General features: G+C 58.2%; 104 protein-coding genes, 1 other RNA gene and 2 pseudogenes (2 of these 107 only partly in view). 57 read left to right on the forward strand and 50 right to left on the reverse strand.

All coding sequences use genetic code 11. From position 1 onward, the window contains the following. The 3 genes and pseudogenes from ACP7EW_RS05470 to ACP7EW_RS05480 form a co-directional block, all read left to right on the forward strand. Positions 1 to 474, forward strand: a pseudogene (locus ACP7EW_RS05470) (histidine phosphatase family protein) (its annotated part extends 135 nt beyond the left edge of the window); the annotation flags it as partial. Positions 475 to 630: 156 nt separating this feature from the next. Continuing rightward, on the forward strand, positions 631 to 1017 hold the full coding sequence (locus ACP7EW_RS05475) for a DUF7693 family protein (protein ID WP_426216393.1): 387 nt from the start codon (positions 631 to 633) through the stop codon (positions 1015 to 1017). Positions 1018 to 1461: 444 nt separating this feature from the next. Next, a complete protein-coding gene (locus ACP7EW_RS05480; RefSeq protein ID WP_426215788.1) occupies positions 1462 to 1704 on the forward strand; it encodes a hypothetical protein in 243 nt (80 codons plus the stop codon). A 261-nt stretch (positions 1705 to 1965) separates the two neighbouring features. Here the strand turns inward: ACP7EW_RS05480 and ACP7EW_RS05485 are convergent, their stop codons facing one another. The 5 genes from ACP7EW_RS05485 to ACP7EW_RS05505 form a co-directional block, all read right to left on the reverse strand. Then, positions 1966 to 2658, reverse strand: a complete 693-nt coding sequence (locus ACP7EW_RS05485; protein ID WP_426215790.1) for a PA1136 family autoinducer-binding transcriptional regulator — start codon at positions 2656 to 2658, stop codon at positions 1966 to 1968. A 23-nt stretch (positions 2659 to 2681) separates the two neighbouring features. Continuing rightward, positions 2682 to 3560: a glyoxalase III HchA gene (gene hchA / locus ACP7EW_RS05490; protein ID WP_426215792.1), complete on the reverse strand. Its 879-nt coding sequence runs from the start codon at positions 3558 to 3560 to the stop codon at positions 2682 to 2684. A 427-nt stretch (positions 3561 to 3987) separates the two neighbouring features. Beyond that, complete coding sequence (locus tag ACP7EW_RS05495; protein WP_426215794.1) at positions 3988 to 4236, reverse strand: CsbD family protein; 249 nt, start codon at positions 4234 to 4236, stop codon at positions 3988 to 3990. Between the two features lie 181 nt (positions 4237 to 4417). Continuing rightward, positions 4418 to 5788: a heavy metal sensor histidine kinase gene (locus ACP7EW_RS05500; RefSeq protein WP_426216395.1), complete on the reverse strand. Its 1371-nt coding sequence runs from the start codon at positions 5786 to 5788 to the stop codon at positions 4418 to 4420. Beyond that, a complete protein-coding gene (locus ACP7EW_RS05505; RefSeq protein WP_426215796.1) occupies positions 5785 to 6456 on the reverse strand; it encodes a heavy metal response regulator transcription factor in 672 nt (223 codons plus the stop codon). The genes ACP7EW_RS05500 and ACP7EW_RS05505 overlap by 4 nt, the downstream gene beginning before the upstream one ends. Positions 6457 to 6602: 146 nt before the next feature. Here ACP7EW_RS05505 and ACP7EW_RS05510 point away from each other — a divergent pair, with 146 nt between their 5' ends. From ACP7EW_RS05510 to ACP7EW_RS05520, 3 genes are all read left to right on the forward strand, one after another. Continuing rightward, positions 6603 to 7106 carry a GlcG/HbpS family heme-binding protein gene (locus tag ACP7EW_RS05510; protein WP_426215798.1) on the forward strand — a complete coding sequence of 168 codons (504 nt, stop codon included), beginning with the start codon at positions 6603 to 6605 and terminating at the stop codon, positions 7104 to 7106. A gap of 10 nt (positions 7107 to 7116) precedes the next feature. Then, positions 7117 to 7527: a hydroxyisourate hydrolase gene (uraH, locus tag ACP7EW_RS05515; protein WP_426215800.1), complete on the forward strand. Its 411-nt coding sequence runs from the start codon at positions 7117 to 7119 to the stop codon at positions 7525 to 7527. Between the two features lie 270 nt (positions 7528 to 7797). After that, the gene (locus ACP7EW_RS05520; protein WP_426215802.1) at positions 7798 to 8007 is read left to right on the forward strand and encodes a hypothetical protein; all 210 of its coding nucleotides are present in this window, start codon (positions 7798 to 7800) and stop codon (positions 8005 to 8007) included. A gap of 223 nt (positions 8008 to 8230) precedes the next feature. Here ACP7EW_RS05520 and ACP7EW_RS05525 read toward each other — a convergent pair whose 3' ends face one another. Beyond that, complete coding sequence (locus ACP7EW_RS05525; protein WP_426215805.1) at positions 8231 to 8479, reverse strand: hypothetical protein; 249 nt, start codon at positions 8477 to 8479, stop codon at positions 8231 to 8233. Positions 8480 to 9026: 547 nt separating this feature from the next. Here ACP7EW_RS05525 and ACP7EW_RS05530 point away from each other — a divergent pair. After that, positions 9027 to 11126 (forward strand): PAS domain S-box protein, encoded by a 2100-nt coding sequence (locus ACP7EW_RS05530; protein WP_426215807.1) that lies wholly within the window; start codon positions 9027 to 9029, stop codon positions 11124 to 11126. Between the two features lie 79 nt (positions 11127 to 11205). Here the strand turns inward: ACP7EW_RS05530 and ACP7EW_RS05535 are convergent, their stop codons facing one another. The 3 genes from ACP7EW_RS05535 to ACP7EW_RS05545 form a co-directional block, all read right to left on the reverse strand. Continuing rightward, entirely contained in the window at positions 11206 to 13659 is a 2454-nt protein-coding gene (locus ACP7EW_RS05535; protein ID WP_426215810.1) for a response regulator, read from the reverse strand. A gap of 277 nt (positions 13660 to 13936) precedes the next feature. Beyond that, entirely contained in the window at positions 13937 to 14308 is a 372-nt protein-coding gene (locus ACP7EW_RS05540; RefSeq protein WP_426181043.1) for a response regulator, read from the reverse strand. A gap of 256 nt (positions 14309 to 14564) precedes the next feature. Then, complete coding sequence (locus ACP7EW_RS05545) at positions 14565 to 15914, reverse strand: methyl-accepting chemotaxis protein (RefSeq protein WP_426215812.1); 1350 nt, start codon at positions 15912 to 15914, stop codon at positions 14565 to 14567. A 271-nt stretch (positions 15915 to 16185) separates the two neighbouring features. Between ACP7EW_RS05545 and ACP7EW_RS05550 the strand changes: the two genes are divergently transcribed. Genes ACP7EW_RS05550 through ACP7EW_RS05560 form a run of 3 tightly spaced genes read left to right on the forward strand, consistent with a single transcriptional unit; the run spans position 16186 to position 18312 of the window. Continuing rightward, positions 16186 to 16659 (forward strand): thiol-disulfide oxidoreductase DCC family protein, encoded by a 474-nt coding sequence (locus ACP7EW_RS05550; protein WP_426215814.1) that lies wholly within the window; start codon positions 16186 to 16188, stop codon positions 16657 to 16659. Continuing rightward, positions 16646 to 18184: a cryptochrome/photolyase family protein gene (locus tag ACP7EW_RS05555; RefSeq protein ID WP_426215816.1), complete on the forward strand. Its 1539-nt coding sequence runs from the start codon at positions 16646 to 16648 to the stop codon at positions 18182 to 18184. Before ACP7EW_RS05550 ends, ACP7EW_RS05555 begins: the two co-directional genes overlap by 14 nt. Next, positions 18181 to 18312, forward strand: coding sequence for a DUF2256 domain-containing protein (locus ACP7EW_RS05560; RefSeq protein ID WP_426215818.1), 132 nt, complete (start codon positions 18181 to 18183; stop codon positions 18310 to 18312). The genes ACP7EW_RS05555 and ACP7EW_RS05560 overlap by 4 nt, the downstream gene beginning before the upstream one ends. 42 nt (positions 18313 to 18354) lie before the next feature. Here ACP7EW_RS05560 and ACP7EW_RS05565 read toward each other — a convergent pair whose 3' ends face one another. Next, positions 18355 to 18717 (reverse strand): histone-like nucleoid-structuring protein, MvaT/MvaU family, encoded by a 363-nt coding sequence (locus ACP7EW_RS05565; RefSeq protein WP_426215820.1) that lies wholly within the window; start codon positions 18715 to 18717, stop codon positions 18355 to 18357. Positions 18718 to 19115: 398 nt separating this feature from the next. On the opposite strand from ACP7EW_RS05565, the gene ACP7EW_RS05570 reads away from it, so the two are divergent. Beyond that, positions 19116 to 19442: a hypothetical protein gene (locus ACP7EW_RS05570; RefSeq protein ID WP_426215823.1), complete on the forward strand. Its 327-nt coding sequence runs from the start codon at positions 19116 to 19118 to the stop codon at positions 19440 to 19442. A 167-nt stretch (positions 19443 to 19609) separates the two neighbouring features. Continuing rightward, complete coding sequence (locus ACP7EW_RS05575) at positions 19610 to 21103, forward strand: sensor domain-containing diguanylate cyclase (RefSeq protein ID WP_426215825.1); 1494 nt, start codon at positions 19610 to 19612, stop codon at positions 21101 to 21103. 197 nt (positions 21104 to 21300) lie between these two features. Here ACP7EW_RS05575 and ACP7EW_RS05580 read toward each other — a convergent pair whose 3' ends face one another. After that, positions 21301 to 21861 carry a fasciclin domain-containing protein gene (locus tag ACP7EW_RS05580; protein ID WP_426215827.1) on the reverse strand — a complete coding sequence of 187 codons (561 nt, stop codon included), beginning with the start codon at positions 21859 to 21861 and terminating at the stop codon, positions 21301 to 21303. 730 nt (positions 21862 to 22591) lie between these two features. Here ACP7EW_RS05580 and ACP7EW_RS05585 point away from each other — a divergent pair. The 3 genes from ACP7EW_RS05585 to ACP7EW_RS05595 all read left to right on the forward strand — a co-directional run bounded on the left by ACP7EW_RS05585 (position 22592) and on the right by ACP7EW_RS05595 (position 23741). Further along, positions 22592 to 22876 carry a hypothetical protein gene (locus ACP7EW_RS05585; RefSeq protein WP_426215829.1) on the forward strand — a complete coding sequence of 95 codons (285 nt, stop codon included), beginning with the start codon at positions 22592 to 22594 and terminating at the stop codon, positions 22874 to 22876. A gap of 63 nt (positions 22877 to 22939) precedes the next feature. Next, positions 22940 to 23257, forward strand: coding sequence for a hypothetical protein (locus ACP7EW_RS05590; protein ID WP_426215831.1), 318 nt, complete (start codon positions 22940 to 22942; stop codon positions 23255 to 23257). Between the two features lie 238 nt (positions 23258 to 23495). Then, positions 23496 to 23741 (forward strand): hypothetical protein, encoded by a 246-nt coding sequence (locus ACP7EW_RS05595; protein WP_426181027.1) that lies wholly within the window; start codon positions 23496 to 23498, stop codon positions 23739 to 23741. A 63-nt stretch (positions 23742 to 23804) separates the two neighbouring features. On the opposite strand, the gene ACP7EW_RS05600 is transcribed toward ACP7EW_RS05595, so the two are convergent. Together ACP7EW_RS05600 and ACP7EW_RS05605 are read right to left on the reverse strand one after the other, a co-directional pair. Beyond that, positions 23805 to 24464 carry a hypothetical protein gene (locus ACP7EW_RS05600; protein WP_426215833.1) on the reverse strand — a complete coding sequence of 220 codons (660 nt, stop codon included), beginning with the start codon at positions 24462 to 24464 and terminating at the stop codon, positions 23805 to 23807. Between the two features lie 128 nt (positions 24465 to 24592). Further along, the gene (locus ACP7EW_RS05605) at positions 24593 to 25303 is read right to left on the reverse strand and encodes an SOS response-associated peptidase family protein (RefSeq protein ID WP_426215835.1); all 711 of its coding nucleotides are present in this window, start codon (positions 25301 to 25303) and stop codon (positions 24593 to 24595) included. Between the two features lie 98 nt (positions 25304 to 25401). On the opposite strand from ACP7EW_RS05605, the gene ACP7EW_RS05610 reads away from it, so the two are divergent. Together ACP7EW_RS05610 and umuC are read left to right on the forward strand one after the other, a co-directional pair. After that, on the forward strand, positions 25402 to 25833 hold the full coding sequence (locus tag ACP7EW_RS05610) for a LexA family protein (RefSeq protein WP_426215837.1): 432 nt from the start codon (positions 25402 to 25404) through the stop codon (positions 25831 to 25833). Next, positions 25820 to 27100, forward strand: a complete 1281-nt coding sequence (umuC, locus tag ACP7EW_RS05615) for a translesion error-prone DNA polymerase V subunit UmuC (RefSeq protein ID WP_426215839.1) — start codon at positions 25820 to 25822, stop codon at positions 27098 to 27100. Before ACP7EW_RS05610 ends, umuC begins: the two co-directional genes overlap by 14 nt. A gap of 124 nt (positions 27101 to 27224) precedes the next feature. Here umuC and ACP7EW_RS05620 read toward each other — a convergent pair whose 3' ends face one another. From ACP7EW_RS05620 to ACP7EW_RS05635, 4 genes are all read right to left on the reverse strand, one after another. Further along, complete coding sequence (locus tag ACP7EW_RS05620; protein WP_426215841.1) at positions 27225 to 28913, reverse strand: hypothetical protein; 1689 nt, start codon at positions 28911 to 28913, stop codon at positions 27225 to 27227. Between the two features lie 520 nt (positions 28914 to 29433). Then, positions 29434 to 29817: a hypothetical protein gene (locus tag ACP7EW_RS05625; RefSeq protein WP_426215843.1), complete on the reverse strand. Its 384-nt coding sequence runs from the start codon at positions 29815 to 29817 to the stop codon at positions 29434 to 29436. Positions 29818 to 29908: 91 nt separating this feature from the next. Next, a complete protein-coding gene (locus ACP7EW_RS05630; RefSeq protein WP_426215845.1) occupies positions 29909 to 30199 on the reverse strand; it encodes a hypothetical protein in 291 nt (96 codons plus the stop codon). A gap of 208 nt (positions 30200 to 30407) precedes the next feature. Next, a complete protein-coding gene (locus ACP7EW_RS05635) occupies positions 30408 to 30803 on the reverse strand; it encodes a DUF6957 family protein (RefSeq protein ID WP_426215847.1) in 396 nt (131 codons plus the stop codon). 128 nt (positions 30804 to 30931) lie between these two features. Here ACP7EW_RS05635 and ACP7EW_RS05640 point away from each other — a divergent pair, with 128 nt between their 5' ends. Both ACP7EW_RS05640 and ACP7EW_RS05645 read left to right on the forward strand, forming a co-directional pair. Next, complete coding sequence (locus tag ACP7EW_RS05640; RefSeq protein ID WP_426215849.1) at positions 30932 to 31402, forward strand: helix-turn-helix domain-containing protein; 471 nt, start codon at positions 30932 to 30934, stop codon at positions 31400 to 31402. Positions 31403 to 31704: 302 nt separating this feature from the next. Beyond that, positions 31705 to 32313: pseudogene (locus tag ACP7EW_RS05645) on the forward strand (mechanosensitive ion channel family protein); the annotation flags it as partial. Between the two features lie 2 nt (positions 32314 to 32315). On the opposite strand, the gene ACP7EW_RS05650 reads toward ACP7EW_RS05645, so the two are convergent. The 4 genes from ACP7EW_RS05650 to ACP7EW_RS05665 form a co-directional block, all read right to left on the reverse strand. Beyond that, a complete protein-coding gene (locus ACP7EW_RS05650; RefSeq protein WP_426215851.1) occupies positions 32316 to 33008 on the reverse strand; it encodes a hypothetical protein in 693 nt (230 codons plus the stop codon). Positions 33009 to 33280: 272 nt separating this feature from the next. After that, complete coding sequence (locus ACP7EW_RS05655) at positions 33281 to 34159, reverse strand: carboxylate/amino acid/amine transporter (protein WP_426215853.1); 879 nt, start codon at positions 34157 to 34159, stop codon at positions 33281 to 33283. 202 nt (positions 34160 to 34361) lie between these two features. Next, positions 34362 to 34961 carry an FMN-dependent NADH-azoreductase gene (locus ACP7EW_RS05660; protein WP_028617425.1) on the reverse strand — a complete coding sequence of 200 codons (600 nt, stop codon included), beginning with the start codon at positions 34959 to 34961 and terminating at the stop codon, positions 34362 to 34364. A gap of 140 nt (positions 34962 to 35101) precedes the next feature. Continuing rightward, positions 35102 to 35416 carry a hypothetical protein gene (locus ACP7EW_RS05665; protein WP_033900621.1) on the reverse strand — a complete coding sequence of 105 codons (315 nt, stop codon included), beginning with the start codon at positions 35414 to 35416 and terminating at the stop codon, positions 35102 to 35104. A gap of 49 nt (positions 35417 to 35465) precedes the next feature. Here ACP7EW_RS05665 and ACP7EW_RS05670 point away from each other — a divergent pair, with 49 nt between their 5' ends. The 5 genes from ACP7EW_RS05670 (at position 35466) to aqpZ (ending at position 40533) form a co-directional block, all read left to right on the forward strand. Beyond that, positions 35466 to 36389, forward strand: coding sequence for a LysR family transcriptional regulator (locus ACP7EW_RS05670; RefSeq protein WP_038848033.1), 924 nt, complete (start codon positions 35466 to 35468; stop codon positions 36387 to 36389). 14 nt (positions 36390 to 36403) lie between these two features. Further along, the gene (locus tag ACP7EW_RS05675; RefSeq protein ID WP_426215855.1) at positions 36404 to 37207 is read left to right on the forward strand and encodes an alpha/beta fold hydrolase; all 804 of its coding nucleotides are present in this window, start codon (positions 36404 to 36406) and stop codon (positions 37205 to 37207) included. A gap of 3 nt (positions 37208 to 37210) precedes the next feature. After that, the gene (locus tag ACP7EW_RS05680) at positions 37211 to 37774 is read left to right on the forward strand and encodes a peptidylprolyl isomerase (protein ID WP_033900612.1); all 564 of its coding nucleotides are present in this window, start codon (positions 37211 to 37213) and stop codon (positions 37772 to 37774) included. A gap of 93 nt (positions 37775 to 37867) precedes the next feature. Continuing rightward, positions 37868 to 39700: an ABC transporter ATP-binding protein gene (locus tag ACP7EW_RS05685; RefSeq protein ID WP_061449217.1), complete on the forward strand. Its 1833-nt coding sequence runs from the start codon at positions 37868 to 37870 to the stop codon at positions 39698 to 39700. Between the two features lie 131 nt (positions 39701 to 39831). After that, positions 39832 to 40533: an aquaporin Z gene (gene aqpZ, locus ACP7EW_RS05690; protein WP_033900610.1), complete on the forward strand. Its 702-nt coding sequence runs from the start codon at positions 39832 to 39834 to the stop codon at positions 40531 to 40533. A gap of 12 nt (positions 40534 to 40545) precedes the next feature. Here the strand turns inward: aqpZ and ACP7EW_RS05695 are convergent, their stop codons facing one another. Then, entirely contained in the window at positions 40546 to 41670 is a 1125-nt protein-coding gene (locus ACP7EW_RS05695) for a GNAT family N-acetyltransferase (RefSeq protein WP_426215858.1), read from the reverse strand. A gap of 283 nt (positions 41671 to 41953) precedes the next feature. On the opposite strand from ACP7EW_RS05695, the gene ACP7EW_RS05700 reads away from it, so the two are divergent. Continuing rightward, entirely contained in the window at positions 41954 to 43306 is a 1353-nt protein-coding gene (locus ACP7EW_RS05700) for a putative porin (protein ID WP_426215860.1), read from the forward strand. A gap of 107 nt (positions 43307 to 43413) precedes the next feature. Here the strand turns inward: ACP7EW_RS05700 and ACP7EW_RS05705 are convergent, their stop codons facing one another. The 4 genes from ACP7EW_RS05705 to hrpA all read right to left on the reverse strand — a co-directional run bounded on the left by ACP7EW_RS05705 (position 43414) and on the right by hrpA (position 49564). After that, entirely contained in the window at positions 43414 to 43659 is a 246-nt protein-coding gene (locus ACP7EW_RS05705; RefSeq protein ID WP_426215862.1) for an anti-sigma factor family protein, read from the reverse strand. Continuing rightward, positions 43653 to 44267: an RNA polymerase sigma factor gene (locus tag ACP7EW_RS05710; RefSeq protein ID WP_016979344.1), complete on the reverse strand. Its 615-nt coding sequence runs from the start codon at positions 44265 to 44267 to the stop codon at positions 43653 to 43655. The genes ACP7EW_RS05705 and ACP7EW_RS05710 overlap by 7 nt, the downstream gene beginning before the upstream one ends. A 17-nt stretch (positions 44268 to 44284) precedes the next feature. Next, entirely contained in the window at positions 44285 to 45406 is a 1122-nt protein-coding gene (locus ACP7EW_RS05715; RefSeq protein ID WP_426215864.1) for a beta-ketoacyl-ACP synthase III, read from the reverse strand. A 246-nt stretch (positions 45407 to 45652) separates the two neighbouring features. Next, a complete protein-coding gene (hrpA, locus tag ACP7EW_RS05720; protein WP_426215866.1) occupies positions 45653 to 49564 on the reverse strand; it encodes an ATP-dependent RNA helicase HrpA in 3912 nt (1303 codons plus the stop codon). A 283-nt stretch (positions 49565 to 49847) separates the two neighbouring features. Between hrpA and ACP7EW_RS05725 the strand changes: the two genes are divergently transcribed. Beyond that, positions 49848 to 50582 carry a hypothetical protein gene (locus tag ACP7EW_RS05725; protein WP_426215868.1) on the forward strand — a complete coding sequence of 245 codons (735 nt, stop codon included), beginning with the start codon at positions 49848 to 49850 and terminating at the stop codon, positions 50580 to 50582. A 50-nt stretch (positions 50583 to 50632) separates the two neighbouring features. Then, positions 50633 to 51871, forward strand: coding sequence for a hypothetical protein (locus ACP7EW_RS05730; protein WP_426215870.1), 1239 nt, complete (start codon positions 50633 to 50635; stop codon positions 51869 to 51871). Positions 51872 to 51904: 33 nt separating this feature from the next. Here ACP7EW_RS05730 and aceK read toward each other — a convergent pair whose 3' ends face one another. Continuing rightward, positions 51905 to 53605: a bifunctional isocitrate dehydrogenase kinase/phosphatase gene (gene aceK / locus ACP7EW_RS05735; RefSeq protein ID WP_426215872.1), complete on the reverse strand. Its 1701-nt coding sequence runs from the start codon at positions 53603 to 53605 to the stop codon at positions 51905 to 51907. 404 nt (positions 53606 to 54009) lie between these two features. Between aceK and ACP7EW_RS05740 the strand changes: the two genes are divergently transcribed. Both ACP7EW_RS05740 and ACP7EW_RS05745 read left to right on the forward strand, forming a co-directional pair. Beyond that, positions 54010 to 55620, forward strand: a complete 1611-nt coding sequence (locus tag ACP7EW_RS05740) for a methyl-accepting chemotaxis protein (RefSeq protein WP_426216397.1) — start codon at positions 54010 to 54012, stop codon at positions 55618 to 55620. Between the two features lie 52 nt (positions 55621 to 55672). Further along, positions 55673 to 56560: a DMT family transporter gene (locus ACP7EW_RS05745; protein ID WP_269131622.1), complete on the forward strand. Its 888-nt coding sequence runs from the start codon at positions 55673 to 55675 to the stop codon at positions 56558 to 56560. 33 nt (positions 56561 to 56593) lie between these two features. Here ACP7EW_RS05745 and ACP7EW_RS05750 read toward each other — a convergent pair whose 3' ends face one another. Further along, positions 56594 to 57454, reverse strand: a complete 861-nt coding sequence (locus ACP7EW_RS05750; protein ID WP_426215874.1) for a DMT family transporter — start codon at positions 57452 to 57454, stop codon at positions 56594 to 56596. Positions 57455 to 57862: 408 nt separating this feature from the next. Between ACP7EW_RS05750 and ACP7EW_RS05755 the strand changes: the two genes are divergently transcribed. Together ACP7EW_RS05755 and ACP7EW_RS05760 are read left to right on the forward strand one after the other, a co-directional pair. Continuing rightward, positions 57863 to 58654, forward strand: a complete 792-nt coding sequence (locus tag ACP7EW_RS05755; RefSeq protein WP_061449223.1) for a CPBP family intramembrane glutamic endopeptidase — start codon at positions 57863 to 57865, stop codon at positions 58652 to 58654. Positions 58655 to 58727: 73 nt separating this feature from the next. After that, entirely contained in the window at positions 58728 to 60293 is a 1566-nt protein-coding gene (locus ACP7EW_RS05760; protein ID WP_033900592.1) for a methyl-accepting chemotaxis protein, read from the forward strand. A 94-nt stretch (positions 60294 to 60387) separates the two neighbouring features. Here ACP7EW_RS05760 and ACP7EW_RS05765 read toward each other — a convergent pair whose 3' ends face one another. Further along, positions 60388 to 61080: an alpha/beta family hydrolase gene (locus ACP7EW_RS05765; RefSeq protein WP_426215876.1), complete on the reverse strand. Its 693-nt coding sequence runs from the start codon at positions 61078 to 61080 to the stop codon at positions 60388 to 60390. Positions 61081 to 61159: 79 nt separating this feature from the next. On the opposite strand from ACP7EW_RS05765, the gene ccoN (ACP7EW_RS05770) reads away from it, so the two are divergent. From ccoN (ACP7EW_RS05770) to hemN, 16 genes are all read left to right on the forward strand, one after another. Then, the gene (gene ccoN, locus ACP7EW_RS05770) at positions 61160 to 62584 is read left to right on the forward strand and encodes a cytochrome-c oxidase, cbb3-type subunit I (RefSeq protein ID WP_016979314.1); all 1425 of its coding nucleotides are present in this window, start codon (positions 61160 to 61162) and stop codon (positions 62582 to 62584) included. A 10-nt stretch (positions 62585 to 62594) separates the two neighbouring features. Then, on the forward strand, positions 62595 to 63203 hold the full coding sequence (gene ccoO, locus ACP7EW_RS05775; protein ID WP_017735321.1) for a cytochrome-c oxidase, cbb3-type subunit II: 609 nt from the start codon (positions 62595 to 62597) through the stop codon (positions 63201 to 63203). A gap of 3 nt (positions 63204 to 63206) precedes the next feature. Then, entirely contained in the window at positions 63207 to 63407 is a 201-nt protein-coding gene (locus ACP7EW_RS05780; RefSeq protein ID WP_010208563.1) for a cbb3-type cytochrome oxidase subunit 3, read from the forward strand. Further along, positions 63404 to 64351 (forward strand): cytochrome-c oxidase, cbb3-type subunit III, encoded by a 948-nt coding sequence (ccoP, locus tag ACP7EW_RS05785; RefSeq protein ID WP_426215878.1) that lies wholly within the window; start codon positions 63404 to 63406, stop codon positions 64349 to 64351. Before ACP7EW_RS05780 ends, ccoP (ACP7EW_RS05785) begins: the two co-directional genes overlap by 4 nt. Positions 64352 to 64700: 349 nt before the next feature. Then, positions 64701 to 66143 carry a cytochrome-c oxidase, cbb3-type subunit I gene (gene ccoN / locus ACP7EW_RS05790; protein WP_233891890.1) on the forward strand — a complete coding sequence of 481 codons (1443 nt, stop codon included), beginning with the start codon at positions 64701 to 64703 and terminating at the stop codon, positions 66141 to 66143. Continuing rightward, the gene (ccoO, locus tag ACP7EW_RS05795; protein WP_003193167.1) at positions 66143 to 66751 is read left to right on the forward strand and encodes a cytochrome-c oxidase, cbb3-type subunit II; all 609 of its coding nucleotides are present in this window, start codon (positions 66143 to 66145) and stop codon (positions 66749 to 66751) included. The genes ccoN (ACP7EW_RS05790) and ccoO (ACP7EW_RS05795) overlap by 1 nt, the downstream gene beginning before the upstream one ends. 6 nt (positions 66752 to 66757) lie before the next feature. After that, on the forward strand, positions 66758 to 66943 hold the full coding sequence (locus ACP7EW_RS05800) for a CcoQ/FixQ family Cbb3-type cytochrome c oxidase assembly chaperone (protein WP_003175465.1): 186 nt from the start codon (positions 66758 to 66760) through the stop codon (positions 66941 to 66943). After that, positions 66940 to 67917 carry a cytochrome-c oxidase, cbb3-type subunit III gene (ccoP, locus tag ACP7EW_RS05805; RefSeq protein WP_061449227.1) on the forward strand — a complete coding sequence of 326 codons (978 nt, stop codon included), beginning with the start codon at positions 66940 to 66942 and terminating at the stop codon, positions 67915 to 67917. The genes ACP7EW_RS05800 and ccoP (ACP7EW_RS05805) overlap by 4 nt, the downstream gene beginning before the upstream one ends. A gap of 171 nt (positions 67918 to 68088) precedes the next feature. Beyond that, on the forward strand, positions 68089 to 68343 hold the full coding sequence (locus tag ACP7EW_RS05810) for a type II toxin-antitoxin system Phd/YefM family antitoxin (RefSeq protein ID WP_038847979.1): 255 nt from the start codon (positions 68089 to 68091) through the stop codon (positions 68341 to 68343). Then, a complete protein-coding gene (locus tag ACP7EW_RS05815) occupies positions 68343 to 68753 on the forward strand; it encodes a type II toxin-antitoxin system VapC family toxin (RefSeq protein WP_426215881.1) in 411 nt (136 codons plus the stop codon). The genes ACP7EW_RS05810 and ACP7EW_RS05815 overlap by 1 nt, the downstream gene beginning before the upstream one ends. A 207-nt stretch (positions 68754 to 68960) precedes the next feature. After that, positions 68961 to 70364 carry a cytochrome c oxidase accessory protein CcoG gene (ccoG, locus tag ACP7EW_RS05820; protein WP_269131631.1) on the forward strand — a complete coding sequence of 468 codons (1404 nt, stop codon included), beginning with the start codon at positions 68961 to 68963 and terminating at the stop codon, positions 70362 to 70364. Between the two features lie 14 nt (positions 70365 to 70378). Next, positions 70379 to 70918, forward strand: a complete 540-nt coding sequence (locus ACP7EW_RS05825) for a FixH family protein (RefSeq protein WP_015885303.1) — start codon at positions 70379 to 70381, stop codon at positions 70916 to 70918. Between the two features lie 7 nt (positions 70919 to 70925). Beyond that, on the forward strand, positions 70926 to 73376 hold the full coding sequence (locus ACP7EW_RS05830; RefSeq protein WP_426215884.1) for a heavy metal translocating P-type ATPase: 2451 nt from the start codon (positions 70926 to 70928) through the stop codon (positions 73374 to 73376). Between the two features lie 22 nt (positions 73377 to 73398). After that, positions 73399 to 73611: a cbb3-type cytochrome oxidase assembly protein CcoS gene (ccoS, locus tag ACP7EW_RS05835; protein ID WP_033900568.1), complete on the forward strand. Its 213-nt coding sequence runs from the start codon at positions 73399 to 73401 to the stop codon at positions 73609 to 73611. Beyond that, a complete protein-coding gene (locus ACP7EW_RS05840; RefSeq protein ID WP_426215886.1) occupies positions 73604 to 74287 on the forward strand; it encodes a sulfite exporter TauE/SafE family protein in 684 nt (227 codons plus the stop codon). The genes ccoS and ACP7EW_RS05840 overlap by 8 nt, the downstream gene beginning before the upstream one ends. Before the next feature lie 103 nt (positions 74288 to 74390). Continuing rightward, complete coding sequence (gene hemN / locus ACP7EW_RS05845) at positions 74391 to 75773, forward strand: oxygen-independent coproporphyrinogen III oxidase (RefSeq protein WP_426215888.1); 1383 nt, start codon at positions 74391 to 74393, stop codon at positions 75771 to 75773. On the opposite strand, the gene ACP7EW_RS05850 is transcribed toward hemN, so the two are convergent. Then, positions 75774 to 76241 (reverse strand): FlxA-like family protein, encoded by a 468-nt coding sequence (locus ACP7EW_RS05850; protein ID WP_082461644.1) that lies wholly within the window; start codon positions 76239 to 76241, stop codon positions 75774 to 75776. Positions 76242 to 76394: 153 nt separating this feature from the next. Between ACP7EW_RS05850 and fnr the strand changes: the two genes are divergently transcribed. Then, on the forward strand, positions 76395 to 77129 hold the full coding sequence (gene fnr, locus ACP7EW_RS05855) for a fumarate/nitrate reduction transcriptional regulator Fnr (RefSeq protein WP_016979302.1): 735 nt from the start codon (positions 76395 to 76397) through the stop codon (positions 77127 to 77129). Between the two features lie 80 nt (positions 77130 to 77209). Then, positions 77210 to 77758, forward strand: a complete 549-nt coding sequence (locus ACP7EW_RS05860) for an adenine phosphoribosyltransferase (RefSeq protein WP_016979301.1) — start codon at positions 77210 to 77212, stop codon at positions 77756 to 77758. Here the strand turns inward: ACP7EW_RS05860 and ACP7EW_RS05865 are convergent, their stop codons facing one another. The 5 genes from ACP7EW_RS05865 to dnaX all read right to left on the reverse strand — a co-directional run bounded on the left by ACP7EW_RS05865 (position 77759) and on the right by dnaX (position 83192). After that, positions 77759 to 78907 carry an acyl-CoA dehydrogenase family protein gene (locus tag ACP7EW_RS05865; protein ID WP_426215891.1) on the reverse strand — a complete coding sequence of 383 codons (1149 nt, stop codon included), beginning with the start codon at positions 78905 to 78907 and terminating at the stop codon, positions 77759 to 77761. Between the two features lie 64 nt (positions 78908 to 78971). After that, positions 78972 to 79574 carry a recombination mediator RecR gene (gene recR, locus ACP7EW_RS05870; RefSeq protein WP_028617479.1) on the reverse strand — a complete coding sequence of 201 codons (603 nt, stop codon included), beginning with the start codon at positions 79572 to 79574 and terminating at the stop codon, positions 78972 to 78974. Between the two features lie 58 nt (positions 79575 to 79632). Next, positions 79633 to 80658, reverse strand: coding sequence for an NADP-dependent oxidoreductase (locus ACP7EW_RS05875; RefSeq protein WP_426215893.1), 1026 nt, complete (start codon positions 80656 to 80658; stop codon positions 79633 to 79635). Positions 80659 to 80792: 134 nt separating this feature from the next. Beyond that, on the reverse strand, positions 80793 to 81131 hold the full coding sequence (locus tag ACP7EW_RS05880; protein ID WP_003175481.1) for a YbaB/EbfC family nucleoid-associated protein: 339 nt from the start codon (positions 81129 to 81131) through the stop codon (positions 80793 to 80795). 42 nt (positions 81132 to 81173) lie between these two features. After that, positions 81174 to 83192 (reverse strand): DNA polymerase III subunit gamma/tau, encoded by a 2019-nt coding sequence (gene dnaX / locus ACP7EW_RS05885; RefSeq protein WP_426215895.1) that lies wholly within the window; start codon positions 83190 to 83192, stop codon positions 81174 to 81176. Between the two features lie 133 nt (positions 83193 to 83325). Between dnaX and ACP7EW_RS05890 the strand changes: the two genes are divergently transcribed. Continuing rightward, a complete protein-coding gene (locus tag ACP7EW_RS05890; RefSeq protein WP_426215897.1) occupies positions 83326 to 84084 on the forward strand; it encodes a substrate-binding periplasmic protein in 759 nt (252 codons plus the stop codon). Here ACP7EW_RS05890 and ACP7EW_RS05895 read toward each other — a convergent pair. Next, positions 84035 to 84934 carry a DMT family transporter gene (locus tag ACP7EW_RS05895; protein ID WP_426215899.1) on the reverse strand — a complete coding sequence of 300 codons (900 nt, stop codon included), beginning with the start codon at positions 84932 to 84934 and terminating at the stop codon, positions 84035 to 84037. The two genes, ACP7EW_RS05890 and ACP7EW_RS05895, sit on opposite strands and share 50 nt — an antisense overlap. A gap of 102 nt (positions 84935 to 85036) precedes the next feature. On the opposite strand from ACP7EW_RS05895, the gene ACP7EW_RS05900 reads away from it, so the two are divergent. Next, the gene (locus ACP7EW_RS05900) at positions 85037 to 85900 is read left to right on the forward strand and encodes a LysR family transcriptional regulator (protein ID WP_178951814.1); all 864 of its coding nucleotides are present in this window, start codon (positions 85037 to 85039) and stop codon (positions 85898 to 85900) included. Here ACP7EW_RS05900 and ACP7EW_RS05905 read toward each other — a convergent pair whose 3' ends face one another. The 10 genes from ACP7EW_RS05905 to ACP7EW_RS05950 all read right to left on the reverse strand — a co-directional run bounded on the left by ACP7EW_RS05905 (position 85901) and on the right by ACP7EW_RS05950 (position 99442). After that, complete coding sequence (locus tag ACP7EW_RS05905; protein WP_033900551.1) at positions 85901 to 86491, reverse strand: hypothetical protein; 591 nt, start codon at positions 86489 to 86491, stop codon at positions 85901 to 85903. 1 nt (position 86492) lies between these two features. After that, a complete protein-coding gene (locus ACP7EW_RS05910; RefSeq protein WP_426215901.1) occupies positions 86493 to 87539 on the reverse strand; it encodes an N-acetylmuramidase family protein in 1047 nt (348 codons plus the stop codon). A gap of 156 nt (positions 87540 to 87695) precedes the next feature. After that, positions 87696 to 89657 carry a hypothetical protein gene (locus tag ACP7EW_RS05915; RefSeq protein ID WP_426215903.1) on the reverse strand — a complete coding sequence of 654 codons (1962 nt, stop codon included), beginning with the start codon at positions 89655 to 89657 and terminating at the stop codon, positions 87696 to 87698. A gap of 20 nt (positions 89658 to 89677) precedes the next feature. Then, positions 89678 to 90109, reverse strand: a complete 432-nt coding sequence (locus ACP7EW_RS05920; protein ID WP_426215905.1) for a hypothetical protein — start codon at positions 90107 to 90109, stop codon at positions 89678 to 89680. 126 nt (positions 90110 to 90235) lie between these two features. Beyond that, positions 90236 to 90332, reverse strand: an RNA gene (gene ffs / locus ACP7EW_RS05925) — signal recognition particle sRNA small type. Positions 90333 to 90448: 116 nt separating this feature from the next. Beyond that, positions 90449 to 91612, reverse strand: a complete 1164-nt coding sequence (locus ACP7EW_RS05930) for a zinc-binding metallopeptidase family protein (protein WP_426215907.1) — start codon at positions 91610 to 91612, stop codon at positions 90449 to 90451. 110 nt (positions 91613 to 91722) lie between these two features. Beyond that, positions 91723 to 94080 carry an NAD-dependent DNA ligase LigA gene (gene ligA, locus ACP7EW_RS05935; protein WP_426215909.1) on the reverse strand — a complete coding sequence of 786 codons (2358 nt, stop codon included), beginning with the start codon at positions 94078 to 94080 and terminating at the stop codon, positions 91723 to 91725. 88 nt (positions 94081 to 94168) lie between these two features. Next, positions 94169 to 95032, reverse strand: a complete 864-nt coding sequence (gene zipA / locus ACP7EW_RS05940; protein WP_426215911.1) for a cell division protein ZipA — start codon at positions 95030 to 95032, stop codon at positions 94169 to 94171. A gap of 259 nt (positions 95033 to 95291) precedes the next feature. Then, positions 95292 to 98780 carry a chromosome segregation protein SMC gene (smc, locus tag ACP7EW_RS05945; protein WP_426215913.1) on the reverse strand — a complete coding sequence of 1163 codons (3489 nt, stop codon included), beginning with the start codon at positions 98778 to 98780 and terminating at the stop codon, positions 95292 to 95294. Positions 98781 to 98782: 2 nt separating this feature from the next. Further along, positions 98783 to 99442, reverse strand: a complete 660-nt coding sequence (locus tag ACP7EW_RS05950) for a GntR family transcriptional regulator (protein ID WP_426215915.1) — start codon at positions 99440 to 99442, stop codon at positions 98783 to 98785. 280 nt (positions 99443 to 99722) lie between these two features. Here ACP7EW_RS05950 and xdhA point away from each other — a divergent pair, with 280 nt between their 5' ends. The 4 genes from xdhA to guaD are packed head-to-tail and all read left to right on the forward strand — an operon-like array spanning position 99723 to position 105732. Beyond that, the gene (gene xdhA, locus ACP7EW_RS05955; RefSeq protein WP_426215917.1) at positions 99723 to 101171 is read left to right on the forward strand and encodes a xanthine dehydrogenase small subunit; all 1449 of its coding nucleotides are present in this window, start codon (positions 99723 to 99725) and stop codon (positions 101169 to 101171) included. Beyond that, positions 101164 to 103563, forward strand: coding sequence for a xanthine dehydrogenase molybdopterin binding subunit (gene xdhB, locus ACP7EW_RS05960; protein ID WP_426215919.1), 2400 nt, complete (start codon positions 101164 to 101166; stop codon positions 103561 to 103563). Before xdhA ends, xdhB begins: the two co-directional genes overlap by 8 nt. Positions 103564 to 103575: 12 nt before the next feature. Beyond that, positions 103576 to 104415 (forward strand): xanthine dehydrogenase accessory protein XdhC, encoded by an 840-nt coding sequence (xdhC, locus tag ACP7EW_RS05965; RefSeq protein WP_426215921.1) that lies wholly within the window; start codon positions 103576 to 103578, stop codon positions 104413 to 104415. 12 nt (positions 104416 to 104427) lie between these two features. After that, positions 104428 to 105732 (forward strand): guanine deaminase, encoded by a 1305-nt coding sequence (gene guaD, locus ACP7EW_RS05970; protein ID WP_426215923.1) that lies wholly within the window; start codon positions 104428 to 104430, stop codon positions 105730 to 105732. 57 nt (positions 105733 to 105789) lie between these two features. Here the strand turns inward: guaD and ACP7EW_RS05975 are convergent, their stop codons facing one another. Further along, positions 105790 to 106554, reverse strand: coding sequence for a GntR family transcriptional regulator (locus ACP7EW_RS05975; protein WP_015885332.1), 765 nt, complete (start codon positions 106552 to 106554; stop codon positions 105790 to 105792). A gap of 226 nt (positions 106555 to 106780) precedes the next feature. Here ACP7EW_RS05975 and ACP7EW_RS05980 point away from each other — a divergent pair, with 226 nt between their 5' ends. After that, positions 106781 to 107971: a benzoate/H(+) symporter BenE family transporter gene (locus tag ACP7EW_RS05980; protein WP_269131661.1), complete on the forward strand. Its 1191-nt coding sequence runs from the start codon at positions 106781 to 106783 to the stop codon at positions 107969 to 107971. A gap of 36 nt (positions 107972 to 108007) precedes the next feature. Here ACP7EW_RS05980 and ACP7EW_RS05985 read toward each other — a convergent pair whose 3' ends face one another. Further along, positions 108008 to 108352 carry a YggL family protein gene (locus ACP7EW_RS05985; protein WP_033900540.1) on the reverse strand — a complete coding sequence of 115 codons (345 nt, stop codon included), beginning with the start codon at positions 108350 to 108352 and terminating at the stop codon, positions 108008 to 108010. 238 nt (positions 108353 to 108590) lie between these two features. Here ACP7EW_RS05985 and dacB point away from each other — a divergent pair, with 238 nt between their 5' ends. Continuing rightward, entirely contained in the window at positions 108591 to 110051 is a 1461-nt protein-coding gene (gene dacB, locus ACP7EW_RS05990; RefSeq protein WP_426215925.1) for a D-alanyl-D-alanine carboxypeptidase/D-alanyl-D-alanine endopeptidase, read from the forward strand. A gap of 124 nt (positions 110052 to 110175) precedes the next feature. Here dacB and ACP7EW_RS05995 read toward each other — a convergent pair whose 3' ends face one another. Together ACP7EW_RS05995 and rlmKL are read right to left on the reverse strand one after the other, a co-directional pair. Next, a complete protein-coding gene (locus ACP7EW_RS05995; protein ID WP_426215927.1) occupies positions 110176 to 112575 on the reverse strand; it encodes a sensor domain-containing diguanylate cyclase in 2400 nt (799 codons plus the stop codon). A gap of 140 nt (positions 112576 to 112715) precedes the next feature. Then, positions 112716 to 114205 carry the 3' portion of a bifunctional 23S rRNA (guanine(2069)-N(7))-methyltransferase RlmK/23S rRNA (guanine(2445)-N(2))-methyltransferase RlmL gene (rlmKL, locus tag ACP7EW_RS06000; protein ID WP_016979274.1) on the reverse strand. The gene runs 775 nt beyond the window's last position, so only the last 1490 of its 2265 coding nucleotides appear in the window; the start codon falls outside the window, past its right edge — the gene reads right to left on this strand; the stop codon is at positions 112716 to 112718.

Below are 114205 nucleotides of genomic sequence, written 5' to 3' on the forward strand. Positions count from 1 at the left end.
GCCCCGGATCTGATCGTAGCCTCGCCTTTCACCCGAGCGCATTCAACCGCTATGGCGACCGCAGCGGTGTTTCCTCATGTCCCTTTTGAAATTTGGCCCATCCAAGAATTCACTTACCTCGAACCCGCGCGGTGCACTGGCACAACCGTCGCTGATCGGCGTGAATGGGTGGAGGCGTACTGGGCTAAAGCAGATCAAGGTTTCACGGATGGTGAAGGCGCTGAGTCATTTCTAGATTTCATAGCTAGAGCTCAGTCTTTCTTGAAGTGTCTTGCTGAGCATCCCGCCCAACACGTCGTTGCGTACTCTCATGGCCAGTTCATTAACGCTGTAGCCTGGCTAATTGAGCGCAAACCGCTCGGCATTGACGGCGGAGCTATGGTGGATTGGCGTGAGTATGAGGTCGCAAACCACGTGCCCAATTGTGGTGAGTGCCAGCTTTCGAAAGATCCCGACGAAGCCGGTTGGAGAGTGAGCCGTTCAGCTCCTAAGGAATCACGAATGGATGCAACTTGGCGAGTACCAGGCAGAGCCTATCAAGCCGCTCGTGATCCTGAGCGCCTGCTCATTGAAGAGCGGGCTGAGGCTCTCTCTGCGGCAGGCTATCCGCTGCCAAGTGATGATCCGGCTATGTACGCCGAGGAAAGGCTGAAACAGGCCAGAGCGGCAGCGCATTCATCCCAGGTAGGTAGCATTAGCGAAAGCACTGCGGGTGAACTTTCAGCAAGAGAGGTATGCCAGGTATTGCGAGAGGTTACCTTCGAGCGACGGACGATGACAAAGGTAGGCCAAGCGCCTTGGGACGAGGTTTACGCAGGGCATTTTGTGGTCAACGTCGAGGGTTGGCGGATATCGATCTACAACGACTGTGACACGCTCGACTTCTGCGAAGAATGCGTGAGTCCAGAAGGACGGCGATGGTCGTTTAGCGCAGGGGATCGATTTGGAACAGATCCCATTGCGTTGCTCAGCACTTGGGAGCATCAGAAGCTTGAGCGTCTCATGAAGGCGCTCTAGGGGAGCAATGGTTGAGCGGGCCTCTGCGAGGACGGCTGTCGTAAACCAAGCCTCGCCGTTGCTGAGTCTTGGCCCTGTGGGCTTTCATCCTCCCGCCTGCGCGCTCCGCTTGCTATAGATCTTCCTTCACCGATCTATGAGTTTTGTAGGCCAATGTCCTCATCGTGATTGAACCCTCTGCTTGGAAGATCGTGAGTTGTGCATGGCTGCCGTTGGCTACACGCAGAAATTTTCTAATAAAACACGGTGAATCCAAGGCAAATTCTCAACCTCCACAGGTGTAAAGATGGCTCACGCGGGGGACGCTTTCATATCCTATGGCCTCAATGCGTCGGGTCATTGGCTATGTGTTTGAACCTCTGCGCCGCGACCCCGGTCTTGTATTTCAAATGACCAAACCAAAACCGCCAATGGGGTGCGGTAGCAAAGCAAGCGGAGCCGACTATGAACAACGCTACCAATGATTTACCTGAGGTTGTCCGAAGGCACGTTAAGAAAATCATCTCCGATATTGAGTGCGCGGGATCAATGATTCTGGCCGTCAAAAGTGGGGCGCGAGCTAACGGGTTTGTGCTGGGGTTGGTGTGTGCAGGAGGGATAACCGCAGACCAGGGCGAGGCGCTGTACGAGTATTTTGACCACGCAACTGAGAACAGACTCAAGGTACTGAGTTTGGGTTTGTCTTAAGACATGAATCGCTCCGGGGTTCGTAGACACCTCTTTGATTTGAACTGAGGCCAATTAGGAGGTTCCGAGAGCAACACAGATTCAAAATCCATGCAGTCAATCAAGAGGCCGAAAAGACGCGACCTGTCATTGAAGTAGGTATCCAAGACAAGACGTAATCCAGGATGCTATTTGGGAAAGAATTTTTCTTCTCCCAAGTCATGTACCAACGCTGTTGCTCAGTTGGACAACACAGGATATTCGCCAACTACGGTTCCGATCTTAACCTTCGATTTGACCTGTTCGAATCGCTAACTTGACCGCTTGTGCAGTTGTTGCGACTCCAAGACGTCGGCGCGCCAGACGAAGGTGATTCTCTACAGTGCGCTCAGATAAACCAAGAGTTGCAGCTATATCCGCTTGTCGGCGTCCTGCTGATATCCAAGCCAGAACTTCACGCTCTCGCCGTGAAAGGTTTTTAACCACCTCACCCGCCGGGGCCTCGAGTAAACGCCGAGCGGAGAAAAAAGCCGCCGTCGCGACGATACTCAATCCAAGCCGTACTCGCGTCGAACCATTTATCTTTTCACCGCCTAAGCTCATGGCACCTTCAAGCCCCAACGGCCCGAATATGGGTACCTGCAATCCCTGTACGCCCGGCCCGCTAGGTGAGCGTATGACCTGATAGCACTCTTCGCCATGCACGTGCTCTTTCTTCCAGAAAAAGGCTTCACGAGAACTCAGAATATGACGAGTAACCGGGCAGCGTCTTACGTACGTCTCAGCATCAACCCCTTGGCCTTCGCCAAACCAATCCCCCTCAACCCAATAAAGGCGTTCGACAACATCTTCGTTTGCGGAAGACGCCGAAAAGAGTACAAACCGATCATATCCATAGGGCTTAGCAATCCGCCGGACGACGTCTTGGATTGTGCCAAGATCGCGCGCCGCCTCAATTTCGAGAGCGGCGAGCAATGTTGCCTCTATAGGCGCATTATTCAACCCGCCTCAACCTCTTTCAGAAGAGCGTCCGCCGCTAATTTGCCCAAGTTATTCCCCGCCAGAGGGCTGTCACCGGTAAGCAATTTACGGTCTTTGAACGTAGCTCCGGAAATCCCCTCATTGACGATCTCGACCCCTAGCGCCTTTAACTGCTCGCCAAACTTCCAGGTCAGATGCCCAGGCATGTAGCCGATTTCAGGTGTCTTCGCGTCAAGAGAGTCGGGAAAAGCGCACATCTTGTAACCGTTGAAAATATAGGAGGACTTAGACTCCCCAAGGCCCGCCGCTAGCAGCGCTGCTGGGCCGTGGCATAGGGAAATCACGAACTTGTCCTTAGCGACGGCCCATTGCAGGACACGTTTCACTTCAGTGCTTTCCGGCAGCCCAATTAGAGCCCCGTGACCGCCGGGTATGAAGACGCCTATGTAGTCTGAGTCATCACCCAGCGCTGTCTCGATTACGTCAGCCAGCTTCAAAGGTTGTTTGAACTGCTCGCGGTATTTAGCGTAGAAATCCTTCACCTCAGTATCTTCTGAAGGCATGGCCCAAAATTCAAATTTCACTGGATTGCCAGACAGCGTGGCAACATCGAATGCGAAACCAGCTTTGTCGAGGTGATACATCGGCAGCAAGGTTTCAACAGGATGATTGCCTGTAGAGAACATCGTACCGTTATCTGTCAGCAAATAACGCTCATCCGCGCCAATCAGCAGGATCTTCCACCGCCCACCTTTGTAAGCGTTGGGATAGTCAGCACCACTGAGATCAGATTTCGGGGAAGTGAACTGGCTTAGCGAATATGGAGATGGGAAAAAGGCGTTGTCCTCCGCATGATCCGGCGTCGGGCGTTTGTCGTCACTCTGCGATGTAGCCATGGTCTGTCCTCGATTCGGCCAAATATTGAATTCAATCCTAGTAGCGCGACGTAGAGCTCGCAATGAGGGAATTCCCCTAAAACTGACCCGTCTTCCGACTTCCTCGAGGATCAAATCAAATAAATAGGCTGTCTAGGCTGAGGTGAGGCCATTGCAATTGGCGAACGTAATCACGCTGGAGGATCGGACTTGCAACCTCTGCCCCCTCGATTATTCGATCTATATGAAGGATTAAGTGTTCTAGGGCCTTCACTGAGCGACAAAACACCACCCAAATGGCCACTTTTTTTGATGGTGATTGCTGATAATGAGGGGTTAATAACGGGAGCTGACGACAGCTCGAAAGACCGTCGACTCGACACCCTCTTACTCCTTGCTAACGGAACGCCAAGGAGTACGAGGGAAACTTAACTCAAGCTACTGAAGTTCAGCGACTCAGCAACCTCTTGAGCACGAGTAGAGCAACAGCACCGATTGCCAGTGCAGCAACTGGCTTCTCTTTGACGAACGTAGCCACGCTGTCCAGTGCATCGCCGTAGGTTTGCGTCAGCTGACCTGCAGCTTGGCGTCCAGCACCTTCAGCTTCAATCTTTGAATCACCCAGCAATTTGCCTACGGCGCTCTGAGCTTTGCCAGCAACCTTCTCTACAACGCCTTCGACCTGTTCGCTCTTCATAAATCACCAAACCTTTGCGTGTAATTAATTGCCCAGGGTAAGCCTGAGCTAGGGCTATCTGCACAGCATTAGGGGGATGACCATTATGAAAAGTTCAAAGTTCAGGAGGCTCAGAAGCTGAAGTGAGCGCATCCGTATTGCCGACACTACAGTCTAGGTGACGACGGTTCAGTAAGACTGCTCAAGCATTTCGAATAGGAAACTCTAAGCGAAAGTTCGTCCCTGATTGACTGCTGTCCACGGTTACCCGGCCGCCATGCAACTGCATAATTGAGCGAACGATTGCTAACCCCAATCCACCTGAGTCGTCCGGCTGATTGCGTGACGGATCGCACCGGTAAAAGCGCTCGAACAGTCGAGGCAGATGGTGCGCCGAGATCGGTTGGCCTCGGTTGTGTACTGTGACTTCAATCCTGTCCTCCCACGCCACACTGCTGATAGTGACTGCCGTAGCAGAAGAACCATAACGCAGCGCGTTGGAGAGTAAGTTAGCCAATGCTCGACGGATCAAGACCGGATCAGCAAGCAGCTGATCATGGGCCTGATTGATCAGCGTAATATCACGCTCTTGCGCCACGCCTTCAAAATACTCACACAGTTGCTCGACTAGATCGTGCAGGTTGATGAGCTCAGCACTTACAGATGCATGCGACTGCTCGTTACGAGCGAGAAACAGCATGCTGTCGATCATTCGCGCCAGACGCTCATATTCTTCCTGATTGGAAACCAGCAGGTTCTGATAGTCTTCAATTGAACGGCCATGCCTCAGCGATTGTTGGGTGTGCCCCATCAGGTTAGTGAGCGGGGTACGCATCTCATGGGCGAGATCCTCTGAGAATCGTGAGAGCTGGGCGAACCCCTCTTCGAGGCGTGTCAGCATCTGATTAAGCGCTTGGCTGAGCACTTGCAGCTCACTGAATTCGTTGAACTCGTCCAACCGCAGATGCAGGTGGTGTGCATCAATCGCGGCAGCGCGCTTTGCCAGCAGGCGCACAGGTCGTAAGCCTCGCTGACTGACCCACCCGCCGAGCACAAAAGCGAGCAATGCGCCCACCGACATCGCGAGCCAGAGCTTGAGTCGGTAAGCACCCAGCATTTGCTCGCGCTCGCTCAACAACTTGCCAGCAATCAGGGTCAAGCCGCGATCACCCTGCATCACATGCTGCCAGGCAAGCCGCACCGGCACGGAAGTGTCACTGTCACCTAACTGAGCCTGGGCTGCTGCCGGTAGCCTGGGCAAGCTCATGCTGACGGGGTTGATTTCGATCAGCACCTGGCCTGTGTTATCGATGATCCATAGCAGGTTGTCGCGATTGCCGAGCATATTTTCGTATAGCTTGGGCCGATTTCTGAGTTGCTCGACGCTGACACTGTCGTTGATCAATGCCTGCATGCGCTCCAGGCGCCCGAGCAGGGCCTGGTCATCGCCCCAGGCGATTTCTCGCTGTAACGACTGATAAAGATAAAAACCAATGGAGCCCAGCAGGAGCGAACTGACTAACGCGAACATGACCGCCAGGCGCAAGCTCATGGAGCGCGGAAACAGTTTCAGGATTGCACCTCAAGCATGTAGCCGATGCCACGCACTGTCTGTATCAACTTGAGTGGGTAAGGGTCGTCAACCTTGGCGCGCAGTCGCCGTATGGCGACGTCGACCACATTGGTATCACTGTCAAAGTTCATCTGCCAGATCTGCGAAGCAATCAACGAGCGCGATAGCACCTCCCCTTCACGGCTGACCAGCAGGTGCAACAGGGCAAATTCCTTATTGGTCAAGGTGAGGCGCTCTCCCCCGCGCGTAACTTTACGCCGCAACAGATCCAGGCTCAGGTCTGCAACTAGGAACTGCTCGACCTCACGTGGCGGCCCCCTGCGCAGCAAGGTACGTACGCGCGCCAACAACTCGGCATAGGAAAAAGGTTTGACCAGGTAATCATCGGCCCCTGCCTCAAGCCCCTTGACCCGATCCTCCACAGAGTCCCTAGCAGTCAGAAAAAGCACCGGGGTTTGCCACTTGCGCCGGATAATCTGAAGTAATTGCCATCCGTCCAGGCCCGGCAACATGACGTCCAGGATGATCAGGTCGAACTCACTTTCCTGCGCTAGATACTGGCCCTCCAAACCATCCAAGGCGACTTCCACCACGTAACCCGATTCAGTCAGGGCGTTGTGCAGGTAATCCGCTGTTTTCGCTTCATCTTCTACGACCAGGATACGCATCTTTTCCTCCGGAACTGGAGCATAGGCTAGCGCGACCGAGTGTTTTGGCACATTACATCTTGGTAATCATCAGGCAATCATTCTGACGGAGTGCACGGGGCATCATGCCTGGCTATGACTCAGCCAGACCACACAAAGGACAAAGCATGCGTATAAGCCTATCGACCTCATTGCTGATGTCACTCGCAATGAATTCAGCGCTCGCCGTTGCAGCGCCGGATCAAGTGCAGCAGCGCAACGACGTGTCACTGGTAATGGCCAATGATTTACTGAACGCAGCGTTGACAGCCTGTCATGCCGATGGCCGTACAGGTGTCGCTGCTATTGTCGACCGTGGAGGCAATTTAGTCGCCCTGCAGCGCGACGATAACGTGGGCCCACACAACGCATCAGCCGCCCAACGCAAGGCCTATACCGCCCTATCGACCAAGACGCCAACACGACTATTGGCAGAGCGCGCTCGCAGTACACCCGATGCTGAAAACCTTAACACCCTGGATGAGCTATTGCTGCTGGGCGGAGGCGTGCCGCTGCTGTTTGAAGGGCAAGTAATTGGAGCTATCGGAGTGGCCGGTGCCGGCGGTGCAGCAAACGATGAAGGTTGCGCATTGGCCGCTATCAACAAAATTTTACCTACCGTCAAAAACTAAGGACATCACCATGACTGGAATAAAAATGTTCTTCACTGGCCTTTTATTGAGTGTCGTATCGTCACTGGCGTTAGCGGCAGGAAACCCGCTGAGCGTACACGTACTCAACTTACAGGATGGTCTGCCCTCCCCTGGTGTAAATGTCACATTGGAAAAACAGGACGGCAAGAGCTGGGACATGCTCAACAGCGCTTCGACAAATGAGCAAGGTCGTATTCCCGGGTTGTATCCCGAAGGTCAGGCTCTGGAGAAAGGCATCTACCGTGTCACCTTCAAGACAGGTGAGTGGTTCAAAGCACACAAGATTCCAAGTTTCTTCCCTGAGGTACCGGTAATCTTTGAGGTAGACGGTACTCTGGCGCACTACCACATTCCATTATTGGTCAGCCCCTACGGTTTCTCTACCTACAGAGGCAACTGAACTTCGACCGGACAGAGAGGCAATGCCGAGCCTAATCTAAAGGCCGGCATTCCAGCTTTTAGACTTGGCACGAATATCGTGTACGTGACCTGTATCTCAGCGCTGGACTCGCCCAAACCTTGCGTCTAATTGGTCGGCCTGACATTGCGGCTATCTCCCACACGCTAAGGGAATGTGCCTATTCACAAGTTCAAGGTTGATGAGTTGTACGCAAATTGCTAGCCCACGCCTTTGACTGCGCTATGCTGAGTTTCCCTATGGAGCCCACAAATGCCCAGTGAATACTCATTGCCGGAGTTGCTGGAAAGGATGTACCAAAACCAACTCGCCTTAGAGGCAGCCCTGATGGAACTGACGCTTCATGTGGAAGCTCATGGACATGCAGATGTAGGGAATAACGTCCGTGGAGCCCTGGAGACAATCGGCGATAACGCCGGCCACATAAAACAGGGCTTGGCGCGTCTCAGCAAGCTCACGTGATTCAAAAGCTATCTGATTTTGATCTCAAATGCGCCTCACGGGAGCACTACGTTATTTAAGTAGCTGCCATCTTTACCGAAGCCTGAAAGCTTCGCACTAGGCGGCAGTGGCTGAGCTCGCTACAAAGACGTCATCGCACCATGAAGAGCCGCCGCATGGAGCGACCCGAACGAGGGCAACGCATTCCGAGTGAAGAAGCTAGGGCGTTAAGCCCTAGCGGATCTTACTTTTTCTTTTTCGCAGGCTTCTCTGCCTTCTCTGATTTCTTCGCCTTGTCTGGCTTGCTATCAGCTTTTTTCACGGATTTCTTTGGTTCAGCATCTTTTTTCTTGTCTTTCTTTTCTGGAGATTTTGACAGAACAGATGCAGCCGCAGATTTTTTTGCTGGTGAGGACTTTTTGTCTTTCAAGTCCTTGCTGGCTTTCGAAGCTTCGCTTTTTCCTTTCTTGTCGTCTTTAGCCACGTTGACCACCTCTCAAAGTATGCCGTTGTTGGCAAATCACCTGTGAAATTCTTCACAAGCTATTTGTTAGGTGAGCGCATTCAATGACCGTTCAACTTTTTATGCACCGACACAAAACATCAGCAGAATCGCTCCTATAGGCTATAGCCAAAAGGGTTGCGACTGGCTCTTTTGACGTGCTGAGAAAGAATATTGAGGCAACCAATCGTAAGGTGTAGCCGTCTCGTCGACCTAGAGGGGTAGAGTGATTTTGGCAAAATTTTTTTTATCATAAAAAAAATCTTTGTTTTATAAAAAGACCAAAATCTCATAATCATCGTCCAAAAAAGGGGTTTTGACGCATCCAAAAAGACGAGGCAAATGGTAGTACAATCAAACTCTTAAGATAACGTTACAGGACGGTTAGACATTAGATTGCAGAGGCATAACGCCATCATTTTTCGTCCGCTATTTCATTACTCCGTAAGCAGTTGACATATAGGCACAGCATATTTTTCTCACCCTATCTGGACTGATGTATTCTACTGAGAAAGTCCACCTCCGTTAGGTATAGCATTTGACCTCGACCAACGCCCCCTCTGAGCTGGACATCCTCCGCCAGGAACAAAATCAGCTTAGGGCACGCATAGCGCAAATCGAATCCTACAATCGTCTGGTGCTGGACAGTGCGTTGGATTACGCCGTAATTACCGCTGACGCTTCTGGCCGAGTTACCGACTGGAGTGAAGGTGCGCACCAAATCCTTGGGTGGACTAAGGACGAAATGCTAGGTAGCCCTCTGCATAAGATTTTCACATTAGAAGACTGCGAAAACGGCATACCAGAACGGGAAATTGGGTCAGCGGTTAGCCAAGGCAGGGCTGATGACGACCGGTGGCATATGCGTTCGGACGGGGGGCGATTTTGGGCAAGCGGTGTCATGATGCCAATGCTTCAAGATGGTAATTTGATAGGTGTGGTCAAAATCCTGAGAGATCTTACGGATAGAGTCCAGGCTGACGAGCGTGGTCAAATTGCTGCCAAGCTGCTCGAAGCGCAGTACCAGGAAATAGCAGAGAATATTCCTCAACTTGTATGGATTTCTGATACTGAAGGCAATGACCTGTATTTCAACGGCAAGTGGTCGGAATTCAGCGGTCTAACCAGCAATCAGCTTCGCGATACTGGCTGGACAGCTTTTATTTCGGGAGCGCTACGAGATCCTGTCATAAATCGCAGTACAGTAGCTATGTCTGATGAGTTGCCTTGGGAAGATACATTCCAAATGCGTAACTCAAACGGGAAGGACTACTGGTTTTTATGCAAGGCCTTACCTATACGTAATGAAGCTGGGCAAGTCGTAAGGTGGTTCTTCACCTGCACAGATGTCGACGCTATGCAAAAGAAATCAGACGATTTACAAGATATGGCTTTGAACCTGGTGGCGGAAGCGGATATTCAAACTAGCGCCCTACATAACTCTCAATTTGAATTAAAACAGGCATTGGGAGGACGTGCGGCAGCAGAAGATCAAGTGAGACAACTCCAAAAAATGGAAGCTGTCGGTCAGTTGACAGGCGGTATTGCTCACGACTTTAACAACATGCTTACTATCATAATCGGTGGCATATGTTTGCTAAGAAGTCGTATGGAGCGCGGTGAGACTGAGGTGAGCAAATATATTGACCTAGCGCTAGAAGGTACTACTCGCGCAACTCAACTCACTCGTCGATTACTGGCCTTCGCCCGCCAGCAACCTTTATCTCCAGAGCCAGTGGATCTAAATCGTCTTGTAACCAGTATGTCTGACCTTCTTCAGCGATCTCTTGGTAGTAATATCAAGCTGGAGTTTGTCCGACACGCCGGGCTTTGGCCTACCCTCGCGGACTACAGTAGCCTTGAGCAGGGGATTCTCAACCTTTGCATTAACGCGAGAGATGCCATGAGCAACGGTGGTCGTATTACAGTTGAGACAGGAAATGTTTATGTCGATGACAACTATGCGAAACAAGAACGCATAGAGCCGGGCCAATATGTCATGGTTGCGGTGAGCGACACAGGCACAGGCATTCCTGATCACGTACTAGCAAGGGTATTTGAGCCATACTTCACGACTAAGGGGGCAGGCAAAGGTACCGGTCTAGGTCTGGCGCAAGTTTACGGATTTGCGAAACAGTCAAAGGGCCACCTAAAGCTATATTCGGAAGTCGGTCATGGCACATCTGTGAAACTTTATCTCCCCCGCTATTCAGGCGACATTCAACCAATAGATCGAATGATTGTAGTGGAGAACGAAGTACCACGCGCCAAGCCGGGCGAAAGTATATTGGTGGTCGAGGATGACCCTATAGTACGTTTCATAAGTGTAGAGTCCTTAACTGAACTCGGGTACGAGGTGATTGAGGCCGACTCTGGAAAAGCCGCCTTAATTACACTAGCCAGCAATTCAAATATTTCATTACTATTTACTGATGTAGTTATGCCAGAGATGACAGGCAAAGAACTAGCCGACCGCATCGCAACTACTGGTTCTCTAATACCTGTGCTATACACTACAGGATATACACGCAACGCTATTGTACATAACGAAACGCTAGATCGAGGCGTAGCACTTTTACCGAAGCCCTTTACACTTCATGAACTTGCAGTCAAGGTTAGGCAAGAAATAGATCGCTAGGATTGCTTTTTCAAGTTTAGCAGCCCGCTCATAGAGAGCGGGTAAGATAATTAGATGTAAGAGCCTACAATCTATTTTACTATTGCCGCCGCGCGAGCTTATAAGCATCCTCGATGGCCTGAGCAATATCTTCCAGGCTGTAGGGCTTGCGAAGCATTACTACGTTATCAAGCATATTCTGCTGATCCCCACCAGACGCGAAGACAATGGCGAGCCTTTCAAAAAGGCTCCGCGCTTTTTCTGCCAACGCTTCTCCTGAAATCCCACCAAGCCTGATATCAGTGATGAGTACATCAGTATTTTTATTGATCAAGCGAAAGGCGTCTTCTGCACTGGAAGCTAAGAAAACCTGGTGATTTAAGCTTTGGATTAGCTCTAACGTAACAGCACCAATAACTGGATCATCTTCAACAAAAACTATATTTAGTGATACGCGTGCAACTTGAGTAGGCTCTACTACACGCGGACTAGCTGGATTCGTTGCATTAGGCTGTCGTTGCCGTTGGTTTGCAAGGACATGACGAATCCGGCGAGCTAGCGCTTCCCTAGTATAAGGCTTGCCTAAAAGTTCAACGCCACGGTCAAGCTTTCCACCGTGTACGATTGCATTCTCTGTATAACCAGAAGTGTATAGCACAGCTAAATTAGGATGAAGATCGCAAGCTTTTTTCGCTAGTTCTGGGCTCTTAAGAGGGCCCGGCATGATCACGTCAGTGAACAGCAAATCGATAGGTAAGCCGCTTTCAACAATAGGCAAAGCACTAGCAGCATCATTAGCCTTAAGCACTCTGTACCCCAAATCCTTCAAAGTATCGACTACTATGGACTGCACGGCTATATCGTCTTCAACAACCAAAATCGTTTCACTTCCCCCTATAATTGGGCGTCTAACAGGTTTCTCTATCGCCTCCTCAGAGTCTAGGGAGCGAGGTAAATAAATTTTGACAGTAGTGCCGTGGCCAACTTCACTATAAATCTTTAAATGACCACCGGACTGTTTAACAAACCCAAAGACCATCGATAAACCGAGCCCTGTGCCTTTACCCACTGGTTTAGTGGTAAAGAAAGGGTCAAAAGCTTTGTTGATGATGTCATTCGACATCCCACACCCTGTATCGCTAACAGCTAACATGACATATTCCCCTGGTGTCACCTCCTGATGCAAACCAGCGTACGACACGTCTAAAGTAGCGTTATTAACTTCGATTGTTAGCTTCCCACTTCCTCCCATAGCATCACGCGCATTGACGCAAAGATTTAGTAAGGCATTTTCGATCTGAGCGATATCAATCAAGGTGTTCCATAAGTCGGAACCTACCACTACTTCGATATCAAACTCTTCACCTAAAGTACGGCGCAGCATGTCGTCCATGCCTATTACAGTATTGCCGATTTTCACCACCCTCGGTTCGAGCGTTTGCTTGCGGCTAAATGCTAATAGATAACTTGCTAGCTTCGCTCCTCGCTCCACACCAGCCAGGGCATTGGCCAAGCGCTTTGTCGCTTTAGCGTTACCCTCCAAATCTTGATTTAAAAGCTGCAGATTTCCGGCAATCACTTGCAGGAGGTTGTTGAAATCATGAGCCACACCTCCGGTTAGCTTACCCATGGTTTCCATTTTTTGCGCTTGCTGAAGCGCATGTTCAGTTCTTTTTAACTCCGCTTCTACCTCACGCTCAGCCGTCATATCTCGACCTACTAGCAGCATCGTGTTGTCGTGCAAACTCCCATTCAATGCCATGGATACGTAGCGACCTCTCCTGCAGAGGATCCGGGCTTCAAACATAAAGGTCGACGCACTGGACGAGCATTCCGACCATTTGGACAAGAAGGCTTCTTTATCGTCAGCAAGAATGAGATCTTGGATAGGACGATTGATCAGATCTATATCTGTCCAATTGAGAGTCTTTCGAAAGGCAGGGTTTACTGCGGATATTTTCCCCGTTTCGTCAGTGACAACCATGGCCTCTACAGAAAGATTCCACATCCGATCCCGATCTGCGGTTCGATTTAGAATTTCCCGCTTAGTGGCTGTAGCGAAATCCTTCAATTTCCTCTCAGTGAGAACCCGAGATGTCGTTTCGACTACGGTATCTAAAATGCCGACGACTTTGCCTTTCTCGTCAAAAACAGGGCTGTAGCAGAAGGTAAAAAATGCCGTTTCGGGAAACCCGTGACGCACAATCTCCAGCTCGAAATCTTCGATAAAAGTCGAGATTCCGGAAAGTGCTTTTTCTGCAATAGGGCCTATGGCGCACCACGCTTCACTCCAGACCTCCGCAAATGAGCGGCCTAAAGCATTAGGTTTGGAGCCCAGAATGGGAACAAAAGCATCGTTATAAATCATGACTAATTCCGAGCCCAACGCTAGACAAGCAGGAAAGCTGGAAGTCAAAACCATATTGACCGCTACGCATTGAGCAGCGCCCCACAACGGCATCGCGCCTAGGCTGGTGTCAGCCCAAGGGAAAGCTCTGACCTGATCGGCCATATCTCCAGTTGCGGCGATAGAACTCGTAACGTTAGAAGGCATTTTTTCCCCAAGGCGTGCGGGCGCCTTGGCGCCGACTGTCACTACGTAATCGCACAATTCTACCTAAGTTTCGCTCACTTTCTGTAGCTTCAATCGAAAGATCAAATATCGAAAGCGAATTACGCGATGTGAGTAAATCCTTAATCACGAGGTGAATTCAACGAGCCGTAACAGACGTAATTGGGTGAGCCGTATGAGGGATAAGCAATTCCAAAGTCCGGCTGAAAACCTTAAAAACCAGACGAAGGTTCCGGCCCCAATGACCAGCTTTGAAGCGTCATTCCTTTAGCCGTGCTTCAGGCAACAACTGTTGGACGACAGTAAGCAGTGAGTCCAGTGCCCAGGGTTTCGGCAGGAAGGCTGCCTGATGGGGCAGCGCATCACGACGCTGGAGGTTGCCGGATGTGACAATGACAGGTAACGAGGGCCAGAGCTCAACGACAACCCTAGCAAGCCCCAAACCGTCGATCTGGCCAGGCATGTGTATGTCGGTAAGCACTAAACTCACTAAATTCGCTCGTTTTAGAACCTGCAGTGCTTCGTCGGCACTCGAAACGGGCAATACTTCCGCATCGAGGATTGAAAGCACATCAACGGCCAATTCACGAATAATTTCATCATCTTCGACTAGCAAAATCGTAGGGCGCATGGATCAGCTCTATTCTAAAGGCATGAAATTTAGAGAAAGCGAATTTGTGGTTAGTTTCATAATTCTGAAGGCTGCAGGTTTAACGACCATATCTGCTGGTAGATGTAGCCGGCGCTGTCCTGAGCGCTGGATCATAAAGATTCGCGAAAGGGCATAAACCGACCTGGTAAATGATCGATCTATGCCCTGGGAGTCTGGAGGGAATGCACGCAGCTTGAGCCGAGCGAGTAATACTACTGACAGGCACAAAATCGCCCTAGTGGGCGAACTCCAATGCAGCACGACTAAGCGTGCTAAGCCACCTGAGTCGCAAACTTACCAACCGCTTCAACACTCTCTTAGCTCCGTCCTGAATTTCAACAATAACCTGTCCTGCCTGCGTGGCTAGCTCAAGACCTTGCTCAGCTTGGGATTTACTGTTCGTCATTTCCGCTACGGTTTGATCCACTAGCTTTTGGTTCTCCAAAACAACCGAAACAATTTCTTCGGTCGCGGTGCTGGTGCGCCCGGCTAATTGTCGAACCTCATCCGCGACGACTGCAAAGCCTCGACCTTGCTCCCCTGCGCGCGCAGCTTCAATTGCAGCGTTCAATGCCAATAGGTTCGTTTGCTGGGCAATACTACTGATCGTCTGAATGATCGAACTGATTAACAGCGACTGCTTTCCAAGCGCTTCGACGCCACCAGAGGCAGCCTGCATATCCACAGCGACTTTACGCATAGTGTGCATCGTGTCGTTAACCACTATTGCACCACGTTGAGCAGTAACGTCAGTCTGCTGGGAGATCTCAAATGCCGTTTGTGCGGCCTCACTGACTTGGTGCTCACGGGCAACCTGTTCGGTAATGACCGTTGCAAACTTGATGACCTTGCGGAGTGTTCCCTCTGTATCGTAGACCGGGTTATAGGTCGCCTCCAGCCATACCGTCTGACCCCGACTATCAACACGTTGGAATCGGCCAGCGACAAATTCACCCTTGTTTAACGTCAACCAAAAATCTCTGTATTGCTGGGATGAGGCATCTTCTGGCCGGCAGAAAATACGATGGTGACTACCTTGCGCTTGTCCCAGGCTGTAACCCATCGCTTTTAAAAACTGATCATTCGCCATGAGTACATGCCCGGACAGGTCGAACTCGATCACTGCCGTTGAGCGCAGCAATGCGTCAATGAACGAGGCGTTTTCCGATGCCTTTTCCACTCTGGAAGTAATGTTCGTCGCATAGCCTGCAATATGACTCAACCGGCCAGTCGCATCCGTTACGGGCTGCCAATGGGCATGAATCCAAACCAATGAGCCATCAGCATGTAGGTACCTGTATTCATCAGAGATCGATTTCCCAGCGGCGACGGCTGCCCGAAAATTGTGAAAACAGGGGAGCTTGGAAACGTACTGCGGAACAATGTCAGCCATGGCACGACCTATAAGCTGATTCTGGGTGTACCCCAAAGCCTGTGCAAAATTGTCGTTGCAGGCGGTAATTGCAAAATTAGTATCGATACTCAGCGTCAGCATTTCACGGTGTAGGCCATCACGCAGTTGGCGCAACTCCGAAAGCTCAGCTGTTTGAGCCTGGAGCTGGTTCTTGATTTTTGTATTGAACATGGGAAAGCGCCTGTTGGGTGTTAAAAGGTCTATCGGCGTGATCAGCAACACGTTTAGCTATCAGACGAACGAAAAGCAGTGAGGCGACGAACGTCACCATCAAGTCGGCAAGCTACCGTGGCCACATGTCTTGGCTCCAGCCCCAGAAGCCAACCTGAAATCCCCGAGCAGGCACCGTTTGGAACCTGATTTCCTTTCGAGGATTAGGCCCGGTTGTCATCGAAGTTTATTGAGCATATCTTGTCTGAAAACTTATACAAGGTATCAGTAGTTGTACAAGAATGAGCGATGGCCGCTGACGCTGTATTTCGACGGCGAGTGCCCTCTTTGCGCCCGGGAGATCAAGCTCCTAAGGGAGCGGGCCTCGCCTAATCGCATTCTATTCGTTGATATCAGCGATGGTGCCTTCGACGCAAAATCTCTTGGGCTAACGCTCGTTGAAATGCAGTCGATACTGCACGCCAGGCTGGGCGATGGAACCTGGGTCACTGGCTTAGGCGCTACGCTATGGAGCTGGCGAGCTGCGGGCCTTGGTATCTGGGCCGCGCCGTTATCATGGCGGTTGACCAGGCCACTTTTAAACCTTGGCTATCGCCTATTTTGCCGCTTGCGTCCCCATTTAGCATGGCTGCCCCATCCTGATGGCAGCGCTCGGTGTTGCGATGAGGGATGCGTAGTGCCTGATACCAAACGCGACCCAGACAGCAAGACGGCGCCTGCCAGAGGTAATCATGAACAGCGCTAGCAGCCTGCGACTGATCTTGGGTGATCAGCTTTCGTTCGATCTTGCTTCACTGCAGGGCTTGGATATACAGCGCGATACGGTGCTGCTTGTCGAGGTGATGGAGGAAGCCAGCCATGTTCCTCATCATCCGCAAAAGATCACCCTCATCTTCAGTGCTATGCGCCACTTCGCCGAGGCGTTGCAGCAACGGGGAGTCAAGGTGCGGTACGTCAAGCTTGATGACCCAGAAAATACTGGATCGGTGTCTCGCGAGTTAGAGCGGTGGCACGCACTCTTACGACCGGATGCAATCCACATCACCGAGTGCGGCGACTGGCGCTTGGAGCAATCGATAAAGGACTGTGGTTTAGCGATAAAATGGCATTTGGATTCTCGCTTTCTCTGCTCCCGTGCCGAGTTCTCTACTTGGGCGAATGGCAAAAAGCAGCTACGCATGGAGTTCTTCTATCGCGAGATGCGCCGTAAGAGCCGGCTATTACTCAATGGGGACGGCAGCCCAGTCGGAGGGGCGTGGAACTTTGATGCGGAAAACAGAAAGGCTTTACCCAGGGGCGTAAGACCTCCATCACCCGCGCGCTTTACTCCTGACGCAATTACTCGAGATGTTCTTGCGTTAGTTGCCAAAAATTTCGCAAGCCACTACGGCACGCTCGACACATTCGACTATCCGGTAACCCATGCCGAAGCTCAGGCCCTCTGGGATTACTTCCTCGACTGGGGCCTGGCAGCCTTTGGTGATTACCAGGACGCGATGGCCAGTAACGAGCCGTTCCTGTTTCATGCCCGAATAAGCGCCGCGCTGAATATTGGACTGCTGGATCTTCGTCAGCTGTGCGGTGATGTGGAGGAGGCATACCTGTCAGGCAACATCGCGCTGAACGCGGCCGAAGGCTTTATCCGACAACTGATCGGCTGGCGGGAGTATGTCCGAGGCGTCTACTGGCTGAAGATGCCTGACTATGCCAATGGCAACGCGTTCGGTAATACGCGGTCGCTCCCAGAGTTCTACTGGACGGGCGACACGCAGATGAATTGCATGCGCCAAGCAATCAACCAGAGCCTTGAGCATGCCTACGCTCACCACATTCAACGCCTCATGGTGACTGGCAATTTCGCCCTGCTGGCAGGTATCGCACCGAGTCAGATATGTGAGTGGTATCTGGCGATCTACATGGACGCTTTCGATTGGGTGGAGCTGCCCAATACACTCGGCATGGTTATGCACGCAGACGGCGGATATCTAGGCTCGAAACCCTATTGCGCGAGCGGGCAATACATCAAGCGTATGTCTGATTATTGCCGAGGCTGCGATTACAAGGTAAGCGAAAGCACGACAGGCGACGCCTGCCCATTCAACTCGCTCTATTGGCACTTTCTGATGCGCCACGGCGACCGCCTTCGCGGCAATCAGCGCATGGCCATGATTTATAAAAACCTCGACCGTATGGATGAATCCAAACAGCAGGCGCTGTGGCAACGTGGACAGTGGCTGCTCGCAGAAATGGATGAAGGCAGGGGATTTTGAAAAAGAGTGAGCTTCCAGTCAAAACCTGCGCAACCTGCGGCCTCCCTTTCGCGTGGCGGAAGAAATGGGCGCGCTGCTGGGAGGAGGTACGTTACTGCTCAGAGCGTTGCCGGCGCAGCAAAAGCTGAAATCAAACAAGGGCCTACAAAGGCCCCCGATTCAATCCAGGATCACTTGCTCAGCCAGGATTCTACAGTCGCTGCGCCGTGCTCACTTTTCCACTCTTTCAAGCCCCTGTGGTTACCACCTTTCGTTTCAATAGTTTCGCCGGTGTGTGGGTTCTTATAAACCTTCACCTGACGAGCCTTGCGCGTGGCTTTAGGCTCAGATAATGGAGCGCGACGGCCTGCATGTGGATCAAGCAGGTTGATCACATCCTTCAAGCTGTAGCCATACTTTGCGAGCAAATCACGTAGCTTCTTCTCGAAATCAATTTCCTTCTGAAGGCCGGCATCCCCTTTTAGAGCTTCAAGCGCCTGAAGCTGCTCGGCGAGGTGCTTTTCGAGTTGGCGGAATTCTGCGAGTTTGGACATTGGAAACCTCTTCTAAATGTACTGGTACGTTACACCAAAAAAGAAACATGCATAAACTGATCGGCCTGGAAGCGAACGTTCTGAGTAATAAATGGAATCCCGCTCAAGGCAATGTGGTCACCTACTAGGAGGATAGAGGGCGACAAAGCATCTGGAGAATTTTATGAGCCTTGCAATGACAATCTTCAGCATCCTCGCCGCATGGATGTCGATAGCAATTTCTATGTTGTGGGGGGTATTGCGAATCTCACGTGGGCACAACTCACTGATGCATAACTATGTAGCTGGCACTCGCGGGAAGTGCCAACCAGCTAAGAAGGCGTTGCCATTCAACACCAATGCGAGCTGATGCTAGAGACGAAACACGACTGGCGAACGAGCACTTTGGAGCCTCACCGATGTATCCGACTACACCCGATGGCCGCTATTTTGTGGTGAACGGTAAACTCTGGCGCTGCAGTAACCCGTCATTACCAGAAGACGCTCGGCAGAAGTTGGTTAACGAGCTTATGGACGCGCGTCGCGAAATCAAGACCGCCAAAGCGTCAGGAAATGAAATCAAGCTGAAGGCCGCGCGAGCTAGGGTTCAAAAAGCCAAGATTGAGCTGGGTGAACGAGGGCCTGTGTGGTGGCATGACGGTTCCGGCGACCTAAATCAGTGTCTTGTAAAAAATACATGCTATTCGGATTGGCACAAATCTCTTGCGGCTAAGCTAAAGAAATAAAGGACATTCGCAGCCTGATCTGTTCACTCCCCCCTTTGCCTATACAAACGTATCGACATGGCTATTTCATGGAGAAAACTTTTTATGAAATAGCTCAATCAGTATGCTGACTCTTTCTAAATGGCAGGCTATTTTTACGCAGGTAAGCTCTTTCATAAGGAAATGATGTGAAGCGCGACATCCACCTCGTTATTTTGCTTTTGACTATCATTGGCATTTCCCTCGCATCGCTGACCATCTGGCGAGTTGAGGCCTCTAGGGACAGAGCCTTGCAAGAAGCAGACACGCATGGTTTGAATCTCGCTCAGGCACTGACTACTTATTCAGAAGGCATCGTAAGGCAAAGCTCACTACTTTTACTGGGGCTAGTAGAAAGGCTCGAAACGGAAGGTAGCGAACCTCTTCAAATTCAGCGCCTTGCTGCTCTTATTGACCGACAGCAGCCGTTAATGCCTCAACTGAGTGGCATCACAATTTACGACCGACAAGGCCACTGGCTGTTGTCGTCAAACCGGCCTATACCCAGCGGCGCAAACAGTAGTGATCGAGCGTACTTCATACATCACCGAGATAATCCCTCACGAGAAACGTTCATCGGGTCGCCTATTCGCAGCAGGTCAAATCAGGAGTGGGTCATTACTATAAGTCGTCGCTTCAACGACTCTCATGGAGCGTTTGCTGGGGTGGTCGCAGTGACCCTAGGAGTCGAAAACTTTCTTAAGCTGTTTGGAAAAATCGATCTGGGCCGAGATGGGGCTATTGGACTGTCTGCAAGTGACGGAGCGCTCCTGGTGCGCTATCCCTTTCGCGAGGAAGACATGGGTCGCAACTTTTCTCAGTCACCTCTATACATGCAATATCTGGTTGATCAATCCGTAGGCACAGCCTCGTTTACGTCAAGCCTAGACGGTGTTGATCGCCTCTATGCCTTTCGCAAGAGCGACGAACAACCGTTGATTACCACTGTTGCTCTGGGCAAGCAGGAGGCATTAGCGGGTTGGCGTATGGAATCGACGCTGTCCTTCGTAGTGGTCGGTAGCCTCATGGCAATCACTGCGACAATCTGCTGGCTGCTCATTCAACACATTAATCGACGCATCAAGATAGAAGCGGAATTACGGATCACTCAGCAGCAACTCATGGCTTCTAATCGACAGTTAGAACTGTTAGCGATGAAGGATGCTTTGACCGGACTGGCGAACAGAAGGTGTTTTGATGAGACGCTTTCGATGGAGGCTCGGCGGGCTCAGCGAGATGGCTTTTCTTTAGCTTTGTTGATGATCGATATCGATCATTTCAAGCTGTTCAACGATTCCCTCGGGCACATCGCAGGCGACGACTGCCTCCGCACTGTCAGCAGAGTTCTAGAGGAATGTGTACGCCGCCCACCAGATCTAGTCGCACGCTATGGCGGTGAAGAGATCGCTATCATCATGCCAAACACAGACTACCCTGGCGCCATGGTAATTGCAGAATTGATTCTTGATAGATTACTCCAGGAAAATATCCCTCATCCAAAATGCCCACTGGGACGTGTGACAGTCAGCATAGGAATCGCCATCGCCGAGCGCGAGAGTCTCAGTGAATCGCATCAACTGGTTGAAGTAGCTGACGCTGCGCTATATACAGCTAAAGCTGGTGGCCGCAACCAGTACAGGTAAAGCAAATAGCTTGTCAGAATGAGTTATTTTACGGCCCCAACCTATTGTCGATAGCCTTTTACTCATCGAAGGTAATCGAGATGTCGCCGAATGGGCTCCGTGCATTGAGGCTAACTCCTAGTCTCACAAAGAACCTAACCTCAACCTGTGACTTATGAACGCGGACTCCTTAGCAAGAGTCCGCGAGAAAAGGACGTCTACTTCGGCATCAAAACAGTGTCGATCACATGAATGACACCATTGGACTGCATGACATCCGCAATCGTGATAGCCGCCTTGCCACCCTTAGCGTCCTCCACCCACAGCTTGCCGTCGTGAGCCCAGATCGTGAGTGACTCGCCTTGCACGGTTTTCAGCACGACTTTACCACCGTGCATTTTGGCCTCATCCGTCAGTTGTTTGCCGGTATAAGTGCCAGCCACCACGTGGTAAGTCAGGATCTTCGTTAGGTCTGCCTTGTGCTCTGGTTTGACCAGCGTATCCACTGTACCAGCAGGCAATTTGGCGAAAGCCTCATTGGTAGGCGCAAACACTGTGAACGGCCCTTTACTATTGAGCGTATCCACAAGCCCGGCGGCTTTTACAGCTGCTACGAGGGTCGTGTGATCCTTCGAGTTCACCGCGTTTTCAACGATTGTTTTATTCGGATACATTGCAGCGCCGCCGACCATCACGGTGTCCGCTGCAAAGCTGAGACCCGTGTTGAGGCATAGAAGGGTGAAGCAAGCGATAACAATGCGTTTCATGAAATTGTGCATGGCGCGTCTCCTTGATTCGTCGACCCATCGAATGACGGGTACTGAATGTACGGAGGAGGATCTCAAACGGATGCAGCACATTTTTTCTTTTCGAACCAGTAAGCATCCAGGGATACACCTTCGCGCATCAACCTGAATTATTCGAGCCGGACAAGGCCTGCCAACGGCGGATGGGAGTGAAAAGCCCTTATGAGGGAAACTGACGATTGCGTACCTTTAAAATATGCTTCCCATTTTCTAACCCTTTTGAACGGCTCAAATAATATTTGATTTCGACACCCACCAGGCCCTTTGCTGTGCGGATCAAGCTAGGTCTCATGGTCAATATCCTACAGACAAAAAAATAAAGTTTTCGCTATCCTCCAAGGCTGGATACGCATGAGCGGAATGGAGTCTATGGGCGAGCATTGGGTTGCTATCACTTCTCTTTTGTTAATGGCATGGGTCGTTTTTATCGCGTTGGCCATTGAGAAATTTCTTCTTTAATGCCGAGAGTCATTGTCGAGCCCTTGCAATTTGAAAATATTTTATAGACGTGCACGAAACCCTCAATGTAGTTGCACCCAAACCAGCACCTTCCAACGCAGCTTACGTTCATCAGGCACCACATTTAAGCTAGGAATTGGGGGCTTTTTTTATGAGTGCTGGAGCCGGAGTCGCCTACACTGAAGACCCACCCATGCGGTCAACGGAGTTCCTCCTACACATTTTCAACTTTAGGCCTACTTCCATGGACAAGCCCCTCACCAATCCCTTAGCGCTGGACAACGCCCAGCAATGGTTTAATGACCTGATATCCCTTTCAGACCCCGACTACCTGCGCTCTCGATTGCGCCATCACATCGATGCTTACCGCGTTCAAGCCCTGAAGCTGCACAACTCGAAGAGCCTTTTTAACCAGTTGATCGGTTTTCTGGACACTTTGGTGGCCTGCGAGGTCATAACCCCCCAGCTCGGTCGCGAATTCAACCTACGCCTGATCATCGGCTTTGAGTCAGCATGGATGAAATCGTAAGTGCTGTAGCGCCCGACTAGCCCAGCTGTCTTACTCCAACCTTTGACCACTGACGGATGCCCCATGTTTACTGGCGTACTTGACCCGGATTTAGAATCACACTTACTCCAGGAACAACTGGCAATCTTCCATCGCGAACATCTCATCGAGGCCGCGCTGATCGAGCGCATCATGGACGCGTTGGATTACGAAAAAACCGCGATTCGTGGAGAGCTCCGTGTTCGCGGTATGGTCTTGGCCCTCGGCAATCAATTGGCCAAGCGCTCAGATGGCAGCGTGGAGCGCTTGTACGGATGGCTAGCTCACTTTGTCAAAGACGGTGCCTTGACCCAAAAGCAAGCCACGTTGTTCACCGTCGAGATCCGAGCACTATTCTCTTGAATGCACCAGAAAAAAACATAGGCTTCGACCGTCTACACCAATCGCTGCGTCCCTGCCATGAAAGGTGGGGCCATGGAGGTTATTACGTCAATCGCTCAAATTTTCACGTGCGGCAGTTCGTCAATGAAGCGCGCAAGTCTCTCCGGCATGCGAGCCTCTTTGTTTTGGCCAGTCCATTAGCCAAACACTCTTGGAGTGAGCTGCACGATTTACCTGCTGACCAGCCGAGAGTAGACGCATGAGTATTTTAAACGGTTTGGGCTTGTTCAATCTGCCGCCACTTATCCGTGATCACGCCATGACGCATTTGGGGCGGCTGATAATTGCGGCAGATGCACAGACCTTGGATCGTGAGCAAGTGAGCGCTGATGGCTTCGTCGAAGGCCTGGCCGCCGCGCGTGCCGTCACACCAGCGTCGATTGAGGCACTATATTTGGCGATTGAGCACATTGCAGCGGATCGTCTGAAGGAGCTGGGTCAGTGATCGCAGACGCGATACATTCGGACACGTTGAAAGCGCTGGTCTCCGCCCTGCTCTCTGCCTGCATCAACTCGGCGGAGTTGTCGACGAACAGCCCGTCACTTGTGGGTAAATCTGGCAAACCAGCATAATTTTGTTATTGGGCTCAAAGCCATGATCAATCATGCAACGCTGCACTTGTGCTGTGCGTCCGATGCTTGCGACATCTAGATTTGACCCGAGTGGTTTTGCATAGCCGCACGCATACATCACTGGCAGGGCTTCGCTGTCATTAGCTACCTTGAATGAAAAATGGCGTGATGCTCCCGCTTTACGCCATGAGACCTGCATACGTTCATCCCGGCCTGAATTAGGCTTGATTGGGTGAAATGCTTCATCTTCAACAAACGGTAACGCTTCGAGCTGGGACAAGCTGAGCGGACTGCCCTGCCTTTCTTCAACGCAGGCCGGCATATTCTTCATTATGTCGCAGTATTCAAAGCCGTCTTTTCGAATAAAACCGAGACGCTGCATGCACTGAAAGTGGATTATTTGTTCGTTTATTGGGAAATGGTTTTGTGGCCCTGCTACAGGGTCGCCACATTCTGCCATTGCGGCTTTAACGCCCTCTACGGTGGTAGAAGCGCGTTTCCATTGGGTGAAAGAAGCCGGTGGCGGGCACCCAGTGAGTAAAAGTACAGATGAAATCAGGACTGGGATGGTTATGATCTGAGACTTGCTGAACATATTTTTCCTTAATTTATGTCAGGCCACACGAATGATGCCCATGTCCTAGGGTCACCAACTGAGTTGAAAGGCTTAACAGCGTCGCAGCTGTCTCCCATCAACATCACGACATGTACGGCGCCCGCTAATCATTCTTCGACGTCTGACGCCCCTGCGAGCGGCTTAACTAATTCTGGGCCTTGATTACTAACGTTACCCACAGCCTTGCTTACCTTGTACCACCGAAAATCGCCAGCAGGCCTGCAGTTCTCAATGGCGATCTCACGCGCGCGATCAGCTGAAGTATCTGGGGCAATCCATTCGCGGGCATGCTCAGGGGCCAGAACCAGCGGTTTGCGATCATGGATATCGACCATCCCTTCATCACTGGCGGCAGTGATGATGACAAAGCCGTCATGTGGGTCTGGCTCCAGGCCCTGGTGAACCTCAGCTAAACCAGCGAAGAACATTGGAGCTTGATCCCTCAGGGCAATGAAGTAAGGCTGCTTTTTCTTTGAGTCAGCCGGATCTTTGACCCACTCAAACCACCCGTTTGCCGGTGCGAGGACGCGACCGTTTGGCCAGAGCTGACTGAAGAATTTCCCAGTCATGGCCGTTTCAACCCTGGCATTTATCGGGTCAGGACGCTTTCCTTTCGCCCAAAATGGCGACCACCCCCACTTCACCTTATCAATGCTGAGCTGCTCGTCCACTGTCCTAATAATCTCCACGCGAGTAGAGGGTGCGACGTTGTATCGCTCCACTGGCCAAAGATCGTAGCCGTTGATCACCAACTGCTCTGGCGCAAGCTCCTTGAGGTAGTGATCCATCGACTCGTAGATCGAGTAGCGTCCGCACATGGTGTCACCCGTCGAATTGTCGTACCTAAGAGATTGACCGCAAGCGAACCAAATCGTTAACTGTATGCATGTACAGTTAACCTCCTAAGGCTTGCATCATGAGCATCACCATCCTGGGCCCTCTCGCGTCTGGCGGTAGAAAGCTTCCTCTCTATTCATCCAGGGTGCCGGCAGGCTTCCCCTCCCCTGCGGCTGATCACATCGAAAAGCACATCTCCCTTGATGAGCTGTTCGATATTCGAGCCCCGCACGTGTACCTGGTGAGGATCGACGGAGACAGTATGCAGGGCGCAGGTATCTATTCCGGGGATCTGGTGGTTGTTGATCGAAGCGTAGATCCGGTCAGTGGAGATATCGTCATCGCAGCTCTCAATTCCGAGCCATTCTGCAAGCGCCTGCATTTGGGAGACAACACCGTGATCCTCCTTTCCGAAAATCCAAAATATCCAGCAAGACATGTGATGGAAGGCGACGATCTTGTAATCTGGGGAGTGGTGAAATACAGCGTCCGTGATCATGACAACACCTGAGCCAGTATTCGCGCTGATTGACTGCAACAGCTTTTACGCGAGCTGCGAGCGCGTTTTCAGACCAGACCTAGCCAAGACACCCATCGTGGTGCTCTCGAACAACGACGGCTGTGTGATTGCGCGCAGCTACGACGCCAAACCCTTTGTGAAAATGGGCCAGCCGTACTTCCAGATCAAAGACCATCTACGCCGGCATGGGATCGTGGCCTTCAGCAGTAATTACGCGCTCTATGGCGACATGAGTGAGCGGGTCATGACGATCATTGAGTCGCTGGTGCCAGCGCTAGAGGTCTACAGCATTGATGAGGCGTTTGCCAATCTCACTGGCGTCCCTGTAGATCTGTCTGCATTCGGACGGCACATGCGATCCACGCTTCTCAAACGCACAGGCATTCCTGTCGGTGTAGGCATCGCACGCACCAAGACGCTGGCCAAGCTCGCCAACCATACCGCCAAGCGACTGCCGGACATCACTGGCGGCGTGGTCGATCTCTGCGATCCGTTCAAACGCGATTGGACGCTACGTAATACCGACGTCGGAGAGGTTTGGGGTGTTGGCAAACGAATGAAGTTGCATCTGGAGGGGATGGGGATCAGGACGGCAATGGATTTAGCGAAAGCCGATGCCTGGATGCTTCGCCAGAAATTCAGTGTTGTTATTGAGAAGACCGCTAGAGAGCTCGCTGGTACACCCTGTCTCGAACTAGGTGAGGCTGACCCACCCAAACAGGAAATCTGCTGCAGTCGGATGTTCGGAACACGCCTCACCGACATTGAACCAATCAAGGAGGCGGTAGCTACTTACACCCAGCGCGCAGCGGAAAAGCTCCGAGCGCAAAACTCGCTGTGCAAGAAGATCCGCGTGAGCATTCGCACCGGCATGTTCAATCCCGAGGAAGCGAAATATGCGAATGGCGCACTCGTCGAACTACCCTACCCGACAAACGATGTTCGACTCATGACCAAGGCTGCTACAGAAGCGGTAAATCGTCTCTTTCGACCGGGCTTCAAGTACAGCAAAGCGGAGGTTCTGCTGATGGATCTCCGCCAGCCTGGCGAGTTCACCGATGATCTGTTCGCTAAGTCTCAGCCTACGATGGCAGACAAAGTGATGAGCGTTTTGGACGAGATCAATGGTCGCTGGGGAAAGGGTGTTCTACGAGTTGCCAGTGTCCCGGTGGCGCCAGGTTGGGCGATGCGTCGGGAGCTGATGAGTCAGAGCTACACCACGAAGGTGGATCAGCTGTGGACGGTAAAGGCTAGTTAAGAAGCCATTAAAAGTGGACGGCAGTGTACGTAACCGACTGCTTACTGCCTAAAGCAGCCGCTCACAAGCGACTGCTCCCCCAATTTGTGTAACTTCCGAAAAAACGGGGATAGTTTCTGGAAAATCAACGCACGTTCAAATTTTTTATAATCCAGTCTTTCAGTTTGAAAGTGTAGTGACTGAGAACTAATAACCCTGCTACAACAATTACTGAAGCGCCTATACCGTATAGTTTTGCAAGATCGCCGTTTTCCGGGGCCGCATCAAAGTATTTCGCGACTGGCTGCATCAACTCAGGTGATAGCGTGGCAGAAGCAATAATTCCGAATATCATTGTGATTCGGCGCGTGTAAGATTCTGATTTGATCTTATCGTCTAACTCAAGGGCTTTGCGAACAGTTTCAATCTTCTTATGCAGCAGCTTGTAAATCGTAGCTAGTTGGTCGCCTTTCTGAACCTCCTCGATATATTTGGCGATTTCTCCATATTTATGCGCAGACAAGAGAGTCTCCTCAAATCCCAGTATATCTAGCTCGATGCGGGCAACGTCTATTGCTGTCTTGCATTTGTCTAGCCCTAGGGAAGCGTAAGAATAATATATTTGTATGAAGTGCGAGGCTTCATTCAGCACTTGAATGTCGGAGGTTAAGTTATTGAAGGTGTAAGAGCAATGTTGCTCGACAAAATCCTCTACCTGCGAGGACGCCAACATTAATGATACAGGCTCGGAATAAAAGTTATTGTAGTCGTCAAAGTTCCTCATATCCTTATGATTTAAATCGGCATGAGTTATCTTATCCGTTAGAAAGGCTCGAGCCATTACGCTATTGACTAGCTGTTTGTGGGTAGACCAGTTTTCGGATGAACTCCATTTTTGATTGGTATGTGAGCTAATGTAAAGTATCGGTTTGCCACGCCAGTGTTGTCCTATGGAGTCGTCTTTGTACTGGCTACCATACCATCTGATGCGAGTTTGAACGGAACCTGCCGCAATGGTGCGCGCGACCACCGATAACAAATTTCGCGCTATATCTGTTAGAGTAAGTTGATCGGTGTGTACAAGTTCGTAGACAGTTAGACGCTCGCCTACGAACTCCATTTCTCCCGGAGTGTTCAACGCTGCACCCATGATGGTTTCAAATGCTTCTCGCTGAACAATTCTTTCCCTCCGAGACATTTGGGCCATCTGACATTCGGTGCACGCTAAGTGCAATTCTCTTTCACACAATACTGATGTAAGGTTTCGTTGCGACTTATTGACTTCGATACGTACTATTCTTTGAGTCGAACACTCTTCAAAACCAGCAATGGTTGGCAACGAAATACTGATTATGCCGCCCGTGTAAACTCTAATATAAGGAATGAGCAGCTCATGAGCTTCGTCTCCTTCACATCTGATTGCAATTGGACGCATGAATACTCTAGCGCTTTCTGTGGGAAAGCCATATGCAGAGTTGAACAAGCGCTTGTCAGACAAGAGCAAATCGAGAGCTAAAGATAAAGCATAGGAGTTGGAGTCGCCCGAGTTCGCTTTGAGAAAATCGTTATGCCCAGATACAGTCATGCCTTGTTCGGTTATTGTTGACTCAATGCTTAACTGTTGTGATCGAAGCCTGTTGTCTTCTGTAAAGTAAATTTTTCCACTGCTGGTTAACGCGAAACTAAAGGCATCAGATTCAGCAAGAATTTCGCACATCCCTTCGAGATTCACGTCTCCAGCAATCTTCGAAGAATACAAGAAAGTTGCAGTACCAGAGTATGTATTGTCTTCGTAGGTGCTCTCGAGACTTGCTTCCATATCGGGTAATATCATCGCCTAGACTTCCTTGTAGCTGATGCTACTATGCGGTGCTAATAACATGAATTATTGCACGAAACCTACCTCTCAGCTACGGTTTAAAGTTCACAATGCTCATCAACCAATCATCTAGAGTTAAATTTGTTATTATTGGCGGAAAAGCCACGCAGTATATAAGCCGAAACTCAGCTATTGACTCTCACCTCTAGGTCAAGAAAAAAGCTTGATTTGTGTCGATATTTTAGTTTTTGGCGGTGAACTCGCATCGCTAAGGTGTTCCCATTGCTGGTTGTTGACATCCTATAGGCAACTCAATGCCAGCTTCTGGTCGACTCCGGCCTGTCGTGACAGACAGCTCTCGGCCATAAGCTTCCGTTGCAGGCGCTCCCAGGAACTGCAGACAGTTGGGTACTGTTAAACGCGTCGTTCCTTCGCGAAGCGTCTAGTTTAACTCTCATGTTCCAGTCGGACGACTCCCGCTACAGCTGCCCTCCCCGCAAGGTGCTTGTCCAAAAACGTAACTCCCCGCTCAATATCACTGGAGCTGTCGCGGGGTTACGTGATGCTGCCCTTGTGAAAGACGCAGGAAGTCACGAAGACTGGCACGCCCATTAGTACGCTGAAATGTTGCGAGAACGTATCTGGAGTTTTCGGTCGTCATCACCCAAAATTTCCCCTCGCGTTCGACTTTCAACACATCGGACGTCCGAATCAGATGGCCATCACCGAACCGACCGTACTGGTCTTTTCGCTTGTGGCCAAACACCACACCAACGCCTGCACGTGACCTGATGGAAACTCCGCAAAGATAAGCGGTAACCGGCACGTCAAAGCCTTGCTCCTGAGCTTTAATGATTCGCTTGAGATCGAAATCTGTGTGGCGTTTTCCGTGGAAATTGACATCAATGGTGTCGAGCATCGTTGCGCTCCAATGGGCAGTCCATATGGTGTTATCAGGAATTTCACACGCAACCAGAGGCGCTGGTATCGTGGTGAATTATTGGTAAATTTCAGGCTGATCGAATCATGCTTGAGAGAAAGATGGGCCTCAGGTTGGCCAGCGCATCAATCTGGAAGTCTCGCTGATGTGATGTGTGATACACCGCCCCCTTAGCCACCTCCAGTAAGCAAACTTCAGAACCAGACCTGTCCTCGCCTACGGTTACTCTGGTTAACTGCTCCATCTGCCAGCCTCCGGACTTATTCATCCAAGATGGCGTCACAGCCATAATCTCGGTGATAGCTAAATCCGCACCCTGGCTTACCAACATTTTTTGAAGCTGTGGGGTGTCATCAATCATCACCGCGCATTCGCTGAATCGACCGTCGTTTTCGACACAGAGGGTGAGGTGATACCAAGGCGTTCGGAGGAGCCTTGACACTCCGCGCCAATGGGATACGCCCTCCCCGAACAATCCTGGGACGCCAATCAAGTCGTTGTCTATGGTTCTAAACATGTGTCGCCTCATCTGCTGGAGCACGTCAGTTACCCAGCAAACCAGTTGGTAATCAAAAAAGGGAAAATATCGCTTCGATGGAGGAAGACTTGCGATGGCCCGGCCCGAGCAAAACGTAGATGGAATTCCGCGTAGCGAATAAAAAGCCCTCATTGAAGGTGGTGCCCATACTGGAGCGCACCCAATGGCCGGGCTCGAATCTTCTCTGTTCGTCATGCACCACTTTGTGAGCAAACAGGAACATTGGCTGGCAGCCGGCAGCGATTATCTTGGCTCGTTCGGCGTCGGTGACTATGGCGTCCAGGATGATCCACTCTTCGACGACGCATAAGGGCATCCATTTGTAATGTTCTCGAGCAGCCAGGAGCACATCTTCAAGGGACATTTTAGAGCCTACTAGAGCAATTCCTTCTTCGCCCAAAAGCCCATTTTTGAGCCCTCTTTCCATCCACTGCGTCCCCGCCAATAATTACACACAAATTGACGATCAAAGCCCTGACCGCCACCCATATAACTATAGCTCTTTGCGTGGCGGCAGGCAAACGCGGCATACCGTTCGTTTTTGGGGAGCTTGCGATGTCGCTGCGTTATTCCTTTGCAGCATCTCTTCAGTTGCTACGCACTCGTAAAGGGCTGCTCCAGGAGGATATCGCCAACGTCGGCGGTTCGGTCTCTCAGCCCTATGTGAGCAAGCTAGAACTCGGAAAGAGTGTGGTGAGCCTCGATACGAGCTATCAGCTAGCAACCGCGTTGAAGGTGGAGCCGATCACCCTCCTAGCCCTAACGGTTGCCTCTCATGATCAAAAAACAGCTAGGGAACTGCTGCTGACTGCGCTTGCGGAGCTGGATGCTCTAGAACTGGCTGACGCGAGCCTGCCAATGGAGCCAGCAGAATTGCCCCGCCATGGGACGGATAGCGCCAGAAAGAAGTTGAAAGCGGTTCATGATTTGAAGAAGAGAGGATTCACCCAGGTTCAGGCAGTGAAGGAGCTGGACATCCCCGAGTCGACTCTACGTCGATTGTGGCATCAGAAGTTCGAGGATTAAGGCTGTTGAAGCAAATGCAACGAAGGCACTTGGCTGGCGGAATCCCTTGCATTGAGGGACAGCACTCTCGGTAGGCCGCAGGAACAAGCATGCTTTCAGGCAGCAAGAGCAGGGTACGCCAGAAAGGGCTTGAGGTGACTGGATCGTCTCGGACAATCATTTTGTCGAGTATCAGTGTCCACACCTAGCAACCTAAGGGTTTGCCGGTCTTGTCCATTTTTAGAGAAAAAGATGGACAACTGTAGTTATCTGTAAGTATCTGTTCTTGATGAGTTTTGCATGTCCATTTTATAGCCTTCTCACGGGTGTCGATTTTCGACAAGACCATCGTCTCCATCCCCACCTGGCGCCTGATGTCCGAGTCGTTCAAGAACTGGCGCGGCATGCAGGCCTCCGGCGGGCGCCGTATCAAGCGCAGCCTGTTCATCGACGCCAGCGGCGTGCGCTTCCTGCGTGACGATGAGGAAGTACGCATGACCCAGGTGCACCTGCTCACCGACTACATCGGACGCAAACAGGCCGAACTCAAGGCCTGGAACGAAGCCCAGGGCCATAGTGCGCAACTCTCGGCCAACCGCCGTCGCATGACCAACCTCGGCACCTTCCGCGCTTATGCCCTGGCCTACCTGAAAAGCCACCCGGACATCCAGCCGAACATGACCTGCATGGTGCGCCAGATGCAAACCACCGCCCAGGGTGTGCCGCTGGAGATCTACTGCTTTACCCGCACCACGGCGTGGGCGGACTACGAGCGGATCCAGGGGGATATTTTTGATTACCTGCTGGCGGTGCTGCCGGAGTTTGGCTTGAGCCTGTATCAGCATCCGAGTGGGAATGACTTGCGTGCGGGGGTTTTGCCTGCGGTGTTGGGGGCCAGTCATTTGCCTACACCGGAAAAAACCGTGATATAGCGCTATTGAGATTTTGAGGCCGGTTGGGTGGCCGGACGCTTCGCCGCCTCCCGCCAGTGACTCCAATCGACTAATGCAGTAGGGAGTCGATCGTGGCTTTTTAACCAAGCGCACAAACCAGGATCAATCCACTGCACTACTTCTGTGATATCCCGATGCAAGGCAAATAGCGGTTGCCATAGGAGTGGCTCGTGGTGGAAACAGCGATTTCGCAGGTCCCTCGCATTGTTCAGGCGGCTACGAATAACGTCAGCTTTCTTGGCGTTTCTTGGGCAGTAGAAAAATACCTTCATCAAAGGCTTGGAAACATCCGGAAAGGCCTTTCGATTGAACAGTGAAGTCCAGAAGCCAAAGCTCAACTCAGCCGTGATGTCGTCCGGACCTGGGTCGACACCTCTTTTCATGAGTGCCGTACGCGCGTCGTCTACTTTTTGATAGCTGGAGCGAAGCTCTGGATTGGTGCTTGCCTTGAAGGCCTCGTACCAGTCGTCACGTCGGTACTCGCGCACCATCTCGCGCTGAATACTGTTGCGCAGCCCAACTTCAAGCACGTGAAAAATCGAGACCAGGGACTCTGCGATCCTCATATTGTGCACATAGGCAGCAGCGGCATGCTCTTTATTGCCCTGATGCCCCATGAGGTAGCGGTTCATTCGTGGTGTGGAGAGCTTCGCCTCCAACGTTTGCCAGACCATCTACCCGCAAGCTCCCTTTAGCGCAAAGAAATGTACAAGCGCGAGCGATAGTGCAGACAGGTTCTTTTGCTTGAAATAAACATACTGTTGCCGAATGGTGCAGTTGACCTAAACCGGCGCCATAGGGGGTTGACGTAAAAATCGCGGCTGGTAATCTCACCCCGCAGCCCTAGGAACCTCCACTCCCGTGCGACACGAAACGGTGACGAGACTAGGTTATGTGACGGCCCCGCTTTGCGGGGCCTCCGCATTTCTGGCGATCCAACTTTTTGCTAAGACGCTTTTTTCACTGCACCACTGCCCGGTTGATTGCCCAACCTACTGATCCACACCGCCCCCAGAATCACCAACCCACCCAAGGCCAGCCGCCCCAGCGGTTCATGCTGGTTCCAGATCAGCAAGTTCAACAGCAACCCCACCGGCACATGCAGGTTGTTCATCACCGCCAGCGTGCCGCCCTGCACCAGGCAGGCGCCCTTGTTCCACCAGTACATGCCCAGCGCCGTACTGACCAACCCGAGGAACACCAGCACACCCCATTGCAGCGGTGCATCGGGCAGGTAGTTGGCCTTGCCAAACATCAGGAACGCCGGTAACACCACCAGCAATGCGCCCACGTAGAAGAAACCAAAGCGGCGGTAATGCGGCTGGTCGCTTGGGTAGCGTTTGACCAGGTGCTTGTACATCACCTGCCCGGCGGCGTAGGTGAAGTTAGCCAGTTGCAGCAACAGGAAACCCCCGAGGAAGTGCGCAGTGATCTGGTCGAAACGGATCACCGCCGCGCCCGCCACCGCCACCAGCGCGGCAATCAACGCCCAGGGGTTGAAGCGCCGGTTGAGCGCATCCTCGATAAGCGTCACGTGCAATGGCGTGAGAATGGTGAACAACAGCACTTCCGGCACCGTGAGCACGCGAAAGCTCAGGTACAGGCACACGTAGGTCACGCCGAACTGTAGCGCGCCGATCACCAGCAGGCCGCGCATGAAGCCCGGTTCCACCGAGCGCCAGCGCGTCAGCGGGATGAATACCAAGCCGGCCAGCAGCACGCGCACCAGCACGGCGAAGTAGCTGTCGACGTGGCCGGCGAGGTATTCGCCGATCAAGCTGAAGGAAAATGCCTGAATCAGGGTGACAACCAGTAAGTAGCCCATGCGCGCCTCGTATCGAATGGGCGGGACATTAAAGGTTTTCGGCGGTTGAAGAAACTCGGGGCAAAAAAAACCCGACCTCGCTAAAGCGGCAGTCGGGCAGGAGCACTCAGGAGCAAAAGTGCAAAGGGAGGTCTGTTACGCGTACTTGAAGGGCTTGCGTGGAGCTAGATAACCATCGCGGGATTATCTGGCGATTAACGGATCAAGCGACCTGGGCCAACAGCGCCTTGGCGTGGTTGATGCCCTTCTCTTGGAAGTCACCGCTCAAGTTCACTCCTTCGGCGTGAATGAAGGTGACGTCATGAATCCCGATAAAGGCCATGACCTGGCGCAGATAGGGTTCCTGGTGATCGGAGCTCGCGCCGGTATGGATGCCGCCGCGCGCAGTGAGCACGATGGCGCGTTTGCCGGTCAGCAGCCCCTGTGGCCCGGTGGCGGTGTACTTGAAGGTCACACCGGCGCGCAACACGTGGTCCAGCCAGGCTTTGAGGGTGCTGGGGATAGCGAAGTTGTACATCGGCGCGGCCATCACCAGCACGTCGGCCGCAAGCAATTCGTTGGTCAATTCGTCGGAGCGATCCAGGGACGCCTGCTCGCTGTCGTTGCGTTGATCCGCTGGCTTCATCCAGCCGCCGAGCAGGTTGGCGTCCAGATGCGGAACCGGGTTGAGGGCCACGTCACGTACGGTGATCTGGTCCGCCGGGTGAACGGCCTGCCATTGGCTGATGAATTGCTGGGTCAGTTGGCGGGAAATCGAATCCTGCTGGCGGGCGCTGCTTTCGATGATCAGAACATTGGACATGGCTTTGTAGGCTCCATCGGAAATTGCTGTAAGTCGATGGAGTGGAGATTAAAACAGAGCCAATTCGATAAAAAAGCGCAAAAAACTGCTATAACTCATCTATAAATTTGTTTATAAGCGGAGCATGCTCCGCTGCTGGGCTACTTTGGTGCGCAAGCCAGGGCAATACGCATCTTGATAATGGCGCGGTTGAACTTGACCGTGGTGTTGGTGCTTTTGCCCGCCGGCACCGTGACCGTTCTGCGGCGCGGCGATTCCGGGCCGTTGGTGAAGGTTACCGAGCAGACCGCGTCTTGAGTGCCGTAGTTATTGAGTTGAATCGAGCTGATATCACCGTCCACATCGGAGGCGGTGTAGTCGATGCTGACGCCGTCGATCTTTTTCGTCACGTCGATAGGGTAGGCAAATGCACTCAACGGCAGCAGCGCCAGCAACACACAACAGAATTTTCTCATTCGGCAGTCTCCAATAAGGACTGTCAGCTTAGGACAAGAGGAACCCATCTTGAAAGCGCCCCGCGTTACCCTCGATCAATGGCGCACGCTGCAAGCCGTGGTCGACCATGGCGGCTTCGCCCAGGCGGCCGAAGCGCTGCACCGTTCGCAGTCCTCGGTGAGCTACACCGTGGCCAGGATGCAAGACCAGCTTGGCGTTCCGCTGCTCCGCATCGACGGGCGTAAGGCCGTGCTCACCGACGCAGGAGAGGTGCTGTTGCGCCGCTCCCGACAGCTGGTGAAAAACGCCAGCCAGTTGGAAGACCTTGCCCACCATATGGAACAAGGCTGGGAAGCCGAGGTGCGCCTGGTGGTGGATGCGGCCTATCCGAACGCACGCCTGGTGCGCGCGCTCACTGCATTCATGCCTCAAAGCCGGGGTTGTCGTGTGCGCCTGCGTGAAGAAGTGCTGTCGGGTGTTGAAGAGCTGCTGATGGAAGGCGTGGCGGACCTGGCGATTTGCGGCTTCAGCATCCCGGGCTACCTGGGCACGGAAATGAGCGATGTGGAATTTGTCGCCGTGGCGCATCCCGAGCACTCCTTGCACCGCATGAATCGCGAGCTGAGCTTTCAGGACCTGGAGAGCCAGATGCAAGTGGTGATCCGCGACTCCGGCCGCCAGCAACCGCGCGATGTAGGCTGGCTCGGCGCTGAACAGCGTTGGACCGTCGGCAGCCTGGCGACCGCCGCGGCCTTTGTGGGCAGCGGCCTGGGCTTCGCGTGGTTGCCCCGACACATGATCGAACGCGAACTCGCCGAGGGTGTGCTCAAGCAACTACCCTTGGAACAGGGCGGCAGCCGTCACCCCACGTTCTTCCTGTATTCCAACAAAGACAAACCGTTGGGGCCGGCGACGCAGATCCTCGTGGAACTGCTGCGCACCTTTGACACAGCCCCCTTGGACGCGCCTTTCGCCGCCCCGCAGCAAGCCTGAAACGGAGTTCATGCATGGCCTGGTTCGACCACGAAGGATGCAGCCTGCACTACGAGGAATACGGCCACGGCACGCCGCTGATCCTGATCCACGGCCTGGGCTCCAGCAGCCAGGATTGGGAGCTGCAGATTCCGGTGCTGGCCAGGCATTACCGCCTGATCGTGGTGGATGTGCGCGGCCACGGGCGCTCGGACAAACCGCCCGAGCGCTACAGCATCCAGGGCTTCACCTTTGATCTGCTGGCGTTGATCGAACACTTGGACTTGCCGCCCGCCCATGTGGTGGGCCTGTCCATGGGCGGCATGATCGCCTTCCAACTGGCGGTGGACGAACCCGCGCAGGTCAAGAGCCTGTGCATCGTCAACAGCGCGCCAGAGGTGAAGGTGCGCAGTGCCAATGATTACTGGCAATGGGCCAAACGCTGGAGCCTGGCGCGTGTGCTCAGCCTGGCCACTATCGGCAAGGCGCTGGGCGACCGTTTGTTTCCCAAACCGGAGCAAGCCGACCTGCGCCGCAAGATGGCCGAGCGCTGGGCAAAAAACGACAAACGTGCTTATCTCGCCAGCTTCGATGCCATTGTGGGATGGGGCGTGCAGGAACGACTTTTCAGAATCACCTGTCCAACCCTGGTCATCAGCGCCGACCACGATTACACCCCCGTGGCGCAAAAAGAAAACTATGTAAAACTGCTGCCCGATGCGCGACTGGTGGTGATCGAGGATTCCCGCCATGCCACGCCCTTGGACCAACCCGAAGTCTTTAACGCAACCTTGCTCGATTTTCTAAAGACAGTCGAAACCACTACCCAGGATCACTGACCCATGTTGAAAAAAATCGCCTTCTTCGCCGGTTCTGTTCTGTTTGCCGCCAACCTGATGGCCGCCGAGCCCGTCAAGGCGCCCCACGTATTGATCACCACCACCAATGGCGACATCGAGATCGAACTGGACCCGGTCAAGGCGCCAATCAGCACCAAGAACTTCCTGGCCTATGTCGACAAGGGCTTCTACACCAACACGATTTTCCACCGCGTGATCCCAGGCTTCATGGTGCAGGGGGGCGGGTTTACTCAGTCGATGTCGCAAAAGCCAACTGAAGCGCCGATCAAGAACGAAGCCAGCAATGGCCTGCATAACGTACGTGGCACCCTGTCCATGGCGCGCACCAGTGACCCGGATTCGGCCACCAGCCAGTTCTTCATCAACGTGGCCGACAATGCCTTCCTCGACCCAGGCCGTGATCGCGGTTATGCCGTATTCGCCAAAGTGGTCAAGGGCATGGACGTGGTTGATGTGATCGTCAACTCGCAGACCACCACCAAGCAGGGCATGCAGAACGTGCCAATCGATCCTGTGTACATCAAGTCGGCCAAGCGCATCGACTGAGGTAACAGGGCTTTATTCAGGTAGCCCCGCGCGGTGCCCACAAGGTACCGCGCGTATTTGAAAGGAGAGCCCGCCCTGCGGGCGTCAACCCTAATGCTCTATCGTCGTTTTGAACAACTGATCGATATTTTCCGCGACGCTCCCAGCGAAGCCCCGCCCGACAAAGTCCTGCCTTTCTACCTCTACTACCTTCGCCAGGTGTGGCCGCATTTCGCCGCTTTGCTGGTGGTGGGCCTGATCGGCGCGTTGATCGAAGTCGCGCTGTTCAGTTACCTGAGCCGCATCATCGACCTGGCCCAAGGCACGCCGCCGGCCAACTTCTTCCAGGTGCACAGCACTGAGCTGATCTGGATGGCCGTGGTCGCGCTGCTGTTGCGCCCGATCTTCGGCGCCCTGCATGACCTGCTGGTGCACCAGACCATCAGTCCCGGCATGACCAGCCTGATCCGCTGGCAGAACCACAGTTACGTGCTCAAGCAGAGCCTGAATTTCTTCCAGAACGACTTCGCCGGGCGTATTGCCCAGCGCATCATGCAGACTGGCAACTCACTGCGCGACTCTGCGGTGGCGGCAGTGGATGCGATCTGGCACGTGGCGATCTACGCCATCAGCTCCCTGGTGCTGTTTGCCGAAGCTGATTGGCGCCTGATGATCCCGCTGGTGAGCTGGATTCTTTGCTACAGCCTGGCGCTGCGCTACTTCGTGCCACGGGTGAAGGAGCGCTCGGTGATTTCCTCCGAAGCGCGTTCCAAATTGATGGGCCGCATCGTCGACGGCTACACCAACATCACCACCTTGAAGCTGTTCGCCCATACCCGCTATGAGCAGGAATACGCCAAGGAAGCGATCATCGAGCAAACCGAAAAAACCCAGCTGGCCAGCCGCGTGGTGACCAGCATGGACATCGTGATCACCACCATGAACGGCCTGCTGATCGTCACCACCACCGGCCTGGCCCTGTGGTTGTGGACGCAGTCGCTGATCTCGGTGGGCGCGATTGCCCTGGCCACCGGTTTGGTGATCCGTATCGTCAACATGTCCGGCTGGATCATGTGGGTGGTCAACGGCATTTTCGAGAACATCGGCCAAGTACAGGACGGCCTGAAAACCATCGCCCAGCCACTCGCCGTGATCGACCGCGAGCATGCCCCACGCTTGAGCGTGCCACGGGGCGAAGTGCGCTTCGAACAGGTGGATTTCCACTACGGCAAGAAGAGCGGGATCATTGGCGGCCTGAACCTTGAGATCAAGGCTGGGGAAAAGATCGGTCTGATCGGCCCGTCCGGTGCTGGCAAGTCAACGTTGGTCAATCTGCTGTTGCGCCTGTACGACCTGCAAGGCGGACGCATCCTGATCGATGGCCAGAACATTGCCGAGGTCGCCCAGGAATCCCTGCGCGAACAGATCGGCATGATCACCCAGGACACGTCGCTGCTGCACCGTTCGATCCGCGACAACCTGCTGTACGGCAAGCCCGACGCCACCGACGAAGAACTCTGGGCCGCCGTACACAAGGCGCGCGCCGATGAGTTCATTCCGTTGCTGTCGGACTCCGAAGGCCGCACCGGGCTGGATGCGCATGTCGGTGAGCGCGGAGTGAAGCTTTCCGGTGGGCAGCGTCAGCGTATTGCCATTGCCCGCGTGCTGCTCAAGGACGCGCCGATCCTGATCATGGACGAAGCCACCTCCGCGCTGGATTCGGAAGTGGAAGCGGCGATCCAGGAGAGCCTGGAAACCCTGATGCAGGGTAAGACGGTGATTGCGATCGCGCACCGGTTGTCGACCATTGCACGGATGGACCGCCTGGTGGTGCTGGAGAAAGGCCAGATCGCCGAAAGTGGCAGTCACGCTGAGCTGCTGGCCCATGGCGGGCTGTATGCGCGGTTGTGGCAGCACCAGACGGGTGGGTTCGTCGGTATCGATTGAACCCTCGCGCCTACACTTTTGCCGCGATCCTGCTGTAATCAGTACAGTGCCCAGACGGGCGCTGAAGTAAATCTGCAGGGAGCATCACTGATTTACGGATCCGGTAGAGCGATCTATCAAGGACGGGTTGCATGTCTTTGTTCAAGCGTTCAATCACAGAGGGGCTAGGTACATTTTGGTTGGTGTTGGGCGGTTGCGGGAGTGCGGTGCTGGCCGCAGCGTTCCCTGCAGTCGGGATCGGGTTGTTGGGTGTGTCCCTGGCATTCGGGCTCACGGTGCTGACCATGGCGTTCGCCATCGGGCATATCAGCGGTTGTCACCTCAACCCGGCCGTGTCGGTGGGACTGGTGGTAGGCGGACGGTTCCCGGCCAGGGAACTGCCGGCGTACATCGTGGCGCAGGTGGTCGGCGGTACGATCGCCGCTGCGCTGCTATATTTCATTGCCAGCGGCAAACCGGGGTTCGAACTGGCGTCGGGGCTAGCGGCCAACGGCTATGGCGAGCATTCGCCCGGCGGTTATTCGATGGCGGCAGGGTTTGTCAGTGAGCTGGTGATGACCGCCATGTTCGTGGTGATCATCCTCGGCGCCACCGACCGCCGCGCCCCGCCGGGCCTTGCGCCCATCGCCATCGGCCTGGCGCTGACGCTCATCCACCTGATCTCCATTCCCGTCACCAACACCTCGGTCAACCCGGCGCGCAGTACCGGCCCGGCCCTGATCGTCGGCGGGTGGGCGATCCAGCAGTTGTGGATGTTCTGGCTCGCGCCGATCCTGGGTGCGGTGATGGGTGGGGTTACCTATCGATGGCTTGGCAAGGAGGCGCCGGGCTGAGGCAAGCTGGGTTCAGCCCTGCCGATAAGGCAGGGCTGCCCTCGCCTCCTGCGCATACGCCACAATCCCCACCCGCTCGCGCTCCAGAAAATCCTCCACCGCATTCTTCAAGCCCGGATGGCGCAGGTAGTGCCATGACCGTGTAATCACCGGCTCAAACCCACGGATCAACTTGTGCTCGCCCTGTGCCCCCGCATCGAAACGTTGCAGGCCATGAGCGATGGCGTAATCCATGCCCTGGTAGAAACAGGTTTCGAAATGCAGGCGGTCGAACTCTGCCAGGCAACCCCAGTAGCGGCCGTAGAAGCTGTCGCCGCCGATCAGGCTGAAGGCCATGGCCACTGGGCGTGTGCCTTGTTTGGCCAGGACCACGCGGATCGCTTCGGGCATGCGCTCGGCCAACAGGCTGAAGAACGCGCGGGTCAGGTAAGGTGATTGGCGGCGGATCGCGTAGGTGTTGGCGTAGCAGGCGTAGACAAAATCCCATTGGGCTTCGCTCAGCTCATGGCCTTGCAGCCACTCGAAGTCGATGCCCTGCCCTGCCACTTGTTCGCGTTCTTTGCGCATCTGTTTGCGCTTGCGTGAACTCAGCGCATCAAGAAAATCCTGGAAGTCGCGGTAACCCCGATTCTGCCAGTGAAACTGACAGCCCAGGCGCTGCAGCCAGCCCGGTTGCTCGGCCAGTGCCGCATCGGCCAGTTCGTCAGTGAAGTTTATGTGGGCACTCGAGAGCCCTTCAATTTCCAGGTAACCCGGCAGGCTTTTCAGCAGTTCGAAACCCTCCTCTGCCCTCGCCGCCAGCAGGCGTGGCCCGGTGACCGGACTGAACGGCACGGCGGTCAGCAACTTAGGGTAATACTCAATGCCTGCCCGCTCGCAGGCATCCGCCCAACCGTGATCAAACACGTACTCGCCGTAGGAATGCCACTTGCGGTAACTGGGCAGTGCCGCCACCAGCCGATCACCTTCCCAATGCAGCAAATGCTCCGGTTGCCAGCCCGATTGCGGGCCCAGGCTGGCGCTGTCTTCCAATGCGCTCAGAAAGGCGTGCCGTACGAATGGCTGGGCCTGTGGCACCAGCGCATCCCAGGCTTGCGGGGCGATCTCGGACAGGCTGTCCAGGCGTTGCAACGGCATCGGCATCCTCACTACTTCAGGGCGTGAAAGCCTGGCGAGTATCGCTGATTGCCGGCCTCGGCACACCCCCGTTTCGCGCGACAAGGCTCTAAACCAATAGTTCCGAACATGAAAAATTTGTCATCTAGATGACATCACTTCGCCACTGCTCCGTCATAAACGATCGTGATACTGACGCCTGTTTTTAGAGCGCCTGGTTCTAGCAGGTGGTTATTTTTCCGTCCGTCATCGGTCGGTTGTGTCCTGGATGGTTTGCCATCCCTCCTCACTTTCGGAGATTGATATGCGTCTTGCTTCCACTAAAACTGCGGCGGTCCTGTGCGGTGGCCTGTTACTGGCCCTGAGCGTCCCGGCCAGCGCTGCAGTCGACGCTAAATTGCTCGACATGCTCAAGGCCAACGGCCAGATCACCAATGCTCAGTACAGCGAACTGCAAGCTGAACTGGCACGGGACCAGAAAGAGCAGCAGATCGCACGGCAAGCTCAACAAGAGACCAACGAACAGATCGCGGCCACCGCGAAGAAAACCAACGAGCTGAGCAGCTTCGACCAGAAGTTGGCCTGGGCGGCCAAGACTCAACTCAAGGGTGACGTGCGCTTCCGCCACGAAACCATCAAGATCGACGGCACCCCGAACAACGGCGGCAAAGACAAGGATCGTGAACGCATCCGTGCCCGTCTGGGCGCCTACACCGAGATCAACTCACAGGTCGACACTGGCATCCGTATCGCCACCGGCAGCAGCGACGACGCCCGCTCCACCAACCAGGACCTGGACGGCTACTTCAACAAGAAGTCGATCTGGTTGGACCTTGGCTACATCGACTACCACCCGACTCAAATCAAGAACCTGCACGTGATCGGCGGCAAAATGCTGCAGCCGTGGGTCAGCATGGGCGATGTGATCTGGGACAGCGATATCAACCCGGAAGGCCTGGCCGTCACCTACAAATATCCACTGGGCAGCAGCGCCGAGCTGTTCGGCAGCCTGGGTAACTACAACCTCAAGGACAACGTCAACGGCGACGGCGTGCAATTTCGCAACGACCTGCGCATGACGGCAGGCCAGTTGGGTTCGCGCTTCTCGCTGACCGACAACCTGAAACTGACCGTGGGCGGTAGCGTCTATGCCTTCCAGAACGACGAAGACAGCCGTTGCCCAACCACCACCGGCACCACCCCTGGCTGCCTGACACCAGGCGAAACAGTGGCAAACACCACCGCCGGCAATGCCAGCGAGTACCGCTTGTATGAAGGCTTCAGCCAAGTCGACATCGGCGGGCTGGCCGTACCGTTGTCGTTCTATGGCCAGTACGTGCAGAACACCAAGGCCACTGACAAAGACAAGGACACCGCCTGGTTGCTCGGTGCCAAGTCCAAAGTGTTTGGTCTGAACCTGGATTACAACTACCGCGACGTACAACGTTATGCGGTGGTGGGTGCCTTTACCGACTCCGATTTCGCCGGCGGCTTCACCGGTGCACGCGGTCACAAGTTCAAGGTCGGATACGACATCGACAAGAACTTCGCCATCGGCGCCACTTACTTCCTGACCAAAGCAGACTACGCCAGCGCCACCGGCTACCGAGATGCGAACGCCAACACCCTGCAGCTGGACGCAGAAGCCAAGTTCTAAATCTAAGTGTTAAAAGCCTTGGGCCAGGACGGCCCGAGGTCGCTGCAACAGTCTTGCGTGGGTGGATCGGTCCCCATCATCCGTCCGATCCATCCACGCGAGCCTGCTTATTCCCCGCCTTTGTGATCCTTGAGTCGTTCTTCAGCCAACCGCTGCGCCAAGGCATCCACACCCTCTACCGGCTCATCCGGCATTATCTTCAGCGTCGCCTGCATCAAGCGCATCTGGCGGATAAACCGGCGGCAGTTCGGGCAGAACATCAAGTGATGACGCACCAGCAGACGCTCACGAAAGGTCAATTGCCCATCGAGATAGTCACTGGAACGTGCCACTTGTTCTTTACAGGTCAACATTCGCCCGTTTCCTCAAAATGCTCCACCGTGGCGAAGACTTTAAGCCGTGCTCGATGCAACAGCACACGGACATTGGAGAGCGACAGCGTCAGAAGATTACAGATCTCTTCCAACTCCAAGCCCTGGCGTTCACGCAGCACCAGCACGCTGCTCTGCAACTCAGACAAACTCAGCAACGTATGCTCCAGGCATTTACGCAGTTCATCCTCGGTCAGCAGGGCTTCCGGAGTGTCCTGGTGCCAGGCGTAGGGGGCGACGGCCCAGTGGCCATCGTCAGGGGAGAAACGGTCATCGCCAATCGTGCCATGGGGCGAAGGCAGGTCGTCGAGCAACACTTCGCGACGATTCTGCTTATAGCGCCCCTTGGCGGCGTTGGCGGTGATGGTCAGCAGCCAGGTCTTGAGGCTGGAACGCCCTTCGAACTTGGCCAGGTTGCGCACCACCGACAGCCAGGCGTCTTGCACGACTTCGTCGGCGTGACGCTGGCCGACAATGGCATAAGCCACCGCCCGCATGGCGCTCTGGTAAGTGGTGACCAATTCCTTGTAGGCCCGCTGCTCACCCTTGAGCAGGCGTTCAAGCAGGTGCGCGTCGTCCGCTGCTGCCATTCAAGACCTCGATTGTCTTAGCGTTTGCGCAGGATCACGCTGCCGATCGAATAGCCCGCGCCAAACGAGCTGAGTACCGCCACGGAGCCCTTGGTCAAATCATCCTGGTATTTGTGGAATGCAATGACAGAGCCCGCCGAGCTGGTATTGGCGTAAGTATCGAGGATCACCGGCGCTTCTTCCACCGAGGCTTCGCGGCCCAGCAGTTTCTTCACGATCAGGTGGTTCATGCTCAGGTTGGCCTGATGCAGCCAGAAGCGCTTCACATCGGCTACGTTCAGCTGGTTTTCTTGCAAATGCACGCCGATCAGCTCGGCCACCATCGGGCACACATCGCGGAATACCTTGCGGCCTTCCTGCACGAACAGCTTGTCGGGCGCGCCGATGCCTTCTTCCGCCGTGCGGTTGAGGAAACCGAAGTTGTTGCGGATGTTATTCGAGAACTTGGTCAGCAGCTTGGTGCTCACCACATCGAACTGATGCTCGGAAGTCGCCAGGTCGGCGCGCTCCAGGACCACGGCAGTGGCCGCGTCGCCAAAGATGAAGTGGCTGTCACGGTCGCGGAAATTCAGGTGGCCGGTGCAGACTTCCGGGTTGACCATCAGAATCGCCCGCGCCTGGCCCAGTTGGATGCTATTGGCGGCGTTCTGGATGCCGAAGGTGGCCGAAGAACACGCCACGTTCATGTCAAAACCAAAACCTTGGATACCCAGGGCTTCCTGGACTTCAATGGCGATGGCCGGGTAGGCACGCTGTAGGTTGGAGCAGGCGACAATCACACCGTCGATGTCGGCGGCGGTCTTGCCGGCGCGTTGCAGGGCCTGTTCGGCAGCACCGACGGCCATCTGGCAGAGCACCGACCATTCGTCGTTGCTGCGCTCGGGCAGGCGTGGAGCCATGCGCTGCGGGTCGAGAATGCCGTCCTTGTCCATCACGAAACGGCTCTTGATGCCCGAGGCTTTTTCGATGAAGGCTGCACTGGATTCGGTCAGCGGCTGCACGTCACCGCGCTCGATGGCGGCGGCGTTGTCGCTGTTGAACTGATGCACGTAGGCATTGAAAGACTGCACCAGCTCTTCGTTGGAGATGCTGTTGGCCGGGGTGTACAGGCCAGTGCCGCTGATGACGACGTTATGCACGGTCGTTCCTCTAAATCTGTCAGGCAGAAGATATTGGTACCGTCGTACCAAACTATAAGTAGTTCGATCCCGCCCAGCGGACATCAAACTGGCATCGCTTTATTCCATCGCGTCGCAGCCCTTCACGACGATCCCGGCATTTATAACCGCGAAGTTTGCCACAAACCCTGGGACTTGGCGCCATATGCCAGATAAACACCCTTGTCAGAGGCTTACACATAACCCTGTGATGAACGACGGCGTGGGTCAAGCTTCGACCAGGCTCCATTGCTTGCTCAAACGCTTGTCGGAAATCGGTACTTTGGTGCCCAGTTGCTGGCCAAACAACGACACGCGATATTCCTCCAGCCACCAGCGATAGAGCTCCAACTGAGGGTCGCGCTTGCCTTCCTGGGCATGCTTTTTCAGACGGTTTTCGTACTGCGCCCACAAACCGGCCAGTTCGCCGCTCCACACCCGATCCTTTTGCACCTGGCTTGGCAGTTTCTCCAGGCGCAACTCAATGGCCTTGAGGTATCGCGGCAATTCCTTGAACCATTGCGCCGGGGTTTCCCGCACGAAACCGGGGTACACCAGGTGGCTCAGTTGCTGCTTGATGTCGTTCAGGGCCACGGCCTGGGCGAGGTCAATCTTGCCTTTGAAGCGCTTTTGCAGGCCGTGCCACAGTTTCAGTACATCGAGGGTCAAGCGCGCCAGGCGCTCGGCGTGTTCGGTCCAACTGCCGCGCTTACGCTCGGCCAAGGCGGCCAGGCCCGCGCCATCACGCGGCAGGTTGGCTTCGCCTTCGAGTACACAGGTGTCGAGGCTGGCCAGCAGGATGTCTTCCACCAGCGCATCGATGCGGCCCAATTCGCGATACATCAGGCCCAGCTCGGTGAGGCCCGGCAATTTGCCACGCAGGAATTTCGCCGGTTCCGCCAGTTGTTGCATCAGCAAACGCTGCAACGCGCGGCGATGCTGGAACTCCGCCTCGGCAGCCGTGGAGAAGCGCCCTTCCTTGACCGTGCCGTTTTCTTCCACCAGCGCCGGATACACCGTCATCGACAGCCCGGCGATCTTCTGTTGAGTCTTTTCCGCCACCGCCGCAAACACCTTGGCTTCCACCGGCTGTTGGCTTTTCGCGGTCTGTGGCACGGCGAGCGCGGCCTGGCTGGCCTCGGCAAAACGTGCGGTCAGTTCGGCCAGGTCGCGGCCCTCGCCGAGGAACTTGCCTTGGCCATCGACCACCTCCAGGTTCATCTTCAGGTGGCTTTCGACCTGCTGCGCGGCTTCGGCCCAGGCTTCATCGCTGACCCGCGCCCCGGTCATGCGCAATAACTCACGGCCCAGCGCCTGGGGCAACGAGCCCTGGCCGAATTCGATGCGTTGCAGCGCAGCCTTGACGAAGTCCGGCACCGGCACGAAGTTCTTGCGCAGCGCTTTGGGCAGGTTGCGTACCAGGGCGATGCATTTGGCTTCGATCACCCCCGGCACCAGCCATTCCAGGCGCTCTGGCGGCAACGCAGGCAAAAGCGGTGCCGGCACGCGCAGGGTCACACCGTCGCGTGGGTGATTGGGTTCGAAGTGGTAACTCAGCGCCAGTTCCAGATCGCCCAGGTGCAGGGTGTCCGGATAATGCGCGGCGGTGACTTCACTGGCTTCGCGGGCCAGCACGTCTTCTTCGCGCATGATCAGCAGTTGCGGGTCTTTCTGACTGTTGATTTTGTACCAGCTGTCGAAGGTCGCGGTTTGGTGGATCTCCGCCGGCAACCGCGAGTCGTAGAAGGCGAACAGGGTTTCTTCGTCCGCCAGGATGTCGCGACGGCGCGCTTTGGCTTCCAGTTCGTCGAGTTGCTCCAGCAGTTGCTGGTTGGCCGTGAGGCACTTGGCTCGCGACTGGATCTCGCCACGCACCAGGCCTTCGCGGATAAACAACTCGCGAGACACCACCGGGTCAATCGGCCCGTAATGCACCGGGCGACGCCCGACCACAATCAACCCGAACAGGGTGATCTGCTCAAAGGCCACCACCTGGCCGCGCTTCTTCTCCCAATGGGGTTCAAAGTGATTTTTCTTGATCAAATGCCCGGCCAGCGGCTCGATCCAGTCGGCGTCGATCTTGGCGACCATGCGCGCATACAGCTTGGTGGTTTCCACCAGCTCGGCGGTCATCAGCCATTGCGGACGCTTCTTGCCGATGCCCGAGGACGGGTGAATCCAGAAGCGCCGCTGACGCGCACCGAGGTAATCGCCGTCTTCGGTTTTCTGGCCGATCTGGCTGAGCAGGCCGGAGAGCACCGCCTTGTGCAGTTTCGGGAAATCCGCAGGTTCTTTATTGACGGTCAACTGCATGTCGCGGCAGATCAGGCTCAACTGACGATGGGAGTCGCGCCACTCGCGCAAACGCAGGTAGTTGAGGAAGTTCTTGCGGCACCAGTTGCGCAACGGGCTCGCTGTCAGTGCCTGGCGCTGCTCTTCAAAACCGCGCCACAGATTGACCAACCCGGCGAAGTCCGAATCCGGATCTTTCCACTGTGCGTGCGCCTGGTCGGCGGCCTGTTGGCGCTCCGGCGGACGCTCGCGCGGGTCCTGGATCGACATGGCGCTGGCGACGATCAGTACTTCCTGCAAGCTGCCGAGCTTGGCGGCTTCCAGCAGCATGCGGCCCATGCGCGGGTCCACCGGCAGGCGCGCCAACTGACGGCCCAATGGCGTGAGCTGACTGTTGCGGTCCACCGCCGACAGCTCTTGCAGCAAGTTGAAACCGTCGCTGATGGCCTTGCCGTCCGGCGGCTCGATAAACGGGAAATCGGTGATCTCGCCGAGGCGCAGGTGCAGCATCTGCAGGATCACGGCCGCGAGGTTGGTGCGCAGGATTTCCGGATCGGTAAATTCCGGACGCCCGATAAAATCCTCTTCGCTGTACAAGCGGATGCAGATGCCCGGCTCGACCCGACCGCAGCGGCCTTTACGCTGGTTGGCGCTGGCCTGGGAGATCGCTTCGATCGGCAGGCGCTGCACCTTGGCACGGTAGCTGTAGCGGCTGATACGCGCGGTGCCGCTGTCGATCACGTAACGAATGCCCGGCACCGTCAGCGAGGTTTCCGCGACGTTGGTCGCCAGCACCACGCGCCGGCCCGGATGGGACTGGAAGATGCGCTGCTGTTCGGCTGGAGATAGCCGCGCGTACAGCGGCAGGATCTCGGTGTGCTTGAGCTGGGCCTTGCGCAGCATGTCGGCGGCGTCGCGAATCTCGCGCTCGCCGGGCAGGAACACCAGTACATCGCCAGGGCTGCGCCTTTCGCTGCGCTCATAGGCGGCGATTTCATCGAGTGTGGCGAGGATCGCCTGGTCAACGGTCAAGTCATCCTCGACGCGGTTGCCCTCCTCGTCCTGCTCCAGGGTCAGCGGGCGATACCAGGTGTCGACCGGGAAGGTACGGCCCGAGACTTCGACAATCGGCGCGTCATCGAAATGCTTGGAAAACCGCTCCAGGTCGATGGTTGCCGAAGTGATGATGACTTTGAGGTCCGGACGACGCGGCAGCAGGGTCTTCAGGTAGCCCAGCAGGAAGTCGATGTTCAGGCTGCGTTCGTGCGCTTCATCGACGATGATCGTGTCGTAGCGTTCCAGGTAGCGATCGTTCTGGGTTTCCGCCAGCAGGATGCCGTCGGTCATCAGCTTGATCAGGGTATTGGAATCGCTCTGGTCTTCAAAACGTACCTGATAGCCGACCAACGCGCCCAACGGCGTGGCCAACTCCTCGGCCACCCGACTGGCAACGCTGCGTGCCGCAATTCGCCGTGGCTGGGTGTGACCGATCAGGCCGAATTGGCCACGACCGATTTCCAGGCAGATCTTCGGCAACTGGGTGGTCTTACCCGAGCCGGTCTCACCAGCAATGATCAGCACCTGGTGCTTGTTCAGCGCGGCTTTGATCTCATCACGCTTGGCCGCAATCGGCAGGCTGTCGTCATAACGGATCACCGGCAGGCTGGCACGCCGCGCCGTGACCTGGGCGCAGGACGCCTGCATGCGCGCAACCCACTGCGCCAGCTTTTCCTCGTCGGGCTTCTTGCGCAGCTCAAGCAATTGCCGCCGCAAGCGGTGGCGGTCGGCGAGCATGGCGTGATCGAGGGTCTTGAGCAGTTGGTCGATAGTGGGCGCTTGGTCGGTCATCAGGTACGCAAAGGTCTTTAAGTGAGGCAGGTGAGCCTGCGGTGACATGATCGTGGGCGGCAATTGTCGCAGATTTCAGTCGCTGTGAACGTGGCAACCGGTTTCATCATCACAAAACGCTCGCTTCCCTCCTTTACGGCAGGCTGTTTGAGCGCGGGGGATACACCGCAACCTACTTCCCCATTCAACTTTTCAGACAGGGCTATCAGAACCCGCCATATGGCATACCCATGATCCGGCGCGCTCTACTTCGACATCGACCTCCTCGCACTGGAAATACCTCATGCCCACGCCAACAGCCCACTTGCCCTCCTATCCAACGTCATGGACCGCCCACACAGCCCCCGTCTACACAAAGCAGGATCCCGCCCTGGAAAGTCGCTCTCGCAGCGCCCAGTCCTACTTCCGCACGCTGGAAATGTACGCCGAAGATACACATCCGGACTCGGTCAGGCAGCTCGAATCACGCCGGCCAGCCTCACTTGCGCCCACCTATTGGCAGGCCATGAACAGCGACAGTCCCCTGCCCCGACATGACGCGAACGACGAGTTGCCGCCCCCCTACGAACAAGCAGTCACCGAGGGCGCAGTGAGCTTTTCTCCGACCCTCTCAGGCGGAGCGCTGGCGCAAGCTATGAAACATGTGGATCGCCTCGACCACCTGCTTGAACAGGCTGAACAACTGGGCACGCTGTTGATTGAGCGGGATCAGGAGGGCGGAACCGCAATCGAGGCGGAAACCGTCGCCGCGCTGTGCCAGAAGATAGATGGGCTCAGGTCTTCCTGGGCCAATGGCGCGTTTTCAGGGTCATCGCAACTCGGCACGCAACTGGCCAGTCATTGCGCCGCCACACCCCGTGCCCTGAAGGAAAACGCCCTGAAAGCAGCGGTAGACAACCTGTGGACGGTTGCAAAAACCCAGTACCGAGACCTGTACCTGACCGACCCACTTCGGGCAGATCCTATTCTGGCAAAGGTCTACGGCATGGTTGAAGGCCTGAAAAAAGCCGAGATCTGAAACCCACCCCGGTTGACGCCCTGACAATTCCACCGCCCGCAGAGGCCAACATGATCAAACCAACGCCCCATTCCATAGCCGAGCGCGGCGCCACCGTGGGCCGACTGATACAGCAAACCCACGCGATCCAGACAGCGGTGGCTCACAGCCTGGTGAGTCAAGGGCACACACACATGCTCGACACAACCCGGCGCCTTGAACAGCATTTGCTTCATCCTGTCAGCCAGATGCAAGACAGCGCGGCACAGGAAAAAGGCCATCAACTTCAAGCCTGGATGCACGTTTCCAGAATCAATGACGCGCTTGAAAGCTTCGATCAAGAAAGCCGCCGACTCTTTGCCGCTCAACCCGATGCCAGAACCACCCTGCAAGCGATCCATCAACGCAACGAGCAACTGTCGGCCCGAGTGCAAGCGCGCAACGCCCTGCTGGAGCGGCGTGCTGCATGGGCTGCGGCAACCCCGCCACCGTCCAGCGAGCTGGACCCGATAACCGTCCCCGTCCTGCGGCCTGCACCGCTCAGCAACCGGTTGAACACGCCCGGTCTCGAGCAGGCGGTCAAACATATCAATGCCTTGGAAAAACAGCTTTCAGCGTTAGATATGCACATCAAGCAACAACCGCCGCCGATCTCTCACGCCGAGGAAGATATCCTTATCAGGCAACGCAACAGCCTGACCGAGTATCGCAACGCATGGGCAACGGGGCGCTTGCAAGGCAGCAGCCAACTCAAAACCACCCTGGGCCTGGTCCCGGAGCGCAAACGCCTGGAGCAGAACCTCGAAAGGTACAAGCAACTGGCTCCGCTGGAGCTGACACTCCATCGACTGGAACGCACCGTCGAAGCCGCACACCGCAGCGGCCTGGGGGAAAAACTTTTGCCACAGGCGGTCGCCGCTGCTCGGGATGCCTTGGTGAATTTACGCGATGCGTGGCGCAATGGCAGTCTTGATGGCAGCTCAATTGAGGGAATGAACCCAGTATTGGTTTTAACCCCATCGAATAATCGGCGGATCAAGCTGGAGTTGGCCGTTATCGAAAATGGCTTTGTACAGCTGAATGCAGTCCCGCGCACAGAACAAGCCGGCAGTGACCAGGATCAGCTGGACTTCAAGGCATTGATTCATTCCACAGGCAAAACGCACGTCAAACTGGGCGCCATCCATCAGCTTAAAGAAAGCAATAAACAGCGGGCGTTGGTTGCCGAACTGAATACCGACTTGCTCAATATCTACAACGCCTTAAACAACAACCTGGCACTCCATCGCATGACCACCCCCGGCCAATGACGCAAGCACTTGTCCGTTCCTGATGTTTCTCCCTCATCGGCGCCGGTAAGGAAACACATCAATCACCTTGCCGGCGCGAATCGCCTCCTGCAGCCCTTTCCAGTAATCGGCGTTGTACAACTCGCCATGCAACTCATCGAACAACTTGCGCTGGCCAGCATCGGCAAACAGGAACGGCGGAAACTCCTCGGGGAATACATCCAGCGGGCCAATCGAGTACCAGGGCTCGGAAGCCATTTCATCTTCGGGGGTACGCGGCGCGGGGATGTGGCGGAAGTTGGCCTCGGTGAGAAAGCAGATTTCGTCGTAGTCGTAGAACACCACGCGGCCGTGACGGGTGACGCCGAAGTTCTTCAGCAGCATGTCGCCGGGGAAGATATTCGCGGCCGCCAGTTGCTTGATCGCCAGGCCGTAGTCTTCCAGGGCTTCGCGCACTTGGGCGGGGTTGGCGTTGTCGAGGTAGAGGTTGAGCGGGGTCATGCGTCGCTCGGTCCAGCAGTGGCGGATCAGCACGCTGTCGCCTTCCACCTCGACGGTGCCCGCGGCGACTTCCAGCAATTCGGCCAGGCAGTCGGGCTCGAATTTGCTCAAGGGGAAACGGAAGTCGGCGAACTCCTGGGTATCGGCCATGCGCCCGACCCGGTCGACGCTTTTGACCAGCCGGTACTTCTCGATCACGGTGGCACGGTTGACGTTTTTCGACGGTGAAAAGCGGTCCTTGATGATCTTGAACACCGTGTTGAAGCCCGGCAGCGTGAACACGCTCATGACCATGCCACGCACGCCGGGAGCCATGATGAATTGATCGTCGGTGGTCGCCAGGTGGTTGATCAAGGCGCGGTAGAACTCTGACTTGCCGTGCTTGTAGAAACCGATGGAGGTATACAGCTCAGCGATGTGCTTGCCCGGCAGAATGCGCTTGAGAAAGCCGATGAATTCCGCCGGCACCGGCACATCCACCATGAAGTAGGAACGGGTGAACGAGAAGATGATCGACACGTCGGCTTCGTCGGTGATCAGTGCGTCGATCTGGATGCCCTGCCCTTCACGGTGCAGCAGTGGGATCACCAGTGGCCATTGTTCGTCGCGGGTGTAGATGCGTCCTACAAGGTAGGCGCCTTTATTGCGGTAGAGCACCGAGGAAAACAGCTCGACCTTGAGGTCCGGGTCCTTGCACACCCAGTCCGGCAGGTTTTCCCGCAGTTGGGTCTCGAGGCGGCGCAGGTCGCCGGCCAGGTCGGCGTAAGGCTCGCTGAAACGGTAGTCGGCAAAGATCTGCGCGAGCATTTCCGGGATTTTCCCGGCAGGCGTGTAGGTACGCGTCTGCGCGGCCCGTGCCCGGCGCAGGCTGGGCCGGGTGGTGTGGATGAACATGCAGCCGTCGCTGATCAGGTCGTGGCTGAACAGACCGCAGAAGATCGAGTTGTACCAGGTCTCGGAGAGTTCATCGTCGAAACGCAGGTCGATCAGGCCGATGTAGGCGCTTTTCACCACGGGCCATTGGTCAACATCGAGCAATGCTGCGTCATCAAAGCTGCTGCGCAAACGCGCAATCACTTCGCTGACCTTTTCTTCATAAAGGTTGATCCGCGCCGCCGACGCCGCCTGCCCCTGCTGCCACTGGGCCTTTTCAAAACGCTCGCGGGCGCCATCGGTGATCTGGCGAAAGTGCTCACGGTAATCGTCGAAGCCATCGAGGATCATCCGGGCGACAGCGAGGGCGGATTGCGACATGCGGGAAACCTCTACGGGCATCTGGAAGCCCTGAGCTTAGCCAGTGTACGAGAACAGGAGAAGGGTCATTTCTTGCACTGCCTTGTACAACTTCGTTCATTTCGTACATTTATTTTCAATTTTTTTAATTCGACCATCCGGTCAATAAACGCACCCAAAAGTCGCACTGCGCTTTTCCTGCACGCCTGCAAAGGCGGGGCTTGGCAGGTCGATGCCGAAAAACCTCGCGTAACGCCGGACGTGATCTCCGCTCGGCGCTTTGGATCCAACTAAGGGAAACCCTGATTACCACACTGATGGCACTTTGATATATAGCGCGCCCTCTCCCACCCTAACAAGGTCCAAAGACCGATCCGGGAACAGGTTCTAATCGCCCAAGGAGCATTGAGATGTCATTGAGGAACATGAGGATCGGTCTGCGTGCCAGTCTGAGTTTTGGGGTTTTGGCCAGCTTGCTGGTGATCGTCGGGATGTTTGGGCTGGGCCAGATGGCCAAGTTGCGGCAGAGCGCGTTGGTCATCGAAGAATCGTGGATGCCGAGCATCGAGAACATCCACGACAGCGCGGCCTTCGTGGCCAGTATCCGCCTGGAGGCGTTGCGCCTGGCAACCACCGACGAATCGCGGGTCCGTGACAACAGCAAAGCCCTAATCACCCGCCAGCGCACCGAGCTGCAAACCTTGCTTGACCATCACAAAACCCTGCTCAGCGGCGATGAAGAGCGCGAAATGCTCAAGCAGCTCGAAGGTAACGTGAATGCCTACCTGACCCTCGTCGCACAGATCGTTGCCCTGGTAGACAAAGACCAGCAACAGGACGCCATCGACCTGCTCAACAGCCGCCTGGCGCCACAGGGCGTGATCCTCAACAAAAGCCTGGAGGACATGATCACCTTCAACCAGAGCGGTGTGGAGACCGCCGTGGACTCCGCCGCGCAAACCTATTCCAGCGCGCAGTGGATCGTCGGTTCGATCATCGTGTTCGCGCTGATCGCCACCTTGCTGCTGGCCTGGCTGCTGACCCGCAGCATCACCGCCCCGCTCGGCCAGGCCCTGAACGTGGCACGCACCATTGCCGGCGGCGACTTGAGCCAGCCGATCGCCGTCAGCGGCAAGGACGAACCCGCGCAATTGCTCACGGCGTTGGCCACCATGCAGGCGCAGTTGCAAGGCACCATCCGTGGCATCAGCGAGTCGGCGCAGCAGCTGGCTTCTGCGGCCGAAGAGATGAGTTCGGTGATGGAACAAAGCACCCGAGGGCTGCAAGCGCAGAACGACGAGATCGAGCAGGCCGCCACCGCCGTGACCGAAATGAGCGCGGCCGTGGACGAAGTGGCGGGCAATGCGGTGTCCAGCGCCGAGGCGTCCCAGGCCTCCGACGAGGACAGCAAGCACGGCCACTACCAGATCAGCGAAACCATCAGCTCGATCCAGAACCTGGTGGACGAAGTGCTCGGTGCTTCAAACAAAGCCGAAGGCCTGGCGGTACAGGCCCAGGACATCAGCAAGGTGCTGGAAGTGATCCGTGGCATTGCCGGGCAGACCAACTTGCTGGCGCTCAACGCCGCCATTGAAGCCGCCCGCGCGGGCGAAGCCGGGCGTGGTTTTGCCGTTGTCGCCGATGAAGTGCGCTCCCTGGCGCAGCGCACCCAGGATTCCACTGAAGAAATCGAGCAGATGATCACCGGTATCCAGCAGGGCACCCAAGATACCGTCGAAGCCTTGAACAGCAGCGCCGAGCATGCCGGCCAGACCCTGCAACGGGCCAATAGCGCCGGCACTGCCCTGGAGAAAATCACCGCAGCCATCTCACAAATCAGCCAGCGCAACCTGGTGATTGCCAGCGCCGCCGAACAGCAGGCGCTGGTAGCACGCGATGTGGACCGCAGCCTGGTGAACATCCGCGATCTGTCGACCCAGACAGCCGCCGGCGCCACCCAGACGTCGGCGGCCAGCCAGGAACTGTCGCGCCTGGCGGTGGACCTGAATGGGCTGGTGACGCGGTTTGTCCTGTAATCATTGGAAATGTCATGCAACACTCGCGGGCTTATTGAGGTAGGAGTGTTGCGTGAGACCTGTTGATAGCCTGTATTTGCTGGGGCTTGCTGCCATTTGGGGGGCGAGTTTCTTGTTTATGCGCATCATTGCGCCGGAGATCGGCACGGTGCCGACGGCGTTCTTCCGTGTGTCGATCGCCGCCGCAGGGTTGCTGGTGATTTTGGCGATGATGCGCGTGAGCTGGGATTTCCAGGGCAAGTTCAAGACGGTGTTGCTATTGGGCGTGATCAACTCCGGGATCCCGGCGACCATGTACTCGGTGGCGGCCCAGGTGTTGCCGGCGGGTTACTCGGCGATCTTCAACGCCACCACGCCGTTGATGGGCGTGTTGATTGGCGGGCTGTTTTTCAGCGAACGCCTGACGCCGTCAAAAATTGCCGGCGTGTGCCTGGGTTTGTTCGGTGTGGGTGTACTGACCCGCGCCGGGCCCGTGGCGTTTGACCTGGAATTGTTGATGGGCGCGCTGGCCTGCTTGCTGGCGACCACCTGTTATGGCTTTGCCGGGTTCCTGGCGCGACGCTGGCTGGATCAGCGCGGCGGCTTGGACAGTCGCCTGTCGGCCCTGGGCAGCATGCTCGGTGCAACGTTGTTCCTGTTGCCGTTCTTCGCCTACAGCGCGATCAGCCAGCCGCCCGCGAGTTGGGGTGGGTGGCAGGTGTGGGTGTCGTTGCTGGGCTTGGGGCTGGTGTGTACGGCGTTTGCCTACATTCTTTACTTCCGCCTGCTGACGTCCATCGGGCCGGTGAAATCGATGACCGTGACCTTCATGATCCCGCCGTTCGGCGTACTGTGGGGCGCGTTGTTGCTGGATGAGCCGTTGTCGATGGCGCATCTGTATGGCGGGGTGTTGATTGCCGGGGCGTTGTGGCTGGTGTTGCGGCCGAAAAAAACCCTGTAGGCGCCCCTAGTGGACGCCTACAGGGGAGTTGTATCAGGCTTTACGGAAAACGAAGGCCAAGCCGATGATGATCAACCCCATCCCCAGCAGGCTCAACATCGCGAGCCGGTTACCGAAGATCAGGTAATCCATCACCGCCGTCACCGCTGGCACCAGGTAAAACAGGCTGGTGACATTCACCAGGTTACCCCGGGCGATCAGGCGGTACAGCAACAGGGTGGCCAGCAACGACACCACCAACCCCATCCACAGCACCGGCAGGTAGAAACCGCTGGCGTGCTCGAAGTGGAACGGTTGGAACGGTACGAACACCGAACACAGCAGCAACCCTGCCAGGTACTGCACCGGCAACGTGCCCAGGGGGTTGTCGGTGATGCGCTTCTGCATGATCGAGCCGAAGGTCATGCTGGCCAGCGCCAATAACCCGAACAGCATCCCCGCCAACGACATGCCGGACAAACCGATACCCTGGTAGACCACCATGATCAGCCCCGCCAACCCCAGCGCCAGGCCAAACAGCCGGCTCAGCGAACGCTGGCGCTCCATCAACACCACCGTGAGAATCGGCTGCACGCCCATGAGGGTCGCCATCACGCCGGGGGTGACGTTGAGGTCCAGGGCCAACAGATAGAAAATCTGATAAGCCCCCAGCAGCACCCACCCGGTTGCCGCCGCGTACAGCATGGGCTTGCCGGGACGCGGCAGTTTCAACTTGAGGATCGGTATCAGGATCACCAAGCCCACAAGGGCGATGGCAAAGCGGATCAACAGAAACGCAAAGGGTGACGCGTGGGCCAGGCCCCATTTGGAGAAGATCGCCCCGCTGCTCCACAGCAGGACAAACAGGCTCGTCGAGGCCGCCGCGGCCACGGATTGTTTCGAAAGAACAGACATGGATACCACCTGTCATCAGGCAAAAAAGCCAATTCAGCGGACGCTGAAACTCAGTAGGTTTTTTCAGGCGGGCAGACGGGAACAGCCATCAGCTGGTCAGCCCGAAATGCCAACACCCGGCGGTGATACGACTGCGTACACCGGCGTGCTACGGACAGGTGGGGGGTAGTGACTGATCTGCGCAGGCTGCTTGTCCCCGCACGGCACGACCGCAGCGTTGACCGCTGAATCGACTACCGCTGTGCGCTGGCGAACTGGCATGGGCTGATCTTGTGTGAAGGGATAAAGAGGCTCGGACTATAACCAGCCGGTGACAGGTTGTGCAATCACCCTGAATGGAGGAGTTTTCATGTGGGCCCTGTAGGACGCGTCGCTATAATGCCGCCCAGATTTTTCCAAGGATTCCCCATGATCGCATTGCCCTGGCTGTACCTGGCGCTTCTTTCCATCGGCTATCTACTGGCCTTGATCTACGGACAACTGGGGGTGCTGGCGGGGGTGTCCGTCGCCCTGTTGCTGATCGCCGGTTATGCCGTACGCCAGCAACGCACGCCCTGGGCGCGCTACCTGGGTCACGGGTTGTTTATCGTCTTGGCCCTGAGCCTGGCGATGCATTGGTTGCCGGGGTTCTACAACGGGCGCGGTATTGCCCCGCAACGGCTCACCGACGATGCTGTGCCCTTCTCGATGTACCTGAACCAGGACAAACCGCTGATCGGCTTCTGGCTGTTGCTGGCCTGCCCGTGGATCGTGGCGCGGCGTTCGCTGCGCCTGTCGATCTGCGTGACCGCCCTGGCCTTGACGCTCACCGCCATCGCGGCCTTGGGCGGTGCCGCCTTGCTGGGGATGATCACCTGGGCGCCGAAATGGCCGGAACAGGCCTGGTTGTGGGTGCTGAATAACCTGCTGCTGGTGACCCTGGTGGAAGAAGCGCTGTTCCGGGGTTATGTCCAGGGCGGCTTGAGCCGGCGCTTCAAACACTTGCCCTATGGCGAAAACCTCGCACTGCTGCTGGCCTCGCTATTGTTCGGCCTGGTGCACCTCGGCGCGGGCTGGCACTGGGTGTTGCTGGCGAGCATCGCCGGAGTGGGGTATGGCCTGGCGTATCGCTTTGGTGGCCTGGGTGCGGCAGTGGCCACGCACTTTGGTTTGAATCTGCTTCACTTCGGCTTGTTTACCTACCCCATGCTCGCCGGTTGATTGTTGCAAAAATAAGTTAAATAAACCGCCGTTCTTGCCGATACCCCCTGAAAGCCTTGCGGATTGAACAATCATGCGTAATAACCAACCCGTTACCCAGCGCGAACGTACCTTCCCCGCTCAGCAACGGTTGATCTCCACCACAGATGCCAAAGGCGTGATCACCTACTGCAACGACGCCTTCGTCGAAATCAGTGGGTTCTCCCGTGACGAACTGGTGCGTGCCCCGCACAATCTGGTCCGTCACCCGGACGTTCCGGCGGCGGTGTTCGCGCACATGTGGTCCACGCTCAAACAAGGCTTGCCATGGATGGGCATCGTCAAGAACCGCTGCAAGACCGGCGATCATTACTGGGTCAACGCCTATGTAACGCCAGTTTTCGAAGGCAACCAGGTGGTCGGCTACGAATCGGTGCGCATCAAGCCCACCGCCGAGCAGATCCGCCGGGCCGAAGCGCTCTACCACCGCATCAACCAAGGCAAGTCAGCGATCCCTCAGCGGGACAAGTGGCTGCCGGTGCTGCAGGACTGGCTGCCGTTTATCCTGGTGAGCCAGTTGAGCTTCATGATCGGCGCGTCCCTCAACTCCCACTGGGGCTTTGCCCTGGCGGCGGGGCTGTCGGTGCCGCTGGGCCTGCTGGGCCTGAGCTGGCAACAACGCGGCCTCAAGCGCTTGCTGCGCCTGGCCGAACAGACCACCTCCGACCCGCTGATCGCGCAGATGTACACCGACAGCCGTGGCGCCCAGGCGCGGCTGGAGATGTCGATCCTCAGCCAGGAGGCACGTCTGAAGACCTGTCTGACGCGCTTGCAGGACACCGCCGAACACCTCAACGACCAGGCGGCGCAGTCCAACACCCTGGCGCATAACAGCTCCAGCGGTTTGGAGCGCCAGCGCGTCGAGACTGAGCAGGTGGCGACCGCCGTCAACCAGATGGCAGCCACCACCCAGGAAGTCGCCAGCCACGTGCAACGTACCGCCGATGCGACCCAGGAGGCCAACCGCCTGACCGGTCGCGGCCGCGATATCGCCGGGGAAACCCGCGAGGCGATTCAGCGCCTGTCCGTTGCAGTGGGCGAGACCGGCGTGACCGTGACCCAACTGGCCAAAGACAGTGACGAAATCGGTGGCGTGGTCGACGTGATCAAAGGCATTGCCGACCAGACCAACCTGCTGGCACTGAACGCGGCCATTGAAGCGGCACGTGCCGGCGAGATGGGTCGTGGCTTTGCGGTGGTGGCGGACGAAGTCCGTCAACTGGCGCAACGCACAGCTGAATCGACCGGGCAGATCCACGCCCTGATCGCCAAGCTGCAACAGACTGCCGCCGCCGCCGTGCAAACCATGGATGCCGGACACCGCCAGGCTGAAGAAGGTGTGGCGCGGGTGATGGAAGCGGATCAGGCGCTGGTGGGCATCAGTGAGGCGGTGGCGCATATCACCGACATGACCACGCAGATCGCGGCGGCAACTGAAGAGCAAAGCTCGGTGGCCGAAGAGATCAGCCGTAACATCAGCACCATTGCACTGCTGGCGGATCAGACGTCGGAGCAGGCGTTGAACTCGGCGCAGTTGAGTGAAGAATTGACTCACACAGCCAATACCCAGTACTCCCTGGTCGAGCGTTTTAACCGGTAGACCGCTTTCGCGAGCAAGCCCGCTCCCACATTTAACCGTGCACATCCCTTGGAATGCGGTCGAATGTGGGAGCGGGCTTGCTCGCGAAGAGGCCCTAACAACCGCCAAGAAACTCAGCCACCTTCACCGCCGCAGCCTCCAGATGCTGCTCATGACTAAACCCCGAAGCCTTCAACGGCTTCAAGTCATGATCCCCCGCCACCAGCCACATCACCTCGATGCTCGGCGACAACGCATACCCCTCAACCGCAACCCGATTGCCCAGCGCATCCCGCTCGCCTTGCACAATCAACGTCGGCGTCTTCAACCCGGCCAGATGCTCAGTCCGTGGTTTCTCCGGTTTACCCACCGCATAAAACGGATACCCCAGGCACACCAACCCGTCCGCGCCCACTTCATCCGCCAGCAAACTGGCCATGCGCCCGCCCATGGACTTGCCGCCAATGGCCAGCTTCCCAGCGACATGACGTCGCACCTCGGCCACCACCTCGCGCCAGGTTTCCAGCAGTTTCGGCGCCGGGTTGGGTGGGCGTTTGCCGCCGTCGACACGGCGTTGAGCCATGTAGGGAAATTCGAAGCGCAACACGTTGACGCCATGCCCGGCAAGGCGTGCAGCCATGTCGTTCATGAAGGATGAGTCCATCGGTGCTCCGGCGCCGTGGGCCAGGATCAGCGTCACAGGTTCACCTCCTGCAACGTCCGCCGCGACATCCCACAACCAGCCGCGTTCCCGCACACACTGCGCCCATTGATCCCCGTCAATACCGGCCTTGTGCTCTTTGCCCATGCTTGCCTCGCTTTTTAGTCTGCCTATAACTCCAGCCCAAGTGCCGCATCTGCTTGGGTTGAACCGTGGATGGGGAACCATGAACACTACATTAAGTACCGCCTATAACTACAAGGTGGTCCGCCAATTCGCCATTATGACGGTGGTGTGGGGCATCGTCGGCATGGGGCTCGGGGTTTTTCTCGCCGCCCAATTGGTCTGGCCTGCACTCAACTTCGACTTGCCGTGGACCAGCTTCGGCCGCCTGCGCCCGTTGCACACCAACGCGGTAATCTTCGCCTTCGGCGGCTGCGCGCTGTTCGCCAGCTCCTTCTATTCGGTGCAACGCACCTGCCAGACCCAGCTGTTCGCGCCGAAGATCGCCGCGTTCTGCTTCTGGGGCTGGCAGCTGGTCATCCTGTTGGCCGCGATCTCCTTGCCGCTGGGCTACACCAGCTCCAAGGAATACGCCGAGCTGGAATGGCCGATCGACATCCTCATCACCATCGTCTGGGTGGCCTACGCCATCGTGTTCTTCGGCACGGTGATGAAGCGCAACACCAAGCACATCTACGTCGGTAACTGGTTCTTCGGTGCGTTCATCATCACCGTGGCCATCCTGCATATCGTCAACAACCTGGAAATCCCGGTCAGCCTGACCAAGTCCTACTCCCTCTACGGCGGTGCGACGGATGCCATGGTGCAGTGGTGGTATGGGCATAACGCCGTGGGCTTTTTCCTCACCGCCGGCTTCCTGGGGATGATGTACTACTTCGTGCCCAAGCAAGCCGAACGTCCGGTGTATTCCTATCGCTTGTCCATCGTGCACTTCTGGGCGCTGATCACCCTGTACATCTGGGCGGGCCCGCACCACTTGCACTACACCGCGCTGCCGGACTGGGCACAATCCCTGGGCATGGTGATGTCGCTGGTGCTGCTGGCGCCGAGCTGGGGCGGCATGATCAACGGCATGATGACCTTGTCGGGCGCCTGGCATAAGTTGCGCAGCGACCCGATCCTGCGCTTCCTCGTGGTGTCCCTGGCCTTCTACGGCATGTCGACGTTCGAAGGCCCGATGATGGCGATCAAGACCGTCAACGCCCTCTCCCACTACACCGACTGGACCATCGGCCACGTACACGCCGGGGCGCTGGGTTGGGTGGCGATGATCTCCATCGGCGCGCTGTACCACATGATCCCGAAAGTCTTCGGTCGTGAGCAGATGTACAGCCTCGGCCTGATCAACGCGCATTTCTGGCTGGCCACCATCGGCACCGTGCTCTACATCGCCTCGATGTGGGTCAACGGCATCGCCCAGGGCCTGATGTGGCGTGCGGTCAACGAAGACGGCACCTTGACCTACTCCTTCGTCGAAACCCTGGTGGCCAGCCACCCTGGCTTCATCGTGCGGCTGGTGGGCGGTGCGGTGTTCCTCTGCGGCATGTTCCTGATGGCTTACAACACCTGGCGCACCGTGCGTTCGGCGCAGCCCGTCGAAGCCACGACCACTGCGCAGCTGGCCTGAGGAGTCTGTGATGAAACACGAAACGATTGAAAAGAACGTCGGCCTGCTGATGCTGCTCATGGTACTGGCCGTGAGCATCGGTGGCCTGACCCAGATCGTCCCGCTGTTCTTCCAGGACGTGACCAACAAGCCGGTGGAAGGCATGAAGCCCTACACCGCGCTGCAACTGGAAGGCCGTGACATCTACATCCGCGAAGGCTGTGTGCAGTGCCACTCGCAGATGATCCGCCCATTCCGCGCCGAGACCGAACGCTACGGCCACTACTCGGTCGCCGGTGAAAGCGTGTGGGACCACCCGTTCCTGTGGGGCTCCAAGCGCACCGGGCCGGACCTGGCCCGCGTGGGCGCGCGCTACTCGGACGACTGGCACCGCGCGCACTTGTACAACCCGCGCAACGTGGTGCCCGAGTCGAAAATGCCGGCCTACCCGTGGCTGGTCACCGCCGCGGTCGACAGCAGCCACACCGAGACCAAGTTGAAAGTGATGCGCACCCTCGGCGTGCCGTACACCGACGACGACATCAGTGGCGCCGTCGCCAGCCTCAAGGGCAAGACCGAGATGGACGCGCTGGTTTCGTACCTGCAAGTGCTCGGCACTGCCATCAAGAGCAAGAGGTGAGCCATGGGATTTGAATTCGATGCGGGCACCATCCGCGGCCTCGGCACGCTGGTGGTCGCCATCGCCTTTATCGGCCTGTCGCTGTGGGTGTTCAACAACCGGCGCAATGCGGAATTCGAGCAGGCACGCCTGCTGCCCTTCGCCGATGAACCTTCTCCATCCGACGCTCAAGAAGAGCCTGCAATAAGGAGCACTCGGCCATGACCCTATTCTGGAGTACATGGATCTGCGTACTGACCCTCGGCAGCCTGATCGGCCTGACCTGGCTGTTGATCGGCACCCGCAAGGGCGAGACCAAGGGCAGTGTGGACCAGACCATGGGCCACGCCTTCGACGGGATCGAGGAATACGACAACCCGCTGCCCCAGTGGTGGTTCATGCTGTTCGCCGGCACCCTGGTGTTTGCGGTCGGCTACCTGATCCTCTACCCGGGCCTGGGCAACTGGAAAGGCGTGTTGCCGGGTTATGAAGACGGCTGGACCCAGACCAAGGAATGGGACAAGGAAATGGCCAAGGCCGACGCCAAGTTCGGGCCGATCTTCGCCAAATTCTCGGCCATGCCCGTGGAAGAAGTGGCCAAGGACCCGCAAGCGCTGAAAATGGGCGGCCGCCTGTTCGCCTCCAACTGCGCGGTGTGCCACGGCTCGGATGCCAAGGGCGCGTTTGGTTTCCCGAACCTGGCGGACAATATCTGGCGTTGGGGCGGCTCGGCCGAAGCGATCAAGACCACCATCCTGAATGGCCGCCACGCGGCGATGCCGGCCTGGGGTGACATGCTTGGTGATGAAGGGGTGAAAAACGTCGCGGCCTATGTTCGTCACGACGTGGCCAAGCTGCCCTTGCCGGCCAACAGCACCGCAGACCTGGCAGCAGGCCAGGCGGCGTTCAGCACTACCTGTGTCGCCTGCCACGGTCCGGAAGGCCACGGCATGGAAGCCATGGGTGCGCCTGACCTGACCAAGCCGGCCGGCTACATCTACGGCACCAGCCTCGCGCAGTTGCAGCAGACCATCCGTCACGGCCGCCAAGGCCAGATGCCGGCGCAGGAAGTGCTGCAAGGTAACGACAAGGTGCACTTGTTGGCCGCGTATGTTTACAGCCTGTCCCACAACGCCGATGGCGCAACGCCAGAAAGCCAGCCTGAGTAACCACTGAGCGCTGCCCCAATCTGGGGCAGCCGCTCTACCTGGCTAGCGACCAAGTGTCGCACCCTTCCAAAGCACAACTTTCCCCTCCTCACTTTCGGGTCTACGCTTGTTCCCACAGCGGACCAATCCTGGCGTACGCGACGGCATTCGTTGCGACCCCAAAATTTTCCTGTCCACTCGATCAGCTTTCGATTTCGGATTTTGTCCTTACGCCAAACATGGAAAGGGCGCAGAATCTGGCGTGGAACGCATTGATACAGGTCAGCCATTGCGTTGCAATGGCCCCTCGCTTTCTACATACTTGCGGCCGATTTTACCTATAAAAAAACCTAAACCGTGGAACCTTAGAATGAGCACAGCAATCAGTCCGACTGCTTATAACTATAAGGTAGTCCGCCAGTTCGCCATCATGACGGTGGTCTGGGGGATCCTTGGCATGGGGCTCGGGGTGTTCATCGCCTCGCAACTGGTTTGGCCGGAATTGAATTTCGGTTTGCCATGGACGACCTTTGGCCGCCTGCGCCCGCTGCACACCAACCTGGTGATTTTCGCCTTCGGTGGCTGTGCATTGTTTGCCACCTCTTACTATGTCGTGCAGCGAACCTGCCAGACGCGACTGATCTCCGACAGCCTCGCGGCCTTCACCTTCTGGGGTTGGCAAGCCGTCATCGTGAGCGCCATCGTCACCCTGCCCCTGGGTTACACCACCACCAAGGAATACGCCGAGCTGGAATGGCCGATCGCCATTTTGCTCGCCATCGTGTGGGTGACCTACGCCGTGGTGTTCTTCGGCACCATCGTCAAGCGCAAGACCAAGCACATCTACGTGGGCAACTGGTTCTACGGCGCCTTTATCCTGGTGACGGCGATGCTGCACATCGTCAACCACGCGTCGTTGCCGGTCAGCCTGTTCAAGTCCTACTCGGCCTACGCCGGGGCCACGGATGCGATGATCCAGTGGTGGTACGGCCACAACGCCGTGGGTTTCTTCCTGACCACCGGTTTCCTGGGGATGATGTACTACTTCGTGCCCAAACAGGCCGAACGTCCTATTTACTCGTATCGTTTGTCCATCGTGCACTTCTGGGCGCTGATCACCCTGTACATCTGGGCAGGTCCGCACCACCTGCACTACACCGCGCTGCCGGATTGGGCGCAGTCGCTGGGCATGGCGATGTCGATCATCCTGCTCGCCCCGAGCTGGGGCGGCATGATCAACGGCATGATGACCCTGTCGGGCGCCTGGCATAAATTGCGCACTGACCCGATCCTGCGCTTTCTGGTGGTGTCGCTGGCGTTCTACGGCATGTCGACCTTTGAAGGCCCGATGATGGCGATCAAGACCGTCAACTCGCTGTCCCACTACACCGACTGGACCATCGGCCACGTACACGCCGGCGCTCTCGGCTGGGTAGCGATGATCTCGATCGGCGCGATCTACCACATGATCCCCCGACTGTTCGGCCGCGTGCAGATGCACAGCGTCGCGCTGATCAACACGCACTTCTGGCTGGCCACCATCGGCACCGTGCTCTACATCGCCTCGATGTGGGTCAACGGCATCACCCAGGGCCTGATGTGGCGTGCGATCAACGATGACGGCACCCTCACTTACTCCTTCGTCGAAGCGCTGCAAGCCAGCCACCCGGGCTACATCGTCCGCGCCCTGGGCGGTGCGTTCTTTGCCGCCGGCATGCTGTTCATGGCCTACAACGTCTGGCGCACCGTGCGTGCCTCCGACCCTGCAGAAGCCGAAGCCGCCGCCAAGATCGCCGTTGTGGGAGCCCACTGATGAAGCATGAAGTAGTCGAGAAGAATATCGGCCTGCTGGCCTTCTTCATGGTCATCGCCGTGAGTATCGGCGGCCTGACCCAGATCGTTCCGCTGTTCTTCCAGGACGTGACCAACAAGCCGGTCGAAGGCATGAAGCCGCGCACCGCCCTTGAACTGGAAGGCCGCGACGTCTACATCGCCAACGGCTGTGTCGGCTGCCACTCGCAGATGATCCGCCCGTTCCGCGCCGAAACCGAACGCTACGGCCACTACTCGGTCGCTGGCGAAAGCGTGTGGGACCACCCGTTCCTGTGGGGTTCCAAGCGCACCGGCCCGGACCTGGCCCGTGTCGGCGGTCGTTACTCCGATGACTGGCAACGTGCGCACTTGTACAACCCGCGCAACGTGGTACCTGAGTCGAAAATGCCGGCGTACCCGTTCCTCGTGGAAAACAAGCTCGACGGCAAGGACACCGCGAAGAAGATGGAAGTCTTGCGCACCCTGGGCGTGCCCTACACCGACGAAGACATCGCCGGTGCAGCCGCAGCCGTGAAGGGCAAGACCGAAATGGACGCATTGGTGGCCTACCTGCAAGGCCTGGGCACCATCATCAAAAGCAAACGGTGATTCTTCATGGATATCGGGATGATTCGTGGCCTGGGCACCGTTGTGGTGATGGTGGCCTTTATCGGCCTGGCGTTGTGGGTGTTCAGCCCCAAGCGCAAGTCGGAGTTTGAAGACGCGACCTTGCTGCCCTTTGCGGATGATCCCGAAGCCATCAAGCACGTCGAGCAAGCTTCTAGGAGTAACAAAGAATGACTACGTTCTGGAGTCTGTACGTCACAGTCCTCAGTCTGGGTACCATCTTCGCCCTGACCTGGCTGCTGCTGTCGACCCGCAAGGGCCAGCGCGCCGAGCAAACCGACGAGACCGTCGGCCACTCGTTCGACGGCATCGAGGAGTACGACAACCCACTGCCGAAATGGTGGTTCATGCTGTTCGTCGGCACCATCATCTTCGCCCTCGGCTACCTGGCGCTGTACCCCGGCCTGGGCAACTGGAAAGGCCTGCTGCCGGGCTACAACTACCTCGACACCGAAAAGCAAACCCCCTTCGCCAACGGCCAGACCGGCTGGACCGGCGTACACGAATGGGAAAAGGAAATGGCCAAGTCGGACGCCAAGTTCGGCCCGATCTTCGCCAAATTCGCGTCGATGCCGATTGAAGAAGTGGCCAAGGACCCGCAAGCCTTGAAAATGGGCGGCCGCCTGTTCGCCTCCAACTGCTCGGTGTGCCACGGCTCTGACGCCAAAGGCGCCTATGGCTTCCCCAACCTGACCGACGCCGACTGGCGCTGGGGTGGCGAGCCCGCCACCATCAAGGAAACCATCATGAAGGGCCGCCATGCCGTGATGCCGGCCTGGCTGGATATCCTCAAGGAACAAGGTGTCAGCGACGTCGCCGCGTTCGTGGTGACCAACCTCGACGGCCGCAAGCTGCCCGAAGGCGTGAAAGCCGATGTGGCCAACGGCGAGAAACTCTTCGCTGCCAACTGCGTGGCCTGCCACGGCCCGGCCGGTAAAGGCACCCCAGCCATGGGTGCGCCTGACCTGACCCACCCAGGTGCCTTCATCTACGGTTCCAGCTTCGCCCAACTGCAACAGACCATCCGTTGGGGTCGCCAGGGCCAGATGCCAGCGCAGGAACAACTGCAAGGCAATGACAAGGTGCACTTGCTGGCGGCGTATGTGTACAGCTTGTCCCATGGGGATAAGAAGGCTGAAGAGCAGTAAGCCCTCGAAACATCAAAGCCCCGCTCAGCGAAAGCTGGCGGGGCTTTGTTCATTCTGGCTCTCGGGGTTATGTCAGCAGGAACCCACTACCACTTGTAGCCTCACACTTGCGGTTTGTGACAGCCAAGTAGTAACGTAACTACATCCAGCCTGACGAAGGGGGAGCACCCCATGACCATCACCACCATTTCCAGCCGCGAATTCAACCAAGACACAAGTGGTGCCAAAAAAGCAGCCCGCCAAGGGCCGGTTTTTATCACTGATCGCGGCAAGCCGGCCCATGTACTGCTAAGCATTGAGGACTACCAGAAACTGACAGGGCTCAATGCCGACATCGTTGATCTGCTAGTGATGCCAGAAGCGGCCGATATCGACTTCGAAACCGAACGCGGCGTGATCACTCATCGACCTGTGGACCTCTCTTGATGTACCTACTCGACACCAACGTTATTTCTGAACTTCGCAAACCCCATGCCGACGCAAAGGTGGTCGCATGGGCAAAAAGTGTCATCGCTCCACGTATGTTTATCTCTGCGATAACGCTTAAAGAATTGGAGAACGGGGTCTTGCGTATCGAGCGCCGAGACCCGGCACAAGGCAAGGTGCTAAGAACTTGGCTCAATCGCCATGTAATGCCCGCTTTTGATTCCAGGATTCTGCCGGTGGATACCGCAGTCGCCCTGCGTTGTGCACATCTGCATGTGCCTGACCGGACCAATGAAAGTGATGCACTGATCGCCGCTACCGCTCTGGTTCACGGGCTGACCGTCGTGACGCGCAACACCAGCGATTTCAAATCCAGCGGCGTCCCACTGATCAATCCGTGGGACGAATGACCTCCTTACTCACCAAAACCGTCCATACTTCCCAAGTCAATTGATCCAGATCACGTACACCATCAATTGATTTCCCCCAACGCGACCAAAGGTCGCACCCTTTGCACAGCATCGGGGGCGTATCATTAGGCCACTGCAACACCCCTAATTTGACCCCGGTTGGCACGTACTGGCCGAGGCAAATCTCCACCGCCGTGGGATGCAATGATGAGCGACCAAATACCGGTACATGACGTTACCCCGCCTGCCAAAACTGTCGACCTCTACGCCTCGCGAGAGAAGATCTACACCCGTGCCTTCACTGGCCTGTTCCGCAATCTGCGCATGCTCGGCGGTGCCGGTCTGTTCCTGCTCTACTTCGGCACCGTGTGGCTGAATTGGGGTGGTCACCAGGCCGTGTGGTGGAACCTGCCGGAGCGTAAATTCTTTATTTTCGGCGCGACTTTCTGGCCCCAGGATTTCATCCTGCTGTCGGGCATTCTTATCGTCGCGGCATTTGGCCTGTTTTTTATCACGGTGTACGCCGGGCGTGTGTGGTGCGGTTATACCTGCCCGCAAAGCGTGTGGACCTGGATCTTCATGTGGTGCGAAAAGGTCACCGAAGGCGACCGCAACCAGCGCATCAAACTCGACAAAGCGCCGATGGGCGCCAACAAGTTCCTGCGTAAATTTAGCAAGCACAGCCTGTGGCTGCTGATCGGTTTTGTCACCGGCATGACCTTTGTCGGCTATTTCTCGCCGATTCGCGAACTGGTGTTCGACTTCTTCACCGGCCAGGCGGATGGCTGGTCATATTTCTGGGTGGGGTTCTTCACCCTCGCCACCTACGGCAACGCCGGCTGGCTGCGCGAACAGGTGTGCATCTACATGTGCCCGTACGCGCGTTTTCAGAGCGTGATGTTCGACAAGGACACCCTGATCGTTTCCTACGATCCGCGCCGTGGCGAACTGCGTGGCCCGCGCAAAAAAGGCGTCGACTACAAGGCCCAAGGCCTCGGCGATTGCATCGACTGCACGATGTGCGTGCAGGTGTGCCCGACCGGTATCGACATCCGCGACGGCCTGCAGATCGAGTGCATCGGCTGCGCCGCGTGCATCGACGCCTGCGACAACATCATGGACAAGATGGAGTACCCACGCGGCCTGATCAGCTACACCACCGAGCACAACCTGTCGGGGCAGAAAACCCACAAGCTGCGCCCGCGCCTGATTGGTTATGCATTGGTGTTGCTGGCGATGATCAGCCTGTTGGTGGCCGCGTTCTTCATGCGCTCGCTGGTGGGTTTCGACGTGAGCAAGGACCGCGTGCTGTACCGCGAAAACGCCGAAGGCCGCATCGAAAACGTCTACAGCCTGAAGATCATGAACAAGGACCAGCGCGACCACACCTACGTGCTCGACGCCGCAGGCTTGCCCGACCTCAAGCTGCAAGGCCGCCGTGAGATCAGGGTGGCCGCCGGTGATATCGTCAGCATGCCGGTCGAATTGTCGAGTGCGCCGGAACAACTGCCGTCGAGCACCAACGAGGTGAAATTCATCCTCACCGATGCCGATGACGCCAGCGTCCATATTGAAGCCAAGAGCCGATTCATCGGCCCACAAGTTCGTTAGAAGAGAGCAGAACCATGTCCGTAGCCACTGCCGCAAGCCCCTGGTACAAGCACCTCTGGCCCTGGATCATCATTGGGATCCTGGCCTGTTCGGTGACCTTGACCCTGTCCATGGTGACCATCGCGGTGAACAACCCGGACAACCTGGTCAACGACAACTACTACGAGGCCGGCAAAGGCATCAACCGCTCCCTGGACCGCGAACTGCTGGCCCAGACCCTGCAACTGCGCGCCAAGGTGCACTTGGATGAGCTGACCGGTGAAGTCGAAGTGAACCTCACCGGCAACAGCAACCCGACCACCCTGGAATTGAACCTGATTTCCCCGACACAGCCGGAGAAGGATCGCAAGATCAACCTGGCCCGCAGCGACAGCGAACCCGGTCGCTACATCGGCCAGGTCACCGACAAGGTCGAAGGCCGTCGCTTCGTCGAATTGCTCGGCGTCGAAGGCGACCGCACCTGGCGCATGTTCGAAGAAGAACAGGTCAGCCACGACAAGGACTTGCTGCTGGGCGATGAACCGTTGCAGGGTGCTGAAGACCTGAAAAAATAGCAGCGCCATGACCAGCCCAATCCCCTGCTACCACTGCGCCCTGCCCGTTCCGCCGGGCAGCCGCTTCACCGCAGTGATCCTCGGCGAACGCCGCGAGCTCTGTTGCCCAGGCTGCCAGGCAGTGGCCGAAGCCATTGTGGCCGGCGGCCTGGAAAGCTATTACCAGCACCGTAGCGAAGCCTCGGCCAACCCCGAGGCATTGCCGGTGCAACTGGTGGACGAGCTGGCGCTGTATGACCGCGCCGACGTGCAAAAACCTTTTGTGCACCACGAAGGCGAACTGGCCGAAGCCACCCTGTTGATGGAAGGCATCAGCTGCGCTGCGTGCGGCTGGTTGATCGAAAAACACCTGCGCAGCCTGCCCGCCGTGGCCGAGGCGCGGCTGAACCTGTCCAACCATCGCCTGCAAGTGCGTTGGGCCGATGGACAACTGCCGCTGAGCCAGCTGCTCAGCGAGTTGCGCCATATCGGCTACGCCGCCCACCCCTATCAGCCGGACCGCGCCGCCGAGCAACTGGCCAGCGAAAACCGCCTGGCCCTGCGCCAACTGGGGGTGGCCGGGCTGCTGTGGTTCCAGGCGATGATGGCAACCATGGCCACCTGGCCGGAATTCAATATCGACCTGAGCCCGGAGCTGCACGTGATCCTGCGCTGGGTGGCGATGTTTCTGACAACACCCATCGTGTTCTACAGCTGCGCACCGTTTTTCAAGGGGGCCATGCGCGACATGCGTACGCGCCACCTGACCATGGACGTTTCGGTGTCGTTGGCCATCGGCGGTGCCTATTTGGCGGGGATCTGGACCGCGCTCACCGGCGTGGGCGAATTGTACTTCGACGCGGTGGGCATGTTTGCGCTGTTCCTGCTGGCCGGTCGCTACCTGGAGCGCCGCGCCCGCGAACGCACGGCGGCCGCCACTGCGCAATTGGTCAATTTACTGCCCGCCTCATGCCTGCGCCTGAAAGCCGATGGCCAAAGTGAACGCATCCTGCTTCCTGAACTGGCACTGGGCGACCGCGTATTGGTCCATCCTGGCGCCGTGCTGCCAGCAGATGGCGTGATCCTCGAGGGGCAATCGAGCATCGATGAGTCCCTGCTGACTGGCGAATACCTGCCGCAACCGCGCCAGACCGGCGACGCGGTCACCGCAGGCACCCTCAACGTCGAGGGCGCGCTGACCGTCGAAGTGCGCGCCTTGGGCCACGACACGCGCTTGTCCGCCATCGTGCGCCTGCTGGAGCGGGCCCAGGCCGAAAAACCGCGCCTGGCGCAGATCGCCGACCGTGCCGCGCAGTGGTTCCTGTTGTGCTCGCTGATCGCCGCCGCGTTGATCGGCCTGTTGTGGTGGGAGCTGGATGCGTCGCGGGCGTTCTGGATTGTGCTGGCGATGCTGGTGGCGACCTGCCCCTGCGCGCTGTCCCTCGCCACCCCCACCGCCCTCACCGCCGCCACCGGCACCTTGCACAAACTCGGCCTGTTGCTGACGCGCGGCCATGTGCTGGAAGGCTTGAACCAGATCGACACGGTGATTTTCGACAAGACCGGCACCCTCACCGAAGGGCGCCTGGCGTTGCGGGCCATCCGCCCTCTGGGCAGCTTGAGCACCGACCTGTGCCTTAGCCTCGCCGCCGCCCTGGAAAACCGCTCCGAACACCCGATTGCCCGCGCTTTTGGCCGCGCGCCACTGGCCGCCGATGAAGTCATCAGTTCGCCAGGGCTGGGCCTTGAAGGACGTGTCGGCGAGCGCGTATTGCGCATTGGCCAACCGGGGTTTGTCTGTGAACTCAGTGGTTGCCCAATCCCAGCTGCGCCTGAGCTTTCTGGCCAATGGCTGCTCCTGGGCGACCGCGAAGGCGCGCTGGCCTGGTTCGTCCTCGACGACCGCCTGCGCAGCGACGCACCGGCCTTGCTCGCTGCGTGCAAGGCGCGTGGCTGGCGCACGCTGTTGCTGTCCGGCGACAGTTCGCCGATGGTCGCCAGCGTCGCCGCCGAACTGGGTATCGACGAAGCACACGGCGGCCTGCGCCCCGATGACAAGTTGCAAGTACTGCAACAACTTCACAGGGAAGGCCGCAAGGTGTTGATGCTCGGCGACGGGGTCAACGATGTGCCGGTCCTCGCCGCCGCCGATATCAGCGTGGCCATGGGCACCGCTACCGACCTGGCCAAGACCAGCGCCGACGCGGTGCTGCTGTCCAACCGCCTGGACGCCCTGGTACAAGCCTTTACCCTGGCACGGCGCACCCGTCGGGTGATCATTGAAAACCTGCTGTGGGCCGGGCTGTACAATGGCCTTATGCTGCCGTTTGCCGCCCTGGGTTGGATCACCCCCATCTGGGCCGCAGTGGGCATGTCCCTCAGTTCGTTGACCGTGGTGCTCAATGCCCTGCGCCTGACTCGCCTGCCGAGCGCGCCAGCGGCCCGAGCCCCCTCAGTAACCCGCCCGCTGCCGGTGTGAGCCGCACGGCCATGGAGTGCAGATGCCAGCTTTATACGTGATGATTCCGGCGGCGCTGCTGTTAGTGGGCGTGGCCATCTACATCTTCTTCTGGGCGGTGGACAGCGGCCAGTACGACGACCTCGACGGCCCGGCCCATAGCGTGCTGTTCGACGACCAGGACCCCAACCACCTGGCCGGCATCGAAGAGGCCAACCACCCAGAACAACCGCCGAAAGACCCGCCCCATGCTTGAACTGGCGCCACTGCTGGTCTCCGCGCTGATCCTCGGCCTGCTCGGCGGCGGCCATTGCCTGGGCATGTGCGGCGGGCTGATGGGCGCGCTGACCCTGGCGATCCCCAAGGAACAGCGCGGCCGCAGGTTTCAACTGCTGCTGGCGTACAACCTGGGGCGCATCTTCAGCTATGCCGCTGCCGGGGTGTTGATCGGCCTGGCCGGTTGGGTCGTGGCGAACAGCCCGGCGGCGATGTTCATGCGCGTGCTGGCCGGGTTGCTGTTGATCAGCATGGGCCTGTACCTGGCTGGCTGGTGGAGCGGCCTGACCCGTATCGAAAGCCTCGGGCGCGGCCTGTGGCGCTATATACAGCCAGTCGCCAACCGTTTGCTGCCGGTGTCCAGCGTGCCGCGCGCCTTGCTGCTGGGCGCGCTGTGGGGCTGGTTGCCGTGCGGATTGGTCTACAGCACCTTGCTGTGGGCGGCGAGCCAGGGCAATGCGCTGGACAGTGGGTTGCTGATGCTGGCGTTCGGGCTGGGGACTTGGCCGGTGTTGCTGGCGACGGGGTTGGCCGCTGAACGAGTCACGGCGCTTTTACGTAAACGCAGTATTCGGATGGCCGGAGGTTTGCTGGTGATTCTGTTCGGTATCTGGACGTTGCCAGGTCCACACCAGCATTGGTTGATGGGCCATTAAATCGCCATGTGGCATAGCGCCGCTCCCCGTTGATGCAAATCAAGATGACACCTGCGCCACGCCCCTAGACTCGGCCCACTAGCCTATCCGGGGGAACGCCCGCATGCTCGACGCCATTCGTTGGGACACCGATCTGATTCACCGCTATGACCTGGCGGGACCGCGCTATACGTCCTACCCCACCGCCGTACAATTCGACAGCCAGGTCGGCACCTTCGACCTGCTCCACGCCCTGCGCGACAGCCGCAAAGCCGAGCGACCGTTGTCGCTGTATGTGCATGTGCCGTTCTGCGCGAACATCTGCTACTACTGCGCCTGCAACAAGGTCATCACCAAGGACCGTGGCCGCGCCCAGGCCTACCTGCAACGCCTGGAGCAAGAGATCCAACTGGTGGCCTGCCATCTCGACCCGAAACAGCGGGTTGAGCAACTGCATTTTGGCGGCGGCACCCCGACCTTTCTCAGCCACGATGAACTGCGCCAGGTCATGGGCTGCCTGCGCCAGCACTTCAATTTGCTGGATGACGACTCCGGCGACTACGGCATCGAGATCGACCCCCGTGAAGCGGACTGGGCGACCATGGGCCTGCTGCGTGAGCTCGGCTTCAACCGCGTGAGCATCGGCCTGCAAGACCTCGACCCCGAAGTGCAACGGGCGGTGAATCGCCTGCAGAGCCTGGAGGAAACCCGCGCGGTAATCGATGCAGCGCGCACCCTGCAATTTCGCTCGATCAATATCGACCTGATCTACGGCCTGCCCAAGCAAACGCCGATCAACTTCGCACGCACCGTAGAAGAGGTGATCAGGTTGCAACCGGACCGCCTGTCGGTGTTCAACTACGCGCATCTGCCGGAGCGTTTCATGCCCCAGCGGCGCATCAACACGGATGAACTCCCCTCCCCCGCGTCAAAGCTCTTGATGCTGCAAACCACCATCGAGCAACTGACCCAGGCCGGTTACCGCTACATCGGCATGGACCACTTCGCCCTGCCCGACGACGAACTGGCCATCGCCCAGGAAGAAGGCACCCTGCAACGCAACTTCCAGGGCTACACCACCCACGGCCATTGCGACTTGATCGGGCTAGGCGTGTCGGCGATCAGCCAGATCGGTGACCTGTACTGCCAGAACAGCAGCGACCTCAACGGCTACCAGAACACCCTGGCCGGCGCGCAACTGGCCACCAGTCGCGGCCTGGTTTGCACCACGGACGATCGGCTGCGGCGGGAAGTGATTCAGCAGTTGATCTGCAATTTCAGCCTGGCATTCGAGACGATCGAGCAGGCCTTCAACATGGATTTTCGCGGGTATTTCGACGACATCTGGCCGCAACTGACGGCGATGGCCGAGGATGGCCTGATCGAACTCGACGCCCAGGGCATTCGTGTATTGCCGGCCGGGCGATTGTTGGTGCGTTCGGTGTGCATGGTGTTCGATGCCTACCTGGAGCACCAGAACAGGCAACGATTTTCACGGGTGATCTGATTACATCGCCAGTGAGGCGGTCTTCATCGAATCCTCGGCACTCATACCTTTCATCGACTTAGCCAGTGAGGTCTGGGCCGACATCAGGCCCGCCTGCAATGAACTGATCTCGCTCTGCAAAGCGCTGGCCTTTGCGCGAGCCTCTTCGGGGGAGAGGTTAGTGGCTGCAGCAACAGCCGCCAGCTCCGCCTGTTTTTCGGCGATCTGTTGTTTCAATTGGCGGATCATTTTCAGCACCTGCTTGACGTTGTCGTCCAGGCCGCTGTCATCGATATCCGCATTGGAGCTTTTAGCCGCACCTGCCGCCTTGAACGCATCGGCAGAAATAGTCACCGTCACACCTTCCACCACTTTGGGTGCATGGGTGGTTTCAACCTCTGGCGCTGCTTCCTTGGCCTCAGCCGCAGGCTTTGCATCCGGGACGGTCGGAATGCGGATCGCAGGATTGTAGGCAGCTATAACAGACATGATCCAAGCTCCGACTCAATAGGTATGCCTTCTGTATCGACCCCGACACAAAAACCTTTATACCGCTGCCGGTTTTTTGTACAGGCTGGCCTCACGGCCCCCCAGTGCGTTACCCTTACGTCTTATGTGTGTTTTCCCACAAGGATTTAAGAAATGTCCGAGCCAGTTAAACTGCGCGCTCACAGCCAGGCTCATTGCAAGGATTGCAGCCTGGCCCCCCTCTGCTTGCCACTTTCGTTGAATTTGGAAGACATGGATGCGCTGGACGACATCGTTAAACGTGGCCGCCCGCTGAAAAAAGGCGAGTTTCTGTTCCGCCAGGGCGACAAGTTCGATTCCGTTTATGCAGTACGTTCGGGTGCGTTGAAGACATTCAGCCTGAGCGACAGCGGCGAAGAGCAGATCACCGGTTTCCACTTGCCCAGCGAACTGGTGGGCTTGTCGGGCATGGACACCGAGATTCACCCGGTGTCGGCGCAGGCGCTGGAAACGACATCCGTTTGCGAAATCCCCTTCGAACGCCTGGACGAACTGGCCCTGCAATTGCCGCAACTGCGCCGCCAGTTGATGCGCGTGATGAGCCGCGAGATCCGTGACGACCAGCAAATGATGCTGCTGTTGTCGAAGAAAACCGCCGACGAGCGCATAGCGACCTTCCTGGTCAACCTGTCGGCGCGGTTCCGGGCCCGTGGTTTCTCGGCCAACCAGTTCCGCCTGAGCATGTCGCGCAATGAAATCGGCAACTACCTGGGCCTTGCGGTAGAAACCGTGTCCCGCGTGTTCACCCGCTTCCAGCAGAACGAGCTGATCGCCGCCGAAGGTAAAGAAGTGCATATCCTCGACCCGATCCAGCTGTGTGCGCTGGCCGGTGGCTCGCTGGAAGGTTGATGCAGACACTTGCGGCCGCGCCAACCGGCGAGGCCGCAGGTATACTTCGAGTCCGTTTCCAGCCCCAGGACTCTTCGACGATGACCTTTGATTCGTTCGACATCAAATCCCTGATCCGCCCCGTCATCGACTTCCCCAAGCCTGGGGTGATCTTCCGTGACATCACGCCTTTGTTCCAATCGCCCCGCGCTCTGCGCCTGGTGGCAGACAGCTTTGCCCATCGGTATGTCGAGGCCGAATTCACCCATATCGGCGCGATGGATGCGCGGGGTTTCCTGATCGGTTCGATCATCGCGTACCAACTGAACAAGCCGCTGATCCTGTTCCGCAAGCAAGGCAAGCTGCCAGCTGACGTGCTGGCCGAGGGTTACCAGACCGAATACGGCGAGGCCTTCCTGGAAGTGCATGCCGACAGCCTGTGCGAGGGCGATTCTGTGCTGATGTTCGATGATTTGATCGCAACCGGCGGCACCCTGATCGCAGCGGCGAACCTGGTGCGGCGCATGGGCGCGACGATCTTCGAAGCGGCGGCGATTATTGATCTGCCGGAGCTGGGCGGTTCGCAGCGCCTGGAAGACATGGGCATCCCGACTTTTTGCCTGACGCAGTTTGCACTGACCGAACAGTGATCAAAGCCCCATCTGCTTGCTGATGATTTCATTCATCACTTCACGGGTGCCACCACCGATGGACAGGATGCGGTTGTCGCGATACAGCCGCTCCACCAGGGCGCCGCGCATGTAACCCTGGCCCCCGAGGATCTGCACGGCGTCATAAGTGACGCGGTCGGCGGTGTCGGTGGCGAGGTTCTTGGCCATGGAAATCTCTTTGATCACGCTGATGCCCGCGGCCATCTTGGCCGCCTGGCGGTAAGTGAATTCCCGTGAAACTTCCACGGCGGTGGCCATCTCCGCCAGGCGATGCTTGATCACCTGGAATTTGCCGATGGGTTTGCCGAAGGCTTCGCGCTGCGCAGCCCATTCGAGGCTTTCCTCCAGCGCCATCTGCGCCGTCATGTTGGCCATCAATGCCAGGGCCAGGCGCTCGCTTTGGAAGTTGCCCATGATGCAGGCAAAGCCCATGTTTTCAGCGCCGATCAGGTTGCCGACAGGCACCCGGCAATCGTCGAAGAACAATTCAGCGGTGTCCGACGCCCACCAGCCCATTTTCTTCAGCGGCTGGCCGACGCTGAAACCGGGGGTGTCTTTTTCGATCAACAGCAGGCTGATGCCGGCAAAGCCCGGCCCGCCCGTGCGCACGGCCACGGTGTAGAAGTCGGCGCGGCTGCCGCTGGTGATGAAGGTCTTGCTGCCGCTGACGCGGTAATGCTCGCCGTCGCGAATGGCGCGGGTTTGCAGGCTGGCCACATCCGAACCGCCACCCGGCTCGGTGACCGCCAGGGCGATGATCTTCTCGCCCGACAGTACTTGCGGGGCGACACGCTCGCGAATCTCTGGACGCGCCCATTTGACGATAGGCGGCAGGCCGATATCCAACGACCCCAACCCCGCCACGACGCCACCGGAGCCGCAACGCATCAGCTCTTCGCTGGCCGCCACCTTGGCGAACAGATCGCCTTCATGGCTGCCGCCCAACGTTTCCGGGTAGCCGATGCCAAGAATCCCCGCCGCACCCGCCTTGAGGTACAGCTCTCGGGGGAAGCTCTCTGCCTCCTCCCACTGTTCGATGCCCGGCAGCATCTCGCGCTCGACGAAGCGACGCACGCTGTCGCGGACCAATTGGTGGCTGGGGTCGAAGTAGTCCTGATAGGCAGACATCGGCAAGCTCCACGGTGAGGTGGAGCGAACTTACCAAGCGCTTGCTTGGTTATCAAGCCATCCGTCAGAGGGCGATGGGTTTGCGGCCTGCGAAGGAATGCGCCAGCGTGCCGCCATCCACCAACTCCAACTCGCCGCCCAACGGCACGCCGTGGGCGATACGCGAGGTGATCAGGCCTTTGTTGGTCAGCAATTGCGCGATGTAGTGCGCGGTCGCCTCACCTTCCACCGTCGGGTTGGTGGCCAGGATCACTTCGGTAAAAGTGCCCTGCTCTTCGATGCGCGCCACCAACTGCGGAATGCCGATGGCTTCCGGGCCCAGGCCGTCCAGCGGCGACAGGTGGCCCTTGAGCACGAAGTAGCGACCGCGATAGCCGGTCTGCTCCACCGCGTACACATCCATCGGCCCTTCGACAACACACAGCAGCGTATCGTCGCGGCGCGGGTCGGCGCATTGCGGGCAGAGTTCTTCTTCAGTGAGGGTGCGGCACTGGCGGCAGTGGCCGACACCGGTCATGGCCTGGCTCAAGGCCTGGGCCAACCGGGCGCCGCCGCTACGATCACGCTCCAGCAGTTGCAGCGCCATACGCTGGGCGGTTTTCTGGCCGACACCCGGCAAAATGCGCAGGGCGTCGATCAGTTGGCGAATCAGGGGGCTGAAGCTCATGGGCGAAGGGTCCGACAAAACAACGAGACGCGGTTTATACCCGCGCCCCGGATAAGCGTCAAATGCGCACGACCAACTTGCCGAAGTTGCGCCCTTCCAACAGACCGATAAAGGCTTCGGGCGCCTGCTCCAGGCCCTCGACCACGTCCTCACGGAACTTGATCTTGCCGTCGCGTACCCACGGCGCCATCGCGCTCTGGAATTCGGGCTGGCGATCACCGTAGTCATCGAACACGATAAAGCCCTGGATCCTCACGCGCTTGGTCAGCAGCGTGCGCTGCAGGGCCGGCAGCCGGTCGGGACCGCTGGGTGCTTCGTGAGCGTTGTAACCAGCGATGAGCCCACACAGTGGAATCCGGGCCTTGGGATTGAGCAAGGGCACCACGGCGTCGAACACCTTGCCGCCGACGTTCTCGAAATAGATGTCCACACCCTTGAAGCAGGCCTGGGCCAATTCATCGGCGAAATGTTCACTTTTGTGATCGATGCAGGCATCGAAGCCCAACTCATCCACCACGTAGCGGCACTTGTCTGCGCCTCCGGCGATGCCGACCACGCGCAAGCCCTTGAGCTTGGCCACCTGCCCCACCACCGAGCCTACCGCGCCAGACGCCGCGGCGACGACCAGGGTTTCCCCGGTTTTGGGCTGGCCGATGTCCATCAGGCCCATGTAGGCGGTCATGCCCGGCATGCCCAGCACTCCGAGGGCCATGGACGGGCTGGCCAGGCCCTTGGGCACCGGCATCAGGTTACGGCCATCGGAAATGCTGTGGCTCTGCCAACCGGTCGAGCCGACCACCAGGTCGCCCACTTCAAATTTCGGATTACGCGACTGCTCGATACGGCTGACAGCCCCGCCGGTCATCACTTCATCGATTTCTACCGGCGCGGCGTAGGACGGTGCGTCGCTCATGCGCCCGCGCATGTAAGGGTCCAAGGACAGGTACAACGTCTTCAGCAGGACCTGGCCGTCGGCCAACTCCGGCAGATTCACGCGTTCCAGGCGGAAGTTTTCCGGTGTCGGTGCGCCCTGGGGGCGTGAGACCAGGACAATGCGCTGGTTCAGGGTCGGTTCTTGAGGCATGAAGGGGCTCCTTTATCGAATCCATCGGTATAGGGTGCAGACCATGCGTGCCGTGCCAGGGTTCGATCAGATTTGGCACAAACAAAAATGCCAGGCACGAGGCCTGGCATTGGAGTCTAGCTAACGCTACCGGATCAGAACGGCAGCTTCATGCCCGGTGGCAATTGCATGCCAGCGGTCACGCCGCCCATTTTTTCCTGGCTGTTGGCTTCGATCTTGCGCACGGCGTCGTTGACGGCCGCAGCGAACAAGGCTTCGAGCATTTCCAGGTCATCTTCACCGACGCCAGGCAATACGCTTGGGTCGATGCTCACGCGCTTGATGTCGTGACGACCGGTCATCACCACGCTGACCATATCGCCACCGGCTTTACCGGTGACTTCGGCGTTGGCCAGTTCTTCCTGCATCTTGGCCATCTTTTCCTGCATCTGCTGCGCCTGCTTCATCAGGCCGGCCATGCCACCTTTCATCATGGGAATCACCTCAAAGTACGTGGATCAAGTTAGTAGCCCGGTTTATGACGCCTGGGGCACCGGGGCTTCGACAGGTTCAATAGTATCGTGACGGACGACCGCACCGAACTGTTGCATCATTTGCTGGATGAGCGGATCACCATGAATCGAGTCCTCGGCCTCACGCTGGCGGTTGATACGCCGGCGCGTCGCGGCCTGGGCCGGGGTTTCCTGCTCCGGCTTGATCAGCTCGATGGCAATGGTCAGCGTGCGCTCATGGTACTGGTTCAGTGCGTCATTCAGGCGGCGTTGCTGGGTCGCGTTGAACAGGGCGCTGTGGGCCGGGTCCAGGTGCAACAGCCAGTGATCGCCGTCGATGGAAATCAGCGTGCAGTTGGCGGCGATGCTACCGGTCATGCCGGAAATCGGCAGCTTCGGAAACAATTCCAGCCATTGCAGGGCCAGGCCGGTGGCCGGCGCGGCAGCGGGTTCCGCCTCGGGCTCGGGGGCCGGTTCGGCGGTGTGTTCGCTGGCCAAGTCGTCCAGGTAGCTGTAGGCCGAATCCATGTCCGGCTCGATGTAGTCTTCGTCCAGCGGCGGTTCGTCGTCGAGGTCGATGCCCGGCGTGGCGGCTTCCACTTGGGCCACGGTCGGCTCGGGAACCGGCGCGGACACCCACTCCGGCGCGTCCGGCACCACGCTGTCCGGGGTCGGCGTAGGCATCGGCGTCAGCTCGGGCTGCTCGCCGGTGGTTTCCAGCATGGGCTCCACGGCGGGCGCTTGCTCGGCTTCGGCTTCGGCTTCGGCTTCAGCTTCAACGGGGTCATTCCAGGGCAGGTCGACGACCGGCTCAGGCTCGATAACCGGTTCCGGCTCGACCACCGGCGCAGCCACCACTGGCGCGACCACCGCCGCGCCAGCCACTGGTTTGGCGGAATCAACTGTGGCCTGGCTGATCCCCACTGGCTTTAGCGGCTGTCTCGGCGCATCCGCCGAATCGGCGGGCCGGAACGCCAGCATCCGCAGCAGCACCATTTCAAAGCCACCACGCGGGTCGGGCGCCAGGGGCAGGTCACGGCGGCCGATCAGGCCCATTTGGTAATAGAACTGCACATCTTCGGCCGGCAATGCCTGGGCCAGGGCCAACACACGGTCGCGGTCGCCATGGCCGTTGTCGACACCCTCAGGCAGGGCCTGGGCGATGGCGACGCGGTGCAGCACATTGAGGATCTCCGAGAGCACGCCGTTCCAGTCCGGACCTTGCTCCGACAGGTGGCGCACAGCTTCGAGCAACGCCTTGGCGTCGCCTTCGATCAACGCGTGCAGCACATCGAAAACCTGACCGTGGTCGAGGGTGCCAAGCATGGCGCGCACGTCGGCAGCCATGACCTTGCCATCACCAAAGGCAATGGCCTGGTCGGTGAGGCTCATGGCGTCACGCATCGAACCATCGGCGGCGCGGCCAAGCAGCCACAGCGCGTCGTCTTCGAACGGTACGTTCTCGACGCCCAGCACATGAGTCAAATGCTCGACCACCCGCTCGGGGGTCATGTTTTTCAGGGAGAACTGCAGGCACCGCGACAGAATCGTTGCAGGAAGTTTCTGCGGGTCAGTGGTGGCCAGGATGAATTTGACGTAGGGCGGCGGCTCTTCCAGGGTTTTCAACAGGGCGTTGAAGGAATGGCTGGAGAGCATGTGCACTTCGTCGATCAGGTAGACCTTGAAGCGGCCGCGGCTCGGCGCGTACTGCACGTTGTCGAGCAGCTCGCGGGTGTCTTCGACCTTGGTACGGCTCGCGGCGTCGATCTCGATCAGGTCGACAAAGCGCCCTTCGTCGATTTCCTTGCACACCGAGCAGGTGCCGCATGGCGTGGAAGTGATACCGGTTTCACAGTTCAGGCATTTGGCGATGATGCGCGCAATGGTGGTCTTGCCCACCCCTCGCGTACCGGTGAACAGGTACGCGTGGTGCAGCCGCTGGCTGTCCAAGGCATTGATCAGAGCCTTGAGCACATGGGTCTGGCCGACCATTTCGCGGAACGAGCGCGGACGCCATTTACGTGCAAGAACCTGATAACTCATGGAAAACCGTCGCAACTGGGAAACAGAAGCCGGTAATGCTAGCGGAGCAAGGGGGAAATTGCATCCGGCACGCTTGCCTAATCTGACTAAGCTCTTGTGACTGGCCCCAAAAAGGCCTGAACCCGGAGAGCTTATGCGCGCAGTCCTGGGCGTTTTATGGATGATTGCCACGGCCAGCCTTGCAGCGCCCGCACCGCTGCGCTTCTCGGTTTCCGACAGTTGGGCGATGCCCATGGTGCAGCTGGAGGACGGCCGGCCCACCCAGGGCATTTTGTATGACGTGATGTTAAGCCTGGCCACCCAGGTCGGCCGCCCGGCGCAATTTCACGTATTGGCACGGGCGCGCATCTCCAGCGCCATGGAACACGGTGATATCGATGTGCGCTGCTATGTCACCCAGGCCTGGGTCGACGACCAATCCGGTGACTACACCTGGAGCATTCCGCTGATGGTGCAGCGCAACCTGTTGGTCAGCACGCACATTCCGCCGCAGCCGTTACACATCGACCAACTCGCGCCGCAAGCCATCGGCACCGTGCTCAATTACCGCTACGCCACCCTCGACCCGCTGTTTGCCGGCGGCCAGCTCAGCCGCGACGATGCGCGCAGCGAAGAACAGGTGCTGCACAAACTGGTGGCCGGGCGTTTCAAGTTCGCAGTGATCAATGAATGGATACTCGATCGCTTCAACCAGCGGATGCCGGTGGGCAAACGCCTGCACAAGGTGGCTGTGATCGATGAACAGAGCCTTGGCTGCACCGTGCGCAATGACCCGAACGTGCCGGTGCAGTTGATCCTGCGCACCTTGTTACGGATGAAGATGTCGGGCGAGATCGACCAGATCATCCAGCTGTACACCGGACAGACCGAGCCCAACGCCCCTCAAGACTGATTGCGGCCACGCTGGCCAACACGATCACACCGCCCAGCACCACTTGCAGGGCGATGTGCTCGCCCAGCAGTGTCGCCGCCATCGTCATGGCCACGGGCGGGATCAGGTACATCGCCACCGAGGCACGGCTGACCTCGACATGTTTCAACACATAACCCCAGGCCAGGTACGCCAGGGCACTGGGAAATATCCCGAGCACCAGCACCGCGAGGTTTTCCGGCAACGGCGCCTGCATTACGGAAGCGGGCAGACCTGGCAGGTTCACACAGAGCATCAGCGTGCCGGCCCACACCATGTAGCACGCCATGGTCAGCGGGCTGTAGCGATGGGCGTAGTGTTTCTGGATGGCGAAGTACAGGCTCCACGACACCGCCGCCAGCAGGATCAACAGGCCACGCGGGTCGATATCGCCCAGGCCGTGATCGCCCCAGATCACCACCAGCACACCCAGCAGGCCGAGCAACACACAGCTCCAGCGCCAGAGGCTGACCCGTTCCTTCAAGCAGAAAAATGCGATCAGCACGCTGAACAGCGGCGCCGATTGCGCCAACACGCTGGACGCCGCCGCCGTGACGAATTGCTGTCCGTAATTCAGGCTGGTGTGATGCAGGAACACCCCGAAAAAACTCAACACCAGCAGCCACGGCAGATCCCGCAGACGTGGCCGACCAATGCCCATCACCAGCGCCACACCGGCCATGAACACCGAGGCGATCAAGAACCGCAGCAGCGCCAGCTGGCCAGGGCTGTAGCTGTGCAGCCCCATGTGCACGCCAATCGGCGAATAGGCCCAACAGAGGATGACGCTGGCGATGACTAGCGTAAGCTTCAGGGGTGACGGGGTGTTCATCGACGGCATCCGAAAACAGAGAAGGAATGCCGTCAGTCTTGGCCCGCACAAGGCGTAGGACAATTAAGCGTTTCTGACTTCTGAAATCACTGGAACTGAGCAATGGAACTGGCCCAACTGAAAATGGTGCGAGCCGTGGCGCAAACCGGCAGCGTGGCCCAGGCCGCCGTGCAACTGCATTGCGTGCCGTCCAACATCACCACGCGCATCAAGCAACTGGAAAGCGAGTTGGGCACGCCGCTGTTCATCCGCGCGGGGCGTGGGTTGGCGATCAGTGCGGCGGGGGAGATTTTCCTCGAATACTGCGAACGCATCCTCGCCCTGGTGGACGAATCCAAACGCGCCGTGGACGCCAACGCCATTCCCCGCGGCACCCTGCGCATCGGCGCGGTGGAGTCCAGCGCCAGTGGCCGCCTGCCGCCGCTGTTGGCGGAGTATCACCGGCGCTACCCGGATGTCAGCCTGGAATTGGTGACCGGCGCCTGGGGCGAGTTGCTCGATGACCTGCAACACCATCGCCTGGATGTGGCGCTGGTGGCCGCCGGCAACAAACGCGCAAAGCTCGACCACAGCGTGGTCTACAGCGAGCGCCTGGTGCTGATTGCCAGCGCCTCCAGCGAACCGATCCGCAGCGCCGAAGACCTGGCTGGCCGCACCTTGCTGGTGTGGCCACCGGGCTGCCCCTATCGGGCGGCGCTGGAGAACTGGGTCAAGCCCCACGCCTTCAAGCCGACCATTGCCAGCTATGCCAGTTGGGGCACGATCATTGGTTGCGTGAGTGCCGGGATTGGCGTGGCGCTGGCGCCGGAAGGCATCCTGGCCCGCTATGAGCAGGCCAATCAGCTGGCATCGTACCGGTTCGATGAACTGCAGGCGGTGGACAACCTGCTGTTCTGGCACAAGGACACCCAGCGGCATCTGGCGCGGGATGCGTTTGCTGGGTTGTTGCGTGAAACCTTCGGCTGATCAGCTTTTAGGGGCCGCCAAACGCGCGTACTGGTCCTGGCTGATCCAGCCAGTAAACGAGCGGTCATCGGCATTGATGAACTCGACCTGGGCCCAGCCATCCTTGAAGGCCAGCACCCCGACCACGTCATTCTTGACGATGTATGGGCGCTTGGCGGCCTTGGCACTCGGGCTCTTCAACAGGTAGGCCTTGTCGGCGGACACCTTCACCAGGCCGATCCATTTCGTGCTGGCGGTCTGGGTCAAGTCCAGACCGGTAGCAATCTCCGGCATTAGCACATTAAGGCAGCCGGGGTGCTGACGGCCTTCCGCCACGGTCAGGGTCACGCCGTCGGATGAAGGCGCCACGCTGCCGGGATAAGCCTCATCGAGCCAAGTGGTCAGCGCGGCGGGCTTGCCTTGCAGGTAGAACGCGCAGCTGCGGGTCACGCCCTCGCCCATCGCTTCCGAGTAATAACCTTCCACCTGGTGCTCAGGCGTCACCGCCAGCATCAGCCCTTCGTACTTGCCAGAATGCAACGCAGGCGAACCAGCAAATGCGGGGACAACGGCGCACAACGACAACACACCTACTGCTAGAAAACGCATCATCTTATTTTTTCCCTTCAAGTTTCTCGTAGGCTTTTTGCATAAGGACGTCATAGTTGCCGTAGTCCTCGCCGTTATAGTTACGCGCCATGCCGGTGAAATCTTTGCTTTTCATGGCTTTCATCAACGCCGGGCTCTTGCTGCAAAAACCGAGGAACGCCTTTAGTTGGTTGCCGGCATTCACTTTTAATGCCGCCGAGAATTCAAACACCGTCTTGTAACCGCAGGACGCGTAGTTGAAGCCCATGATCTGAAACATGCCCCAGGACGCCGACATCAACGCGGCTTCCTGATCCAGCGCAAAGGCGGTGGCCATGGTTTCCCAGGCCTTGACCTGGTCCTTGTTATTGGCCTGCCACTGCGGCCCGGCCTTTTTCTTGTAGGGGTAGGACAGCAGCGGATGCGCCTGGTCGTAGATGTGCTTGGTGTACTTGCGAAACAGGTGCCCTTCAAACGCGATCACCGGCAGCTTGGCCGGGCCGAACCCCGAACGCCCGCCGGACTCCACGGTGGCGAAGGCCTTGATGATATTCACCGAAATACCGCCGCCCAACTGCGTGGCGGCGTTCTGGAAATCGCTCTCGCTGAGGGTCATGCCCCCGTCGCACGTGGCCTGGAGCATCAACTGGCGGTTGCGCTTCTCGGCCTCGATCATCGCGCGCATGCGGTCCAGGTACACATTGACCGTGGCCTGTACCGCATCGCCCTGGCTGTTGCCGAACACATTCAGGAAAGTCGGGATGCGCATGCTCGGAAACGCCTTCACCGGCACCTTCACCGCCTCTTCGATCAGGCTGTTGAAGGTTTTACCGGTCGGGTCGATCACTCCATCGGGGTGCGCATATTTGAGATGACGGAACTGGTACTGGCTGATGCACTGCACCAACTGGCCATCGCACTTACCGTTTTCGGCCAGTGGAAAACCCAGTTTTGGAATGATCAGATTGAATAAATACTGGATGCACTGCACATCGGCTGGCAAGTTGCGGGCTTTACCGGGCGCACCTACCGAAGCACTGATAAGACGGGGCAACCCTTGCAGGCTTTTCATCAAAGACATCCTTGTTAGTTAAAGAAGTGATGGCACTTCAATATCAACTCCGCACCTTGTCATACTCTGAAACAAGTGGCTGGCGGAAACTAACAAGGTGGTTTTAGGTTGTCCAGAGCGACCGCTGAAAGTTGTGAAACAGCCGAATTAAATAAATCAGTAACCGTGTAATTCACGGGTTTTCTGGTAGGTGTGGAAATCAATCCACTCAACCACGTCGTAAGGCAGGTACAGCTGCACCCGAGCCCTTGAAATGGCGATGTACACCGCACACAGTCGCTGGTCGAACGCATAGGCGTCCTTGAACTTCACGTTGGTCAACAACTCTGGCGTCAGTAACACGCGGTCGAACTCCATGCCGCCCGCCTCCTCCGCCAACATCAGCAGGCAGCGTTTGCCGGGGATGCCGCTGAGGCGATTCAAACGCGTGATATCAGCGACGTTGAAGCCTTTTTCCAGCTCGCTCTCGACCCACAGGAACGACTCGTCGTACTGGCTGGCATCGCGCACCTGTTGCCAGTCATCCATGTCACTGAAGTACGCATGGGGACCATTGTCGTTGTGCTCGTTGCTGTAGAACTCCGGCTTGAACAGCGCGATGACGCTGATCATGAAGCGCTGCAGATCCTGTTGCGCGGCACTGTCGAAGAAGCCAAACGGGCAGTTGGCCTGTTGCAACTGGATGGCCCATTTCATGGTGTCCCAAGGGGACGCGGTCAACACCACGCAGCCTTCGGGCGGCACGAAACCCTGGGGGTAATGCTCAATGCCGACGTCGGCATCCCGCGCGCCTTCGAAGGGTGTCTTGCCCTTCTGCGAGTGCACGCTGATCAGCGGGTTGACCAGGCGCTCGACGTTGCGGCCCGAACGCACCGAGTAATTGATATCGGTGTGCCGAACTTCGCGCTTGCGCCTGACCATTACACCGCTGGCCAATTGGTACTCATCGCCAAGGGTAATCAGCACTTGCCGGCCGCGTTCGATGATCTGCAACAACGAAGGCGGAATGTCTTGGCTTTCATCGATCAGCACATGGGTGTAGCGCGGCGGCACTACGCATCCATCGAGGCTTGCGCGTTTTATCAGCAACAGCGCTGCGAAGGCCGTCTGACCGGCCCATTGCGGGTTGGCTTGAACGTACGTCCACAACCGGCTGGAATACTCCAGCAACGCTTGGGCATCCACGCTGGACAGAGGCTGTTTGAAATGCGGCAAATGCCGGGCCGACAGACTGTGGTGGTTGGAGTGGCAATAACTGTCGAGCACCTTCAGGCAGATATCCAGCGTTGCCGCGCCATCGTGTCCGCGCCAGCCATGGATATTCAGGGTCTGCGACACTTCGTGTTTGCCGGGCAACCGGGCCGGCGTGGCCTGCGCGGCGGGGCGCTGCCCTTGCAAGAGTGCCTTGGCGAAGGCGGCAAAGGTCGAACCGGTCTTACTGTCCTTGGCCAGCCCCATGCGTTCACGCAAAGTCGCGAGTTTTGCCCCCGTGCGGGCCAATATCAGGGTCTGGGCCGGCCGCAGGCACTCCATCAACGCGCCGAGCAGGTGGCTCTTGCCGATGCCCGCGTAGCCTTGGACATGCAGGTCTTCGTTCAGGTTGGCGCGAAAGGTCCGCACCAGCTTGTCCTGGGCCGGGCTGAGCCAGCGCTCGCGGTGCCGGGGCGTGACCATCTGCTGGCTGAACGGATCGTTGTTGCGCAAATGGCGGACCTTGTAGCCGATATCCCATTTACCCGTAGGCAGCAGGTAATCCCGCGCCGCGACTTCTTCAGCCGAGAGCAGGCGCAGATTGACGGTTTTAAGGGCATTGAAGCCGAAGTACAGCTTGCGCGGATCGAACAGCCGCTGGGCTTCGGACAACAACGTGGCGGCGCCCTCTGCCTGGGTATCCACCGACCAATCGAGCAACTTGGCCAGGATGCGCTCGGCACCCGCGCACGTCAGGTCCTTTTGCGCCGCCTGGGCCAGGTTCTGGATCACCAGCACGGCGGCCAGCTCCGGGTCCGTCAGGCCGACCAGGGCCTTGGCAGCATCCGCGCCGAGCAGGGCCGTGCAGGTTTCCTCCGTGACAGGCAGGAAGACCGGGCTGGATAAATCAAAGTGTTCCGGTTGCATAACGCCTCGCCACCAGGGAATCAGGCATTGCCCTGACCACCCAGTTCAAACCGATACTCCCCGAGGGAGCCTGACATACCGCCGCAATGAGGACCCGCGTCAGCCGTAGTGGCCATCGCAGTGACCTGCTGCTGGAGTTCGAAGACCGCCATATCCAGTAGCCGCCGCAGATCCTCTGCGCTCTGTGCGGCCACATTCAATTGCAGCGTGTAAGCACCTGTAAGGGGCGGCACTGCTGGATCGGCAGGCGGTGCGGGCTCGTTGGCCACCTCCCCCGTCCGGATCATTTCCGCCTGGCTGAGGATTTCCGCGTGTTCGTCGTCCATAAGGTCCAGCACCCGTGACAATTCCAGGGTCTGTTCAGGATGGGATTGAATGCGGTCCTTGATTTCCAGGCGCCGCATCTGCCACTCCCGCAGCTTTTCGCGCGTGAGGTCGTCGACTTTTTCCACGTGTGTTGTCTCCGGATGCCAGGCACTGGAGTATGCCGCCATGGACTGCTCGATGGCAGATGGCTTGAATGCATTTTTTGAATTGAATTTAAGGAGGTGTTGCAAGGAAGAGCGTTATGGAGGCAACCCCACCAGCCACACCCCGGCACACAATGTTCCCGCTGTGGCTGCTGCCTTCCGGCTCTGACCAGGTTCACGGGTAATCGTTGCGGGGGGACCGATGGGGTCACCATAACGACGCCTGCCTCTCGGCAAGCGGGGCCATTGTACCGATCTCATCGGAAGTTACAACCGTTGGGGGCGGATTAAAAATATGAAGGGGCTCAAGCACTTGTGCCCCTACAGAATCACCGCCTCATCGGCCCTGCCGCCCTCCTCCTGAATCACCAGATGAATGAAGTGCAATTTGGCAATCACCGCCGGTGGCAGCACAAAGGGATAGAAATCCGGCTGGCCCATGCTGCGCGACAGTTCATTGAGCATGCCGGCCAACTCGATCCAGGCGTTGACGAACGACAGGAATGCCACGCCGCCAGGGTGTTCGGGATCGTAGAGGGTGGTGAGCGGGAATGGCTGATAATCCAAGTCCATCTCGCGGGCGCTCATGCCAAAGCCGAGGGCGGTGTCGACGGCGTCCATCATGTGCAGGTAATGCGCCCAGGTTTCGGCCCAGTCTTCCCAGGGATGCATAGTGGCGTAGGCGCTGACGCAGGTTTGCTGCCAGTCCGGGCGTGGGCCGTTCTGGTAGTGCTGGTCGAGGGCCTCGGCGTAACTGGCGCGTTCGTCGCCGAACAGCTGGCGAAACGGTTCAAGCCAGTGGGTATCGGCGATCAGCCGGTCCCAATAGTAATGGCCGACTTCATGGCGAAAGTGCCCGAGCAGAGTGCGGTAGGGTTCGCGCATTTGTACGCGGACTTTTTCGCGGTGGGCGTCGTCGGCTTCCTTGATGTCAAGGGTGATCAGGCCGTTGGCATGGCCGGTCATTGGCGCGTTGCCTTCCAGATCGATGCCGACAAAGTCGAAGGCCAGGCCGGTGTCTTCATCGACGCTTTTGGGTACCACCTGCAAGCCCAGGCTGATCAGTTGCGCCACCAGACGGCGCTTGGCGGTTTCGACTTTGCGCCAGCGCTCGTGGTTTTCCGGGATCGACAAGTCAGGAATGGTGCGGTTCAGGCTGCACGCCACGCACAGCGGCGCGGTGCTGTGGGCCGGGATCAGCCAGTTGCACGCGGCCGGGGTGTCGAGGTTGGCGCAGCGGCGGAAGGCACCGGCGTCGAGGTTGCCGTCCTGTAGCCATGTGCCTTCGACCGGGCCGGGTTGCAGGGAGGCGAGTCGACTTTGTTGGGGTTGATAGCCCAGCAGCGCCTGGCAGGCCAGGCACTGGCTGTTGCGAAAGAACAACGATTGGCCGCAGCGGCACTGCCACACCTTGCTGTCGCGGGAGGTGCCGGTTACGAAGGGTGCAGCGATGCGCGAACTGAGTTGCTCAAAGTAGCGGAACATGGCGATCTCTCCCTGGGTGACTGAGACTAGATCATTTGCTCTTCAGGATCGTTCCACATTGTTGTATGAGCGGGCTTGCTGTGGCGAGCCCGCTCGCCACAGCGTCGAAATCAGACCGTAATGTTGTGCTTGGCGAGGAAGGCGACGAAAGCCTCTTCGTCCAATACCTTCAGGCCCAGTTCGCTGGCCTTGGCCAGTTTGGAACCGGCGCCCGGCCCAGCCACCACGCAGTGGGTTTTCGCTGAGACGGAACCCGCCACCTTGGCGCCGAGGCTTTCGAGCTTTTCCTTGGCCACGTCGCGGCTCATCAACTCCAGAGAGCCAGTGAGTACCCAGGTGTGGCCGGCTTCGGGCAAGCCTTCGACGACTTTCTTCTCGCTGTCCCAATGCATGCCGAAGTCCTTGAGCTGTTGCTCGATGGCCAGGGCGCGGCGGGCATTCTCGGCGTTGTCGAAGAACTCGCGCACGGCCTTGGCCTGCTTCTCGGGCAGGGCCTGGCGCATGTCGAGCCAGTCGGCCTTGATCACACCTTCGAGGGTGACGAACTTGTCCGCCAGCTTCTGCGCAGCACCGGGGCCGACGCTCGGTACGTGCAGTTTGTCGAGCAACCCGCCCAGGGTGGTGCTGGCGGCGAATTCGGCACTCAGGTCGCCCTGATCCTGCAATTGCAGGCCGCATTCTTGCGGCGACAGCAGCGCGCCGATCACGTCCTGGTTATGGCTGTCTTCAAAGAAACTATGAATCTCATGCGCCACTTCCAGGCCCACGTCCGGCAAGTACGTGAGCACTTCGGGCAAGGCCTTTTGCACGCGCTCCAGGGAGGCCAGGGAGCGCGCCAGCACCTTGGCGGTCTCCTCGCCTACATCGGGAATGCCGAGGGCGTAGATAAAACGCGCGAGGGTCGGAGACTTGCTGTTTTCGATGGCGGTGATCAGCTTCTTGCTGGAAATGTCGGCAAAGCCTTCCAGGTCGATGATCTGCTCGTACTTGAGCTTGTAGAGGTCGGCCGGCGAGCCGATGAGCTTTTCATCCACCAGTTGCTCGATGGTCTTGTCGCCCAGGCCGTCGATGTCCATGGCGCGGCGCGAGACGAAGTGGATGATCGCCTGCTTGAGCTGCGCGCCACAGGCCAGGCGCCCAACGCACCGGTACACCGCGCCTTCGCTGACGGTTTCCTTGCCCTTGCTGCGCTTGACCAACTGAGTACGCTCCACGTGGGAACCACACACCGGGCAGCTCTCGGGGATCGGCACCGCACGGGCGTTTTCCGGGCGACGCTCAAGCACCACTGAGACTACCTGTGGGATCACATCCCCGGCGCGGCGGATGATCACGGTATCGCCGATCATCACACCCAGGCGCGCCACTTCATCCATGTTGTGCAAGGTCGCATTGGACACGGTGACACCCGCGACCTTGACCGGTTTGAGCCGTGCCACTGGCGTGACGGCGCCCGTGCGGCCGACCTGGAATTCCACGTCGAGCAATTCGGTCAGTTCTTCCAGGGCCGGGAATTTATGCGCAATGGCCCAGCGCGGTTCGCGAGCACGGAAGCCAAGCTCACGTTGGGAGGCGATGCTGTTGACCTTGAACACCACGCCGTCGATCTCATACGGCAGGCTGTTACGGCGCTCGCCGATATCGCGGTAGTAATCCAGGCAATCCTGGATGCCTTTGGCCAGCTTCAGCTCATGGCTGATGGGCATGCCCCATTTCTGCAACTGTTGCAGGTTGCCGATGTGGGTTTCGCTGATATCAGTGGTCACGCCGTAGCAGCAGAATTCCAGGGGTCGACTGGCAGTAATCTTCGAATCCAACTGACGCAAGCTGCCGGCCGCGGCGTTGCGCGGGTTGGCGAAAGTCTTGCCGCCGACTTCCAGTTGCGAGGCATTGAGCCGCTCGAAACCGGCCTTGGACATGAACACTTCACCCCGCACTTCCAGGGTCGCCGGCCAGCCGCTGCCGTGCAGTTTCAACGGGATATTGCGCACGGTGCGCACGTTGACGCTGATGTCTTCGCCGGTGGTACCGTCGCCACGGGTGGCGCCGCGCACCAGCTCACCGTCCTGATACAGCAGGCTGACCGCCAGGCCATCCAGCTTAGGTTCGCAGCTGTATTCCACCACCGCGCCACCGCCAAACAGATCGCCGGCCGGCAGGTCGAGGCCTTCGGTGACCCGACGATCAAACTCGAGCATGGTGGTTTCATCAAACGCGTTGCCGAGGCTGAGCATGGGGATCTCATGCTTGACCTGGGTGAACGCCGACAACGCCGCACTACCGACCCGCTGCGTCGGGGAGTCGCGCGTGACCAGGTCCGGGTGCTCGGCTTCCAGGGCCTTGAGCTCATGGAACAGCCGGTCATACTCGGCATCCGGAATGCTCGGCTCGTCGAGGACGTGGTAGCGGTAGTTGTGCTGATCCAGTTCAGCGCGCAGTTCGAGGATGCGGGTGTGGGCGGCGGTCATGGGTGTTCTCTCAGAAAGCAAAAGAGCAGCCGAAGCTGCTCAATATGTTAGTGCGCTTATTCTATCCGACAACGCCGAGGAGCAATCCTCAGCGTTTTTGTGTCAGGGCGCGACGCTCGAACTCGACGATGCGCTGACGGTAATGCTCGATGGTCTGGGCGGTCAGGACGCTGCGTTGGTCGTCCTTGAGTTCGCCGTTCAGTTCCTGGGACAGCTTGCGGGCTGCAGCGACCATCACGTCGAACGCCTGTTTCGGGTGACGCGGGCCTGGCAGGCCGAGGAAGAAGCTCACCGCCGGGGTGCTGAACAGGTCGATATCGTCCAGATCGAAGGTGCCCGGCTTGACCGCGTTGGCCATGGAGAACAGCACTTCGCCGTTACCGGCCATGCTTTCGTGACGGTGGAAGATATCCATTTCACCGAAACGCAGGCCGCTTTCCAGAATATTTTGCAACAAAGCCGGGCCCTTGAAGCCGGCGGCGTCGCGGCAGATCACGCTGATCACCAGCACTTCTTCGGCGGCAGGCTGGTCGTTCACGGATTGGCGCGGCGCGTTCTTGCCAGCGTTTTCATCCGGGAAATCATCGTCGCGGCTGCTGAAGGTCGGGCCGTCATCAACGTCCAGGTCCAGGTCGGCCTGGCGCGGCTCGGCCACCACCGGCGCGGCGCGCTTGCCACGCTTGGAAGACGGCTCGCGGGCTTCACGCACCGGCGCGCTCATCGACGGCAAGTCGTGCTCGTCCAGTTGCGGTTCTTTATGGGTATCCAGCACACGGGGCGGCCCCAGCAGCTCGGCGCTGCCGTCGTCGTCAGGCAAGTTGGACAGGTTGCGGTCCAGACGGAATTTGAGCTTGCCCTTGCCACCGCGCATGCGGCGCCAGCCATCAAAAAGAATACCGGCAATGACAATTATGCCGATGACGATCAGCCACTCGCGCAGACCGATTTCCATGTAATCCCGTGCCTCTAATAAAAAATGCTGAAAAATAAGGGGTTTAGCAACGTGCAAACCGCTTTAAAACGTGGCGCCAACTCTATGTTCTGACTGACGTTTTGCCCACGCATACGAAAATTTGACATTAAACTAGCACGACCAAAGATAACTTTACACCGTCTGTCAAAATGCCTTGAACAAATATGTCCATTTGCCACTTTCGCCAGACCGGTAAAGCGTCTTACCGCGTGCTATAAAAATTCTGTCCCGGCATGGATCAAGACTCCACCATCGCCATCGCTTCTTCCACATCCACCGCAACCAAACGCGAACAGCCCGGTTCGTGCATCGTCACCCCCATCAATTGATCCGCCATCTCCATGGCGATCTTGTTGTGGGTGATATAGATGAACTGCACGGTCTGGGACATCTCTTTAACCAACCGTGCGTACCGTCCAACGTTAGCGTCATCCAGCGGGGCGTCAACTTCGTCGAGCATGCAGAAAGGCGCCGGGTTCAACTTGAAGATGGCAAATACCAGGGCCAATGCGGTCAGGGCTTTTTCGCCGCCGGACAACAAATGGATGGTGCTGTTCTTCTTGCCCGGAGGCCGCGCCATGATCGTCACCCCTGTATCGAGTAGATCTTCGCCCGTCAGTTCCAAGTAAGCGCTGCCACCGCCGAAAACTTTTGGGAATAAGGCCTGTAAACCGCCATTAATCTGATCAAAGGTATCTTTGAAGCGGTTGCGGGTTTCCTTGTCGATCTTGCGGATCACGTTTTCCAGGGTGTCCAGGGCTTCGACCAGGTCGGCGTCCTGGGCATCCAGATAACGTTTACGCTCGGATTGTTGCTGGTACTCGTCGATGGCCGCCAAGTTGATCGCGCCGAGGCGTTGAATACGCGCGGCAATCCGCTCAAGTTCTTCTTCGGCATCTTTCTCATTGGCCTGGGCGGTCAGGGTATTGAGCACGCCGTGCAGGTCGTAGCCGTCTTCCAGCAACTGGTCTTGCAGGGTCTTGCGGCGCACGGTCAGGGCTTGCCATTCCATGCGCTGCTGTTCGAGTTGGCCGCGGATCAGCTGGGATTGCTGCTCGGCCTGGGTCCGGCGCTTTTCGGCGTCGCGCAGTTCGCGGTCGGCGTCTTCCAGGGCGATCTGCGCGGTCTTGAGCTCTTCGTCGACGGTCATGCGCTTGTCGAGCAATTCTTCGAGCTTGAGGCGCAGCTCTTCCAGCGGCGCTTCGCCCTCTTCCAGGTTGAGGCTCAGTTGTTCGCGCTTTTCGGTGAGGCGTTCGGACTGCATCTCCAGGCGTTCAAGGGCCTGGGCGGTGGACGCGTGCTGGGCCTTGAGCGAACCCAGGCGCACCGCCAGCTGGTGCGCGTGATCCTTGTGCTGGCGGGCTTCCTGGCGTACGCGGTCGAGGCGTTCGCGCAGGCTGTCGCGCTGGGCCAGCAGCAGTTCGCGCTGCTCGGTGTCGAGCGCCATGCTGTCGAGGGCCTCCTGCAATTGCAGGCGCGCTTCGCCAATCTGCTCGTGTTCCAGGGCACGTTGCTCGCCCATCTCCGCCACTTCCTCATCAAGACGGGTGCGACGCAGAGTGAGTTGTTCGACCTTGGCTTTGCTCGCGGAAAGCTGGGCTTTCAGTTCGCCTTGCTGGCGCGCTTCGTCCTGCAACAAGCGGCGCAGATGTTCGCGACCGGTCTCTTGCTGGCGCTGGGTGGCGCGCAGGGTTTGCAGTTCGGTTTCCAGGCTTTCCAGGGTGGCTTCGCGTTCTTCGCGTTCGGCGATCAGGTTGACGATTTCCTGGCCACGGGCCAATACGCCGCTTTCGGCTTCACTGGCGCGACGTACACGCAGGAAATGGCGGCTGACCCAGTAGCCGTCGCGGCTGATCAGGCTTTCACCGGCGCCGAGTTGGCCGCGTTGCGCCAAGGCCTGCTCCAGTGATTCGACCGGTTTGACCAGGCCCAACCAGGGCGATAGATCAATCGCGGCCTCTACTTTATCCAGCAGGCTGCCCGGCACCCGCGTGCCGTCGGCGGCCGGGCTGAGCAAACGCAAATCGCCCTGGGCAAAACCGGCCAGGTCGAAACCGCCAAAATCATCCACCAGCACGGCTTGCAGGTCGGCGCCGAGCACGGTTTCTACCGCCAGTTCCCAGCCCGCTTCCACTTTCAAGCCTTCGGCCAATCGTGGGCGCTCGGCCAGATGCTGATCGCGCAGCCATTCGGCAGTGCCGGTGCCTGGGTCCAACGCGGCTTGCTGCAAGGCTTCCAAGGATGCCAGGCGACCATTGAGCCGCTGCAAATCACCCTGGGCCTGTTGCTGTGCCTGGGTCGCCTGTTGCAGTTGCTGACGCAATTGCTCCAGGCGCTCCACTTGTTGTTCTTCACTGGCTTCCAGTTCTTCCAGCGTCATTTCGCTTTCGGCAAGCTGTTCGCTCAGCTCCATGATCGCCGCGTCTTCCGGGTCGGCGGACAGCAATGCGCGCTCTTCCTGCATCCGGCGCTGGCGCTCGGCCAGGCGCTCCATACTGGTTTCCAGTTGCTGGATGCGTGATTGCTGCACCTCGGCCTGGCGGCGTGGCTCGGCGGATTGCAGGTTGAAAGTGTCCCACTGCTCCTGCCAGCCATGCATGGTGGTTTCGGATTCTTCCAGGGCGGCGGCGGCTTCTTCCGCGGCGGCGCTGGTGATTTCCTGCTCGGGGGTGAGCATGTCCAGCTCTTCGCCAAGGGTCAGCAGCAAGGTGCGGTCGTGGCCCAGGTGCGATTCGGTTTCCAGGCGTGCGCGTTCGGCTTCCTTCAAGTCATCCTGCAATTGGCGCAGGCGTTGCTGGCCGTGCTGGATGCTCTGCTCGACGCGGGCAATGTCGCCGCCCACCGAATAGAAGCGGCCCTGCACCAGATTGAAGCGCTCGGACAGGTCATGGTGACCGTCACGCAGGCGTTCAATGCTGGCGTCGGCGTTGCGCTGCTCGGCCACCAGGGCCTCAAAGCTGATTTCCTGGGTGCCGATGATCGCTTCGCGCTGGCCGACCTGGTCATTCAGCGCCTGCCAGCGCAAGGCCGAGAGTTGTGCCTTGAGCTGGCGTTCTTCGCCCTTGTATTCCTGATACTTTTCGGCGGCCTGGGCCTGACGGTGCAGGCGCTCCAACTGACGCTCCAGCTCTTCGCGCAGGTCAGTCAGGCGGGCGAGGTTTTCATGGGTGCGGCGGATACGGTTTTCGGTCTCGCGGCGGCGCTCCTTGTACTTGGAGATGCCGGCCGCTTCCTCGATGAAGTTACGCAGGTCTTCGGGCTTGGCTTCGATCAGCTTGGAGATCATGCCCTGCTCGATGATCGAGTAGCTGCGCGGGCCCAGGCCGGTGCCAAGGAAGATATCGGTGATGTCGCGGCGCCGGCACTTTGTGCCGTTGAGGAAATAGCTGTTCTGGCTGTCGCGGGTCACTTTGCGGCGAATGGAAATTTCCGCGTAGGCCGCGTACTCGCCGATCAAGGTGCCATCGGAGTTATCGAACACCAGTTCGATGCTGGCCTGGCTCACCGGCTTGCGGCTGGTGGAGCCGTTGAAGATGACGTCGGTCATCGACTCGCCACGCAGGTTCTTGGCCGAGCTCTCGCCCATCACCCAACGGACGGCGTCGATAATGTTCGACTTGCCGCAACCATTGGGCCCGACCACCGCCGCCATGTTACTGGGGAAGTTCACCGTGGTCGGGTCGACGAAGGATTTGAACCCCGCCAGTTTGATGCACTTGAGCCGCACGCTTAGGCGTCCGCCAACGCAGCGATGACCAGCGAGCAACTGCGCTCGCCGTAGGCCGACAGCACTTGGCGGATCTGCGGCAGGTCACGGGCCAGCACGGCGGCGAGCAGTTGCTCGAACAGCGCCAGGTACTCGCTCATGGACGCCTTGCGTTGATCCAGCGCCAGGTAGTAGGCGCGGTTCATCGCCGGTTGCAGGTTCTCGACGGTTTCCTGCAAGTACGGGTTGTTGGCGAAGGGGTACGCGGCGCGCATCACATTGAAGCTTTCTTCGACGAAGGCGCGGATGTCCTGGCGCTCGAAGCTGCCGATCAGGCGCTGCTGGATCTGCATGAACGGCGCCATGTCGGCCTGGGTCTGCCAGCCCTGGGCCACCGCGTTGCCGAGCAGGATGTACAGCTCGCCCATCAAGGTGCACAGGCTCTGCACCTTGTGCGCCGTGAGTTCGGTGACGTGGGCGCCACGACGCGGCAGGATCGCGATCAGGTGGCGGCGTTCGAGGATCAGCAAGGCTTCGCGCACGGAACCACGGCTGACATTGAGTGCCAGCGTGACCTTTTGCTCCTGGATCCGCTCCCCAGGCTTGAGATCGCCGCGAATGATGCGTTCGGCGAGGTGGTGAGCAATTTGCTCGGCGAGACTGTCCGGCGCCTTGAACGTCATGTTTTCCCTTCAAAATCTTCTATCGGTACAAGCGCGGCAGTGTAGCGCATTGGCTGGCTGATGGCGCTACGCCCACCCTGCAGAATTTGGCACGGAATAAGCAGCGATGAACACCCACAAGCCCCCAAAAACACCGGTTCCAGAAGACTGGACCATAATTGAAAGTGTTGTGATTGCATTTTCTTGACCTCCTGGTCAGAAAACCATTGACCGAAAAGTCAGACATGACTAGATTCGGCGCAAAGCGGTTAACAACAATAATGAGTCTGCGAGGCCTTCCGTGATCCAGTTTTTACTTAACCAGGAACTCCGTAGCGAGCACGCCCTGGACCCCAACCTGACGGTGCTCAACTATCTGCGTGAGCATTTGGGCAAATCCGGCACCAAGGAAGGCTGCGCCAGCGGCGATTGCGGTGCCTGCACCGTGGTGGTCGGTGAGTTGCATACGGATGCTCAAGGCGCCGAGCAGATCCGTTATCGCAGCCTCAATTCGTGCCTGACCTTTGTGTCGTCGTTGCACGGCAAGCAACTGATCAGCGTTGAAGACCTCAAGCACCAGGGCCAACTGCACAGCGTCCAGCAAGCCATGGTCGAGTGCCACGGCTCGCAATGCGGCTTTTGCACCCCCGGCTTCGTGATGTCGTTGTTCGCCCTGCAAAAGAACAGCGATGCCCCCGACAGCCAAAAAGCCCACGAAGCCCTGGCCGGCAACCTGTGCCGCTGCACCGGTTATCGCCCGATCCTTGCCGCTGCCGAACAGGCCTGCTGCAACAAACCCCAGGATCAGTTCGACAGCCGCCAGGCCGAGACCATCGCTCGCCTCAAAGCCATCACACCAACACAAACCGGCGAACTCAACAGCGGCGACAAACGCTGCCTGGTGCCGCTGACCGTTGCCGACCTGGCCGACCTCTATGACGCCTACCCACAAGCCCGCCTGTTGGCGGGCGGCACCGACCTGGCGCTGGAAGTCACCCAGTTCCACCGCACGCTGCCGGTGATGATCTACGTCGGCAACATTGAAGAAATGAAGCGCATCGACGACTTCGATGACCGCCTGGAAATCGGCGCCGCCACCGCCCTCTCCGACTGCTACACCGCGCTGCACCACGAATACCCGGACTTCGGCGAACTGCTGCACCGCTTCGCTTCCCTGCAGATACGCAACCAGGGCACCCTGGGCGGCAACATCGGCAACGCCTCGCCGATCGGTGATTCGCCGCCACTGCTGATCGCCTTGGGCGCGCAGATCGTCTTGTGCAAAGGCGAAACCCGCCGCACCTTGGCGCTGGAAGATTACTTCATCGACTACCGCGTCACCGCGCGCCAGGACAGCGAGTTCATCGAGAAAATCATCGTGCCGAAGGGCCACGCATTGTTCCGTGCCTACAAGGTCTCCAAGCGCCTGGACGATGATATTTCCGCCGTGTGTGCCGCGTTCAACCTGAAGATCGAAAACGGTGTGATCAACGAAGCCCGCGTCGCGTTCGGCGGCATGGCCGCCACGCCAAAACGCGCGAAAAGCTGCGAGGCTGCGTTGGTGGGTGCCACCTGGAATTCCGCCACCGTGGAAAAAGCCTGCGCCGCCCTGGCCGAAGATTTCACCCCGCTGTCGGACTTCCGCGCCAGCAAGGAATACCGCCTGCTCAGCGCGCAGAACCTGCTGCGCAAATACTTCATCGAACTGCAAACGCCGCACATCGAGACTCGGGTGACCGCTTATGTCTAACCATCACGCCGTCGTTAAAACCCAGGCTGAATTGGCCGAGCTGTTCGCCCAGGACCTGACCTCCGGGGTCGGTCGCAGCGTCAAACATGACAGCGCCGCCAAGCACGTGTCCGGTGAAGCGCAGTACATCGATGACCGCCTGGAATTCCCCAACCAACTGCATCTGTATGCGCGCATGTCCGACCGTGCCCACGCCCGCATCCTCAGCATCGACACTGCGCCCTGCTATGCCTTTGAAGGCGTGCGCATTGTCATCACCCATGAAGACGTGCCGGGTCTGAAAGACATCGGCCCGTTGATGCCTGGCGATCCGTTGTTGGCCATCGACACCGTACAGTTCGTCGGCCAGGTCGTGCTGGCGGTTGCCGCCCGCGACCTGGAAACCGCACGCAAAGCCGCGATGGCCGCCGTGATCGAATACGAAGACCTGGAGCCGGTGCTGGACGTGGTCGAGGCCTTCCGCAAGAAGCATTTCGTGCTGGACAGCCACACTCACCAACGCGGCGATTCGGCCGGCGCCTTGGCCACGGCGAAAAACCGTATCCAGGGCACCCTGCATATCGGCGGCCAGGAACACTTCTACCTGGAAACCCAGATCTCTTCGGTGATGCCTACCGAAGACGGCGGCATGATTGTCTATTGCTCCACGCAGAACCCCACCGAAGTGCAGAAACTGGTGGCCGAAGTGCTGGACGTGTCGATGAATAAAATCGTCGTCGACATGCGCCGCATGGGCGGTGGTTTCGGCGGCAAGGAAACCCAGGCGGCCAGCCCGGCGTGCCTGTGCGCGGTGGTTGCGCGCCTCACCGGCCAGCCGACCAAGATGCGCCTGCCGCGCGTCGAAGACATGCTGATGACCGGCAAGCGCCACCCCTTCTATATCGAATACGACGTGGGCTTTGACGACACTGGGCGCCTGCACGGGATCAACCTGGAGCTGGCCGGCAACTGCGGCTGTTCGCCGGACCTGTCCAACTCGATTGTCGACCGTGCGATGTTCCACTCCGACAACTCGTATTACCTGGGCGATGCCACCGTAAACGGCCATCGCTGCAAGACCAACACTGCCTCCAACACCGCCTATCGCGGTTTCGGTGGCCCACAAGGTATGGTCGCCATCGAGGAAGTGATGGACGCCATCGCCCGCCATCTGGCGCTCGACCCGCTGGCGGTGCGCAAGGTCAATTACTACGGCAAGACCGAGCGCAACGTCACCCACTACTACCAGACCGTCGAGCACAACATGCTCGAAGAGATGACTGCCGAACTGGAAGCCAGCAGCCAATACGCCGAGCGCCGCGAAGCGATCCGCCTGTACAACGCCCACAGCCCGATCCTGAAAAAAGGCCTGGCGTTGACCCCGGTGAAGTTCGGCATTTCGTTTACCGCCAGCTTCCTCAACCAGGCCGGTGCGCTGATCCATATCTACACCGATGGCAGCATCCACCTGAACCATGGCGGCACCGAGATGGGCCAAGGCTTGAACACCAAGGTCGCGCAGGTGGTGGCCGAAGTGTTCCAGGTCGAAATCGACCGCGTGCAGATCACCGCCACCAACACCGACAAGGTGCCCAACACCTCACCGACCGCCGCTTCCAGCGGTGCCGACTTGAACGGCAAGGCCGCACAGAACGCCGCCGAAACCATCAAGCAGCGCCTGGTGGAATTCGCCGCGCGCAAGTACGACGTGAGCGAAGCGGACGTGGAATTCCACAACGGCCATGTGCGCGTGCGGGATCAGATCCTCACCTTTGAGGCGCTGATCCAGCAGGCCTATTTCGCCCAGGTTTCGCTCTCCAGTACCGGCTTCTACAAGACCCCGAAAATCTTCTACGACCGTAGCCAGTCGCGCGGTCGGCCGTTCTACTACTTTGCCTTCGGCGCAGCCTGCTGCGAAGTGATCGTCGACACCCTGACCGGCGAATACAAGATGCTGCGCACCGACATCCTCCACGACGTCGGCGCCTCGCTGAACCCGGCCATCGACATTGGCCAGGTTGAAGGCGGCTTTATCCAAGGCATGGGCTGGCTGACCATGGAAGAGCTGGTGTGGAACAACAAAGGCAAGCTGATGACCAACGGCCCGGCCAGCTACAAGATCCCGGCCGTGGCGGACATGCCGCTGGACCTGCGAGTGAAGCTGGTGGAAAACCGCAAGAACCCCGAAGACACGGTGTTCCATTCCAAGGCCGTGGGCGAACCGCCGTTCATGCTCGGGATTGCGTCGTGGTGCGCGATCAAGGATGCGGTGGCGAGTCTGGGTGACTATCGCCATCAGCCCAAGATCGATGCGCCGGCGACACCGGAGCGGGTGTTGTGGGGGTGTGAGCAGATGCGCAAGTTGACGGCGGCGAAGGCTGTCGAAACCGAAAACGAGTTGGCCTCACTCTGAGCCGAGGTGACTATGAACAACTGGATCAGCGCCCTCGCCGACCTGCAGAACCGAGGTGAACCCTGCGTCCTGGTAACCATCATCGAAGAGCTCGGCTCCACGCCGCGCAATGCCGGTTCGAAGATGGTGATCAGCGCCACGCAGACCTTCGACACCATCGGCGGCGGGCACCTGGAATACAAGGCGATGCAGATCGCTCGCGACATGCTCGTACGCGGTCAGCAGAACACTCACCTGGAGCGCTTCAGCCTGGGCGCCAGCCTGGGCCAGTGCTGCGGTGGCGTGACCGTGCTGCTGTTCGAACCCATGGGCCAGGTGCAGGCGCAGATCGCGGTGTTTGGCGCCGGCCACGTCGGCCGTGCGCTGGTGCCGTTGCTGGCCAGCCTGCCGTGCCGGGTGCGCTGGATCGATTCGCGGGATCAGGAGTTTCCGGAACATATCCCACAGGGCGTGCGTAAAATCGTCAGCGAAGAGCCGGTCGACGAAATTGCCGACCTGCCGGTGGGCAGTTACTGCATCGTCATGACCCATAATCACGCGCTAGACCTGGAACTCACCGCCGCCCTGCTCAAACGCAATGACTTTGCGTACTTCGGCCTGATCGGTTCGAAGACCAAGCGAGTCAAGTTCGAGCACCGCCTGCGTGATCGCGGTTTCGATGCCGCGCAGTTGCAACGCATGCGCTGCCCCATGGGCCTCACCGAGGTGAAGGGCAAGTTGCCGGTGGAAATCGCCATCTCCATAGCGGGCGAAATCATCGCCACCTATAACGCCAATTTCGGCCAGCACACCGCCAGCGCCGAACCTATTGCCAAACTGCTGCCGGCTTCACGTCGCAGCCAAGCCCTTTGAATTGAGATCACCATGCCTTTGACTCGCAAAGCCTACCGTGCCGCCCTTCTGCACAGCATCGCCGACCCTGCTGAAGTGGGGATCGAAGCCTCCTACGAATATTTCGAAGACGGCCTGCTGGTGATCGAAAACGGTCAGATCAGTGCCCTTGGCCATGCCAGCGATTTGCTGCCAACCCTGCCTGCCGACATCGAAATCACCCACTATCAGGACGCGCTGATCACGCCCGGCCTGATCGACACCCACATCCACCTGCCGCAAACCGGCATGGTCGGCGCCTATGGCGAACAGTTGCTGGACTGGCTCAACACCTACACCTTCCCCTGCGAAAGCCAGTTCGCCGACAAGGCCCACGCCGAAGAAGTCGCGGATATCTTCATCAAGGAGTTACTGCGCAACGGCACCACCACCGCGCTGGTATTTGGCAGCGTACATCCGCAATCGGTGAATGCGTTCTTCGAGGCCGCCGAGAAACTCGACCTGCGCATGATCGCCGGCAAGGTGATGATGGACCGCAACGCGCCGGACTACCTGACCGACACCGCCGAATCCGGCTACCAGGAAAGCAAGGCGCTGATCGAACGCTGGCACGGCCAGGGCCGCCTGCACTACGCGGTCACCCCACGTTTTGCGCCGACCAGCACGCCCGAGCAACTGGCGCTGGCTGGGCAACTGTTGGGGGAATACCCGGACCTGTACATGCAGACTCACATCAGTGAGAACAAGCAGGAAGTCGAGTGGGTGAAGGAACTGTTCCCGGAGCGCAACGGCTATCTGGATGTGTACGACCACTACAAATTGCTCGGCGAACGCTCGGTGTTTGCCCATGGCGTGCACCTGTGTGATGACGAGTGTGCACGTTTGGCGCAGACCGGTTCGGCGGTCGCGTTTTGCCCGACCTCGAACCTCTTCCTCGGCAGCGGTTTGTTCAACCTGCCGATGGCTGAGAAGCACAAACTGAATGTGGGCTTGGGCACGGACGTGGGCGGCGGCACCAGTTTCTCGCTGCTGCAAACCTTGAACGAAGCCTACAAGGTCATGCAATTGCAGGGTGCGCGGTTGAGCCCGTTCAAATCGCTGTACCTGGCAACGCTGGGTGGTGCGCGTGCATTGCGCTTGGAAGACAAGATCGGCACGTTGCAACCGGGCACCGATGCGGACTTTTTGGTGTTGGATTACAACGCCACGCCGCTGCTGAGCTACCGCTTGAAGCAGGCGAAGAACATTGCCGAGACGTTATTTGTGCTGATGACGCTGGGGGATGACCGGACGGTGTTGCAGACGTATGCAGCCGGGCAGCTGGTGCACCAGCGCTAATCCCGGAAACAAAAAATCCCCGGTTCATTACACATGAACCGGGGATTTTTTTGACTGTTACAACTTGATCGAAGAACGACCCGGCTTCTTGGTCTGCAACAAATGCGAGAACACCGCATGCAGATCATCCGATGCGCTCTCTTCATCGAGGTTGAGCTTGCTGTCGATGTGATCCATGTGATGCATCATCAGGTTCACCGCCAACGCCGCGTCCCGCGCTTCGATCGCATCGATCAATTGGGTGTGCTCGTCGTAGGAACAGTGCGAGCGGTTGCCGCTTTCGTACTGGGCGATGATCAATGAGGTCTGGGACACCAGGCTGCGCTGGAAGCTGATCAGCGGCGCGTTCTTCGCCGCTTCGGCCAGCTTGAGGTGGAATTCGCCGGAGAGGCGGATACCGGCGCCACGATCGCCACGGGAGAAGCTGTCGCGCTCGTCGTTGACCATCTGGCGCAGCTCGGCCAGTTGTTCGGCCGTGGCGTGCTGGACGGCCAGTTCAGTGATCGCCCGCTCCACCAGACGCCGCGCAAGGAACACCTGGCGGGCTTCCTCGACGCTCGGGCTGGCCACCACCGCACCGCGATTGGGCCGCAGCAGGACCACGCCTTCATGGGCCAGGCGCGACAGGGCGCGGCGAATGATGGTGCGGCTTACGCCAAAGATTTCGCCCAGTGCCTCTTCACTCAATTTGGTGCCGGGTGCCAGGCGTTGTTCGAGGATCGCCTCGAAGATATGCGCGTAGACGATATCGTCCTGGGTTCCGCTGCGACCGGCCTTGCCGGCTCGCGGTTGTTTCTTGAGAGGTTGCAACTGTTCGTTCATGGGCACTCGGGTTTGGAGAACGGCGGCGAATTAACGGTAATACGTCAACAGCGGGTCGCTGGCAAGTATCACCTAAAAACAGGGCACATTGTACACAACCGGATGCGCCAACACACTGTACGGCTGTTTGCGCCGTCGGCTGTATTGCAATGAGTCGTTACGTTTGAGTTTAGGCTTGAATCCGTGCCGACAACGGCAAAAATCCAGGTAAAAGGAACACCTCTCCATGAACGACGCCACCCAAGCGCCTTTGCGCCCGCTGGCCGACACTTCTCCCTCGGCCATTGTCGCCGGCTTCATCGCCATGATGACCGGCTACACCAGCTCCCTGGTCCTGATGTTCCAGGCCGGGCAAGCCGCCGGTTTGACCACGGCGCAGATTTCTTCATGGATCTGGGCGATTTCCATCGGCATGGCGGTGTGCAGCATCGGCTTGTCCCTGCGCTATCGCACACCGATCACCATTGCCTGGTCGACGCCGGGCGCTGCACTGCTGATCACCAGCCTGGGCGGCGTGAGTTATGGCGAGGCCATCGGTGCCTACATTACCTGCGCGGTGCTGGTGACCATCTGCGGGCTGACCGGCAGCTTTGAAAAACTGGTCAAGCGCATCCCTGCGTCACTGGCGGCGGCCTTGCTGGCGGGGATTCTGTTCAAGATCGGCAGCGAGATCTTCGTCGCCGCGCAGCATCGCACCGGGCTGGTGCTGGGGATGTTCTTCACTTACCTGGTGATCAAGCGCCTGTCGCCGCGCTATGCGGTGCTGGCTGCGCTGGTGATCGGCACCGTATTGTCCGGGTTGATGGGGCTGCTGGACTTCAGTGGTTTTCACCTGGAAGTGGCGACACCGGTGTGGACCACGCCGCACTTCTCGCTGGCCGCAACCATCAGCATCGGCATCCCGCTGTTCGTGGTGGCGATGACGTCGCAGAACATGCCCGGCGTCGCGGTGCTTCGGGCCGACGGTTACAACGTGCCCGCCTCGCCCCTGATCACCGCGACCGGCCTGGCCTCCCTGGTGTTGTCGCCGTTCGGCTCCCACGGTATCAACCTGGCGGCGATCAGCGCGGCCATCTGCACCGGGCCCCATGCTCATGAAGACCGTAACAAACGCTACACCGCCGCCGTGTGGTGCGGAGTGTTCTACGGGATTGCCGGGGTGTTCGGCGCGACCTTGGCGGCGTTGTTCGCAGCCTTGCCCAAGGAACTGGTGCTGTCGATTGCGGCGTTGGCGCTGTTTGGCTCGATCATCAATGGCTTGAGCATCGCCATGAATGAGCCGAAGGAACGGGAAGCGGCGCTGATCACCTTTATGGTCACGGCGTCCGGCTTGACGCTGTTTTCCATCGGGTCGGCGTTCTGGGGGATTGTGGCGGGGGTGTTGACGTTGCTGATTCTGAACTGGCGCAAGGCATAAAAAAACGGCGACCCTGAGGTCGCCGTTTTTTTAGTATCACTTAGCCGCGTTGATCGGCTTTTCCGGATACCACACGTCCAGCAGTGGGCTGACTTCAGCGCTTTTCAGTTCACTGCGGCCTTTGAGCCAGCTTTCAACCGCTACGCGCTGTTCTTCGTTGACCGAGCCACGCTTCTGCAGGCAAACCAGACCGAAGTCATCGCCGCCAACATAGCCCAGACCATTGGCTTCCATGGCTTCTTTGATGAATGCTTCGAGGAAAGCGTCGGTAGCTTCTTCACTCAGGTCTTCTTTGAAGTCCAGGTTCAGTTCGAAACCCAGCTCTTGAAATTCATCAACGCACAGTTTTTTGCGCAGACGCTGGGAACGGTTAGTCGCCATTGGAACAATCCTCATAAGTAATAACGGGCGGCACTTTAGCAGTTTAAGGCGGCGATTGCCCGACTCTCTAGGACAGGCGGCAATTTGCCTGCAAAAAAAACGCAGAATACCAGCTATGGTTCAGCTACAAGTGGCTCGACCTTGGGGCATAATGCCGACACTTTCATGACCATTGAGGGATTTTTCTTATTTACCCCTCGCCTTTTTCACCCTCCTCAGCAGTAGGGTTTTACTTCTTATGATCAAATCTTTGCGTTCTGTGTTTTTTGCCGGTCTTATTCTGCCACTGGCCTTTTCCGTTTCCGCCGCCCCCGTCAACAATACCCTGCCGCCGAATGTTCAACAGTCGCTGGCCAAAGCCAAGCTGCAAAACACTGCGTTGTCCTTGGTGATGATCCCCCTGAACGGCCCGGGCACGCCGACCGTGTTCAACGCTGACGTCTCCGTGAACCCGGCGTCGACCATGAAGCTGGTCACCACCTACGCGGCCCTGGAAATGCTCGGCCCCAACCACCAGTGGAAAACCGAGTTCTACACCGACGGCACCCTCAGCGGTGGCGTGTTGCATGGCAACCTGTACCTCAAGGGCGGCGGCGATCCCAAACTGAACATGGAAAAACTCTGGCTGCTGATGCGCGACCTGCGCGCCAACGGCGTACAGCAAGTCACCGGCGACCTGGTGCTGGACCGTGGTTTCTTCAACCAGCCGCTGTTGCCGGAGTTCAATGACGATGGCAATGACGAGAACAAACCGTTCCTGGTCAAGCCGGACGCGCTGCTGGTCAACCTCAAGGCCCTGCGTTTTGTAACGCGCAATGACTCCGGCCGCGTACTGGTGTCGGTCGAACCGCCGATTGCCAGCATTCGCATCGACAATCAGGTCAAGGTCTCCAACGCCAAGCAGTGTACCGGTGATGTGCGCTACAACCCGGTGACCGCCGCCGATGGCAGCGTGACGGTCACCGTCAGCGGCCAATTGGCCGATGGCTGCAGTTCGCAGACTTATCTGTCATTGCTCGACCACGCCACCTACACCGCCGGCGCGGTGCGCGCGATCTGGCAGGAACTGGGTGGCACCATCCAGGGCCGTGATATCCAGGCGCCAGTGCCCAAGGATGCCAAGGTACTGGCCCGGGCCTTCTCGCCGGACCTGGCGGAAATCATTCGCGACATCAACAAATACAGTAACAACACCATGGCCCAGCAGCTGTTCCTGAGCCTGGGCGCGCAGTTCCGCAACGACGCCGACGGCGACGATGCCAAGGCAGCCCAACGTGTGGTACGCCAGTGGCTGGCGAAGAAAGGCATCACCGCGCCGCACCTGGTGATGGAAAACGGTTCCGGCCTGTCACGTGCAGAACGCGTCAGCGCCCGCGAAATGGCGGCCATGCTGCAAGCCGCGTGGAAGAGCCCTTACGCTGCCGAATACATCAGCTCGATGCCGATCGCCGGCACCGACGGCACCATGCGCAAGCGCCTGAAGACCACGGCCATGCGCGGCGAAGCCCACGTCAAGACCGGCACTTTGAACACCGTGCGTGCCATCGCCGGGTTCAGCCGCGACAACAACGGCAATACCTGGGCCGTGGTGGCGATCCTCAACGATCCAAAACCATGGGGTGCTTCGTCGGTGCTGGATCAGGTGTTGCTCGACCTGTACCGCCAGCCGAAGGCAGTGGCGGCCGCTCCGGTCCTTTAAAAGGTAACGCAGTCCCCATGTGGGAGCGGGCTTGCTCGCGAATGCGGAGTATCAGTCGCCAAATGGAGTGGCTGGTCTACCGCATTCGCGAGCAAGCCCGCTCCCACATTGGCCTGCGGCGGTCTCAGGCGCGCAGTCTTTCAGCCTCCACCCGGTCCCTGCCCGCCTGCTTGGCCACATACACGGCCGAGTCGGCGCGTAGCAGCAACCCGTCAATGCCTTCATCCACCCGCCAGCTGGCCACGCCAAAGCTGGCGGTGACGATGCCCACCGGTTCCATCGGCGCACTGCGCAGCGACGTCCACAATTCCATCGCCAAGCTGTAGGCCTGTTCGCCATCGGTGTGCGGGCACAGCACCATGAACTCCTCGCCACCCAGGCGACAGAACACATCGGTGCGCCGCAGGCGCTGGCTGATGCGTTTGCACAACTCCTGCAGCACCCCATCGCCGACAGCGTGTCCGTGCTGGTCGTTGATGCGTTTGAAGTGATCGATATCCAGCATGATCACCGACAAGTTGCCCGACGTGCGATTGAGCCTCACCATCTCGGCCTTGAGGCGATCCTGGAAATAGCGACGGTTGTGGATGCCGGTCAAAGAGTCGGTGATGGACAGCGCACGCAGTTCTTCTTCCACCCGCTTCAGATCGGAAATATCCGATACGTAGCCATGCCACAACGTACCGCCTGCGGGCAACTCTTCCGGCGTCGCCTCGCCCCGAATCCAACGCAGGCCGCGTTGCGGCAACAGCACGCGGTATTCCTCGCGCCAATGGCTCAACTGCAACGCTGACAAGCGGATCGAAGCACGCACGCGTTCCGCATCCAGCGGGTGGATGCGCTCGAAGACCTGCTTCGCATCCTGCTGCAACACATTCGGTTCGATTTCATAGATGTCGCGCATGCCGTCGCTGGCATAGATGAATTTCCAGTTGTCCTGGGGTTCCAGGGTGAACTGGAAGATCCCGCCGGGCACATGGGCGCTGAGTTTCTTGAGCAGGCGGTCGCGGGCCGCCAAGGCCTCGTAGGCGCGTTTCTGTTCGGTAATGTCCAGGTAAATCGCCAGGTGGCCGATCCACAAACCATGGTCGTCCAGCAACACCGTGGCCAGCATGTTCACAGTCAACGGGGTGCCGTTTTCGCGGATCAAAGTCCATTCGCGGGCTTCGTGCAGGGTGTCCGGGCTCTCTACCAGCATCGCCTGGCTGGCGGGAATACGCTTGCCCAACGCCACACTCAGGCTGGCCGCGCGCGCCTCCAGCTCAGGCGCCAGGTGCAGGCTTTCCAGTGTGTGCGTGCCCACCACGTGCTCGGCCTTAAAGCCCAACATCTGCTCGGCACCGGCGTTAAAGGTATTGATCACGCCGCGCAGGTCGGTGGCAATGATCGCCACCTGGGTCGCGGCATTCAGCACACTGCGCAATTGGCCATGGGCGCCACGCAATTCCTGTTCACGCAGGCGCAACTGGGCAGTGCGTTGTTCCACCAGCTTCACGGCGCGCTGGCGTTGGCTGACCAGCACATAAAGCAAGGCACTGAGCAGCAGGCTGAGCAGGCCGCCCATGGTCAGGAGGGTGTTCAGCGAGGAATGGTTGGCCTGGTCGAACACCTGGCTGGGGCGCAGTTTCAGGGCATACACATGGTCACCCAGCGTGAGGCGGCGCGCGCCGACCAAGTCGCTGCTGCCTACCTCATTGCTGGACTCGAAGAGCACGCGTTTCTGCAGATCGGACGTGTCGATGATCTGCATCACCAAGTTGTCACGGTCCGGCTTGGGCAAGCCGTCGGCTACCAGCTGGCGCATGCTGATTACGGCCATTACATAGCCGTAGGGCTCGTTCTGCGACTGATCCGAGGCGGGCAGGTGACTCACCGGCGCGACCAGTAAAACCCCGGTGGCATAGGCCGGCTCCACCCCCACCAATTGCATCGGCTGGGACACCGCCAGCTTACCGGTCTTTTGCGCACGTTCAAGGGTTGAACGGCGCAGGGGCTGGGCCAGAAGGTCAAAACCGAGGGGGGCGCCCAGCAAGCTTTGGGTCTGGCTGTACAGCACCGGCACGTATTCGTCGCGCTCGGGCGCCGGGGCCAGTTCGCCAGCCGAATTCAATTCACGGATGAAAAAGGGTGCACCGCGTTGGCTGGACACCTCTTGTTCGAACTGGCTGCGCTGTTCGCGATACACCCGTGGCGCCCAGGAGTAAGCACGGGCGCGCAACAACAAGGGCTGGGCAAAACCGTCGAATTCTTCGCGGGACACATCATCGGAATTAACGAAGAAGCGCCGCAGGCTGTTCAGCCGTTGCTCCTGGTCTTCGAAACGTTCCTGCAGGCGGGTGTAGCGCTCATTGACCAGCAATTGAAAGCGCTGGCGCACCTGTTGCTGATAGAGGTCGGCAGCCGCCCAGGCGACAATCGCGGTCAAGGCAAACCCTGCCAGTAACACCACCAATGCCACCAGCCAAGCCGACGCCTGCTCACTGATAAAGCCTAGGATTTTCGGGCGAACGGCTTGCAACGGCATAGGCAACACTCACAACGCCAGCGTGCGGGGGGTGTCACTTTGGCTAGGCCTTAAGTTATAGCCATCGGCCCTGGGTTTGACCAGCGTAAAAAAGCCGCAAGCCCGGAATAATCCAGGCTTGCGGCTTTTTGGTGCAGCAATCAGCGTGCGGTGATTTTCCACGCCCGGTGGATCTTGGCATTGCGCGCAAAATCCGGGTCGATGGTCTTGTCGCTGATCTCCTCGACCGCATAGCGTTCGCTGAGGTTGTCCTCCAGCGCGAACTTGCGGAAGTTGTTCGAGAAGTACAGCACGCCGCCCGGTGCCAGGCGCGCCATGGCCAGGTCGAGCAACTGCACGTGGTCGCGCTGTACGTCGAAGATGCCTTCCATGCGCTTGGAGTTGGAGAAGGTCGGCGGGTCGATGAAGATCAGGTCGAACTCATCGCGGCTGGCCTCCAGCCACGCCATCACGTCACCCTGCTCCAGACGGTTCTTGTCCGAGAAACCGTTGAGGGAGAAGTTGCGACGCGCCCAGTCCAGGTAGGTCTTGGACAGGTCGACACTGGTGGTGCTGCGCGCGCCGCCCTTGGCCGCGTGCACACTGGCGGTGGCGGTGTAGCAGTACAGGTTGAGGAAGCGCTTGCCGGCCGCTTCTTTCTGGATGCGCATGCGCATCGGGCGGTGGTCGAGGAACAGGCCGGTGTCCAGGTAGTCGGTGAGGTTGACCAGCAGCTTCACGCCGCCTTCGCTGACTTCGGTGAACTTGCCCTGGGCGCTCTGGCGCTCGTACTGCTTGGTGCCGCTCTGACGCTCGCGACGCTTGACCACCACGCGGCTCTTGTCGATGTTCAGCGCCTGGGGAATCGCCGCCAAGGCATCGAACATACGCGCGGAGGCTTTTTCCGGGTCGATGGATTTCGGCGCGGCGTATTCCTGCACGTGGACCCAATCGTGGTACAGGTCGATGGCCATGGAGTATTCCGGCATGTCGGCGTCGTACACACGGTAGCAATCCACGCCTTCACGCTTGGCCCACTTGCCCAGCAGCTTGAGGTTCTTCTGCAGGCGGTTGGCGAACATCTGCCCGCCTTCGCTCAGGCGCGCCTGCTCGACCACAGGTGCCGGCGCGGGTTTGATCGGGTTGCCGTTCTTGTTGTACTGGCGCTCTTGCGGCTCAGCCGGAGCTTGATCGTAAGCGGCTTGCTCACGCTCAGCCTGGCGCTGTTCCGGGGTGCGACGCTCGCCGGTGACGAACTGGTCTGGATTGACCTTGATCAGCAGCAGCTTGCACGGCAACGCGCCGTTCCAGAACGAATACTGTTTGTGGCTGCGGATGCCCATGCGCTTGCCCAGGTCCGGCGCGCCGGTGAACACCGCCGCTTCCCAGCCCATGCACGCCTGGCGCAGACGCTCGCCGAGGTTCTGGTAGAGGTACAACAGGCTGGCTTCGTCACCCAGACGCTCGCCGTACGGCGGGTTGCAGATCACCAGGCCTTTCTGGTTCTGGTCCGGACGCGGTTCGAAGGTGCCGACTTCGCCCTGGTATACCTTGATCCAATGGCTCAGGCCTGCGCGTTCGATGTTGTTGCGCGCGGGTTGGATCAGGCGGGGGTCGGCTTCGTAGCCTCGGATCCACAGTGGCGGCTTGT

The sequence above is a fragment of the Pseudomonas sp. DWRC2-2 genome, from assembly GCF_049897885.1.
Classification (GTDB): domain Bacteria; phylum Pseudomonadota; class Gammaproteobacteria; order Pseudomonadales; family Pseudomonadaceae; genus Aquipseudomonas; species Aquipseudomonas azotoformans_A.

Excerpts from the sequence above, each read along its gene's own strand:
- ACP7EW_RS05475 (WP_426216393.1), top strand. The coding sequence starts at position 631 with ATGTACGCCGAGGAAAGGCTGAAACAGGCCAGAGCGGCAGCGCATTCA.
- ACP7EW_RS05480 (WP_426215788.1), top strand. The coding sequence starts at position 1,462 with ATGAACAACGCTACCAATGATTTACCTGAGGTTGTCCGAAGGCACGTT.
- hchA (WP_426215792.1), bottom strand. The coding sequence starts at position 3,560 with ATGGCTACATCGCAGAGTGACGACAAACGCCCGACGCCGGATCATGCG.
- ACP7EW_RS05495 (WP_426215794.1), bottom strand. The coding sequence starts at position 4,236 with ATGAAGAGCGAACAGGTCGAAGGCGTTGTAGAGAAGGTTGCTGGCAAA.
- ACP7EW_RS05505 (WP_426215796.1), bottom strand. The coding sequence starts at position 6,456 with ATGCGTATCCTGGTCGTAGAAGATGAAGCGAAAACAGCGGATTACCTG.
- ACP7EW_RS05510 (WP_426215798.1), top strand. The coding sequence starts at position 6,603 with ATGCGTATAAGCCTATCGACCTCATTGCTGATGTCACTCGCAATGAAT.
- uraH (WP_426215800.1), top strand. The coding sequence starts at position 7,117 with ATGACTGGAATAAAAATGTTCTTCACTGGCCTTTTATTGAGTGTCGTA.
- ACP7EW_RS05520 (WP_426215802.1), top strand. The coding sequence starts at position 7,798 with ATGCCCAGTGAATACTCATTGCCGGAGTTGCTGGAAAGGATGTACCAA.
- ACP7EW_RS05535 (WP_426215810.1), bottom strand. The coding sequence starts at position 13,659 with ATGCCTTCTAACGTTACGAGTTCTATCGCCGCAACTGGAGATATGGCC.
- ACP7EW_RS05540 (WP_426181043.1), bottom strand. The coding sequence starts at position 14,308 with ATGCGCCCTACGATTTTGCTAGTCGAAGATGATGAAATTATTCGTGAA.
- ACP7EW_RS05545 (WP_426215812.1), bottom strand. The coding sequence starts at position 15,914 with ATGTTCAATACAAAAATCAAGAACCAGCTCCAGGCTCAAACAGCTGAG.
- ACP7EW_RS05555 (WP_426215816.1), top strand. The coding sequence starts at position 16,646 with ATGAACAGCGCTAGCAGCCTGCGACTGATCTTGGGTGATCAGCTTTCG.
- ACP7EW_RS05565 (WP_426215820.1), bottom strand. The coding sequence starts at position 18,717 with ATGTCCAAACTCGCAGAATTCCGCCAACTCGAAAAGCACCTCGCCGAG.
- ACP7EW_RS05570 (WP_426215823.1), top strand. The coding sequence starts at position 19,116 with ATGTATCCGACTACACCCGATGGCCGCTATTTTGTGGTGAACGGTAAA.
- ACP7EW_RS05580 (WP_426215827.1), bottom strand. The coding sequence starts at position 21,861 with ATGCACAATTTCATGAAACGCATTGTTATCGCTTGCTTCACCCTTCTA.
- ACP7EW_RS05585 (WP_426215829.1), top strand. The coding sequence starts at position 22,592 with ATGGACAAGCCCCTCACCAATCCCTTAGCGCTGGACAACGCCCAGCAA.
- ACP7EW_RS05590 (WP_426215831.1), top strand. The coding sequence starts at position 22,940 with ATGTTTACTGGCGTACTTGACCCGGATTTAGAATCACACTTACTCCAG.
- ACP7EW_RS05595 (WP_426181027.1), top strand. The coding sequence starts at position 23,496 with ATGAGTATTTTAAACGGTTTGGGCTTGTTCAATCTGCCGCCACTTATC.
- ACP7EW_RS05600 (WP_426215833.1), bottom strand. The coding sequence starts at position 24,464 with ATGTTCAGCAAGTCTCAGATCATAACCATCCCAGTCCTGATTTCATCT.
- ACP7EW_RS05605 (WP_426215835.1), bottom strand. The coding sequence starts at position 25,303 with ATGTGCGGACGCTACTCGATCTACGAGTCGATGGATCACTACCTCAAG.
- ACP7EW_RS05610 (WP_426215837.1), top strand. The coding sequence starts at position 25,402 with ATGAGCATCACCATCCTGGGCCCTCTCGCGTCTGGCGGTAGAAAGCTT.
- umuC (WP_426215839.1), top strand. The coding sequence starts at position 25,820 with ATGACAACACCTGAGCCAGTATTCGCGCTGATTGACTGCAACAGCTTT.
- ACP7EW_RS05620 (WP_426215841.1), bottom strand. The coding sequence starts at position 28,913 with ATGATATTACCCGATATGGAAGCAAGTCTCGAGAGCACCTACGAAGAC.
- ACP7EW_RS05625 (WP_426215843.1), bottom strand. The coding sequence starts at position 29,817 with ATGCTCGACACCATTGATGTCAATTTCCACGGAAAACGCCACACAGAT.
- ACP7EW_RS05630 (WP_426215845.1), bottom strand. The coding sequence starts at position 30,199 with ATGATTGATGACACCCCACAGCTTCAAAAAATGTTGGTAAGCCAGGGT.
- ACP7EW_RS05635 (WP_426215847.1), bottom strand. The coding sequence starts at position 30,803 with ATGGAAAGAGGGCTCAAAAATGGGCTTTTGGGCGAAGAAGGAATTGCT.
- ACP7EW_RS05640 (WP_426215849.1), top strand. The coding sequence starts at position 30,932 with ATGTCGCTGCGTTATTCCTTTGCAGCATCTCTTCAGTTGCTACGCACT.
- ACP7EW_RS05650 (WP_426215851.1), bottom strand. The coding sequence starts at position 33,008 with ATGGTCTGGCAAACGTTGGAGGCGAAGCTCTCCACACCACGAATGAAC.
- ACP7EW_RS05655 (WP_426215853.1), bottom strand. The coding sequence starts at position 34,159 with ATGGGCTACTTACTGGTTGTCACCCTGATTCAGGCATTTTCCTTCAGC.
- ACP7EW_RS05660 (WP_028617425.1), bottom strand. The coding sequence starts at position 34,961 with ATGTCCAATGTTCTGATCATCGAAAGCAGCGCCCGCCAGCAGGATTCG.
- ACP7EW_RS05665 (WP_033900621.1), bottom strand. The coding sequence starts at position 35,416 with ATGAGAAAATTCTGTTGTGTGTTGCTGGCGCTGCTGCCGTTGAGTGCA.
- ACP7EW_RS05675 (WP_426215855.1), top strand. The coding sequence starts at position 36,404 with ATGGCCTGGTTCGACCACGAAGGATGCAGCCTGCACTACGAGGAATAC.
- ACP7EW_RS05680 (WP_033900612.1), top strand. The coding sequence starts at position 37,211 with ATGTTGAAAAAAATCGCCTTCTTCGCCGGTTCTGTTCTGTTTGCCGCC.
- ACP7EW_RS05685 (WP_061449217.1), top strand. The coding sequence starts at position 37,868 with ATGCTCTATCGTCGTTTTGAACAACTGATCGATATTTTCCGCGACGCT.
- aqpZ (WP_033900610.1), top strand. The coding sequence starts at position 39,832 with ATGTCTTTGTTCAAGCGTTCAATCACAGAGGGGCTAGGTACATTTTGG.
- ACP7EW_RS05695 (WP_426215858.1), bottom strand. The coding sequence starts at position 41,670 with ATGCCGTTGCAACGCCTGGACAGCCTGTCCGAGATCGCCCCGCAAGCC.
- ACP7EW_RS05700 (WP_426215860.1), top strand. The coding sequence starts at position 41,954 with ATGCGTCTTGCTTCCACTAAAACTGCGGCGGTCCTGTGCGGTGGCCTG.
- ACP7EW_RS05705 (WP_426215862.1), bottom strand. The coding sequence starts at position 43,659 with ATGTTGACCTGTAAAGAACAAGTGGCACGTTCCAGTGACTATCTCGAT.
- ACP7EW_RS05710 (WP_016979344.1), bottom strand. The coding sequence starts at position 44,267 with ATGGCAGCAGCGGACGACGCGCACCTGCTTGAACGCCTGCTCAAGGGT.
- hrpA (WP_426215866.1), bottom strand. The coding sequence starts at position 49,564 with ATGACCGACCAAGCGCCCACTATCGACCAACTGCTCAAGACCCTCGAT.
- ACP7EW_RS05725 (WP_426215868.1), top strand. The coding sequence starts at position 49,848 with ATGCCCACGCCAACAGCCCACTTGCCCTCCTATCCAACGTCATGGACC.
- ACP7EW_RS05730 (WP_426215870.1), top strand. The coding sequence starts at position 50,633 with ATGATCAAACCAACGCCCCATTCCATAGCCGAGCGCGGCGCCACCGTG.
- aceK (WP_426215872.1), bottom strand. The coding sequence starts at position 53,605 with ATGTCGCAATCCGCCCTCGCTGTCGCCCGGATGATCCTCGATGGCTTC.
- ACP7EW_RS05740 (WP_426216397.1), top strand. The coding sequence starts at position 54,010 with ATGAGGATCGGTCTGCGTGCCAGTCTGAGTTTTGGGGTTTTGGCCAGC.
- ACP7EW_RS05750 (WP_426215874.1), bottom strand. The coding sequence starts at position 57,454 with ATGTCTGTTCTTTCGAAACAATCCGTGGCCGCGGCGGCCTCGACGAGC.
- ACP7EW_RS05755 (WP_061449223.1), top strand. The coding sequence starts at position 57,863 with ATGATCGCATTGCCCTGGCTGTACCTGGCGCTTCTTTCCATCGGCTAT.
- ACP7EW_RS05760 (WP_033900592.1), top strand. The coding sequence starts at position 58,728 with ATGCGTAATAACCAACCCGTTACCCAGCGCGAACGTACCTTCCCCGCT.
- ACP7EW_RS05765 (WP_426215876.1), bottom strand. The coding sequence starts at position 61,080 with ATGGGCAAAGAGCACAAGGCCGGTATTGACGGGGATCAATGGGCGCAG.
- ccoN (WP_016979314.1), top strand. The coding sequence starts at position 61,160 with ATGAACACTACATTAAGTACCGCCTATAACTACAAGGTGGTCCGCCAA.
- ccoO (WP_017735321.1), top strand. The coding sequence starts at position 62,595 with ATGAAACACGAAACGATTGAAAAGAACGTCGGCCTGCTGATGCTGCTC.
- ACP7EW_RS05780 (WP_010208563.1), top strand. The coding sequence starts at position 63,207 with ATGGGATTTGAATTCGATGCGGGCACCATCCGCGGCCTCGGCACGCTG.
- ccoP (WP_426215878.1), top strand. The coding sequence starts at position 63,404 with ATGACCCTATTCTGGAGTACATGGATCTGCGTACTGACCCTCGGCAGC.
- ccoN (WP_233891890.1), top strand. The coding sequence starts at position 64,701 with ATGAGCACAGCAATCAGTCCGACTGCTTATAACTATAAGGTAGTCCGC.
- ccoO (WP_003193167.1), top strand. The coding sequence starts at position 66,143 with ATGAAGCATGAAGTAGTCGAGAAGAATATCGGCCTGCTGGCCTTCTTC.
- ACP7EW_RS05800 (WP_003175465.1), top strand. The coding sequence starts at position 66,758 with ATGGATATCGGGATGATTCGTGGCCTGGGCACCGTTGTGGTGATGGTG.
- ccoP (WP_061449227.1), top strand. The coding sequence starts at position 66,940 with ATGACTACGTTCTGGAGTCTGTACGTCACAGTCCTCAGTCTGGGTACC.
- ACP7EW_RS05810 (WP_038847979.1), top strand. The coding sequence starts at position 68,089 with ATGACCATCACCACCATTTCCAGCCGCGAATTCAACCAAGACACAAGT.
- ACP7EW_RS05815 (WP_426215881.1), top strand. The coding sequence starts at position 68,343 with ATGTACCTACTCGACACCAACGTTATTTCTGAACTTCGCAAACCCCAT.
- ccoG (WP_269131631.1), top strand. The coding sequence starts at position 68,961 with ATGAGCGACCAAATACCGGTACATGACGTTACCCCGCCTGCCAAAACT.
- ACP7EW_RS05825 (WP_015885303.1), top strand. The coding sequence starts at position 70,379 with ATGTCCGTAGCCACTGCCGCAAGCCCCTGGTACAAGCACCTCTGGCCC.
- ACP7EW_RS05830 (WP_426215884.1), top strand. The coding sequence starts at position 70,926 with ATGACCAGCCCAATCCCCTGCTACCACTGCGCCCTGCCCGTTCCGCCG.
- ccoS (WP_033900568.1), top strand. The coding sequence starts at position 73,399 with ATGCCAGCTTTATACGTGATGATTCCGGCGGCGCTGCTGTTAGTGGGC.
- ACP7EW_RS05840 (WP_426215886.1), top strand. The coding sequence starts at position 73,604 with ATGCTTGAACTGGCGCCACTGCTGGTCTCCGCGCTGATCCTCGGCCTG.
- hemN (WP_426215888.1), top strand. The coding sequence starts at position 74,391 with ATGCTCGACGCCATTCGTTGGGACACCGATCTGATTCACCGCTATGAC.
- ACP7EW_RS05850 (WP_082461644.1), bottom strand. The coding sequence starts at position 76,241 with ATGTCTGTTATAGCTGCCTACAATCCTGCGATCCGCATTCCGACCGTC.
- fnr (WP_016979302.1), top strand. The coding sequence starts at position 76,395 with ATGTCCGAGCCAGTTAAACTGCGCGCTCACAGCCAGGCTCATTGCAAG.
- ACP7EW_RS05860 (WP_016979301.1), top strand. The coding sequence starts at position 77,210 with ATGACCTTTGATTCGTTCGACATCAAATCCCTGATCCGCCCCGTCATC.
- ACP7EW_RS05865 (WP_426215891.1), bottom strand. The coding sequence starts at position 78,907 with ATGTCTGCCTATCAGGACTACTTCGACCCCAGCCACCAATTGGTCCGC.
- recR (WP_028617479.1), bottom strand. The coding sequence starts at position 79,574 with ATGAGCTTCAGCCCCCTGATTCGCCAACTGATCGACGCCCTGCGCATT.
- ACP7EW_RS05875 (WP_426215893.1), bottom strand. The coding sequence starts at position 80,658 with ATGCCTCAAGAACCGACCCTGAACCAGCGCATTGTCCTGGTCTCACGC.
- ACP7EW_RS05880 (WP_003175481.1), bottom strand. The coding sequence starts at position 81,131 with ATGATGAAAGGTGGCATGGCCGGCCTGATGAAGCAGGCGCAGCAGATG.
- dnaX (WP_426215895.1), bottom strand. The coding sequence starts at position 83,192 with ATGAGTTATCAGGTTCTTGCACGTAAATGGCGTCCGCGCTCGTTCCGC.
- ACP7EW_RS05890 (WP_426215897.1), top strand. The coding sequence starts at position 83,326 with ATGCGCGCAGTCCTGGGCGTTTTATGGATGATTGCCACGGCCAGCCTT.
- ACP7EW_RS05895 (WP_426215899.1), bottom strand. The coding sequence starts at position 84,934 with ATGAACACCCCGTCACCCCTGAAGCTTACGCTAGTCATCGCCAGCGTC.
- ACP7EW_RS05900 (WP_178951814.1), top strand. The coding sequence starts at position 85,037 with ATGGAACTGGCCCAACTGAAAATGGTGCGAGCCGTGGCGCAAACCGGC.
- ACP7EW_RS05905 (WP_033900551.1), bottom strand. The coding sequence starts at position 86,491 with ATGATGCGTTTTCTAGCAGTAGGTGTGTTGTCGTTGTGCGCCGTTGTC.
- ACP7EW_RS05910 (WP_426215901.1), bottom strand. The coding sequence starts at position 87,539 with ATGAAAAGCCTGCAAGGGTTGCCCCGTCTTATCAGTGCTTCGGTAGGT.
- ACP7EW_RS05915 (WP_426215903.1), bottom strand. The coding sequence starts at position 89,657 with ATGCAACCGGAACACTTTGATTTATCCAGCCCGGTCTTCCTGCCTGTC.
- ACP7EW_RS05930 (WP_426215907.1), bottom strand. The coding sequence starts at position 91,612 with ATGTTCCGCTACTTTGAGCAACTCAGTTCGCGCATCGCTGCACCCTTC.
- ligA (WP_426215909.1), bottom strand. The coding sequence starts at position 94,080 with ATGACCGCCGCCCACACCCGCATCCTCGAACTGCGCGCTGAACTGGAT.
- zipA (WP_426215911.1), bottom strand. The coding sequence starts at position 95,032 with ATGGAAATCGGTCTGCGCGAGTGGCTGATCGTCATCGGCATAATTGTC.
- ACP7EW_RS05950 (WP_426215915.1), bottom strand. The coding sequence starts at position 99,442 with ATGACGTTCAAGGCGCCGGACAGTCTCGCCGAGCAAATTGCTCACCAC.
- xdhB (WP_426215919.1), top strand. The coding sequence starts at position 101,164 with ATGTCTAACCATCACGCCGTCGTTAAAACCCAGGCTGAATTGGCCGAG.
- xdhC (WP_426215921.1), top strand. The coding sequence starts at position 103,576 with ATGAACAACTGGATCAGCGCCCTCGCCGACCTGCAGAACCGAGGTGAA.
- guaD (WP_426215923.1), top strand. The coding sequence starts at position 104,428 with ATGCCTTTGACTCGCAAAGCCTACCGTGCCGCCCTTCTGCACAGCATC.
- ACP7EW_RS05975 (WP_015885332.1), bottom strand. The coding sequence starts at position 106,554 with ATGAACGAACAGTTGCAACCTCTCAAGAAACAACCGCGAGCCGGCAAG.
- ACP7EW_RS05980 (WP_269131661.1), top strand. The coding sequence starts at position 106,781 with ATGAACGACGCCACCCAAGCGCCTTTGCGCCCGCTGGCCGACACTTCT.
- ACP7EW_RS05985 (WP_033900540.1), bottom strand. The coding sequence starts at position 108,352 with ATGGCGACTAACCGTTCCCAGCGTCTGCGCAAAAAACTGTGCGTTGAT.
- dacB (WP_426215925.1), top strand. The coding sequence starts at position 108,591 with ATGATCAAATCTTTGCGTTCTGTGTTTTTTGCCGGTCTTATTCTGCCA.
- ACP7EW_RS05995 (WP_426215927.1), bottom strand. The coding sequence starts at position 112,575 with ATGCCGTTGCAAGCCGTTCGCCCGAAAATCCTAGGCTTTATCAGTGAG.